The organism is Treponema vincentii, from assembly GCF_018336815.1.
In the GTDB taxonomy this organism is placed as follows: domain Bacteria; phylum Spirochaetota; class Spirochaetia; order Treponematales; family Treponemataceae; genus Treponema.
In genome coordinates this window covers 2537265-2652607 of record NZ_CP050497.1, presented here as the reverse complement: position 1 = coordinate 2652607, position 115343 = coordinate 2537265, and the positions used below count along the sequence as shown (strand labels likewise).

103 protein-coding genes, 1 tRNA gene and 6 pseudogenes (1 of these 110 only partly in view) are annotated in these 115343 nt (G+C 44.5%); 57 read left to right on the top strand and 53 right to left on the bottom strand.

All coding sequences use genetic code 11. The annotated features are described in order from the left end of the window. The 3 genes in view from tig to clpX are tightly spaced (each overlapping or abutting the next) and all read left to right on the top strand, a layout consistent with a single transcriptional unit that may run on beyond the window. Window positions 1-955 carry the 3' portion of a trigger factor gene (gene tig, locus GWP40_RS12130; RefSeq protein WP_212565516.1) on the top strand. The gene continues 437 nt to the left of window position 1, outside the view, so the window shows 955 of its 1392 coding nt (coding positions 438-1392); the start codon falls outside the window, past its left edge; its stop codon occupies window positions 953-955. Further along, window positions 936-1541, top strand: a complete 606-nt coding sequence (gene clpP / locus GWP40_RS12125; RefSeq protein ID WP_212565515.1) for an ATP-dependent Clp endopeptidase proteolytic subunit ClpP — start codon at window positions 936-938, stop codon at window positions 1539-1541. The genes tig and clpP overlap by 20 nt, the downstream gene beginning before the upstream one ends. After that, window positions 1534-2778 (top strand): ATP-dependent Clp protease ATP-binding subunit ClpX, encoded by a 1245-nt coding sequence (gene clpX / locus GWP40_RS12120; protein ID WP_212565514.1) that lies wholly within the window; start codon window positions 1534-1536, stop codon window positions 2776-2778. The genes clpP and clpX overlap by 8 nt, the downstream gene beginning before the upstream one ends. A gap of 188 nt (window positions 2779-2966) precedes the next feature. Here the strand turns inward: clpX and GWP40_RS12115 are convergent, their stop codons facing one another. Next, window positions 2967-3386, bottom strand: a complete 420-nt coding sequence (locus GWP40_RS12115) for a hypothetical protein (protein ID WP_212565513.1) — start codon at window positions 3384-3386, stop codon at window positions 2967-2969. A 250-nt stretch (window positions 3387-3636) separates the two neighbouring features. Between GWP40_RS12115 and GWP40_RS12110 the strand changes: the two genes are divergently transcribed. Beyond that, window positions 3637-5229 carry a UDP-N-acetylmuramoyl-L-alanyl-D-glutamate--2,6-diaminopimelate ligase gene (locus GWP40_RS12110; RefSeq protein ID WP_212565512.1) on the top strand — a complete coding sequence of 531 codons (1593 nt, stop codon included), beginning with the start codon at window positions 3637-3639 and terminating at the stop codon, window positions 5227-5229. Between the two features lie 22 nt (window positions 5230-5251). On the opposite strand, the gene GWP40_RS12105 is transcribed toward GWP40_RS12110, so the two are convergent. The 4 genes from GWP40_RS12105 to GWP40_RS12090 form a co-directional block, all read right to left on the bottom strand. Beyond that, entirely contained in the window at window positions 5252-6712 is a 1461-nt protein-coding gene (locus GWP40_RS12105; protein ID WP_212565511.1) for an AraC family transcriptional regulator, read from the bottom strand. Between the two features lie 342 nt (window positions 6713-7054). Beyond that, window positions 7055-8251 carry a ZinT/AdcA family metal-binding protein gene (locus GWP40_RS12100; protein ID WP_212565510.1) on the bottom strand — a complete coding sequence of 399 codons (1197 nt, stop codon included), beginning with the start codon at window positions 8249-8251 and terminating at the stop codon, window positions 7055-7057. 106 nt (window positions 8252-8357) lie between these two features. Then, window positions 8358-9581, bottom strand: coding sequence for a peptidase U32 family protein (locus GWP40_RS12095; protein ID WP_212566619.1), 1224 nt, complete (start codon window positions 9579-9581; stop codon window positions 8358-8360). Window positions 9582-9586: 5 nt separating this feature from the next. Next, entirely contained in the window at window positions 9587-10495 is a 909-nt protein-coding gene (locus GWP40_RS12090; RefSeq protein ID WP_212565509.1) for an alpha/beta hydrolase, read from the bottom strand. Between the two features lie 114 nt (window positions 10496-10609). On the opposite strand from GWP40_RS12090, the gene aspS reads away from it, so the two are divergent. Next, the gene (gene aspS, locus GWP40_RS12085) at window positions 10610-12370 is read left to right on the top strand and encodes an aspartate--tRNA ligase (protein ID WP_212565508.1); all 1761 of its coding nucleotides are present in this window, start codon (window positions 10610-10612) and stop codon (window positions 12368-12370) included. 72 nt (window positions 12371-12442) lie between these two features. Next, entirely contained in the window at window positions 12443-13549 is a 1107-nt protein-coding gene (locus GWP40_RS12080; protein WP_230974474.1) for an amino acid--tRNA ligase-related protein, read from the top strand. On the opposite strand, the gene GWP40_RS12075 is transcribed toward GWP40_RS12080, so the two are convergent. Continuing rightward, window positions 13543-13794: an ABC transporter ATP-binding protein gene (locus GWP40_RS12075; RefSeq protein ID WP_230974473.1), complete on the bottom strand. Its 252-nt coding sequence runs from the start codon at window positions 13792-13794 to the stop codon at window positions 13543-13545. The genes GWP40_RS12080 and GWP40_RS12075 overlap by 7 nt on opposite strands. Before the next feature lie 276 nt (window positions 13795-14070). Here GWP40_RS12075 and murI point away from each other — a divergent pair, with 276 nt between their 5' ends. From murI to GWP40_RS13635, 3 genes and pseudogenes are all read left to right on the top strand, one after another. Next, window positions 14071-14859, top strand: a complete 789-nt coding sequence (gene murI, locus GWP40_RS12070) for a glutamate racemase (RefSeq protein WP_212565507.1) — start codon at window positions 14071-14073, stop codon at window positions 14857-14859. Further along, window positions 14859-15809, top strand: a complete 951-nt coding sequence (rsgA, locus tag GWP40_RS12065; protein WP_212565506.1) for a ribosome small subunit-dependent GTPase A — start codon at window positions 14859-14861, stop codon at window positions 15807-15809. The genes murI and rsgA overlap by 1 nt, the downstream gene beginning before the upstream one ends. Before the next feature lie 106 nt (window positions 15810-15915). Continuing rightward, window positions 15916-16038, top strand: a pseudogene (locus GWP40_RS13635) (DUF4261 domain-containing protein); the annotation flags it as partial. Window positions 16039-16064: 26 nt separating this feature from the next. On the opposite strand, the gene GWP40_RS12055 reads toward GWP40_RS13635, so the two are convergent. The 4 genes from GWP40_RS12055 to GWP40_RS12045 form a co-directional block, all read right to left on the bottom strand. Then, window positions 16065-17015 carry a HipA domain-containing protein gene (locus tag GWP40_RS12055; RefSeq protein WP_212565505.1) on the bottom strand — a complete coding sequence of 317 codons (951 nt, stop codon included), beginning with the start codon at window positions 17013-17015 and terminating at the stop codon, window positions 16065-16067. After that, the gene (locus GWP40_RS13325) at window positions 17012-17143 is read right to left on the bottom strand and encodes a HipA N-terminal domain-containing protein (protein WP_269140262.1); all 132 of its coding nucleotides are present in this window, start codon (window positions 17141-17143) and stop codon (window positions 17012-17014) included. Before GWP40_RS13325 ends, GWP40_RS12055 begins: the two co-directional genes overlap by 4 nt. 7 nt (window positions 17144-17150) lie before the next feature. Then, entirely contained in the window at window positions 17151-17345 is a 195-nt protein-coding gene (locus GWP40_RS13320; RefSeq protein ID WP_269140247.1) for a HipA N-terminal domain-containing protein, read from the bottom strand. A 145-nt stretch (window positions 17346-17490) separates the two neighbouring features. Further along, the gene (locus tag GWP40_RS12045; RefSeq protein ID WP_212565504.1) at window positions 17491-17706 is read right to left on the bottom strand and encodes a helix-turn-helix domain-containing protein; all 216 of its coding nucleotides are present in this window, start codon (window positions 17704-17706) and stop codon (window positions 17491-17493) included. 230 nt (window positions 17707-17936) lie between these two features. Between GWP40_RS12045 and GWP40_RS12040 the strand changes: the two are divergent. The 8 genes and pseudogenes from GWP40_RS12040 to GWP40_RS12005 all read left to right on the top strand — a co-directional run bounded on the left by GWP40_RS12040 (window position 17937) and on the right by GWP40_RS12005 (window position 31055). Then, a pseudogene (locus GWP40_RS12040) lies at window positions 17937-18507 on the top strand (TetR/AcrR family transcriptional regulator). A 136-nt stretch (window positions 18508-18643) separates the two neighbouring features. Further along, window positions 18644-20362 (top strand): ABC transporter ATP-binding protein, encoded by a 1719-nt coding sequence (locus GWP40_RS12035; protein WP_212565503.1) that lies wholly within the window; start codon window positions 18644-18646, stop codon window positions 20360-20362. Between the two features lie 10 nt (window positions 20363-20372). Next, the gene (locus GWP40_RS12030; protein WP_212565502.1) at window positions 20373-22145 is read left to right on the top strand and encodes an ABC transporter ATP-binding protein; all 1773 of its coding nucleotides are present in this window, start codon (window positions 20373-20375) and stop codon (window positions 22143-22145) included. A gap of 1 nt (window position 22146) precedes the next feature. Beyond that, on the top strand, window positions 22147-23943 hold the full coding sequence (locus GWP40_RS12025; RefSeq protein ID WP_230974472.1) for an ABC transporter ATP-binding protein: 1797 nt from the start codon (window positions 22147-22149) through the stop codon (window positions 23941-23943). An 86-nt stretch (window positions 23944-24029) separates the two neighbouring features. Then, a complete protein-coding gene (locus GWP40_RS12020; RefSeq protein ID WP_212565501.1) occupies window positions 24030-25754 on the top strand; it encodes an ABC transporter ATP-binding protein in 1725 nt (574 codons plus the stop codon). Then, window positions 25742-27257: pseudogene (locus tag GWP40_RS13490) on the top strand (ABC transporter ATP-binding protein). The gene GWP40_RS12020 and the pseudogene GWP40_RS13490 overlap by 13 nt, the downstream one beginning before the upstream one ends. A 70-nt stretch (window positions 27258-27327) precedes the next feature. Continuing rightward, a pseudogene (locus GWP40_RS12010) lies at window positions 27328-29146 on the top strand (ABC transporter ATP-binding protein). A 1-nt stretch (window position 29147) separates the two neighbouring features. Continuing rightward, window positions 29148-31055 carry an ABC transporter ATP-binding protein gene (locus GWP40_RS12005; RefSeq protein WP_212566618.1) on the top strand — a complete coding sequence of 636 codons (1908 nt, stop codon included), beginning with the start codon at window positions 29148-29150 and terminating at the stop codon, window positions 31053-31055. Window positions 31056-31471: 416 nt separating this feature from the next. On the opposite strand, the gene GWP40_RS12000 is transcribed toward GWP40_RS12005, so the two are convergent. After that, window positions 31472-31672, bottom strand: coding sequence for a hypothetical protein (locus GWP40_RS12000; RefSeq protein ID WP_230974469.1), 201 nt, complete (start codon window positions 31670-31672; stop codon window positions 31472-31474). Window positions 31673-31821: 149 nt separating this feature from the next. Between GWP40_RS12000 and GWP40_RS11995 the strand changes: the two genes are divergently transcribed. Next, on the top strand, window positions 31822-33714 hold the full coding sequence (locus tag GWP40_RS11995) for an MFS transporter (RefSeq protein ID WP_212565500.1): 1893 nt from the start codon (window positions 31822-31824) through the stop codon (window positions 33712-33714). A gap of 28 nt (window positions 33715-33742) precedes the next feature. Here GWP40_RS11995 and malQ read toward each other — a convergent pair whose 3' ends face one another. Then, on the bottom strand, window positions 33743-35503 hold the full coding sequence (malQ, locus tag GWP40_RS11990; protein WP_212565499.1) for a 4-alpha-glucanotransferase: 1761 nt from the start codon (window positions 35501-35503) through the stop codon (window positions 33743-33745). A gap of 174 nt (window positions 35504-35677) precedes the next feature. On the opposite strand from malQ, the gene GWP40_RS11985 reads away from it, so the two are divergent. The 4 genes from GWP40_RS11985 (at window position 35678) to GWP40_RS11970 (ending at window position 40383) form a co-directional block, all read left to right on the top strand. After that, complete coding sequence (locus tag GWP40_RS11985) at window positions 35678-36397, top strand: N-acetylmannosamine-6-phosphate 2-epimerase (protein ID WP_212565498.1); 720 nt, start codon at window positions 35678-35680, stop codon at window positions 36395-36397. Window positions 36398-36434: 37 nt separating this feature from the next. After that, complete coding sequence (locus GWP40_RS11980) at window positions 36435-37499, top strand: extracellular solute-binding protein (RefSeq protein WP_212565497.1); 1065 nt, start codon at window positions 36435-36437, stop codon at window positions 37497-37499. A 98-nt stretch (window positions 37500-37597) separates the two neighbouring features. Continuing rightward, on the top strand, window positions 37598-38710 hold the full coding sequence (locus GWP40_RS11975) for an ABC transporter ATP-binding protein (RefSeq protein ID WP_212565496.1): 1113 nt from the start codon (window positions 37598-37600) through the stop codon (window positions 38708-38710). 2 nt (window positions 38711-38712) lie between these two features. Then, window positions 38713-40383, top strand: a complete 1671-nt coding sequence (locus GWP40_RS11970) for an ABC transporter permease (protein ID WP_212565495.1) — start codon at window positions 38713-38715, stop codon at window positions 40381-40383. A gap of 25 nt (window positions 40384-40408) precedes the next feature. On the opposite strand, the gene GWP40_RS11965 is transcribed toward GWP40_RS11970, so the two are convergent. The 7 genes from GWP40_RS11965 to GWP40_RS11935 all read right to left on the bottom strand — a co-directional run bounded on the left by GWP40_RS11965 (window position 40409) and on the right by GWP40_RS11935 (window position 47520). Beyond that, a complete protein-coding gene (locus GWP40_RS11965; RefSeq protein WP_212565494.1) occupies window positions 40409-40885 on the bottom strand; it encodes a hypothetical protein in 477 nt (158 codons plus the stop codon). Between the two features lie 325 nt (window positions 40886-41210). Then, window positions 41211-41804, bottom strand: coding sequence for an L-2-amino-thiazoline-4-carboxylic acid hydrolase (locus GWP40_RS11960; RefSeq protein ID WP_212565493.1), 594 nt, complete (start codon window positions 41802-41804; stop codon window positions 41211-41213). Beyond that, entirely contained in the window at window positions 41801-43567 is a 1767-nt protein-coding gene (locus GWP40_RS11955; RefSeq protein ID WP_212565492.1) for an ABC transporter ATP-binding protein, read from the bottom strand. The genes GWP40_RS11960 and GWP40_RS11955 overlap by 4 nt, the downstream gene beginning before the upstream one ends. Then, window positions 43564-45369, bottom strand: coding sequence for an ABC transporter ATP-binding protein (locus tag GWP40_RS11950; RefSeq protein WP_212565491.1), 1806 nt, complete (start codon window positions 45367-45369; stop codon window positions 43564-43566). The genes GWP40_RS11955 and GWP40_RS11950 overlap by 4 nt, the downstream gene beginning before the upstream one ends. A 107-nt stretch (window positions 45370-45476) precedes the next feature. Beyond that, the gene (locus GWP40_RS11945; RefSeq protein WP_212565490.1) at window positions 45477-45923 is read right to left on the bottom strand and encodes a hypothetical protein; all 447 of its coding nucleotides are present in this window, start codon (window positions 45921-45923) and stop codon (window positions 45477-45479) included. 88 nt (window positions 45924-46011) lie between these two features. Next, on the bottom strand, window positions 46012-46539 hold the full coding sequence (locus GWP40_RS11940; RefSeq protein WP_230974467.1) for a TetR/AcrR family transcriptional regulator: 528 nt from the start codon (window positions 46537-46539) through the stop codon (window positions 46012-46014). Window positions 46540-47046: 507 nt separating this feature from the next. After that, window positions 47047-47520: a cysteine hydrolase family protein gene (locus GWP40_RS11935; protein WP_230974466.1), complete on the bottom strand. Its 474-nt coding sequence runs from the start codon at window positions 47518-47520 to the stop codon at window positions 47047-47049. Window positions 47521-48050: 530 nt separating this feature from the next. On the opposite strand from GWP40_RS11935, the gene glpK reads away from it, so the two are divergent. The 4 genes from glpK (at window position 48051) to GWP40_RS11915 (ending at window position 53503) form a co-directional block, all read left to right on the top strand. Next, window positions 48051-49544 carry a glycerol kinase GlpK gene (gene glpK / locus GWP40_RS11930; RefSeq protein WP_212565489.1) on the top strand — a complete coding sequence of 498 codons (1494 nt, stop codon included), beginning with the start codon at window positions 48051-48053 and terminating at the stop codon, window positions 49542-49544. A 3-nt stretch (window positions 49545-49547) separates the two neighbouring features. Continuing rightward, window positions 49548-51101, top strand: coding sequence for an NAD(P)/FAD-dependent oxidoreductase (locus GWP40_RS11925; protein WP_212565488.1), 1554 nt, complete (start codon window positions 49548-49550; stop codon window positions 51099-51101). A gap of 166 nt (window positions 51102-51267) precedes the next feature. Continuing rightward, window positions 51268-52515, top strand: a complete 1248-nt coding sequence (locus GWP40_RS11920; RefSeq protein WP_212565487.1) for an NAD(P)/FAD-dependent oxidoreductase — start codon at window positions 51268-51270, stop codon at window positions 52513-52515. 97 nt (window positions 52516-52612) lie between these two features. After that, window positions 52613-53503 carry a ketopantoate reductase family protein gene (locus tag GWP40_RS11915; protein ID WP_212565486.1) on the top strand — a complete coding sequence of 297 codons (891 nt, stop codon included), beginning with the start codon at window positions 52613-52615 and terminating at the stop codon, window positions 53501-53503. Window positions 53504-53732: 229 nt separating this feature from the next. Here the strand turns inward: GWP40_RS11915 and GWP40_RS11910 are convergent, their stop codons facing one another. From GWP40_RS11910 to GWP40_RS13485, 8 genes and pseudogenes are all read right to left on the bottom strand, one after another. Next, the gene (locus GWP40_RS11910) at window positions 53733-54023 is read right to left on the bottom strand and encodes a hypothetical protein (protein WP_212565485.1); all 291 of its coding nucleotides are present in this window, start codon (window positions 54021-54023) and stop codon (window positions 53733-53735) included. Beyond that, window positions 54010-55845: a TaqI-like C-terminal specificity domain-containing protein gene (locus GWP40_RS11905; protein WP_212565484.1), complete on the bottom strand. Its 1836-nt coding sequence runs from the start codon at window positions 55843-55845 to the stop codon at window positions 54010-54012. The genes GWP40_RS11910 and GWP40_RS11905 overlap by 14 nt, the downstream gene beginning before the upstream one ends. A 143-nt stretch (window positions 55846-55988) precedes the next feature. Continuing rightward, window positions 55989-56402, bottom strand: coding sequence for a type II toxin-antitoxin system VapC family toxin (locus GWP40_RS11900; protein WP_212565483.1), 414 nt, complete (start codon window positions 56400-56402; stop codon window positions 55989-55991). Window positions 56403-56404: 2 nt separating this feature from the next. Next, window positions 56405-56689 (bottom strand): hypothetical protein, encoded by a 285-nt coding sequence (locus GWP40_RS11895; protein WP_212565482.1) that lies wholly within the window; start codon window positions 56687-56689, stop codon window positions 56405-56407. A gap of 473 nt (window positions 56690-57162) precedes the next feature. Continuing rightward, the gene (locus tag GWP40_RS13170; protein WP_230974465.1) at window positions 57163-57387 is read right to left on the bottom strand and encodes a hypothetical protein; all 225 of its coding nucleotides are present in this window, start codon (window positions 57385-57387) and stop codon (window positions 57163-57165) included. A 268-nt stretch (window positions 57388-57655) separates the two neighbouring features. Next, the gene (locus tag GWP40_RS11885) at window positions 57656-58147 is read right to left on the bottom strand and encodes a hypothetical protein (RefSeq protein ID WP_002675099.1); all 492 of its coding nucleotides are present in this window, start codon (window positions 58145-58147) and stop codon (window positions 57656-57658) included. A gap of 157 nt (window positions 58148-58304) precedes the next feature. Further along, window positions 58305-59330, bottom strand: coding sequence for a hypothetical protein (locus GWP40_RS11880; RefSeq protein WP_212565481.1), 1026 nt, complete (start codon window positions 59328-59330; stop codon window positions 58305-58307). A gap of 379 nt (window positions 59331-59709) precedes the next feature. Beyond that, window positions 59710-59805, bottom strand: a pseudogene (locus GWP40_RS13485) (phage integrase N-terminal SAM-like domain-containing protein); the annotation flags it as partial. Between the two features lie 278 nt (window positions 59806-60083). Between GWP40_RS13485 and msp the strand changes: the two are divergent. Next, window positions 60084-61583, top strand: a complete 1500-nt coding sequence (msp, locus tag GWP40_RS11875; RefSeq protein WP_212565480.1) for a major outer sheath protein Msp — start codon at window positions 60084-60086, stop codon at window positions 61581-61583. A gap of 789 nt (window positions 61584-62372) precedes the next feature. On the opposite strand, the gene lon is transcribed toward msp, so the two are convergent. Next, window positions 62373-64808: an endopeptidase La gene (gene lon, locus GWP40_RS11870; RefSeq protein ID WP_414162749.1), complete on the bottom strand. Its 2436-nt coding sequence runs from the start codon at window positions 64806-64808 to the stop codon at window positions 62373-62375. A gap of 63 nt (window positions 64809-64871) precedes the next feature. Between lon and GWP40_RS11865 the strand changes: the two genes are divergently transcribed. The 4 genes and pseudogenes from GWP40_RS11865 (at window position 64872) to GWP40_RS11850 (ending at window position 70314) form a co-directional block, all read left to right on the top strand. Next, complete coding sequence (locus tag GWP40_RS11865) at window positions 64872-65627, top strand: ParA family protein (RefSeq protein WP_212565479.1); 756 nt, start codon at window positions 64872-64874, stop codon at window positions 65625-65627. Between the two features lie 115 nt (window positions 65628-65742). After that, window positions 65743-66627, top strand: a complete 885-nt coding sequence (locus GWP40_RS11860) for a ParB/RepB/Spo0J family partition protein (RefSeq protein WP_414162773.1) — start codon at window positions 65743-65745, stop codon at window positions 66625-66627. 22 nt (window positions 66628-66649) lie between these two features. Beyond that, complete coding sequence (locus GWP40_RS11855; RefSeq protein WP_212565477.1) at window positions 66650-67765, top strand: Mbeg1-like protein; 1116 nt, start codon at window positions 66650-66652, stop codon at window positions 67763-67765. A gap of 451 nt (window positions 67766-68216) precedes the next feature. Continuing rightward, window positions 68217-70314: pseudogene (locus GWP40_RS11850) on the top strand (methyl-accepting chemotaxis protein). Window positions 70315-70338: 24 nt separating this feature from the next. Here GWP40_RS11850 and GWP40_RS11845 read toward each other — a convergent pair. Continuing rightward, window positions 70339-70785 carry a Fur family transcriptional regulator gene (locus GWP40_RS11845; protein WP_212565476.1) on the bottom strand — a complete coding sequence of 149 codons (447 nt, stop codon included), beginning with the start codon at window positions 70783-70785 and terminating at the stop codon, window positions 70339-70341. 251 nt (window positions 70786-71036) lie between these two features. On the opposite strand from GWP40_RS11845, the gene GWP40_RS11840 reads away from it, so the two are divergent. The 3 genes from GWP40_RS11840 to GWP40_RS11830 all read left to right on the top strand — a co-directional run bounded on the left by GWP40_RS11840 (window position 71037) and on the right by GWP40_RS11830 (window position 74283). Next, a complete protein-coding gene (locus GWP40_RS11840; protein ID WP_212565475.1) occupies window positions 71037-72335 on the top strand; it encodes a S1C family serine protease in 1299 nt (432 codons plus the stop codon). Between the two features lie 12 nt (window positions 72336-72347). After that, window positions 72348-73754, top strand: a complete 1407-nt coding sequence (radA, locus tag GWP40_RS11835) for a DNA repair protein RadA (protein ID WP_212565474.1) — start codon at window positions 72348-72350, stop codon at window positions 73752-73754. Between the two features lie 304 nt (window positions 73755-74058). Further along, entirely contained in the window at window positions 74059-74283 is a 225-nt protein-coding gene (locus GWP40_RS11830) for a YdbC family protein (RefSeq protein WP_212565473.1), read from the top strand. A 1-nt stretch (window position 74284) separates the two neighbouring features. Here the strand turns inward: GWP40_RS11830 and GWP40_RS11825 are convergent, their stop codons facing one another. Beyond that, entirely contained in the window at window positions 74285-75871 is a 1587-nt protein-coding gene (locus GWP40_RS11825; protein WP_212565472.1) for a methyl-accepting chemotaxis protein, read from the bottom strand. A 464-nt stretch (window positions 75872-76335) separates the two neighbouring features. Between GWP40_RS11825 and GWP40_RS11820 the strand changes: the two genes are divergently transcribed. The 3 genes from GWP40_RS11820 to ispF are packed head-to-tail and all read left to right on the top strand — an operon-like array spanning window position 76336 to window position 78089. Next, window positions 76336-76929: a CarD family transcriptional regulator gene (locus GWP40_RS11820; protein ID WP_212565471.1), complete on the top strand. Its 594-nt coding sequence runs from the start codon at window positions 76336-76338 to the stop codon at window positions 76927-76929. Further along, window positions 76889-77605, top strand: a complete 717-nt coding sequence (locus GWP40_RS11815; RefSeq protein ID WP_212565470.1) for an IspD/TarI family cytidylyltransferase — start codon at window positions 76889-76891, stop codon at window positions 77603-77605. The genes GWP40_RS11820 and GWP40_RS11815 overlap by 41 nt, the downstream gene beginning before the upstream one ends. A gap of 10 nt (window positions 77606-77615) precedes the next feature. Beyond that, window positions 77616-78089 (top strand): 2-C-methyl-D-erythritol 2,4-cyclodiphosphate synthase, encoded by a 474-nt coding sequence (gene ispF / locus GWP40_RS11810; protein ID WP_212565469.1) that lies wholly within the window; start codon window positions 77616-77618, stop codon window positions 78087-78089. Window positions 78090-78195: 106 nt separating this feature from the next. Here ispF and GWP40_RS11805 read toward each other — a convergent pair whose 3' ends face one another. Both GWP40_RS11805 and GWP40_RS11800 read right to left on the bottom strand, forming a co-directional pair. After that, window positions 78196-81441, bottom strand: a complete 3246-nt coding sequence (locus GWP40_RS11805; RefSeq protein ID WP_212565468.1) for a SpiroCoCo family coiled-coil protein — start codon at window positions 81439-81441, stop codon at window positions 78196-78198. Window positions 81442-81540: 99 nt separating this feature from the next. After that, window positions 81541-82239: an HAD family hydrolase gene (locus GWP40_RS11800; RefSeq protein ID WP_212565467.1), complete on the bottom strand. Its 699-nt coding sequence runs from the start codon at window positions 82237-82239 to the stop codon at window positions 81541-81543. A gap of 128 nt (window positions 82240-82367) precedes the next feature. Between GWP40_RS11800 and GWP40_RS11795 the strand changes: the two genes are divergently transcribed. The 4 genes from GWP40_RS11795 to GWP40_RS13165 all read left to right on the top strand — a co-directional run bounded on the left by GWP40_RS11795 (window position 82368) and on the right by GWP40_RS13165 (window position 85624). After that, window positions 82368-82952 carry a TetR/AcrR family transcriptional regulator gene (locus GWP40_RS11795; protein ID WP_212565466.1) on the top strand — a complete coding sequence of 195 codons (585 nt, stop codon included), beginning with the start codon at window positions 82368-82370 and terminating at the stop codon, window positions 82950-82952. A 655-nt stretch (window positions 82953-83607) separates the two neighbouring features. After that, window positions 83608-84984, top strand: coding sequence for an alpha-amylase family glycosyl hydrolase (locus tag GWP40_RS11790; protein ID WP_212565465.1), 1377 nt, complete (start codon window positions 83608-83610; stop codon window positions 84982-84984). A gap of 24 nt (window positions 84985-85008) precedes the next feature. Beyond that, entirely contained in the window at window positions 85009-85428 is a 420-nt protein-coding gene (locus GWP40_RS11785; protein ID WP_230974463.1) for an MFS transporter, read from the top strand. A 10-nt stretch (window positions 85429-85438) separates the two neighbouring features. Beyond that, the gene (locus GWP40_RS13165) at window positions 85439-85624 is read left to right on the top strand and encodes a hypothetical protein (protein ID WP_230974462.1); all 186 of its coding nucleotides are present in this window, start codon (window positions 85439-85441) and stop codon (window positions 85622-85624) included. Here the strand turns inward: GWP40_RS13165 and GWP40_RS13160 are convergent. The 5 genes from GWP40_RS13160 to GWP40_RS13150 form a co-directional block, all read right to left on the bottom strand. Next, window positions 85608-86249, bottom strand: a complete 642-nt coding sequence (locus GWP40_RS13160; protein ID WP_230974676.1) for a metallopeptidase TldD-related protein — start codon at window positions 86247-86249, stop codon at window positions 85608-85610. The two genes, GWP40_RS13165 and GWP40_RS13160, sit on opposite strands and share 17 nt — an antisense overlap. A gap of 109 nt (window positions 86250-86358) precedes the next feature. Further along, window positions 86359-86973 carry a hypothetical protein gene (locus tag GWP40_RS13155; protein ID WP_230974461.1) on the bottom strand — a complete coding sequence of 205 codons (615 nt, stop codon included), beginning with the start codon at window positions 86971-86973 and terminating at the stop codon, window positions 86359-86361. After that, complete coding sequence (locus GWP40_RS11775; protein ID WP_212565464.1) at window positions 86970-88415, bottom strand: TldD/PmbA family protein; 1446 nt, start codon at window positions 88413-88415, stop codon at window positions 86970-86972. The genes GWP40_RS13155 and GWP40_RS11775 overlap by 4 nt, the downstream gene beginning before the upstream one ends. A 21-nt stretch (window positions 88416-88436) precedes the next feature. Further along, the gene (locus tag GWP40_RS11770; RefSeq protein ID WP_212565463.1) at window positions 88437-88739 is read right to left on the bottom strand and encodes a HigA family addiction module antitoxin; all 303 of its coding nucleotides are present in this window, start codon (window positions 88737-88739) and stop codon (window positions 88437-88439) included. 11 nt (window positions 88740-88750) lie between these two features. Next, complete coding sequence (locus GWP40_RS13150; protein WP_230974460.1) at window positions 88751-89146, bottom strand: type II toxin-antitoxin system RelE/ParE family toxin; 396 nt, start codon at window positions 89144-89146, stop codon at window positions 88751-88753. Window positions 89147-89555: 409 nt separating this feature from the next. Here GWP40_RS13150 and GWP40_RS13145 point away from each other — a divergent pair, with 409 nt between their 5' ends. From GWP40_RS13145 to GWP40_RS11740, 5 genes are all read left to right on the top strand, one after another. Continuing rightward, window positions 89556-89774 carry a hypothetical protein gene (locus tag GWP40_RS13145; protein ID WP_230974459.1) on the top strand — a complete coding sequence of 73 codons (219 nt, stop codon included), beginning with the start codon at window positions 89556-89558 and terminating at the stop codon, window positions 89772-89774. A gap of 641 nt (window positions 89775-90415) precedes the next feature. Then, window positions 90416-90886, top strand: a complete 471-nt coding sequence (locus GWP40_RS11750) for a DUF6884 domain-containing protein (RefSeq protein ID WP_212565462.1) — start codon at window positions 90416-90418, stop codon at window positions 90884-90886. Further along, entirely contained in the window at window positions 90855-91235 is a 381-nt protein-coding gene (locus GWP40_RS11745; RefSeq protein ID WP_230974458.1) for a GIY-YIG nuclease family protein, read from the top strand. Before GWP40_RS11750 ends, GWP40_RS11745 begins: the two co-directional genes overlap by 32 nt. Beyond that, window positions 91177-91440 (top strand): GIY-YIG nuclease family protein, encoded by a 264-nt coding sequence (locus tag GWP40_RS13480; RefSeq protein WP_330997230.1) that lies wholly within the window; start codon window positions 91177-91179, stop codon window positions 91438-91440. The genes GWP40_RS11745 and GWP40_RS13480 overlap by 59 nt, the downstream gene beginning before the upstream one ends. Before the next feature lie 275 nt (window positions 91441-91715). Continuing rightward, window positions 91716-92477, top strand: a complete 762-nt coding sequence (locus GWP40_RS11740; protein WP_212565461.1) for an alpha/beta hydrolase — start codon at window positions 91716-91718, stop codon at window positions 92475-92477. Between the two features lie 9 nt (window positions 92478-92486). Here GWP40_RS11740 and fabZ read toward each other — a convergent pair whose 3' ends face one another. From fabZ to GWP40_RS11715, 5 genes are all read right to left on the bottom strand, one after another. Next, window positions 92487-92909: a 3-hydroxyacyl-ACP dehydratase FabZ gene (gene fabZ, locus GWP40_RS11735; RefSeq protein ID WP_016522437.1), complete on the bottom strand. Its 423-nt coding sequence runs from the start codon at window positions 92907-92909 to the stop codon at window positions 92487-92489. A 204-nt stretch (window positions 92910-93113) separates the two neighbouring features. Then, window positions 93114-94361 (bottom strand): beta-ketoacyl-ACP synthase II, encoded by a 1248-nt coding sequence (gene fabF, locus GWP40_RS11730; protein WP_212565460.1) that lies wholly within the window; start codon window positions 94359-94361, stop codon window positions 93114-93116. A 16-nt stretch (window positions 94362-94377) separates the two neighbouring features. Continuing rightward, complete coding sequence (fabG, locus tag GWP40_RS11725) at window positions 94378-95124, bottom strand: 3-oxoacyl-ACP reductase FabG (protein ID WP_212565459.1); 747 nt, start codon at window positions 95122-95124, stop codon at window positions 94378-94380. A 9-nt stretch (window positions 95125-95133) separates the two neighbouring features. After that, window positions 95134-96108, bottom strand: a complete 975-nt coding sequence (locus tag GWP40_RS11720) for an ACP S-malonyltransferase (protein ID WP_212565458.1) — start codon at window positions 96106-96108, stop codon at window positions 95134-95136. A gap of 48 nt (window positions 96109-96156) precedes the next feature. Beyond that, window positions 96157-97110 (bottom strand): beta-ketoacyl-ACP synthase III, encoded by a 954-nt coding sequence (locus GWP40_RS11715; RefSeq protein ID WP_212565457.1) that lies wholly within the window; start codon window positions 97108-97110, stop codon window positions 96157-96159. Between the two features lie 730 nt (window positions 97111-97840). Here GWP40_RS11715 and GWP40_RS11710 point away from each other — a divergent pair. From GWP40_RS11710 to GWP40_RS11690, 5 genes are all read left to right on the top strand, one after another. Further along, complete coding sequence (locus tag GWP40_RS11710) at window positions 97841-99442, top strand: peptide ABC transporter substrate-binding protein (RefSeq protein ID WP_212565456.1); 1602 nt, start codon at window positions 97841-97843, stop codon at window positions 99440-99442. Window positions 99443-99770: 328 nt separating this feature from the next. After that, window positions 99771-100700: an oligopeptide ABC transporter permease OppB gene (oppB, locus tag GWP40_RS11705; protein WP_212565455.1), complete on the top strand. Its 930-nt coding sequence runs from the start codon at window positions 99771-99773 to the stop codon at window positions 100698-100700. A 7-nt stretch (window positions 100701-100707) separates the two neighbouring features. Beyond that, window positions 100708-101808: an ABC transporter permease gene (locus GWP40_RS11700; protein WP_212565454.1), complete on the top strand. Its 1101-nt coding sequence runs from the start codon at window positions 100708-100710 to the stop codon at window positions 101806-101808. Window positions 101809-101810: 2 nt separating this feature from the next. Continuing rightward, window positions 101811-102917, top strand: coding sequence for an ABC transporter ATP-binding protein (locus tag GWP40_RS11695; protein ID WP_212565453.1), 1107 nt, complete (start codon window positions 101811-101813; stop codon window positions 102915-102917). A 12-nt stretch (window positions 102918-102929) separates the two neighbouring features. Further along, window positions 102930-103940 carry an ABC transporter ATP-binding protein gene (locus tag GWP40_RS11690; RefSeq protein WP_212565452.1) on the top strand — a complete coding sequence of 337 codons (1011 nt, stop codon included), beginning with the start codon at window positions 102930-102932 and terminating at the stop codon, window positions 103938-103940. A gap of 407 nt (window positions 103941-104347) precedes the next feature. On the opposite strand, the gene sppA is transcribed toward GWP40_RS11690, so the two are convergent. Beyond that, window positions 104348-106171, bottom strand: coding sequence for a signal peptide peptidase SppA (gene sppA, locus GWP40_RS11685; RefSeq protein ID WP_212565451.1), 1824 nt, complete (start codon window positions 106169-106171; stop codon window positions 104348-104350). Between the two features lie 165 nt (window positions 106172-106336). Continuing rightward, window positions 106337-106420 (bottom strand) — tRNA-Leu (locus GWP40_RS11680). A gap of 81 nt (window positions 106421-106501) precedes the next feature. On the opposite strand from GWP40_RS11680, the gene GWP40_RS11675 reads away from it, so the two are divergent. The 6 genes from GWP40_RS11675 to GWP40_RS11660 all read left to right on the top strand — a co-directional run bounded on the left by GWP40_RS11675 (window position 106502) and on the right by GWP40_RS11660 (window position 108573). Further along, window positions 106502-106825 carry a flagellar basal body-associated FliL family protein gene (locus GWP40_RS11675; RefSeq protein ID WP_230974457.1) on the top strand — a complete coding sequence of 108 codons (324 nt, stop codon included), beginning with the start codon at window positions 106502-106504 and terminating at the stop codon, window positions 106823-106825. Further along, entirely contained in the window at window positions 106761-106985 is a 225-nt protein-coding gene (locus GWP40_RS13630; RefSeq protein ID WP_414162748.1) for a flagellar basal body-associated FliL family protein, read from the top strand. The genes GWP40_RS11675 and GWP40_RS13630 overlap by 65 nt, the downstream gene beginning before the upstream one ends. A 66-nt stretch (window positions 106986-107051) precedes the next feature. Next, window positions 107052-107423 (top strand): hypothetical protein, encoded by a 372-nt coding sequence (locus GWP40_RS11670; RefSeq protein WP_212565450.1) that lies wholly within the window; start codon window positions 107052-107054, stop codon window positions 107421-107423. Window positions 107424-107426: 3 nt separating this feature from the next. Continuing rightward, entirely contained in the window at window positions 107427-107765 is a 339-nt protein-coding gene (locus GWP40_RS13140; protein ID WP_230974456.1) for a sigma factor, read from the top strand. A 46-nt stretch (window positions 107766-107811) separates the two neighbouring features. After that, window positions 107812-108075, top strand: a complete 264-nt coding sequence (locus GWP40_RS13135) for an RNA polymerase sigma factor (RefSeq protein WP_230974455.1) — start codon at window positions 107812-107814, stop codon at window positions 108073-108075. Between the two features lie 21 nt (window positions 108076-108096). Then, window positions 108097-108573, top strand: a complete 477-nt coding sequence (locus GWP40_RS11660) for a hypothetical protein (protein ID WP_206181370.1) — start codon at window positions 108097-108099, stop codon at window positions 108571-108573. 134 nt (window positions 108574-108707) lie between these two features. Here the strand turns inward: GWP40_RS11660 and GWP40_RS13130 are convergent, their stop codons facing one another. The 9 genes from GWP40_RS13130 to rpmB all read right to left on the bottom strand — a co-directional run bounded on the left by GWP40_RS13130 (window position 108708) and on the right by rpmB (window position 115216). Further along, entirely contained in the window at window positions 108708-109484 is a 777-nt protein-coding gene (locus GWP40_RS13130) for an ATP-binding cassette domain-containing protein (protein WP_230974454.1), read from the bottom strand. Continuing rightward, window positions 109426-110166 carry an ABC transporter ATP-binding protein gene (locus GWP40_RS13125; protein WP_230974453.1) on the bottom strand — a complete coding sequence of 247 codons (741 nt, stop codon included), beginning with the start codon at window positions 110164-110166 and terminating at the stop codon, window positions 109426-109428. Before GWP40_RS13125 ends, GWP40_RS13130 begins: the two co-directional genes overlap by 59 nt. Window positions 110167-110168: 2 nt before the next feature. Continuing rightward, window positions 110169-110828, bottom strand: a complete 660-nt coding sequence (locus tag GWP40_RS11650; RefSeq protein ID WP_212565449.1) for an energy-coupling factor transporter transmembrane component T family protein — start codon at window positions 110826-110828, stop codon at window positions 110169-110171. Between the two features lie 2 nt (window positions 110829-110830). After that, on the bottom strand, window positions 110831-111418 hold the full coding sequence (locus tag GWP40_RS11645) for an MptD family putative ECF transporter S component (RefSeq protein ID WP_016518357.1): 588 nt from the start codon (window positions 111416-111418) through the stop codon (window positions 110831-110833). 672 nt (window positions 111419-112090) lie between these two features. Next, entirely contained in the window at window positions 112091-112261 is a 171-nt protein-coding gene (locus tag GWP40_RS11640) for a helix-turn-helix domain-containing protein (RefSeq protein WP_230974452.1), read from the bottom strand. A gap of 136 nt (window positions 112262-112397) precedes the next feature. Beyond that, complete coding sequence (locus GWP40_RS11635) at window positions 112398-113204, bottom strand: AraC family transcriptional regulator (protein WP_230974451.1); 807 nt, start codon at window positions 113202-113204, stop codon at window positions 112398-112400. Window positions 113205-113208: 4 nt separating this feature from the next. Beyond that, window positions 113209-114207: a nickel/cobalt transporter gene (locus GWP40_RS11630; RefSeq protein ID WP_230974450.1), complete on the bottom strand. Its 999-nt coding sequence runs from the start codon at window positions 114205-114207 to the stop codon at window positions 113209-113211. A gap of 64 nt (window positions 114208-114271) precedes the next feature. Further along, window positions 114272-114928, bottom strand: coding sequence for a DUF1007 family protein (locus tag GWP40_RS11625; RefSeq protein ID WP_212565448.1), 657 nt, complete (start codon window positions 114926-114928; stop codon window positions 114272-114274). Between the two features lie 96 nt (window positions 114929-115024). Beyond that, window positions 115025-115216, bottom strand: a complete 192-nt coding sequence (gene rpmB, locus GWP40_RS11620) for a 50S ribosomal protein L28 (protein ID WP_006189625.1) — start codon at window positions 115214-115216, stop codon at window positions 115025-115027. Between the last annotated feature and the right edge of the window lie 127 nt (window positions 115217-115343).

The following is a 115343-nucleotide window of genomic DNA, read 5'->3' as shown; positions in this document are numbered from 1 at the left end:
AGAATTGAAGCTGATACAGGAACGCAATGCACTTGTCATCGATTGCAGCGATTCCGATACCGTTCAGAATGATAATATCGTAACTATCAACTATGTACAGCTTGATGATGCCGATGCGGAAATCGAAAGCTCAAAACGGAATGATTTTGTATTTACCGTTGGTAAGGGACAATTCCATTACGGCGTAGATGATGAGCTTATCGGTATGAAAAAAGGCGAAGAAAAGGTTATCACCAAGACATACCCTGCTGACCATATCGATAAAGAGCTTGCAGGAAAGACAATCAAGTTAAAGGTTACCGTAACTGCATTGAAGCGCAAAGACTTGCCCGCTATCGATGATGATCTTGCACAGGATGTCAGCGAGAAATACAAGACCCTTGCCGACTTAAAAGCCGACATATCGAAGAATCTTACCCGTCAGGTAGAAGATGTTTTAGAGCGGAAAAAGACCGACGATCTGCTGAAGCAGATGGCGGAAGCTAATCCTATAGAATTGCCTGAGTCCATGATTAAGGCGGAACTCGAAGGGCGGTGGGCTATGCTGGCACAGCGGTTGGGAATGTCGCCCGAAAACTTAGAAAAACTGACAGGCGGTGTAAACGGTAAGTTTTCTAAAGAATCTGCGATGGGTGAATGGCGGGCGGAGGCTGAGCTACGGCTTAAAACCCGCATTATTGTTGAAAAACTGATGGAAGAACGGGCTATTACTGCTTCGCCGGAAGATGTTGAAGCAGAATATGCTTCGATAGCCGAACGCGCAGGGGCTTCAACGGAAGATGTTAAAAAGCATTATGATGGTAACCCCCGCGAAAAAGAATACTTGATTGATGATATTAAAGAAAAGAAACTTTATGCCCAGCTTTTGGAAAAGTCGACGGTAAAACAGGGCGAGAAGCTGACGGTAGAACAATTACTTGGAGAGGGAGCTGCTGATGTCGGAACGGATGCATAGCCTTGTTCCTTATGTTATTGAGCAGACGGGAAACGGGGAGCGCAGCTACGATATCTTTTCCCGTCTATTAAAGGACCGTATCATCTTTGTTGATGGAGAAATAACCGATGCAACTGCTGATCTGGTAGTTGCACAGCTGCTTTTTCTGGAATCGCAGAATCCCGACAAAGATATCAGTCTTTATATCAATAGTCCGGGCGGTTCGGTAACGGCAGGGCTCGCTATGTACGATACAATGCAGCATATTCATCCCGACGTGCAAACCATCTGTCTGGGGCAGGCAGCAAGTATGGCTGCCGTGCTTTTGGCAGGAGGGAGCAAAGGGAAGCGCTTTGCGCTGCCGTCTTCCCGCGTGATGATTCACCAACCGTGGGGCGGCGCGCAGGGACAGGCCAGCGATATTACCATACAAGCACGGGAAATACTCCGGTTAAAAAAGCTGATTATCCAATATTGCGCCCATCACACCGGAAAATCGGAGAAGGCGGTTGCCGAAGACATGGAACGGGATTTCTTTATGTCTGCGCAGGAGGCCTGCGAATACGGCATCGTTGATATGGTTATGGATAGGAGAAAAAATGCCTAAATTAAGAAGCGATCCTTCTTTGGTTTGCTCTTTTTGCGGTAAGCGGGAAGATGCAGGCCGTAAAATTGTTCCCGGTCCGGGAGTTGCTATCTGCGATCATTGTATTCAGCTTTGTAAGGAATACTTGAGCGCTTATAAAATGGCAATGCCTCTGCAGCTTTCAGGGGATATCCCGACACCGATGGAATTAAAGACCTATCTTGACGAATATGTTATCGGGCAAGAGAAAGCCAAACGGGTGTTATCGGTTGCCGTCTATAATCACTACAAGCGGATTATGCATCCGCCGACTGACCGAAATGCCGTTGTTATTGAAAAATCAAATGTTTTATTGATAGGGCCGACCGGTTCGGGGAAAACGCTATTGGCACGGACACTTGCACAAAAGATGAAAGTTCCGTTTGCTATTGCGGATGCGACTACTTTAACCGAGGCTGGCTATGTTGGTGAAGACGTTGAAAATATCCTCTTAAAACTGATCCAGAATGCAGACGGCGATATTGCCCGTGCCGAGCGCGGTATTATTTTTATCGACGAAATCGATAAGATTGCGCGGAAAAGTGAAAACGTGTCGATTACCCGTGATGTTTCGGGTGAAGGTGTGCAGCAGGCTCTATTGAAGATTGTTGAAGGAACCGTCGCTTCCGTTCCTCCTCAGGGCGGGCGTAAACATCCGAATCAGGATATGCTGAAGATCGATACGTCCAATATTCTGTTTATCTGCGGCGGCGCCTTTGTTGGACTTGATACGATTATCCAAACGCGCGTTGCGGAAAATCCGATGGGCTTTGCGGCTGATGTACGGTCTGCAAAAGAAAGGGATTTGCAGGAGTTGTACGACAAGCTCATTCCCGATGATTTGGTAAAGTTCGGCATTATTCCCGAGTTGATCGGGCGGCTTCCCATCAGTGTTTCGCTCAGCGATTTAAAACTCGAAGACCTGCGGCGTATTCTTGTTGAACCGAAAAATGCCATCATCAAACAGTTCCAAGAATCGTTTAAGCTTGATAACGTTAAGCTGACTTTTGATGATGCTGCCCTTGATGCGATTTCTCAGCAAGCGCTGGATCAAAATACCGGTGCACGCGGGCTTCGCTCTATTGTCGAAAAACTAATGCTTGATGCGATGTTTGAAGCTCCCTCGATGAAAGGGCAAAAAGAGCTGCATATCACGAAAAAAGTTATTGAGGAAACGGAAAAACCTGAGCTAAAACTGATTTCGGAAAAAACGGCGTAAGCTGCTTTTAACTTTGCTGTATTTTGCTTATTTGTTATTATTTGTCATTGTATAGGAAAGCCTCTAAAAAGCTTACTAAGCTTTTAGAGGACTCCTAAAATAAAAAGAGCCGACGCATTAAACGAGGTGAAAATTTAACTTCAACCGTTTGACGTCGGCTTTTTTGATGCTTCCATCAATTTAAAAAATCAGTTGCGATATTGTACGCAGATAAGCGCTCCTAGTACCATCAGGTGAGCGGATAGCTGCTGCAGATAGGTTAATAAACCGTGCACGCCATGAATGCCGCTGTTAAATGTTCCGATAAAATCGATCAAAACAATATTGATAATCCACAATACGATAAAAATAATCAAAATCACATTGAGAATCTGCGGAGAGAATGTAAACAACCCCATCAACAAGAAAAATCCGGCGATGAGTTCGCATACGGCAATCGCGATGATGATAATCGTACTTATCGTCGAGCTTTTTACCAACTGTGTAAGAAATGTAACTACCGGATTTAAATTACCGGCGCTGGATTGCATAAGCCCCGTTACGCCGCTGACCAGTAAGAAAAAAACAAGTGCAATTTGTAAGATGGTGATACCCATACTTCGTCTCATAAGAACCTCCAAGTATCTTCTGTAAGGACATCCTAAAACTTTGATCTCTAGAGATGCCCTGTATAATATCGGCGAATAACGCCAGACTTTTACGGTATTGATAATTGAAAACGGTAGAAATTGTTTACTCAATAGGACGTCTTCAATTATTTATGAATTACTCCTCTTGCCTGAATACTGCTTGCCGTTTATACTTCCCGCAATCAAATCTAAGCAAACCTCTAAAAATCTGAGGTTTTTAGAGGTTCCCATGTGTAATAACCAATATACAAAATCAATTCTTCAATGTCTTTTTTCTATAGAGCCGATAGCTGTTCACGGGGCAGATGTTACGGTTCATTCGCTTTCGTATGATTCGCGTGAAGTGCAGGCAGGCGCCGCTTTTTTTGCCTTGCCCGGCGTGCATACCGATGGTTCAAAGTTTGTCGATGCAGCTATTGCGAAGGGCGCCGTTGCGGTTATCCACGAAAAAACGCTTCCATTATACCAAGAGCATATTTGCTACGTTCAAGTGTCGGATGTCCGTGCCGCAATGGCCGCCGCTGCAGCTGTTTTTTTTGGCGAGCCTTCAAAAGATTTGGTAACAATCGGAGTAACCGGTACGGAAGGAAAAACCAGCACCGTCGACTTTATCTGGCAGTTGCTGCGGCTTGCCGGAAAAAAAGCGGGGTTTTCTTCAACCGTGTCTTTTTCGCTTGGGGATGAATCCGTCGCTAATCCGGCGCATCAAACAACGCCCGAATCGGTTACCGTGCAGGAACGGCTTGCCCGTATGCGGGATAACGGTTGCGAATATGCAGTCGTGGAAGCGTCATCGCACGGGCTTTCTCCCCGAACGGCGCGCCTATTGCAGGTGCAGTTCGATGCGGGCGTATTTATGAATGTTACGCAGGAGCATTTGGAATTTCACGGCACCTTTGAACAATACCGCTACGATAAAGCGAACTTATTCCGCGCATTGGATACCCATGATCATAAGAAAAAAAACGGAACGGTTGCAGCTTTCGGCATTGTCAATCTTGAAGATCCGTCTGCCACCTATTTTGCACAGGCAACACATCAGCCGGTGTTCGGATTTGCTTTGCAGAAGCATGTCGACGCTACGGCAACTCCTTCGGCCTCGATTCCAAATTTTGCAGGCGGCTTATATGCCGATAACGTACATGAAGGGGAGACCGGTTTAACCTTTACAATCCACACAGCGTTTAACGGTGTAAAGGAAGTGTATGAGGCCGTCGCTCCGGTAACCGGCTTTTTTAATGTGTATAATATCCTTGCTGCCCTTATCGCTGTGCATAATTTAACAGGCGGGCCGTTTGAAACACTTGTATCCTTGCTGAATCGGCTTGTGCCGGTCAGAGGGAGAATGTGCCGTGTTGAAGCGGGGCAGGACTTTGAAGTGCTTATCGACTATGCGCATACGCCGTCATCATTCCAAGTAATTATGCCGTCTGTCCGAGACCGTGTTAAAGCGAAAGGCGGTCGTGTGATTGCCGTATTCGGTTCGGGCGGAGAGCGCGATACCGTTAAACGACCGGAGCAGGGGCGGATTGCCGGAGAATACTGCGATATTGTTATCCTCACCGATGAAGACCCTCGCGGCGAAGACCCTGTCGAGCTTTTGGAAATGATTGCAGCAGGCTGTCCTAACAAGAAGCGCGGCGAGGAGCTGTTTATTATTCCTGACCGGCCTACTGCCATCCGCAAAGCCTTCTCCCTTGCACAACCGAATGATGCGGTACTCTTGCTTGGAAAGGGGCATGAAAATTCGATTATCGGAAAAAACGGTGCCACCCCCTATGACGAATACACCGAAGCGCTCAATGCTCTGCGGGAAATGTAGTTTTTTTACAGAAGCCCTATAATCACTGTGTAGGATTTGCTGTAAATACTTGGCGTTTAAATTCCGAAGGCGTAAGTCCGTACCGCTTTTTAAAAGCACGGCGGGACGTTTGTGTATTTGCATAACCGCAGCGTTCCGCTAAAACGGTAAGCGATGCTTTCGTGTCTTCCGTAATCAGCGCTTGAGCTTTTTCGAGCCGTTTATCTTCCAAATATTGAGCAAAACTTTTTTGCATTCTGGTACGAAAAAAATAGTATAGAAAATTTTCCGTCATCCCGAAATCCTGCGCCATTTGAGAAAGATTTAAAAGCGGATTTGCATAAGATTGTTCTATATATTCGGCAATATGATTTATAAGGGTTATATCTTTTCCTTGATATACATCTGCCGATACCGTATGTTCGTTGTCGTTGATTCGTGCGGAGGGTTTAATACCCCGACGCTCTGCGTCGTAACAAAGGGTATTAAAGCCGACTGCAACCACCTTATGAGAACAACATACCCCGACGCTTGCGTCGGGGTTGTTGATTGCTTCGGGTTGAGATTCCTGAAATGAGCAAAGAGGAGACTGCGAAGAACTTTTTCGCGGTAAGCGGAGCAATAATACAGCTGTATATCCGATATAAGATAAAAGACAAAACATAAATACGGCAGACACGGCAAAACGTCCGGTTAATATGTGCTGAACAAATGTGAATTGCGGAATGCTTACAAGAAGGACAGTATCGGTACCCCGTATCGCTTGCGCAAAGAGAAAATAAGATTTGCCGCGTATACGCTGTTGCATAACGATTATCGGCTCGCTTCTTTCGGTTTGCATCGGTTTCGGCATGGCCGATAGCATTGTTTGTATTTCGGATTGTACGGGTTCGGTTTCTTTTACTGCCCCGTCAGGGCGGATAAGCAGCGGCCTGCCTTTGCTGTCAATAAGCCAAAAGACGGCTTCGGTAGAAGCCGGAAGAGCGGAAAAAAGCCCTTCAAAATAGCTTGTTTTTAAAAGTATTATGAGCTTTCCCTCATTTGCCGCAGTATTTTGCAAAGGAAAGGTCTGTTCAAATACAAGAAGTTTTCTCCGTATTCCTTTAGAAACCACCGGAGATTCAGGCAACCATGCATTGACATATACAGGCCGTAGATAGTGTTCCCGCCATTGTCTGCTGTTTAAATCTTGGAATGCAAAAAGAGCTGTATACATGGCATCTATATCGAAAAAAGCGTTGTCCGCTTCCAGTAAATAGTCGCTCTTTTTAGAATAAAGATACAGCGAATCGATTGCCGGATGCACCGATTTGATATATGAGAGCTGACGCTGTGCATTGATAAGTATTTGTATATCGGCAGAACCTTGTACAATCGTATTCTGCATTACAAAGGCTTGTACGTCGGTATTGATCATCAGCATATAAGAAAGCCGTTGTATTTCGCTCATTGTTAAATGGAGAGTATCAGCCGTTTTAATCAGCGTGTTTTTACAGGTATCCATTCGGTTTTTTATTGCACGGCGAAAGAACCTGTATTCAGCGGCAGCTATCGCGACACAAGCAACACAGCATAGTGCAAATAAAGAACGGGAGGCGGAAATTTTCTGTATGTTTTGCCACAACGATCGAATCGACACGATGAAAAAAGTATACCATGTTTAAAGTAAAAATGCAAAAACATCGCTGCTGTCTGGAACCACGGGTATCCGTGCCGGTAAGAAACGGCGGGTATTAACCCCTCAAATAAAAAAAGAGCGGCCTTATGGGGACATATAAGACCGCTCAAAAACTTATTTTGGGAGGGATACTCCTATTTTTTCTTATCGATGTAGCCGCTTTTCACGTTATTTTGTCGCTTCTTTTAAAAGCTTACGGCACGTACTGAGTACGCGAGTTGCGACCAATTCTTCGGAGCTGTCAGCCGGAATACAGGTCGGCTTTGCACCGTCCGTTTTTTCGATTTCGCTCGGCTTCATTCCGTACCATACATGCATGTGCGCGGGGCTGCCGTGTGGTGTCGTCATAGATAAAAAGGCGAATTTTCCCGCTTTTTTCCGGTCGGAAGCAACAAACGCCGTTGCCATAGCACGCAGTTTATTAGCGCCGTCGCGGTTGTAAGCAACTCTCGAAAGTTCGGTGTCGCCCTTCCATACAACCAGTTCGTTCTTATCGTTTCCGGTAATAAACTCAAGGTGCGTAAAGTCGGAAGCAGTACCGTAGCTTTTCTTTGCCATCATAATGATTTCTTCTTTGGTAAAGTCGCTGCCGTCTTTCTTTCCGGAAAATTCTTTAATGAGCTTTGTATATGCTTCCTGAACGGCAGGACGAGGATCGTCATAGATAAGCGCAGTGTTGATCCATTTGCCCGTATACGGCATAAGGGACGCTTTCGGTAACATCTCCGCAATTTCCTTAATCATGCCGGTCATTTCGTTTAACAGAGTTTCGTGCGAAACAGCCGTATCGGCATAGCTCGGCCACCAGAGCGGATCGCTTTCTACCAGCGACTTAATGTCTTTGCTGCCGAATCGTACGTGCCAGTGCAATAAGCCATCTTCGGAATCTCGACCCGGAGGTACGATAATAAAATACTGTGCTTCCGCTAAGCCCTGTACCGGTTTTATCGCCTCAAATGCGTACCATGAGTGGCCTTCAATTCCTTGCATGGGCTTCGTTCCGGTATAACGATATTCGCACGGAATTTGTTTTTCGTTACCGTCTTTGTCCATCACGGTAAACAATACGGTATTGGAACCGTCAAACTTGATTTTTACGAAAGGCGTTGCAAACATAGAAGAAACCGCTGCCTTTAATCCGTCTTCGGTATAGTACGGCATCTTTTCCGCTTGCATTCTATATGCGTCATTTAACTGAGTTGCACCGGAAATCGCGCTAAAGGATTGCCATTCACCCTTCCATGCAGAGAGTTCGTTTCCCGCTTCGAGCTTTGCAGCTGCGGATGTCGATTTACATCCGGTGAAAAATACGGTCAGCAACAGCAATACTGCCGCTCCGTATCCGATATGTTTTTTAGATAACATCTAAAAACCTCCTAAAGTTTACCTATACTGACAAAAATTATAAAAAATGTCAACCGTTTCTAACAGACCGTATGAATAAAATGTCCTATTCTATCATTTCCGAATTTTAGCAGCTCTTTGTACGCACGATAAAACCGCTGCGCAGCGGGACGTTTGTTTCGATAATGCAGGGATGTCCGTGGCATACCCAATCGCGGACAGTATCGGTTTCGGGGTTGAGCAGGGTGTAATTGCGGTCTTCGATTGCGCAGATGTCGGGACCGATGTACTCAAGCGGCATATCTGCGGTAATCTTATTCATCGATATGAATTCATAGCGGTTGGTGCCGAGTTCTTTCCCGATGGTACCGGCCATATTATACGGTGACTTGGATTCCCCGCGGGTTGTTTTATTTGCATCATCCTTTGAAAAATAAAAGCCGGTACCGAACGCACGGTGCGCCGTATTGTATAGCTCTTTCACAAAGGGCTCCGCTTCCGCAGGAGAGATTTTGCCGAATAAGGCGTCGATCCGCTTCCGGTAGGCGCGGGTAACAAGCGCGGTATAATAGAGGCTTTTCATTCTTCCTTCTATTTTAAGCGCATCGGCGCCTGCTTTTTTCAGGTCGGCAAGGTAGTCTATCATGCAAAGGTCTTTAGACGAAAAAAGCGCCGTATAACCGTCGCCCTCTTCTACGGGAAAGTATTCACCCGGGCGCTCTTTTTCTTCAACGGCAAGCGAATAGTCCCAGCGGCAGGAGTGGGTGCAGGCTCCGGCATTTGCGCTGCGGCCGGTAAGGTATGCGCTAATAAGGCAGCGCCCCGAATACGCAATGCACATTGCGCCGTGTACAAAGCACTCAAGCTCTATCTCCGGTACATGCGCTTTTATTTCGGCAATATCCGCAAGCGAGGCCTCTCTACCGAGTACCACGCGCTTAAATCCCAAGTCGCGGTATACTCGCACCGCTTCATAGTTGATGCAGTTTGCCTGTGTGCTGAGGTGGATCGGCACATCGGGAAAATGCTTGCGCAGTACGGAAACCATTCCGATATCCTGAACAATAAAGGCATCGATGGGGTAGAGCTTAAAATAATCAGCCTCCGCTAAAAAGGCCTTAATGTCCTCATTATGAAAAGAAATATTCAGCGCACAGAGCAGCTTTTTTGGTTTACCTTGTTTTGCATAGTGCGCTTTGAGCGCATGGATGGTTTTGTATTCGTCGGTAAAAAAATTATCGGCTTTTACCCGCAAAGAAAAATTTTTGAGGCCGATGTAAGCGGCATCGGCTCCGTATTCCCACGCGTAGTGTAGTTTTTCCAAATTTCCGGCAGGGGCTACCAATTCCATCATGGTTATCGTTCTTCCTCAATAAAAAGAGACTGCACCCATTGTCCCATTTTCTCTACCGCTAAGTGAGCTTCTTTTGCCTGTGCGTCCATCGCCTGAAAGAAATGCCACATCTCCGGCCATATATCCAACTGTACCTGTCCGCTGGTAGCTTCAATCTTCTGTGCGAGCGCCCGTGCGTCTGCTAAGAGAATTTCTTTACCGCCGCACTGAATAAAAATCGGCGGGAACCCTTCAAAGGAGCCGTACAGCGGAGATACCAGGGGGTTCTGAAAATTCTCAGCTGTTGTGTAGCGTCCGGCAACTGCCAGAAGTGACTCTTTCAGCAAAAATTTATCGGATTTTTGTAACGTATGTATTTCTTCGTTTGAGCATGAAATGTCCAGCCATGGAGAAATGAGTACGAGCGCGGCAGGCTGCGGTAATTTTTTTTGTCTTAAATAATGAACAAGCGCCGTTGCCAAAGCAGCCCCCGCTTCGTCTCCGGCAATAACGACCGACTTCGGAGAAAAGGCGTATTTTTTCAGTATCCCTCGATAGGTAATAAAGATATCCTCCAATCCGGCCGGAAAGGGATATTCGGGTGCACGGCGGTATTCCGGCAAAAACAACTTGCACGCGCATTCGTGAGCAAACGACGCGCAAAAGTTCCGTGAAGCCTTACATGATCCATTTACAAATGAGCCACCGTGCGCATAAAGAATAACACGGTTTGCTGCCGCTACTTCCGGCTCCAGAATTTCTACCGGTACCGAATCGAGCGTATCTCGTGTTATATCCGTATTGTTAGGCAGATACGGCGAGTAAAAAAAAGAATCATATTCCTCCCGGATGCTACTCAACGGTATTTTAGGAGAATAGAGGGTCTTTTTGAATGATTTTTGAATCTGTCGCAGTGAATTTGTCCCATCCATCGGAGCAGTATACAGAATCTTTTGCGCTCATTCCAGCCCCCTTTTGCAAAAGTGTATAAATTCAGAATTGCATAAACGCTCCGTTTTAACTATACTTATTCTATTATGATAGAAATGAAACGGACCGTTACCTGCGGAGAATTACAAAAAAGCGACGCCGGTAAAACAGTAGTATTAAACGGATGGGTGCACCGCAAGCGCGACCATGGGGGTATCTCTTTTATAAACTTACGCGACCGCTACGGACTGACACAGGTGGTTGTCGATGACGATGCAAGCACTGAGCTAAAAGAAACCGCAGCCGGTTTGAAGATGGAATATTGTATTGCCGTTGAAGGTACGGTGCGGGAGCGTCCCGATTCCATGGTCAATACGGACATGACGACCGGCCATATCGAAGTTAAGGCTCAACGCATTATGGTGCTGTCAAAGAGCGCGGTGCTGCCCTTCCAGATTGACGAAAAAACCAACGCCAACGAAGATCTCCGGCTCAAGTACCGCTACCTCGACCTGCGTTCCCAAACCATGCAGGATCACCTGATACTGCGGTCAAAGGTTACGTTCGCTGTGCGGGAATTCTTGACCGGTAAAAATTTCCTTGAGATTGAAACGCCGACCTTTATTAAATCCACGCCGGAGGGCGCGCGCGACTACCTTGTGCCGTCCCGCCTGTATCCGGGTAAGTTCTATGCGCTGCCTCAGTCCCCGCAGCTGTACAAGCAGATACTGATGGTCTCCGGTTTTGACCGCTACTTTCAGATTGCACGCTGCTACCGCGATGAAGACGCGCGAGGCGACCGTCAGCCTGAGTTCACGCAGATCGATATCGAAATGAGCTTTGTCTCCCGCGATGATGTCCTCAACGTTACCGAAGACATGTTTCGCACGGTGTTCAAAAAGACCATCGGCGCGGATTTGGCGCAGTCATTCCCGCGTATCAGCTATGATGAAGCCATCGACCTCTACGGCACCGACAAACCCGATATCCGGTTCGAGATGAAGCTGCAGGATGCCGCATGGATGGCGGAATGCACGGACTTTGCCGTGTTTAAAGATGCGCTCGCTGCCGGAGGAGCTGTTAAAGCGCTCACCGTGAAGGGACAGGCGGGTAGCTACAGCCGCAAGAAGATAGAAGAGCTGGAAGCAACGGCAAAGATATACAAGGCGAAGGGGCTTGCATGGACAAAAGTTGCAGGCGGTGCCTTTGAAGGAGGCATTGCCAAATACTGCGCCGGAGCGGAAGCTGAAATATGCAAAAAATTGAACGCGCAAGACGGCGACCTTCTCCTCTTTGTTGCGGACGCAAAGTATAAAACCGCCTGTACCGCGCTCGGCGCCGTCAGAAGCAAGCTCGGCAAGGATTTGAATCTACTTGACCCAAAAGTATTCGCCTTTTTGTGGGTTATCGACTTTCCGCTCTTTGAATGGAACGAGGATGAGCAAAAATGGGATCCCGCGCACCACATGTTCTCTGCGCCGCAGGAACGCTACCTTGACACGCTGGAGCAAAACCCCGGCGAAGTAAAAGGCGACCTGTACGACCTCGTACTCAACGGATACGAAGTCGCGTCCGGTTCAATCAGAATCCATAACCCGGAGCTGCAAAAGCGGATATTCAACATTGTCGGCTTTAACCCCGCCGATGCGGAAAAGAAGTTCGGCTTTTTAACGGAAGCGTTCAAGTACGGCGCGCCGCCCCACGGAGGGATTGCCCCCGGGCTTGACCGCATCGTAATGCTGATGGCAGGCGAAAGTTCGATTAAAGAGGTCATCGCCTTCCCCAAAAACACCTTCGCCGTCAGCCCCATGGATGAAAGCCCCAGCGAGGTTGACGAAAAGCAGCTTGCCGAACTCCACTTGAGCATTCGGGAATAGCATGGATGAAGCAAGGCATCAATTATTCTGCGGGAATATTCCGCAAGATGATGCGTTTGCCTTGAAAAAATTATGGACATAGAAGCTATCGAATTCCGTGCGGCTTGTTTACAGGCGGCGCGGAATTTTTTTATTACACATGGATATCTGGAGTTGGACACTCCGGCGCTCTCGTCGGCGCTCATCCCCGAAAGCTGCCTTGAAGTGTTCCGCACGGAGTACCTCAAACCCTTTAAAACCGGCGAGGATGCGGCAGTCCCGCTCTTTCTTGTTCCCTCCCCGGAAGTATTCATCAAGCCGGTTATCGCCGCGCACGGCCGCTCGGTGTTTCAGCTTTCCAAATGTTACCGCAACTGCGAATCCGTCGGGCATATTCATAATCCAGAATTTACCATGCTGGAATATTACACCATGCAAGCGGATTGCCGCGATTCCATCAAGATTACTGAAGCTTTTCTACAGACTATGGCGCAGGCAGTTGCGGGGATGCCGCTTGCTGATCCCGAATTGGGTGCGGTGCTTTCCAAACCGTTTTTGCAGCTGACCATGGACGAAGCCTTTAAACGATTCGCCGGTTTTTCCCTCGCAGAAGCGGAAACGCCGGAGCTTGCTTTCCATGCGGAACGGCTCGGTCTCGGCGGCAGGGCGCAGTATGAAGATTGGGCGTGGGATGATTTATACGAACTGCTCTTGGTGCACTGCATCGAGCCGCAGCTTCCGTCCGATGTGCCGGTTGCGCTGCTGGACTACCCCGCGCGGGTACCTTGCCTTGCACAGGAACGGACGGAACAGCGTACCGCCGCTGACGGGCGCCGTTTTATATGGAAGACAAAAGAGCGGTGGGAAGTGTATGTACGCGGAGTGGAGCTTGCAAACTGCTATACCGAAGCGCGGGATGCGGGAGAGATCAACCGTTCATTTGCAGATGAGGCTGCAATCAAAAATGCAACCGCGCGGGTACCGCATCCCGTACCGGATAACTTCGGCGGGATGTGCGCCCGCATGCCCCCTTGTTCGGGCGTCGCGATGGGCTTTGACCGCCTCATCATGCTGCTCGGCGGAAAAAAAACACTCGAACCGTTTTTATACAGCGGGATGTGGGGGGATCGCACTCTTAATTACTCAACACGATGTGAAGCTGCCGGTTTTTTATATCATACGCTGGATACTGCTCAATAGTTTTGACCGTTTTGAATATCATAAATTCGCTTGTATAAACCGCCTCGTTCCGGCAACTCGCGGTGTGTGCCCTGCTGGGTAATTTTTCCGTCTTCCAATACGATGATGATATCGGCATCTTTGACCGTAGCGATGTGGTGAGAAATGATGATCACCGTTTTATGTTTATTTTCATTTTTGAGCGCGGCTCTGATTGCCGCATCGGTTTCCATATCAACTGCAGAAAGTGAATCGTCAAAGATCAAGCTAGGCGCATCATTAATTAGCGATTTTAATCAAGCTCGGCTGTAGAGCTGCAGCAATCTGAGCAAGCAGTGCAAACATAAGCGCAAGCAGATATAAGAGACGGAATCCTTTTAAATACGAAAAGAGCCGAACAAAATTTTTCACGGCGTTTATTATAACAGGAGCATCCGTTGTATTCTATGCACCTTGCTCAAGAATAATGCATAATTTATAATCCTTAATTGTAAAACTATGAATTTCGCATTATGAATTTATTTTATGAGGTATTATATTAAATGCACAAAAAGTATGTTTTTTTAGATTCGGGAATAGGAGGCTTGCCGTACTTCCGGTATTTTCATAAAAAAGCGCCGCAAGCATCGGCTGCGTATGTGGCGGATTTGGAACATTTTCCCTATGGGGAAAAAACGCGTGAGGAAGTGATTAAGTATGCCCTCGGTGTTACGGAAAAAATAATAAACCGCTTGGATCCCGCAATGGTTATCGTGGTATGCAATACGATGTCAACCGCCGCCCTCGATGCACTGCGCAAACATTTTTCCATTCCCTTTGTCGGTACCGTACCGGCGGTAAAGGTCGCGGCGGAAGTAAGCGTTAATAAGCGTATCGGGATTATCGCCACGGCGCGGACAATCAACGACCCGTATCTTGATAAGTTGATTGAATCATTTGCCGCCGATTGTACTATCGAAAGACGAGCGGATGCGGAACTGGTTGCAAAAATTGAAAACGGACTGATTACCGCTCCCGATGAAGAAAAACAAAAAGCGGTAGCGCCTGCAATCCGGCAATTTAAAGACGCCGGTGTCGACACGATTGTACTGGCGTGCACTCACTTTTTGCATCTTGCAGACACCTTTGCCGAATGCGCCGCTCCGGAAATAAAGGTTGTCGATTCCTTGCCCGGCGTCGTTTCCCATGCATTGGATGTGCTGCCTCCGCCGTCCGGTGGGGAAGCATCCCGCAACTGCTGCTATGTTACCGGCGAAATCACCGAGCGCATCGACCGGCTCTACCGCGGTTACTGTGAACTGTTTGACCTCGACTGGCAGGGATCGCTGTAATGCAGGGGCTGGTATTAAGCGGCGCAAATAATTTTTTTACCGTACGCACACCCGAAGGTAACGTAGTGCGTTGTTCCATTAAGGGAAAAAAACTGAAAGAAAGCCGCGGGTATTACAACCCCTTAGCGCCCGGCGATACGGTCGATATTGAATATGACGCCCTCAACCCCGACCAAGGACAAATTACGGCGCTTGTACCGCGGCGCAACGGTTTTATCCGCTGGAATCAGAAAACGCGCAGTCCGCAGCTCTTAGCGGCAAACATCGATTTGCTGCTCTGCGTTACCACCCCTGCCAATCCCCCCTTTCGTCCGCGCTTTACCGACCGCACATTGGTTCAAGCCGCCGCGGAAGGAATCTCTGCACTTATCATTGTGAACAAAATCGATTTGGGTATTCCGGAAGCGGTGCGGGAACGGATACGGGATTGGCAGCGCATCGGCATACAGGTATGCGAGGTCTCCGCAAAGACGGGGGAAGGACTTGAACCGTTCGCACGCCTCCTTTCGGGTAAAACCTGTGCCGTTACCGGACAGTCGGGAGTCGGAAAGTCGAGCTTACTGAATAGCCTTGACCCCAGCCTTGCGCTTAAAACCGCCGACATTTCGTTTAAGTACGACCGCGGTATCCATACGACAACGCAGGGCGTTTTTTTACCGATGACCTTTACCGCTGACGACGGAACCCGGCTGCCGTTCAATATCATCGACACCCCCGGTATCAGGCACTTTGCGCTGTGGGGCATTAAACCGGAAGAAGTCATCTTCTACTTTCCCGAAATGGAGGCAGCCGCAATACAGTGCGCCTTCGGGCTTTCCTGTTCACACATTCACGAGCGCGGCTGCCGCATCTTGGAAGAACTTGACGCAGGGCATATCCATCCCGACCGCTACGAAAGCTGGCGTTCCATGCGCGATGAACTGACGCTGCTCACCGCAGACGAATACTAGGTTACACGATACTTCTATGCAACTTTTTCACATTACAGTGCAAAGGTGATTCGTGTGGAGGAAAAATGAACAAGAAGATTTTTGAAAGCGATTTGTAAATCATGCATACAACACAGCATTGTATCTTTTAATAAATGATAGGCCCATAGAAACCGGCAACACCATCGACGGCATAACAGACGGTTCTGCACAGTCTGAACGATGGATATGCCGTTACGAAGAATCGCTTATCCCGCCGCGCTGTCTATCTTCATACTACTTTAGAGCGGATACTCTTTTATTAACTAATGCTATAAAGGCCTTTTTCATATCATCAGGTATTAAAGAATTACGGCACATTTCAATAAAAACAGGTGTCATAGATATCAATTGTCCTATCATTTTCTCTGCTGCAAGTTTCGCTATGCCGTAACCGGTTGCAAAGATAAGAAAATCTTTACGATGAATATTGTTTTTCTTTCCATTTATCGGCAGAGCAAATTCTTCTTTGTCTTCCGGCATAATGATATTGACCGGAAGCAAATCATATGCAGGGGAAAGATGATATACTCCCGAACCCGATTGCGTTTCAATCAAGGAAAAATTTTTCAAATGCATATCGGAATTTCCGATAATAAACGAAAACACGAGTCGATAAAATAGTTCGGTTATATCAAGACCGGGACGATAAGAGTATTTTTTAATAATATTCCCGCATCGTTCATAAGAGCCTTTATATTTATCTTGAGTCAATCTTAAATCAAGCTGACAAAAATCTTCCATAGCGATGAGCTTTACATTGGCATTTCTTGAAAAAACACGATCAATTCTTTTTGTAATATACGCATAAGAGTCTTTACTTTTTACAAGAGCGTGAGGAACGGTTACAATCTTAGCTTTATCTGCCATAGACATAGCAAGATGCTCAGATTCCGGCAACGCACGAAATTCTTTTACTTGAGGTTTCAAAATATATCCTGTAGGGTAATTCACAACAGTCAATCTGGGATACACGTCATTTGAAAGATGTAATGAAAGTTTTTTCTGAACACCCGGAATAGTATACCCTTTATTGGTGCTTTCTTTTGCTAGTTCTTCCAACACTGAGTCTGTTATTTCAATTTCCGGAATAACAGCTGTTGTGAAAAATTTTTTTATACATGTCTTATGCCAGCCGCTACTTTCATTATTGTCTTTTATCAGCTTTCCACAACACAGACAGTTCATATCTTTTCCTCACTTATGCTGACATTTCCGATAGGATCCTTACAAGCAACTAACAGCAAGGCAAATCTGTCTTTAGGGTCTATCTTCCAATTACGGCTTACAACCTCAAGAAGCCATCCTTCAGGAATCAGTCCATCAAAAAAAGGAAAACAACGTTTTTGATGTATAGGGGTCTTTTCGAATCGGGAGCGTCAATGAAACTGGATAATTATCTCCTTGCGCCATATAGGTTTCATCATAAGAAAAAGAATATCCCTCATCGGTTTCGCACAACTTTCCGGCGAAGTTATTATATACATACACATATGCAGTTCTGAATATATTTTTCATTTATATGCTGCCGAAGTTAGACCTTCCGTAAAATTCAGCAGCCGAACAAAATATCAATTTTGGAGGATGCTGAATTGGTACGCGATAGCGTACATACAATCTGTGATGTTTGCGGTACGCAAACTCATCGGTTAACGAGGCAACCTTATTTGGTTGCCGAAGTTACACCTTTTTTACCCGGAACTGCTTCCATGCCGAACATCGCCAATGCAACATTCACTTTATCCATGCGTACGGTTTCTTTTCCTTGCTCCAATTCACGGACGAAACGAAGTCCAAGACCTGATCGAATCGCAAAATCTTCCTGTGTCAAACCGGCGGATTTTCTACTTGCTTTAATGAATTCCGCTATTCTATTCATATAAACATGGTCTCCTGTGAGGTTTTTGTACATATAATATACACCCTCTAGGGTATAATGTCAAAAGAAGAGTACGAAAACATACCCTATCGGGTGTATAATCACTTTTGAAATAAGTATCTATCCATATATTTTCAAAAGTGTCAGCCTCACTTGACAAATATCGGACTTCTTTTTAATATTAAATTATAATTCAGTATTAACGGAATAGAAAGGAGAACATTTCTACCGTGCAGGTGCTAAAAGAAGAAGTTAAGAATAGGATTCTGACGGCTGCGGAAAAAATATTTTATGAACAAGATTATAGAAGCGCCAAGCTGACGGATATTGCAGAACAGGCTGATATTCCCGTTGCGCTTATTTATACCTACTTCAAAAAACAAAGAAGGATTATTTGATGAAGTAGTCGCAGGTGTATTGGATAACATCATTAAGATGATGGAAGATGAAGAAAAGATGGAGGCCGGAAGTCCCTATGAAAGATTTAATCGGGGCGGAGCATCTCAACTTCCCAAACTATTAAAGAGTAGAATAAAACTCATCATTTTGATAGACAAAAGCTCGGGAACGAAACATGAGAATGCAAAAGATATGTGGGTTAAACGATTGGAACAGCATATAAAAGATGGGTTAAAGAGATATTCAAAAACCAAGCACGATCCAATGCTTGCTCATATTTTGGCAAATAATTATGTTGAGGGGCTTATGGAAATTGCACGGCACTATAAAAATGAAAAATGGGCAGAAGATATGCTCTTTGTTCTTAATAAGTGTTATTTCAACGGCGTGGAATCACTTTAGTATAGAAGAAGATTTATTTTAGGAGCGTTCAACCGCTCCTCATTTTATCTATCAATATTGAATAAATATTCAATATTATTTGGTTTTAAAGATAAACGAATATACATGTGCATTATAGATGTAGAAAGGAGTAGATATGACTGAAAAGGAATTGAAAAAACAGGTAACGGGTAAAACCTTTTTGTCCAATGTGCTGCTTGCACTTAAAATAGTGTTTGACTTACTACCGCAGGTTTTATTGGTACTGGTAATAAGCAGCCTATTTTCGGGAAAAGCGGAAAGGGAATATTTTAAAATGATTGCCGGAGGTATTTTCATTTCGTTTATGCTCAAGGCGTGTTGTAATTATCTTGCCGTAAAGACAGCTCATGACAGGGCTTTTAGTACATTGACGGAATTACGCCTTGCCATAATTGAACACCTTAAAAAATTGAATTTAGGCTTTTTTAAAAAGCATACTACCGGCGAGCTTACAAGCATTGTTGAACACGATGTAGAGCAAATTGAAATATATCTGGCGCACGGTCTTCCGGAAATTATGGCGGCAACTCTTCTTCCTGTTCTGGTTTTTATTGCAATGCTTTTTATAGATTACCGGCTCGCATTAATAATGATTACAGGGGTACCGCTCATGTTCCTTGTACAACAATTATCTGCAAAGACCATGCAAAAAAGATTTCAAATATATTTTGAACGAGAAATGCAGATGAGGGAAGACATGATGGAATATGTAAAAAATATTGCCGTCATAAAGGCCTTTGCAAAAGAAGAGTGTTTTAGCAGCAGAACTTTGGATTCTGCACGCTCTTATGTGCAAGATGTAAAAAAGAGTATGGGGGCCGTTACGTGCCCGATGGTGCTTATCGATATTTTTATGGAAGCCGGAGCGGTATCGGTTATGATGTTAGGAAGTATACTGCTCTTACATAACAATATTTCTACCGCTCAGTTTATATTGTCCGTTATCTTATCTTCGGTATTTGTGTCGGCAATAAGTAAAACCGCAACGCTCCATCATTTTTCCATCGTGTTTACTGAAAAGCTCAAAAGCATAGCGGTGATTCTCTGTGCTCCTCTTGCAAAAAAAAAGATCAACGAAAAGCTAAAAACAGGAGATATAGAATGCAAGAACGTACATTTTAAGTATGAAAAAGACGGCTTTGCGTTAAAAGATATTACGGTACAGTGTAAAGAAAACACTTTAAATGCGCTTGTCGGGCCGAGCGGCTGCGGTAAAAGCACGCTTGCGAATCTTATCATGGGTTTTTGGGATGTTGATTCAGGTGTGCTCACAATTTCGGGCAAAGATATTTCACACTATGATACGGACAGCATTTCCGCTCTTATCGGAAGTGTTCAGCAGGAAGTAATTCTTTTTAATATGAGCATCTTTGAAAATATCGCGATCGGTAAGGCAGGTGCTTCCGAATCGGAAGTGATAGAAGCCGCTCAAAAAGCACGATGTCATGATTTTATTTCCGCCCTGCCTCATGGCTACAACACAAGGGTCGGAGAGATGGGGGTAAAACTTTCGGGAGGAGAAAAGCAAAGAATATCCATTGCTCGGATGATTCTTAAAAATGCTCCAATTCTTATTTTAGATGAAGCGATGGCGGCGGTTGACAGCGAAAACGAAAAACTCATAAACGAGGCTATCGAAGAATTAAGAAAAAATAAAACGGTTATCACGATTGCGCATCACCTGAACACCGTACAAAACGCGGACAAAATAATCGTTATGGATAAAGGCCGCATACTGGATTCCGGCACACATGAAGAATTGATTTCACGATGCACCTTTTATAAAGAAATGGTCGAAGCCCAAAACAAAGTAGACAACTGGCGGGTGGGGTAAAGGAGTTTTTATGGCGGATAAACAAGTTGGAGCGGCGTATGTTTTTACGCTGGCTAAGGCGGAGCGGGGAAAATTGGCTGCGGGTATGGTGCTTGCAGCGATCGGCTCGGTGTTGTCGTTGGTTCCGTACATTGCGGTGTACCGGATTTTGGAAATGATTATTGCTCGGTCGATGAGTGCGGAAGCGCTGCTACATTGGGCTGTTATGTGTGTTGCAGCAGCAGCGGTACAGGCAGTGTTGATGTCGATAGCGGGAATTTGTTCGCACACGGCGGCATTTAATACGATGCATACGGTAAAGATAAAAGTCTTGCAACATATCTCGTATCTGAATGCAGGCTTTTTTCAAAAAAATGCAGCGGGTAAAATCAAGACAACCCTGTTTGATGACATCGATAGAGTGGAATCTTTTTTAGCGCACAGCACTTTGGAACTCACGCAGGCGGCGGTTGTTCCCCTTGCGATGTTTGTATTTATGCTGCATCTCCATTGGCTTATGGCATTGGTTATGCTCGTTCCTATGCTGCTCGGTATTGCCGTTCCGATGATGATGATAGCGGCAAGTAATTTTTCGGGATTGGCGAACGATTTTGCAAAGGATATGGAAGCCTTGAATGCATCGGCTACGGAATATATTTCTGCAATGCCGGTGATGAAGATGTACCGCGTAACAGCCGAAAAATTTCAACAGTATAAAACCGCTTTACAGACGTATACCGTTTGCTGGAAAAAGATGTGCACCGCTTCGTGTAATCCGCTTTCGGCAGCATCGGTTATCTTGGATTCGGCAATCTTATTCACTCTGCCGGCAGGAGGGTTCCTTTATGTAAGAGGCTCGCTGTCCGTTTCTTCTTTTTTGATTTTTATTCTTTTGACGGTGTGCTTTTATACATCGTTTTTAAATTCGGTTACGATTGCTATGCAGTCGATGGAACTCGGCGGCGGACTTGCAGCGGTTAAAAAAATTTTGGAAGAGCCTCAGATGAAAAGCGGATCAAAAACGCTTCCGCTAAATGGCCGTTATGATGTCCGGTTTGACGGTGTTTCATTTTCGTATGGAGAAGACGGACGGAATGCTTTAAATGATGTTTCGCTATGTGTAAAGGCGGGAACCGTCAATGCCTTTGTCGGAGCTTCCGGTGCAGGCAAAACCACCGCCGCCCAACTTATCGGGCGATATTGGGATAGCTCTGCAGGCACTATTTCTATCGGCGGTATTCCCGTTACGGAACTGCAAACGGAGAACCTTATGGCGCTTACCTCGTTTGTGTTTCAAGAGGTGTTTTTATTGGAAGACACGCTGCTCGAAAATATCCGCATGGGAAGTGCCGCTTCTTTGGAAGAAGTACGCAAGGCAGCACAGGCAGCTCAAATTGACGATTTTATTATGAGTTTGCCCGACGGTTATGAAACGAAAATCGGCACAGAGGGTGTAAAGGTTTCAGGCGGAGAGCGGCAACGGATTTCTATTGCGCGTGCGTTAGTTAAAAATGCGCCTATCCTCATTTTTGATGAAGCAACTTCATATTCAGACATTCAAAATGAACATAAGATTCAAGTCGCATTGCAAAATTTGCTCAAAGGAAAAACGGTCATTATGATTGCGCACCGTCTGCACACGATAAAAAATGCGGATACTATTTTTGTCTTTGAAAAAGGCAGCATCGCTGAACAAGGTAGCCATACTGAACTGATGAATACAAACGGTTTGTATGCACAGATGCAGCGCACGTACATATCCGCTCTCAACCACGACAGTATAAATATAAAGGAGGAAAACTGATATGTTAAAACTGATTGCACATGTATTAAAAGAAAAACGGAAAGAATTAAGGCTGCCGATTATTTTAATGTCGCTTGATTCTGTAGGCGGTATGCTCTTATACATTATGCTCTATTTTACGGTGGTAGGATTAGTACGTAACACATTGACCGGAGAAATTATCATTACCTATTCGCTGATTTGTTTGGGGGCGGTGGTATTCCGTTTAATTATTTACCGCACGGGTTACTATCTCTGCTTTGCTCGCGGGGCGGAAGTATGTGCGCAAATGCGGCTCGATTTGGCAAATCACTATCGCGCGTTAAGCCTCGGCTATTTTAACCGGCACAGTTCAGGTGCTCTTTTGGAAACCCTTGTAAAAGATATTACCAATTTTGAACTGATCATTACGCATACGCTTCCCGCACTGGTAAAAACTGCGGTAACGGCGGCGCTGATTTTAATCGGTATGTATTGTATCGATGTTCCCTTGGCGATAGCGCAAACAATAACGCTCCTTGTGCTTGTTCCGTTTTTGCATTGGGGAAACAGCTTGGCGGAACATTTCGGAAATGAAAAGCATCGACTCACCGCTCGTATGATTTCCATTGTGCTGGAATACATTAAAGGAATAAAAGTGTTTAAGGCGTATAATCTAACCGGAGAAAAATTTGACAGAATGCTGCAGTCGTTGGAAACGGTAAGAAAAACCAATATCAAAGCGGAAATAAAACTTTCGCTGCCTGCTGCCGTCTATTTTATAGCAGCTCATTTTTTACTACCGCTTGCTCTTTTATCTTCCGTATATATTCTGAAGAGTGGATCGGCCAGCCCCGAAAAACTCACCGCTTTTATGTTGATGAGCCTTGCGCTTTCGGGGGTATTAATTTCATTTGAACACGCATACGGTTTACTAAAAGGTTTAAAGCCTGCGGCGGAACATGTGCAGAAAGCGTATACGGCTCAGCCCCTACCGTGCGTACAAACTGCCGGAACTGCAAAGGTAAATACCGGCACAACGGTGGGAGAAACAAGGCGGGAACAAAGTCAGCCTTTTGATGTTTCCTTTGAGGATGTTTCATTTTCTTATCGAGAACCGTTCCATACGTTTCAAAACCAAAGCGGTGAATCTAATACCGAACGGGGAATAGACGGTGCAAAACAAACAGCGGTATTGCATTCCATTTCTTTTGAGGCAAAGCAGGGAACGGTAACTGCTCTCATCGGCCCGTCAGGTTCAGGCAAAACCACGATTGCCAATTTAATAGCCCGCTTTTGGGATCCGCAAAAAGGTACGGTTAAAATCGGCGGAAAGGATATAAAAGAAACAGAACCCGATACGCTTTTGCAGTCCGTCAGTGCGGTATTTCAAGACAGCATTTTACTGTCGGACACCATTTACAATAATATTAAAATCGGAAAGCCCGATGCTTCGGAATCGGAGGTTATCGCTGCGGCACAGGCGGCTCAATGTCATGAGTTTATCAGCGAGCTGCCTGACGGATATAACACCCTGCTTGCGGAAGGCGGGGCTGCTCTTTCAGGCGGCGAAAGACAGCGCATTGCTATTGCCCGTGCTCTTTTAAAAAATGCGCCCATCGTGCTTTTAGACGAATCGACCGCCTCACTCGATGCCGACAACGAATGGAAAATCAACACCGCCTTGGATACGCTGATGCAGGGTAAAACAGTCTTTGTCATCGCTCATCGGCTGAACACCATTCATAATGCGGATCAAATCCTCGTGTTGAAAAACGGCCGTATCGAAGAAAAAAGGGACTCATACGGAACTTATGCAAAAGCGCGGCACCTACTTTGAGATGATACAAGAACAACAAAAAGCCGCCGGATGGGAAGTCGCGGGGGAATTAATTCCTAATTAACAATTAGATAAGAAGAGTTTTTATGTATAAAGAATTATTTGCATTTTTGAGTAAGCGGGGCAAAATCAATGTATGTATTTCTTCTCTGTTTTTTACCTTGTACGGGTTGAGTTCCGTGGGGATGTTACTTACGGTGTTTTCGATGTTGTTTAAGATTGCTGCCGGGACTAATGTGCAGGGGCTCTACGGGGCTTTTGCAACACTGATAGGCTTGGTCGTTTTTAAGGGACTTTGCAATATGATTGCCGACTTAAAAAAGCACGGAGCCGGCTTTGATGTGGTGCAGCAAATACGGGAGCGGATGATTGTAAAATTAAAGCTGTTTAGTTTGGGATTTTATACGAATGAACGGCTGGGAGAATTAAATACAATTCTTCATAAAGATGTGGACAATATGTCCATGGTAGTCGGTCATATGTGGCCGCGGATGTTCGGTGATTTTCTCATTGCTTTTGCGGTATTTATAGGTCTTTGCCTTATCAACCTTAGTGCAGCCCTTGTTATGGCCGCGTCGATTCCGCTTTCGCTTGCCTACCTTTTTTACACAATTAAGGGAGCACAAAAAACGGAGCATAACAATAATTCCGCTCTTGCCGATATGGTGAGTTTATTTGTCGAATATGTACGCGGTATTCCGGTGCTCAAAAGTTTTTCGCATAATAAAAGTCTGGATAATGAACTTTTTGAAAAGACAAAAAAATTCGGAGAAACAAGTAAGGCTGCGTCCCGTTTTAAGGCAAGACAGCTTTCGGTTTTTGCATTTTTAATCGATGCAGGGTATTTTGTTCTTTTCATGTATTCAGGTCTTGCCGCGTTACGTGGAAGCATCGATGTGCTCAGCTTTATGATTATCGCAGTCATTTCAAAAGAATTTTATAAACCTTTTGCAGCGATGGAAACGCACTATATGTATTATGTGTCTGCCGTAGACAGTTATCACCGCTTGGGGAAAATTCTTCATGCTGATGTAATAGCCGATAAAACGGACGGAGTTACTCCTGCACAAAACGATATTGTTTTTAACGATGTGGGATTTTCTTATGAAGAAGATGAGTTCAAAATGGAAAATATAAGTTTTGACATTACTGAGAACACGATGACCGCGCTTGTAGGAGAATCGGGAAGCGGTAAGACAACGGTTACGAATTTGCTGTTGCGGTTTTACGATGTGCAAGGCGGAAGTATTACACTCGGCGGTACCGATATTCGAGATATTCCCTACGATGAGCTTTTGGATCGCATCAGTATTGTTATGCAAAATGTTCAGCTTTTCGATAACACCATCGAAGAAAATATCCGAGTAGGAAAAAAAGGAGCAACGAAAGAAGAAATCATCGAAGCTGCAAAAAAGGCAAAGATTCACGATTTTATTATGAGCTTGCCGAAAGGCTATGAAACGGATATTGGAGAAAACGGAGGTCTCTTATCCGGCGGACAAAGACAGCGGATTTCCATTGCACGAGCATTTTTAAAAGACGCTCCGATTTTAATCCTCGACGAGATGACCAGTAATGTCGATCCCGTAAACGAGGCCTTGATACAAGAAGCAATTACTGAACTTGCAAAAAACAGAACGGTCATAGTGATCGCTCATCATTTAAGGACTATTCAAAAGGCAGATCAAATCCTTGTGTTTCAAAAAGGCTGTCTTATCGAAAAAGGAAAACACGATGAACTTTTGGAAAAAGATGGGTACTATGCTCGGCTGTGGAAAGCACAATACGGGAGCGGAATGTGCTCTCGCTAAAAAATATTTCGTATAAAACAAGGACAGGTCTCCTCATTCTTGACAATATAAACCTCGAAATAAAAAAAGGAGAATTTGTTGTTATTACCGGAAAAAGCGGAAGCGGGAAGAGCACACTCGGCTCTGTTATCAACGGCCTCATCTCGCATTACTATGACGGAGTGTTAACGGGCGAAGCTTATCTAAACGGAAAAGATATACGCACTATGGAGCTTTCACAAATAGGCTGCATGGTAGGCTGTGTATTCCAAGATCCGCGAAGTCAGTTTTTTATGACCGATCCTTTTAGTGAAGCGGCTTTCGGCTGCAGCAATATGTTTTTGAACAGGGAAGAAATACTGAAAAGGGTAGACAAAAGTTTGAAGCTGCTTGGAATAAATCAGCTAAAAGAGAAGAGTATCTTTAAACTTTCAAGCGGTGAAAAACAAAAACTGGCTATCGCGTCATGTTATGCGATGTCACCTGATATTTTTTTATTTGACGAGCCTACAGCCAATCTGGATATTCATTCCATCTTTGATTTGGAAAACATATTACGGAGCTTAAAAGACGAAGGGAAAACCATTATCGTTTTGGAGCATCGATTATTTTATCTTTCGGCCTTATGCAGCCGTATGCTCATTATGGATAAGGGAAGAATTACGGGCGAATACTCAAAAGACGAATTTTTTTGAGCTGCAAAAAAACAATAAAAATATTCGACCCATATATTTGGAAAATCTTGATACGGTTCATTCTAAAAGTATTATCGATAAAACCACCCCATTGTTTGAAATAAAAAATATTTCATATTCACATTCAAAACAGGAAAAAACCGATGTGCTTAAAGACATATCAATAAGAGCTTATGAAAAAGAAGTTATCGGCATTATCGGTGAAAATGGAGCGGGTAAAACAACTCTTGCTAAATTGTGTACAGGCTTGTTAAAAGAAAAAAGCGGAAGCGTTTTAATTAAAGGAGAAAAGCGGAGCTATAAGAAAAGAGCGGGGAGTATGTATTTTGTCATGCAGGACTCAGACTTTCAACTTTTCGGTAACACCGTAGCGGATGAATTGGATATAGGAAAGAAAGGCGGCGGTTTGAACGGCACGGAAAAAGAAACCGTTTTATCGGATTTTGAAATTCTTGATTTAAAAGAACGGCATCCGCTTGCCCTCTCAAGAGGTCAAAAGCAAAGGCTTACCATTGCAGCGGCTTTTTGCAATAACTGTAAGATACTTTTTTTAGATGAACCGACAAGCGGCTTGGATAAACATTCTATGGATTTGGTTTCTAAAAGTATTCTCACTGAGGCAAATGCAGGTAGGCTTATATTTGTAATATCGCATGACTATGAATTTTTACTGTCTGTCTGCAACAGAATTATTTATTTAAAAAGCGGAATGGTTCACGCCGATTTCAATTTAAATAATGATACCAAGAAAATGCTCTGGGGTTTCGCGGGAGCGTGGATTTCTATGCGGATATTAAAAAAGCATTTTGAAAAAGCGGGAGTGATATAGAGGCGTTTCAATTTATATTCTACCCGCCCGTATATTCATTTTTTTCAGACTGTGCTATCCTATTTCCACTATGCTCAAGACTCTATCAAAAAGCCTGCGGGAATATAAACGGACATCCGTTATCGCAGTGCTGCTGACAATTACGGAGGTGGTGTTTGAAATTATCATCCCCTCCTGTATGGCGTATCTCATTGATTTTGGAATTGAAGCCGGAGCTATGCACACAGTATTCAAGTATGGGGCGGCGCTTTTGGTGTTTGCGCTTATCCAGTTGCTTACCGGTGTGTTTTCGTCGGTTACGGCGGCACAGGCGTCGGCGGGTTTTGCAGCAAATCTGCGGCAGGATATGTACAATAACGTGCAGACTTTTTCTTTTTCCAATATCGACAAATTTTCATCGTCTTCCATTATAACGCGGCTTACCACCGATGTAACAAACGTGCTCAACTCCTATCAGATGCTGGTAAAACTTGCCGTGCGCGCACCCGGGATGATGATCTTTGCGATGATTGCATCGTTTAGAATCAGTACCAACATTTCCCTCATCTTTCTCGGTATGATTCCGCTTTTGGGACTCGGTATCTTTCTTATTATCCGACAGGTGCATCCGATATTTAGAACTGTTTTCAAAACCTACGATAAGCTCAACAATGTGGTGCAGGAAAACATACGCGGTGTGCGGGCGGTAAAATCGTTTAACCGGCAAGAGTACGAAATTGCTAAGTTTGAAAAGATTTCCGAATCGATTTACCGGGGCTTTTCAAAAGGGGAGCGGTACATCACACTGATGATGCCGTTGATGCAGTTCTGTATTTACACCTGTATGATTTTGATTTCGTGGTTCGGGGCACGGGCGATTGTTGCGAGCGGGAATGATGCCGCGCAGGGCTTAACGACCGGCTCGCTGATGGCGCTTTTTTCGTATGCAACGCAGATTATGATGAGCTTGATGATGTTTTCGATGGTGTTTGTGATGATTACCATTTCCCGCTCATCTGCGGAACGCATTGCCGAAGTTTTGAACGAACGGCCGGATATTAAAAATCCCGAGCATCCGGTGATGGCGGTAAAAAACGGCGACATTCAATTTGCCCATGCCGACTTTATGTATACTGCGGATGCCGATAAAAAAAGTAATCGACAATGCGAACCTTGTTATCCGGTCGGGAGAAACGGTGGGGATTATCGGCGGCACGGGTTCTTCCAAGACCTCTTTTGTGCAGCTGATACCCCGCTTGTACGATGTTACCGCAGGTTCGGTCAGCGTCGGCGGGGTGAACGTAAAAGACTACGACATAAAAACGCTGCGGGATGCGGTGGCGATGGTGTTGCAGAAAAACGAATTGTTCGCCGGTACGGTAAAGAGTAATTTGCAGTGGGGGAATGAACATGCAAGCGATGCCGACATTGCCGAAGCGTGCCGCCTTGCCTGCGCTGCCGAATTTGTGGAAGCAATGCCGGATGGGTATAACTCCCGTATCGAACAGGGCGGAGCCAATGTTTCCGGCGGACAAAAGCAGCGGCTCTGTATTGCGCGAGCGCTCCTTAAAAAACCTAAGATTTTAATTCTTGATGATTCAACCAGTGCGGTGGACACCAAAACGGACGCACTGATTCAAAAGTCATTTAAAGACTTCCTGCCGGATACAACAAAGATCATTATTGCGCAGCGGATTTCTTCCGTGCAGCATGCGGATAAAATCCTTGTGTTTGATAACGGCGCAATTACTGCGGTAGGTACGCATGGTGAACTGTTACAAACAAGCGCCATCTATAAAGAAGTCTTTGAAACTCAAGCCAAAGGTACCGATGGCGCAGCTAAAAACGGCGCAGCAACAGACTATGGAAAAGCTTCCAAAACTGAGGCTTTCGGAGGTTCCGATGAGTAATATGAAACCAGCTCACACAGCTAAACCGGAAATGAAGCTTTCCATGCCTGCCGTCAAACGGCTTCTTGCGTACCTCAAACAGTATAAAGCCGTTTTGGTGATTGTTACGGTCTGTATTTTGTTAAGCGCAGGAGCAACCGCCGCTTCATCTCTGTTCCTGCAAGTATTGATCGATCAATATATTATGCCGCTGCTTGCGGAAACTAATCCGGTGTTTACCGGTCTGTTACGGGCACTTATGATTATCGCCGCAATTTACGGCGTCGGGGTGCTCTGCTCATGGATTTACAGCCGCTTGATGATTAACGTTGCGCAGCGGACGCTCAAGCGGATCCGCGATGAAATGTTCGGCAAGATGCAGAGCTTCCCCATCCGCTATTTTGACACGCATACTCACGGCGATATTATGAGCCGCTACACCAACGACACCGACACGCTCCGGCAGATGATTACCCAGTCGATGCCGCAACTGGTTTCCTCCGTGTGTACGATTGTGACGGTATTCTTTGCGATGCTGTACCAGAGCGTGTACTTGACGGTTATTGTTGTCGCTTCCATCTTTTCTATTTTGAAAGTGATTAAGTTCGTTGCAGGAAAGAGCGGCTACTATTTTGTCCGGCAGCAGGATACGCTTGGGCAGCTGAACGGTTATGTTGAAGAGATGATAAACGGGCAGAAAGTGATTAAAGTATTCTGCCGTGAGGAAGCGGTAAAAGCTGAGTTTAAAGAAAAGAACGCCGCGTGGCAGGAAAGCGCTGCAAAAGCGAACTCGTATGCAAATATCATCATGCCCTTTATGAATGCGCTCGGCTATGTCCAATATGTGATTGTCGCACTCGTCGGGGCATGGTTTGCCATTGCGAAAGCCCCCAATCCGACTATCGCAGGGATCAACACGCTGACGCTCGGTACCATCGCTTCGTTTTTAACGCTGTCGCGTAGTTTTACCAATCCTATTTCTCAGCTTTCCAATCAGCTTAATTCGGTGATTAATGCCGTTGCGGGAGCCGCGCGGATTTTTGCACTGATGGACGAAGCGCCGGAGGAAGATGCCGGTACCGTTACGCTTGTCAACGCACAGGAAGAAGCGGGCGCGCTAATCGAAGTGGCGGAACGCACGGGTGTATGGGCGTGGAAGGAACCACGCGAAGACGGCAGCGTTGCACTAACCCGTCTTACAGGCAAGGTGATTTTTGAGCATGTCGATTTCGGGTACTCACCCGATAAAAAAGTGCTGAAGGATATAAATCTTTTTGCCGAGCGCGGACAAAAAGTTGCGTTTGTCGGGGCAACAGGCGCGGGCAAAACAACGATTACCAATTTGATCAACCGCTTTTACGATATTGACAGCGGCACTATTACCTACGACGGTATCCCGATTACCCACATTAAAAAGGAAGACCTGCGGCGTTCGCTCGGTATCGTATTGCAAGAGGTGAATTTATTTACCGGCACTATTATGGAAAACATCCGTTTCGGCAACTTGGATGCCTCCGACGAACAGTGTATCGAAGCGGCAAAACTTGCCAACGCCCACAACTTTATTATGATGCTGCCCCACGGGTACGATACAGTTATTGAAGGCAACAAAAACTCCCTTTCGCAGGGGCAGCGGCAGCTATTATCCATTGCCCGTGCCGCAGTCTCCGACCCGCCCGTTATGATCTTGGATGAAGCGACCTCTTCAATCGACACCCGAACCGAGGCGCTCATTCAAAAAGGTATGGATAGGTTGATGGAAGGACGAACCGTATTCGTCATTGCCCACCGCCTTTCCACCGTCATGAACTCCGACGTTATCATGGTCTTGGACCACGGCGAAATTATCGAGCGCGGCACACACACCTCCCTACTGGAAAAGAAGGGAGTGTATTATCGCCTGTATACCGGCGCTTTCGAACTCGACTGATCTTTGACAAATAGGAGGGCATCTGCGTTGTCGCTCGTTCAGCGAAGTACGTCCGTGTACTTCGCTGAACACAAGTTTGACCGGTGTCAAACTTGTTTCTGCTTAATACGCGCGGCATCCGTGCCGCTTCTGAAGATCCTCAACGTATCAAAGATACGCCTCCGGTTGGAATTTGCTAGGCTCCTTGTATCTGCATCGTCTATTTCCAAAAGGCTTACGGAAGGGTTTACAGCAGGTGCCGCTACTAAAAATCCTCAACGTATCAGAACGGACAGGGATGTCCGTGGTTCTACGTAGCAGCGATGTTTTTGTGCAGCAAAAACTCGCGTTCAAAAATTGACAAGGAAGTCAATTTTTGAACTTGGCATGGATGTGCTTGGAAACTTCTGTTTCGGAGCAGGGCGCCTTGCTATCAACTACGTTTTGAGTTTTTCATGCAGTTTTAAATTACCCTCATAATCAAGATCGTCGTCTAAACCCAATGCTCTGAAAATTGCATTCTTATCTTTTTTGTTGCAGGGGTTATTGAGGCTGGCATCGACTGCGGGATAAAATGGAACGTTTGATTTTGCTTTTATGCATTCTTCCAATTCGTCTATCTCCAACTGTTCGCTCATGAGGAGACGAGCGTTTCCGTTTTATCATCGTCCTCGGGAATGAAAATGAGTATATCCACAGAAAGGAAATGTATTAAACGGCTTATTCTTTGGTTCTATTTTCAAAAGGACTGGTTGTAATATAATACCCCTTATTGTATCATAGGTGCATGAACATAAAGGAAAGAAAAATGACATGGCGTACATACCTTGCCTATGGCGGCGGGGATTTGTACGGGGGCGGATGCTTTTTTATTGTTACGACATTTTCAATGTATTATTTGGTTAATGTCATCGGGGTGCATCCTGCATTGGCAGGGTTAATTCCGGCGATCGGTAAGATATGGGATGCAATTTCCGATCCGATGATGGGATATATCGCCGATAACACGCCGCGGACGCGGTTCGGAAAGCGGCGCGTATGGTTTTTGGTTTCCATTCTTCCGATAGCCCTATCGTTTATTCTGATCTGGTTTCCGGTTACCATTGAAAGCCAAACCGGTAAATTTATCTTTTATGCCGTTGCATATATTATCTTTTTTACAGTTGCAACAGTAGCATCTATTCCATATACATCGTTAAGTGCTGAAATAACAAAAGATTTTTCTGAGCGAAATAAACTGAACAGCACCCGTCTGATGTTTTCATTTGTTGCGACGCTGCTCGGTGGATTATTGGCGCAGCCGATTATTGATCATTTCAACGGGAGCGCACACGGATATTTTATCATGGGATGCGTATTTGCACTCATCTTTGCATTACCGTGGATTCCGCTCTATTTTGAAACATGGGAACTGCCTCAAGATGAAGTCGTAAAAAAACCTACCCAGTCATTTATAAAAAATTTCTTGTCGTTATTTCAAAACAAGTCGTGTAGGATTCATATTGCGATGTACGTGTGCTCTTTCGGTGCGCTCGATATTTTTATGTCGTTTGTGCTCTTTTATATTGTCGATTATTTAAACAAGGGCAGCATTTTTGTCATCGCGCAGGGGAGTCTTCTCATTAGCATGATGGTAGCGCTGCCGGTGCACAGCTATCTTATCAATCGAAAAGGGCATAAACCTGTTTACATTGTTGCCCTGTCCGTATTTATTCTTGCTATTTTATTGATGGGGTTTCATACTCCTACTTCGGGCAATGTCCCAGTAATATTAAATATGGTGCTTATGGGGATAGGCATATCAGCGAATAACTTAATTCCTCATCAACTATTACCGTTTATTTCCGATATAGACCGCGTGATGAGCGGAAAACAGCGTACGGGTACATATTCGGCGGCGATGACACTTACGCGGAAACTGTTCTTAGGCTTGATTATTATGCCGACAATCGGTATTGGGTTAGGTAAAATAGGATATAAAAATCCGGTACCTTCAATTTTGACGCAAAGCCAATTTGCAGAAGCCGAAACACTTTGTAAAAATACCGCGACACCGTTTTCGGAAATAGAGAAATATTACACCTTGTATGAAGACGGCAACGTGCATTTGAAATATATCAGTAAAGATACGGACGGGATAATAAAAAATATCTATAAAAAGTATAAGGATACCGCCGGCGTTGAGATTTCCTCTTTTTTTGAAAACAATACTTCTTTTACAGAGATACCTGTAAATATATTTGATGATTTTATTATACCATCATTTCATACCGGAGACTTTGCTCAAGCCCATGATAAATTTCTCATAACCTGCTTATATAAGAAAGAAGGAAATGTCTATAAGAAAATATTTCCGCCTGCATTTTATGCCAAATCCGATTTATACGATTTAAAAGTATTATTAGATACAATCGATTTTCAGTATTCGGGCATCGGGCAAGTGCAAAAGCCGCAGCAAAAACAAGAAACACTCAATAAAATCAGGTTGATGTTTATTGTGTTGCCGGTCTGTATGCTGCTGCTCGGTCTTGTGTTTGCTTCGCAATTTAAAGTTACGCCGGAAAATCATCAAATCATTTTGAATGAAATCAAACGGCTTGAATCCGGCGGCAACAAACAAGATGCCGATGCAAAGACAAAAGCCGTATGCGAGTTATTAATCGGGAAAAAGTATTGCTGACTGTAGTGCAGATATACCGCGTGTACAGCTATTTTACCCCGCACCTGCCGGATGCGGTAACTAAATCGCTCAGCCATTCGGCACATTCCGGGGTAAGCAAACCGCGCGGCATGCGCCACGTCCAGTTTTTCCCAAGGGTAGAAGGTTCGTTCATGCGCGCCTCCGCTCCCAGTGCATACAGGTCTTGGAACGGAATAACGGCAAATACCGCTACGGAGAAAAACGCTTGCTTAATCAGTTCGGCGCAGAGATCGTCTTTGAAGGCGGACATTTGCAAAGCCGTCCCATCATCTGCTGCAGGAGACGCCGCATCGGCCGTGTCGTGCCGTGCTGCGGTATGCTCTGTCGGTTCGGACGTACTATTCCCTGCTTCAGTATGCTCCGCCGAAAACAGCTCGTCAAGTAATTCTACGGCAGGTCTTTCACCGTAGAGGTAGAACAATAGCACTTCAAAATCATCCCGCGAAAGCGTATCGAGCCATGCCCGCAGTGTCGTGTTGTCATGCGTACCGGTGTACACGACAGCGTTTTGCGTATACCGGTGCGGCAAAAAGGCATCGGTAAAGCCGGCTTCCCGCACCTCTGCGGCGCTGAATGCAAACTGCAAGATTTTCATTCCCGGCAAATGGAAGTCGTCGCGGAGACGCTCCACCTGCGGGGTAATAACCCCAAGGTCTTCGGCAATAATCGGCAAACCTTTGGCATATTCGCTGTTCTTTTTGAGCAATGCGCGCTGTACCGCTTCAAAAAAAAGATGATCGGGGCCGGGCAGCCATTCGCCTTTTTCCGCAGTCGGAGCGCCGAAGGGTACCGCCCAATACGCTTCAAAACCACGGAAGTGATCGATACGAATATAATCGACGAGCTCCAAACATGCGTCAATGCGGTCAATCCACCAGCGGTATTTATCGGCCTTCATCGCTTCCCAATTATAGAGCGGGTTTCCCCACAGCTGCCCCGTTGCGCTAAAATAGTCGGGCGGTACTCCGGCAACCGCTGTCGGTACGCCGTTTTCATCCAGCTGGAAAAGTTTTTGATTCGCCCATACATCCGAAGAATCCGGCGCAACAAAGATCGGGATATCCCCGATAATCGAAATACCTTTTTCGTTTGCATATCGTCGAAGATGAGTCCACTGTTCAAAGAAGAAAAATTGAATAACCTTATACAATTCAATTTCGTGCAAGTGCTCCTGCGCCCAGTGGTTTAACGTTTCCGAATCGCGGCAGGCAAGAGCCTTCGGCCAGTAATTGTTCCACAGTTTTCCAAAGAGTCCTTCCTGAGCAGCCTTTACATCATATACCTCTTTAATCGACATAAAGAGGGCATAGTCGCCAAGATGTTTTTTCTTTTTAAAATGCCGGAAGGCTTCTTCCAATCCCGCATCGGAGATGTTTTCTTTTTCTTTAATCTTGTTAAGAAATTTTGATGCGGCTTTTTTTAAGAGCGGTATTTTCCAATAGACTACCGAGCCGAAGTCGATATTACCGTCCGTAGAAAGGTACTCCGGCAGCTTTATATCATCATCAGTCAAATATCCTTGCTCCGAAAGTGTTTCCAAGTCGATCAACAGAGGGTTCCCTGCAAAGCTCGAAAATGCCGCATAGGGAGAATCCCCATAGCCGGTCGGCCCGAGCGGCAGTACCTGCCATAGCCGTATATGCGCGAAATGAAGCCAATCGATAAAGTTATACGCGGATTTTCCCAGCGTTCCAATTCCTTCATTACTCGGAAGAGAAGTGGGATGGAGCAGTATTCCTGCAGAACGGTTTAAAAGCTGTGAACGCATAGTACCTCCTATTGGTAGATACGGATTATATCATATTTATTATAAAGTGCTAATATCGCAAAAAAATGATAAAATTTTTCCTTTACAATCTGTTATAAGGAATGGTATACTTCCTACAATATCATAAAGTGATGTTATTGTCCTGATTATTAAATTGGAGCTACGCTATACAATATGACAAAAGAAGTTTTCATCTCCTGCATAAAGGGCGGGCTTATTGTGTCCTGCCAAGCCCTTCCGGGCGAACCCCTTTATAGACCGGAAGGCGGTATCATGCCCCTCATGGCAAGGGCTGCTGCAGAAGCGGGGGCTAAAGGTATCCGATGCAATGGAATACAAGATATTACCGACATAAAGAAAGCGGTGAATCTTCCCGTCATAGGAATAATCAAAAAAAATTATGAAGGTTTTGGAGCCTATATTACCCCGTCTATGGATGAGGTTGATCAGCTTGTAGCGGTTGGCTGCGAGGTCATTGCTATCGATTGTACTCCGTTATCACGGCCGGGAAACCTAACTGCCTCGGAATACATCCGTGCGATAAAGAAAAAATATCCTCATCAGCTGCTGATGGCGGACTGTGCTTCTTTTGAAGATGCGTACAACGCGGCGGCGGCAGGAATCGATTTTGTCGGCACTACGATGAACGGTTATGTAGGCGATAATTCCGCAACCATACTTGACGGCCCGAATTATCAACTTGCGAGAAAAATAACGGCCTCTATTGCTGTTCCGCTTATTGCAGAAGGTCGTATTCATAGGCCGGAAGATGCCGCCGAGATGCTCAGACTCGGCGCCCTGGCAGTCGTTGTCGGCGGCGCAATAACCCGCCCTAAAGAAATCGCAGAAAGATTTGTGCACGCGATCAACGCTTCGGCAGAAAGCCGAAACTGAAACAATATCAATAAAATCATCATAGGAGGATGATAGTATGAAAAAAAGACTATTTTTATTGGCAGCAGTTACAATCATGCTGTTTTCCTTTGCTGCTTGTGCAAAGAAAGACGCCGATCAGACAACTGCAAAAGAAACCGGCAAGCAGACGAGTAAAGAAGTTGTTATTTACTCTCCCAATTCCGATTCCGAAATAGCCGCCGTTGTTCCCGCTTTCGAGAAAGCTACAGGCATCAAGGTTATTCTCCAGTCAATGGGCACCGGCGACGTTCTTGCCAGACTTGAGGCGGAAAAAGCAAATCCGCAAGCTGACATCAACTGGGGTGCGGTGAACCTTGCATTCTGGAAAGATCATCCCGATCTCTATGAGCACTATGTTTCGCCGAATGATAAAAATCTGCCCGAAGCATATCAAAGCTATAACGGCTATTTCACCTACACGAAATTGTCCGGAAGCGCGGCGCTCCTTCTCAATAAAGATGTTTTTAAAGAGATAGGTTTGAATCCGGAAGAATTTAAAGGATATAAAGACCTTCTGCGCCCTGAATTAAAGGGAAAAATTGCAATGGGAGATCCCGCGGCTTCCTCAAGCGCATGGGCGGAATTGACCAATATGCTTCTTGTTATGGGAGAAAAACCCTATGACGATAAAGCATGGGAGTTTGTCGCACAGTTTGTTAAGCAGCTGAACAGATCGATTATTTCATCGTCAAGTCAGATTTACAAAGCGACTGCAGACGGCGAATATGCAGTCGGCGTATCTTATGAAGATCCCTGTATCAGCCTGCTTGAAGACGGAGCAACGAATCTGATGGTTGTCTATCCCGAAGAAGGAGCGGTCTGGCTTCCTGCCGGCGCAGCAATTGTAAAAAATTGCAAGAACATGGATAACGCAAAAGCTTTCATCGACTTTATCATTTCCGAAGAAGGACAGAAAGGTTATGCGCCGACGACAATCAGACCGGTAATGACCTCTGTCGAGAATACCAGTAAAAATATGCCGGCTTTTTCTACCATTAATGTCGCATATGAAGACATCAATTATTGCGCAGAACACAAAAAAGAATGGCAGGAAAAGTGGATCGATTTAGTTACAAAATAAGAAAACCTCTAACAAATAGAATCGTTTAGAGATACTCGAAATTACTGCTTGTTCATCCTCGTATGAGGGGACAAGCAGTAACTCAATAGGAGAACGAAATGAGCGTAAACATCTCTATAAAAAATGCCGTAAAAAAATATGGAGAAAATACAGTTATAGACGGCCTTTCTTTAAACATTAAAGAGGGAGAGTTTTTCACGCTCCTCGGCCCTTCGGGATGCGGTAAAACAACGCTTCTTAGAATGATTGCCGGATTTAATTCAATCGAAGGCGGAGATTTCTACTTTGATGAAGATAGAATCAATGACAAAGACCCTGCAAAAAGAAATATCGGAATGGTTTTTCAAAACTATGCTATCTTTCCCAATATGACGGTAAAAGCTAATGTAGCCTTCGGTCTAAAAAATCGAAAGCTGCCTAAGGATGAAATAGAAAAAGAAGTTGATAAGTTTTTAAAGCTCATGCAAATTGATGAGTATAAAGACAGAATGCCCGAAAATCTTTCCGGCGGACAGCAGCAGCGTGTAGCGTTAGCCCGTGCGCTCGTTATTAAACCGAGTGTTCTGCTTATGGATGAACCGCTGTCAAACCTTGACGCAAAACTCCGTGTGGAAATGCGCACGACAATAAAAGAACTTCAAAACAAAATCGGTATTACGACTGTCTATGTTACGCATGATCAAGAAGAAGCGATGGCTGTTTCCGATCGGATTGCGGTTATGAATAAAGGTTACATCCAACATATCGGAAGACCGAAGGATCTGTATCAACGGCCGGCGAACCTTTTTGTTGCGACCTTTATCGGACATACCAACGTCCTCGACGGTACTATGGAAATACAAGACGGCACTCCCTTTCTTGTTTTGCCGACCGGCGACAGAATAGCGGTTGATAATATCCAAGATAAGTTTAAAACCGAAAAAAATGTAAAAATTTCCATACGACCCGAGGAGTTTATTATTGAAAAAGAAAACGGTAACGGTATTTCTGCCGTCGTCGATGACTGTATTTTCCTCGGTCTTAACACACATTACTTTGTGCACTTAAAAGACGGAACAAAACTGAATATTGTCATGGAATCCGAAATTGACAGCACCATACCGAAAGGCGCGTCAATCACCCTTGGGGTAAAAAAAGAAAAAATAAACATATTCACCGGCGACGGTAAGAAGAATATCGTTCTCGGCGTACAGAACGATCTGGAGGTGTGAATATGAAAACCGTCATCAGTAGTGGAAGAGTAAAACCGAAAAAAGATATTTGGACTATTATCTCTTTGAGCATTCTTTTCTTATTTGCTCTTTTTATGCTCTATCCCCTTGTTATGCTGTTGCGTAATTCGGCGGTAGATCCGAGCGGGAAGCTCACATTCGGTTACTTTGAAAGATTTCTATCCCGCCCGTATTATGCCGGAACCATAGCCAACTCTTTTAAAGTCAGTATTTCGGCAGCCTTTTTGGCATTAGTGATCGGCGTTCCGATTGCCTACTTTATGAATATGTATAAAATTAAAGGCGCTAAAATGCTGCAGATTGTCATCATCATGAGCAGTATGTCAGCGCCTTTTATCGGAGCGTATTCGTGGATTTTGCTGCTCGGCAGAAACGGTCTTATATCGAATTTTATCAAAAGTCTGACAGGCATTAAAATACCGAGCATATACGGATTCAGAGGAATAATGCTTGTGCTCTGCTTACAGCTTTTCCCTCTCGTTTTCCTGTATGTTTCAGGTGCGCTCAGGAATATCGATAATTCCCTTTTAGAGGCGAGTGAAAATATGGGCTGCTCGGGAGCTAAACGGTTTTTTACCTTGATAATCCCCTTATGTATGCCGACCATTATTGCCGCAGCTCTTATGGTGTTTATGCGCGCATTTGCCGATTTCGGAACGCCGCTATTTATCGGAGAAGGATACCGGACGTTTCCTGTTGAAATATATAATTCATTTATGAGTGAAACCGGCGGCGATACTCATTTTGCCTGCGCAGTGGCGGTTATCGGTATTCTGATCACCACACTGATATTCCTTATCCAGCGGTACTTTAACAATAAATTCAGATTCACGATGAATGCGCTGCATCCGATTCAATCAAAAGAAATTCATGGAATAAAAAGTTTTTTGATTCACGCTTTTTGCTATATCGTGGTATTTACGGCCTATGCTCCGCAACTCTATGTGATCTATACGTCATTTAGAAAAGCGTCGGGAAAGCTGTTTGTCAGCGGATATTCGCTGCAAAGTTATCGGGACGCCTTCTCCAAGCTGCAAAATGCCATTCCAAATACCTTTTTAATCGGAGGGACAGCCATCGTACTGATTGTGCTCTTTTCCGTATTAATTGCCTATTTGGTCATTAGACGGGATAATATTGTAAATCGAACAATAGACACGTTGTCGATGATTCCGTATGTCATACCCGGCGCTGTTGTCGGTATATCGCTTGTCATTGCATTTAACCGGAAACCGATAGTGCTGGTTGGAACCGCCGCAATCATGATCATTGCTTTGGTAATACGGCGTTGTTCATACACCATCCGCTCGTCCGTCGCCACATTGCAGCAAATTCCGATGTCAATTGAAGAAGCGGCTTTATCGCTCGGATGCAGTAAAATGAAGGCTTTTTTTAAGGTAACGATGCCGATGATGTCTAACGGCATTATTTCAGGCGCCCTATTGAGCTGGATTGCAATTATTACGGAACTGTCCTCCGGCGTTATTTTATACAACTACCGGACGACAACACTGACAATTCAGATTTACACGTATGTATCACGAGGCAATTACGGGATTGCTGCAGCGATGTCCGCTATTCTCACATTGATGACCGTACTAACGCTGATCATATTTATGCGGGTATCGAAAGATAAAAAGATCGCGTTCTGATGCTCGCAATAGAGGCAAGTTTCCGTTAATATTCGCCGGGCAGAAGCGTTACGACAAATAGTTCTTTGTCATTTTTGTCTTTATAAATGTACATTAATGTAAGGCCATCGCTTCTTACTTGTGAAACCGGTTGATTAGTCTTGAGCTTTTCTTTCAGCATCTCTGTTGCTGTTTTTTGGACGACAGCCCACGTTTGCGCGTCTAACTCTTCATAAACACCGCCGGAGAAGAGATATGTGTATGCAAGTGCGTGCTGTTCCTCTTTATACTCGAGCTTTGTTAGCGTGGTCGCCTCATCAACTTTCAAGGGGCATTGCTTTGTTACCCCTTCTGCCATGGCACGATATAAACCGGATTTCGAATTTGAGGTTTCGCCGGATACCTGCGGCTCCTCTTTTGCCTTAGCAGCATTATTTGCCGTTTGGCAAGATGATAAATAACTTACGCATACGAGTACACCGAATAAGAGTATGAGCTGTTTTGCATTTTTTAATGATTTCATTGATAACCTCGCTTATAGGAAAATTAATGTTTTGGATATATTTTATAATTGAGAAAAGTGTACCATACCTTCACGTTTATGAAAAGACGACGGGCAAATACATCAGGCAGGATAGATAAAAAGTACCTGATGCGATTGTGCTGCATCCTTGAACTGCATCCTTGAACTTGCATAATTGCCCGAACCGCTTTATAGTATATAGGAAAACCGGTGAGCAAAGCTCAACTCTAAAAAACTGATTCGCAATTCGCTTTAGCGGATATGATAAATCATTTCCTTACAGAACAAGCCGATAGGCTTGCGGTTTTTAGAGGTTCCCTATTTTTTAACAGGAGCGAAAACAAAAGTCGCATTTTTTACCGCCCATTCCTAATGTTTCGCTCCTATCGAATTGCAATTTTTTTATATTTCCAAATACGATATGATCACATAAACAAAATATCTCACAGATTTCCGGACAGTTAAAATAAGTACAGGTATCAAACCAAAGACACTTTAAAACATCCGTAGAATACTCTTTCACATTGTCGGCTAACGTTTTACTTATCCAAATTTCTTCACCGGTCATTCCCTGTCTCATAAAAAATCGGAACAGTTTAAAAAAGCCGGGAATATGAAACAATGTATTCAAAATACGGTGTGCTTTTCCGGCAATATAAAAAGAATATTCTTTTACCAATTCCTTTGCCTCTTGCGCAGGAATTCCGTTGTCGATAAAAGTTTTATAGAGCGCTATGTTTGATATGATACTGCTCTTTTGCCGCTCCTTTTGTTTTTCTGTCCATGCTCCACGATCGAGTTCTTGAATAAGAAGTTGCATTTTTTCCTTATAGGTTGTGTCTATATGATCTAATATGTGCGGCATTAATTTTCCTGAACTGACAAACCCTCTGCGCGAATAAAATCTTTTATATTTCATGCTTCTCTCCGATCAATCTTCCACCCGATTGCTTCTTCGCGGATGCCGACAAATCTCCGGTATAGTCCGTCCTGCTGCATAAGTTCGGTATGAGTACCCTGCTGCACAATGCGTCCTTCGTCAAGCACAATAATTTGATCCGCTTTACGTACCGTATTCAACCGGTGCGCAATCATCAAGAGTGTTTTGTTTTTTGTCAGCTCCTCGATAGCTGTTTGCAACTCATGTTCATTTTCAGGATCGACACTGGCAGTCGCTTCGTCTAAAATAACAACAGGCGCATCCTTGAGAATTGCCCGCGCGATGGAGATACGCTGCTTTTCTCCCCCCGACAGTGTTGCGCCGTTTTCGCCGATTCTCGTTTGATACCCGTCCGGCAGTGCAGAAATAAAATCATGACAGCAGGCTTTTTTTGCTGCGGCAATCACTTCGTCCATCGTTGCATCCGGCTTACCGAAACGGATATTGTTTTCTATCGTATCTTCAAATAGGTATACGTGCTGAAATACAATAGAAAAATTTTTCAAAAGACTGTCACATGTGTAATCCTTAACATTGATACCACCGAGTAAAATTTCACCCTGACTGACGTCCCAAAAACGTGCAATTAAATTACATAGTGTCGTTTTTCCCGAACCGGACGGACCGACAATCGCGCAGCTTGTTTTCTGCGGCACCGTAAAATCGATATTCCGTATCACTTCTTTTGTATCATTTCTATCGTACGAAAAAGAAATATTCCGAACCGTAATGTCATAATTATTCGGAATATGCTCCGTACCGTTTTCATCCAGCAGCGGCATATCCGATATTTCTTCCAACCGGTCAAGGGATGCATCAACTACCCGTGCAACAGCTGCCGTACTTCCGGCAAGTTCCACCGTTGCATAAATCATAAAACTTGCGACAGTCAGCAACAAACACTTTTCCGGTGTTATATTTCCATGCAGTAAAAGATAGGGCGCTGTAATGAGTATTGCCGCTCTAACCACTTTGAATATTGTTTGAAAAGCAGCTGCGAGTTCGGAAAAAATCTTTTCCAAAATGATATTTGCCGCTGCGCTTTCACTGATTGCTGCATCAACCGTTTTACCGGATTGCTCGCCGAGTCCGAATGCTTTTACTACCGTCATCCCTTGAATGTATTCCAAAATACCGGTTACCAGTTGTGCTTGCGCCGCCTGCCTGCGCGGTGAATATTTTTCTCCCGCAGCTTGTGTTTTTGCATAAATCAAGAACGAGATTAAAAGACCGGCAAGCATCAGTACGCCAATTCTCCATTCATAAACAAACAACCATACATTGATAACAAAGGCATGAATAAATCCGCCTGCAACCGCCTCCAGTACCGTTACCGCACTTGTTTCAAGATCGCCGAGCGTGGTGGTAACCGCAGCGGTAATGTCTCCTAATCGATGCTCACTAAAATATCCCATCGGAGCACGCTTTAATTTTTCACCGAGGTTCATCCGCCACTCGCTGCACATGGCAAAACTTCCCAATGTTCTATTTATAGAAGCGATATTGATAAAAACGATTTTGCCCACAATACTGAGCAGCATAATTCCAAGCGATACCCAAATCGTTTTGTACGGCATCCCATTTCCTGAAATGGCGGAAAGGATTCCGGAGAGAACCGTCAGAATTGCCATAATGGGCAGCATTTCAAAAAACGAATTACCGATATGAAAAATAAAAGAGAGTATCAATCTTCTTTTTTCCGCACCTGAAAAATGCAACAATCGTTTAAACATAGTAATCATACAATTTCTCCTAAAGCAGCGGTTGAAGTTAAACCGTTCTCCTTTTTGTCGCTTACGCTGATGTGCGCATTCCAAAGTGTGCGATACAGTTCGCACGATTCCAACAGCGATTGATGCCCACCCTCCGCTTCAATACGTCCGTGATTCATAACGATGATTTTATCTGCCATCGTGATAGTCGAAAGCCGATGTGCAATGACGATCAATGTTTTTCCTGCGACCAGTTCTCCGATGGAACGCTGAATGACTGCTTCATTTTCGGGATCGGTAAAAGCGGTCGCTTCATCCAGCACAATGATGGGGCTGTCTTTTAGTATTGCGCGTGCGATTGCAATGCGCTGCTTCTCTCCGCCGGAAAGATTATTCCCTCCGTCTCCTGCGATCGTATCATACCCTTGAGGAAGTGCCTTGATAAAATCGTGGCAGCTTGCTTTCTTTGCAGCCTGTTCTATCTCGGCATCCGTAGCGTCCGGTTTTCCAATCCGTATATTTTCCCGAATGGATAAATGGAATAAATAATTATCCTGTGAAACATAGCCAATTCGTTCCATCACTTGCGAAAGCGGAATGTTCCGTACATCGCAGCCGCCTATCATAACCGAGCCTGTACTCGCTTCCCAAAACGAGGTGATTAAGCGGGCAATGGTAGATTTTCCCGAACCGGACGGACCGACAAATGCAGTCATCCCATTCGGAACCGCTTGAAATGAAATATCATGCAAAACTTCCGTATCGCTATATGCGAACGATACATGAGAAAACGCAATAGTATTTTCTTTAATTGGCACAGCATTTTTCGGACGGTTCATTTCTTCCGCTTCCAACAGTTTCGCAATTTCTTTTACGGTAGAGTCTACCATTGCAAGACTGTCCGTGTAACGCAGCGCTTGGATAAGCGGTGCAATAAGACCGAGCGACAAGATGATACACGATATAAAACTTCCGGCGGATATACTCCCGTGTATGAAAAACCAACAGCCGAGCGGCAGCACACCTAATAAACTGGAAGGAGCAATTGCAATTCCCGCAGCGTAGTAGGGATTGGTCTTTTTAAACCATTCCGCTTTCGCATTCTCATTTTCCGCTATTGCCTCAGTATATTTCCGATATGATGCAGTACTTTGATTAAAGGCCTTTATTACTTCAATGCCGCCGATGTATTCAACCGTTGCGGCATCCATATTTTTACTTCCGGTGAGAACTTTTGCATACCGTTTTTCATAATCCTTCATCATCCCCATATAACAAATAAGACCGAGCGGGAAAGTTGCAAAAGCGGTAAGCGCTAACCTCCAATCAAGAGAAAAGAAATAGACTAACATTAAAAAGGGAATCAGCAGATTTGCCGTCAGTTCCGGTATGATATGAGCAAGCGGCAATTCCAGTTTTTCAACCGTATCAACCAGCATTGTTTTGAATTTACCGGATGGGGTATCCAATATAAAACCCATCGGAACGCGGGAGAGCTTTGCCGTCAGCTGCATACGGATGTTTTTAAGCACAGTAAAGGCTGCACGGTGAGAGCGTATTGTAGAAAGTGTAGACAGACAGAGCTGCCCAAGATACCCGGCAAGTGCAATAAGTGCCGTTACAAAAATTGCCTGTAGGGTATAATCCCGTGCGCATATCCGAATGATAAGGCGGGACACGGCAAGGTATGGTACAATTCCCGCAGCTGCGCCCAATACGGCAAAAATCACAGAAGTGACGAGAAGCCTCTTACAGGGTTTTGCAAGCTCCAATAGATACTGTAAAGCGGTTTTTTCCGCAGTATGTTCACCGGTTTTTGACAATTTCTCCATCCTTTCCTCATTATTTTATAGCAATGATATATATCACTGATATAAAATAGAAAAGCGGAGATTTTGTCAAGGGAGTGGAGAGGGAATGGAAAAACTCCCGTTTAAGCTTATGTTAAAAGCTCTTCTAACTTTTCTCTTGCCTTTTTAGCTTCAATTTTATTTGGGATTATGACAAGCAAAATCCCAAAAACAAGCATGATATAAGGGACTAAAGCAGCCGGCATGGGAAATCCGGCGAATGGAACTATTAGGCATCCCGCAAGTACGCCGGTCAACCATATAACTAAAAAAACGATAACAGGGATAGCCATTCTCATTCTGATGTTGATTGTTGAACCATACTCATGTGCTTCAATAGTTCCGATTATCAAAGGCAAAAATGAATTTCGATAATGTATACATCTACAAATTTTAAATGAATTTTCAGATACGCTCCCTTCAAAATATTTGTCCTCTTTGGGAAAATCAAATACAGAAGTTTTTATGTAAGTATTGTCGCGTATTATTTGAAGAATCTCATCTTTTGATTTTTTTGTTTCAATTATAAAACGCATAGTACTCCTCATATCGTTAGTCGTTAGGCCTTACAGCGACACCACTTCACAATCTTACGTTAGCTTTAAAATACCGTCCCAACCGCAGTTAAAAAAAGACAGCCAGTTCTTTTACATACTCAAGCGCTTTTTTGCGAGTCATGTCATGCGCAACGGTTTCAAACACGGCGGTAAAATACGCGCTTGTAATCATGTGATGCAGTTCACGGCTCACGGTACCTTCAAGCTTGCCCTGTTTCCGTAAAAGGCGGTAGTATTTTTCGGCGACAGATACCTCAAGCTCAACTAAATCGTGAATATAATGCTCGTACTTTGTTCCGGCAGACCGGCAAATTACGAGTTTAAATACATCGAAATTATCATAAATATAGTTTACGAAAATATGCAGATATTCCGTAGACAGTTTTCTGCTGAATTGCGTTTCACTTTTTTCGATTAAATCAAAGTGAGCTTCTTGCGCATGTTTAAATTGTTCAACCAAACCGTCTGCCGCTTCGGACACCAGCGCAGTAAATAGTGCTTCCTTATCGGGGTAATAACCGTAGAATGCCCCCTGCGTAAAACCGGCATCCGCTACAATCTTTCTTAAAGATGCATCTTTAAAACCTTTTTCCAAAAAATTCCTGTTTTCCGACTTCCAATATTTTTTTCTGTGTATCTGATACGCCCATTTTTTACCCCATGCTGATCGGTATCTTCAAAAACTATCGCTTTACAGATGCCAAATATACCGACGATATATATCACTGCTATGGTAGCGGATATTTTTTGCAGGGTCAAGATTTTTTACATCAGAGGATAATTTCCGCAACAACCTTTACATTCAGCACAACATTTGCCGTTTTCCGCCCGACACACGGAAGGCTTTCCAATGCGGTACTTTTGAATAATAGTGGTCTATCAGAATTTTGCTAAGCGCGATAATCCGCTTTGCCTTTGTCGGATACAAATTAATGAAATTGATATAGCCTTTCAAGCTTTCTTCGCCAAGCGCAGCCGCTCATACACAGTGTACACCGCATCGGCAGGGAGCAATCGTATCGTAGAATCCATAATCTTATTCAGTCTCGGCTATTCATTTTCGATAATAATTTGACACATCCTCATAACCTGCAGCGCTGCCTTATGATTTTCGGGCGTTGTTCCCGCACAGCAAGCGGCATCGACATGAATGGGGACTTCGGGGAAAAAAAGCTTTTAACAACAGCGCATTCGACACAACGCAAATATCCGTGCACAATCCTATCAGTGTAATAGAATGGATCGGTGTTTTTTCATTTAAAGTTTTTAAGGCTTCCGCCAGCGAAAGTGAACCGAAAGTCGGCTTTTCGTAGACTTGATCGGTCATGAGTTTTTTTACCGGAGCAACAAGTTCCCACCCTTCTGTGTTTTTTATGCAATGCTGAACAGGTAAAAACGTTCCTTCTTGAGATTTCAAATAAGAACTTGGGTGTGTATCCTGCGTAAAGACAATGTGCCCCTTAAAGGTCTCAATCTTTTTTACGGCATTTTGCACAATCGCCTGCGCTTCTTTTGTACCCAAACTCCCGCTGACAAAATCATTCTGCATATCGATAACCACTAACACATCTTTCATTGAAAATCCTCCGTCAATCCGATATTTTCTCGCATAGAGGCATCGCTAAACCCCCTGTTAGATTTTTAAAGGCGCCATGTACTGATGCATACATTCTCATATATAATTTTCTATCGTTTATTTCAAGTCAAGGCGACCGCATTAAAAATATTTTTAGCGGTGGCCTTCCTTCTGTGCGAAATTTTGCCTAAAATTTCGCACATTTTTCCAGTAAATAGGTAAACGCATCAGGCAGGGTAGATAAAAATCGCGAAAAAATTGAGACTATGAGACCATTTGAACCGCGAAGAGGTTCAACTCTGGTCGAATAGTATCAATTTTTCCGCGGGGTATTAAAAAAACGGCCGGATGCGTTTCCCTTCGGCCTTGAACTTGCATAATTACCGAAACCGACTTATAGTATATAGGGCATCTCTAAAAACTCGGTTAGATTTTTAGAGATGCCCGTCAAATTTCGGCTTTGCCGAAACATCGCAAATAAGTTTAAGGAAAACCTCTAAAAGCTGAGGTTTTTAGAGGTTCTTTATAGCATGAAAAAATATATTTTATCGTTTGATCAGGGGACAACCAGTTCCCGCGCTATTTTATTTGATAAAGCCGGTACGATTATCGCTACGGCACAACAAGAGTTTACTCAGATTTTCCCCAAGTCCGGATGGGTGGAACACGATGCGATGGAAATTTGGGGGACACAGAGCGGTGTTGCCCGACAAGTATTGGAAGAAACCGGAACGCGCCCCGATGAGGTTGCAGCAATCGGGATTACCAACCAGCGGGAAACCACCGTCGTGTGGGATAAGAATACCGGAAAGCCCGTATACAATGCGATTGTGTGGCAGTGCCGCCGTACCGCTTCCATCTGCGACGAACTCAAAGCAAAGGGCTGGACGGATACGATACGAAAAAAGACAGGGCTTATCATCGACGCCTATTTTTCCGGCACAAAAATAAAATGGATACTCGATAATGTTGCGGGAGCACGCGAGCGGGCGGAACGGGGCGAGCTGCTGTTCGGGAATATCGACACGTGGCTTATCTGGAATTTGACCCGCGGCAAGGTACACGTTACCGACTACAGCAATGCATCCCGCACCATGTTGTTCAATATCAACACCCTGCAATGGGATGATGAAATTCTGACGGAACTGAATATTCCGCGCATCATGCTGCCGGAGGTAAAGCCGTCAAGCTGCGTGTACGGCAAAACCGATGAACGCACCTTCGGCGGCGCCGACATCCCTATTGCAGGAGCCGCGGGAGATCAGCAGGCGGCGCTGTTCGGACAGGCGTGCTTCGAAGCGGGCATGGCGAAAAACACCTACGGCACCGGCTGCTTTATGCTGATGAACACCGGCGCTACGCCGATTATCTCCAAGAACGGACTCTTAACGACCATTGCTTGGGGCATCGGAGATACGGTGTCTTATGCGCTTGAGGGAAGCATCTTCGTAGCGGGAGCAGCCGTGCAATGGCTGCGGGATCAGCTTAGACTGGTGTACGATGCCGCCGAAACGGAGTATTACGCGGAGCGGGTAGAAGATACCAACGGCGTATACGTTGTGCCTGCTTTTACCGGTCTCGGCGCTCCGTATTGGGATATGTATGCGCGGGGTGCGATTGTGGGTTTAAGCCGCGGCGCAAAGCGTGAACACATCGTCCGCGCCACCCTTGAGTCGATTGCCTACGGGACACGGGATGTCCTTTCCGCGATGGAAAAAGATTCCGGCATTATGCTCAAGGCGCTGAAAGTAGACGGCGGTGCGGCGGTCAACAATTTTTTAATGCAGTTCCAAGCTGATATTCTCAACGTACCGGTACACCGTCCGCAGGTTCTGGAAACAACCGCACTCGGCGCCGCGTACTTGGCGGGACTGGCAGTCGGCTTCTGGAAAGATATGGAAGAAATTAAACGCAACTGGGCAGTAGACCGCGCATTCACCGTGCAGATGGACGAAGCGGCGCGGACACAGCGCTATGCCGGTTGGCAAAAGGCGATAAGACGTGCCATGGATTGGGACGACTAACTCATGTATGATGTGATTATAATCGGCGGGGGTGTTGTCGGGTGTGCTATTGCACGCGAGTTGTCGCAGTACCGGCTGAGCATTGCATTGCTCGAAAAGCATTCGGAAGTTTGCGAAGGTTCCTCTAAGGCAAACAGCGCTATTGTGCACGGCGGATTTGACGCAAAACCTAATACGCTAAAATCCCGCCTCAATGTACGCGGAAACGAATTGATCCGCCGCCTTGCGCCGCAGCTTCAGTTTCATTTTAAGCAGATAGGTTCGTTGGTTGTCGCCTTTTCCGATGAAGATATGGAAGCAATCAAAATGCTCTATGAGCGAGGTATCGCAAACAGCGTACCGGAACTTGAACTTTGGAATCGGGAAAAGACCCTCGCGGAAGAGCCGAATCTTTCACCCGAAACGAGAGGCGCTTTATTTTGTGGGACTGCCGGTATCGTGTGTCCCTTTGGCATGACATACGCATTTATCGAAAATGCGGTAGAAAACGGCGTTGAGCTGATATGCGATGCCGAGGTTACCGGTATACAAAAAATAGATGAGGATATTTGGCACGCGCCAACACAGGATACCGCCGTTCAAACTGTAACTGCACAAACGTCGGCGCAAGAACATGCCTTTTCCGTAACGACATCGCAGGGTGTTTTTACTGCGCGGTATGTCATCAACGCCGCAGGGCTCTACGCGGATAAGATTGCCGCGATGATCGGCGACTACGATTACACTATCAATCCCCGCAAAGGTGAGTACCGTGTGCTGGATAAGGTGTGCGGCGATCTGGTGCATCACGTTATCTTTCAGGCGCCGACCAAAATGGGCAAGGGCGTTCTGGTAACTCCCACCTATGATAACAACCTTTTGGCAGGGCCGACAGCGCAGGACGTTGACGACCGCGAGGATACTTCGACAACGCTTGCCGGGCTAAACAAGATTGACAGTTCGGCAAAAAAATCGGTACCGGCGCTCGACTTCCGAAAAACCGTCCGCACCTTTACCGGCGTGCGCGCCCGCCCGAGTACCGGCGACTTTATGATCTATGCTTCAAAACATGCAAAGGGATTTATCCACGCCGGAGGCATCGAATCTCCCGGATTAAGCTCGGCGCCGGCAATTGCCGAATATGTTGCGGAGCTTTTGCAGTATGCAGGAGCGGAGCTGATAAAAAAGCCGCAGGTTGTTAGTGCACGGAAAGGTATCAGTCAGTTTTCCGCCCTTTCCAACGAAGAGCGGGCGACCCTGATTGCGGAAAATCCGCTCTACGGACGGATTATCTGCCGCTGCGAAACGGTAACGGAGGCGGAAATCGTTGAAGCAATCCGCCGCCCTGCCGGAGCGCGTACCGTTGACGGTGTTAAGCGGCGGGTACGCCCCGGAACCGGACGCTGTCAAGGAGGCTTTTGTACGCCGCGCGTTTTGGAAATCCTCAGTAGGGAATTACAGCTGCCGATGGAAAACATCGCCAAATCGGACAGAGGCACGGAGATTGTGTTGGGCAGATTAAAGAATGCCGGTGAGCGTAAAAGCTGCAGCGGCGATTTTCCAAAGCATTCAAGGTAACCTGTTCAGAAACGGAAGGTTCCGAACAGGTTTATTCGTGCGGAGGGTTTCATACCCTGGCGCTCTGCGTCGTAATAAAGGGTATGAAAGCCGACTGCAACCACCTTATGAGAACAACATACCCCGATGCTCTGCGCCGGGGTTGTTGATTAAACGGAAAAAGAGCATGATGAAATATGATGTTGTAGTGATCGGGGGCGGTCCCGCAGGTTTGGCTGCAGCCCTCGCCGCGCGGGAAACCGGCGTAAAAAAAATTCTGATTATTGAACGCGACCGTGAATTGGGCGGCATCCTCAATCAATGTATCCACGCCGGCTTCGGCTTGCATGAATTTAAAGAAGAACTAACCGGTCCGGAATATGCGCAGCGTTTTATTATGCAGACTGCGCAAACGGATATTCAGATAATGCTGAATACAATGGTACTCGATATTTCGCCGGAGCGGCTTATCACTGCGGCGGGGACGGGCGGGCTTAAAACCATACAGGCCGGAGCCGTTGTGCTTGCGATGGGTTGCCGCGAACGCACTGCGGGCGCGATTGCCGTAAAAGGGTACCGTCCCGCAGGCGTATATACCGCGGGCATGGCGCAGCGGATGATGAATATGGAAGGCTGCCGCATGGGGTGCGAGGTTGTCATTTACGGATCCGGCGACATCGGGCTGATTATGGCGCGGCGTATGACACTCGAAGGGGCAAAGGTAAAAGCCGTCGTAGAGATTATGCCTTTTTCGAGCGGACTCAACCGGAATATCGCCCAATGTTTGGAGGACTACGGTATACCGCTTTTGTTAAGCCATAATATCAGCTTTATCCACGGAAAGAACCGGCTGGAAGGCGTTACCGTTTCGCAAATCGATTCGCATTTTAACGAAATCGAAGGCACGCAAACATATTATCCCTGCGACACGCTCCTCCTTTCGGTAGGATTGATCCCCGAAAACGAGCTTTCGGTAAAAGCCGGTGTTCCGCTCGATCCGATTACCAACGGACCGATGGTTGACAGCACGATGCAAACGGAGATACCGGGGATATTCGCTTGCGGTAATGTACTGCATGTACACGACATCGTCGATTTTGTAACACGGGAAAGCAGAATCGCCGGTAAACACGCAGGGTTGTATGCGCTCGGCGCTCTACCCGATTCGGCTTTCATTCCCTGCACAGCCGGACGCGGTATCCGGTATGTGATGCCGCGCAAAGTGTTGACCCACATGCCCGACGGAGTGAACCTCTTTATGCGGGTTGATGCCATCTATCAAAACGCTACCGTATTGGTAAAATCGGGAGACACCGTACTTGCAAAAAAACGGATCGCCCGCATGATTCCCTCCGAAATGATCAATATCCCATTGAGCGCCGAAAAGATACGTTCTTTGACGGAACCGATCACCGCAGAAGTTACAGTGGAGTAATGGTGTGATTGCACCTGCTCCATCTGAAAGGTTTTAAGAGGCGTCTGCAGAAACAAATAGCACGATGCGAGAACATCGCATTTCAAGGAAGTCTACCATGAAGCTTTTAATCTACGGTGCAGGTGTAATCGGTAGTTTGTATGCCGCCGCGTTTGCTGAAGCTGGATATAACACCGCTGTGTACGCACGAGGGGAAAGACTTGAAACACTGCAAACCCTCGGTCTACAGTATGAAAAAAACGGCACCATCCACAGAGCAAATGTTACCGTTATCGGTACATTGGAAAATGATGATTTGTATGATTTTATCTTTCTAACCGTAAAAGAAAATCAGGTGCATAAGGCGTTAAAAGAGTTGAAGTACAATATCAGCCCGAATATTGTTACAATGGTAAATACGCTTGAACCGTATAGTAATTGGGAACGTATTTGCGGAACAGGGCGCATTATACCGGCATTTCCGGGGGCAGGAGGCAGTTATGAAAACGGCATCCTTAAAGCGGACTTTACACCGCGTATTATTCAAGTTACAACCTTTGCTGAAATTAACGGAAACCGATCGGCACGGTTGGGAAAATTAGCGGTTATTTTTAGGGTATCGAACATACCGCATGGAATTGTAAAAAATATGCACTGCTGGCAAGTCTGCCATCTGGCGCTGGTCGTTCCGATTGCCGATGCGTATTACAAAGCAAAAAATCCGGAAACGGTTTGGAAAGAAATCGCAGTAATGTATGATACTGCACAACAAATTAAAAGCAACTTTACTATGTTATATCGTTTCGGTATAAAACTTTCCCCGCCTAAGATGTATCTTTTAAGACTTTTACCCGTCCGGATATTACAGATTATTTTTACACTCATTTTTAAAAGCCATTTCGGATATATGTTTATGTACCACCACTCGATGAAAGCTCCCGATGAAATGAAGCAGCTACACATACAATTCTACCGATATCTTGAAAGGACAACTGGAAAAAGCTGTTGATACATTGACAAAAGCGGCAAATCTGTATGGGCATATTCGGCTGTAGGAGCTTTGATACCTTCAGAAAATCATTAGAATATTCAGTTTCTGGCATCTGATATTTAAATTTTGTCAGAATTTCTGTTTCCATTTTTCTCCTTCTTGCTGCCCGAAGGGTAGTCCACATAACATTGTTTTAAACCGCAAACCAGCTTGACTGGTTTGTCGGCTTTGAATTTATTGTTATGTGTTATTCTTCATATTTTTCAATTATTGCTTGTCTTAATGCTCGCCCTTCAACTTGGAATTTCTGTATGGAAGCAATGTTTTCACGAGTAATCATTACCTGCCCTTCATAATCATTTCTTAGCTCAAGATAATCATCATAAGAAAGAATCTTTTCTTCAACAAGTTTTGTTATAATGTACTCGTATTTATTGAACGGATATACATTTTGAATGTTTTCAATTTCAGAGCAAAAATTATCAGCATTTTTGACTTTTGAAATCAAGAGTTCCAATTCATTTTCAAGTGTTTCCATAAACACTCTCCTTAATGTAATTGTATTCGGTATCTGATATTTTAAAATAGGAACAAATGATTTTATCGGCATCTTCTTGTTTCTTTGCGGCTGTCAATATATCTGCATATACATCATAAAATAATTTGACCAAATCATTGTTTAACATAGGTAATGGAAAATCTTGAAAGTGTTGTTTTAATACTTTTTTTGATTTAAATTTTTTCTGATAGATAAAAGAATAGATTGGACTGTTAAACAAACACACTAAGATTTCCATTGGATAATTATTAGATATAATAACATTGGCACTGTTTAAAATTAAGCTATTGCTATCTAACGCACAGACAATTTTATCGGAAATAAATTTATACATAATTTTTTTAGTACGGTACATTTCTACGGGAGCGACCTGTTGAAATATCTCAGGAGTAAAACGTATAAAAGTTTCCGGTGATTTTAATTTATACGGTAATATATCTTTTCCTCGAAACACAGCTTCTTCATTTCCACCCTTGATTTTGTGAACATATTTTTTATTATTTCCTGTTACAATACCTAAAGCAAATTTCGTATCGGTGGGAAGTTTCACGGAATATTCAGAATAAATCTTATTTAAAATTTTATCATCATTTTCAGAAATAGTATAAGATATAAAATAATCCGGTGCAGAAATATTATGTATATTGAGTTTGTTCGTTTTTTCTTTTTTAACAGTAATTTTGATACAACCTTTTACAATTTCAGAAAGCTTTAAAAGCACACATTCTGATTGAACCCCTTTAAATGCCATTCCCAATGGTAGAATATCTATATTTCGATGAGAGTTTAATAAAAATTTTCGAATATTCTTATGAGTTGAAACATTTAATATGGATTCCGGAAGGAAGAAATTTAATTCACCTTTTTCACATAATTTTTGCATTGAATTATATAAAGCAATGCTGAAAACTTCTGTTGTATCTAAAAGCGGATAAGCATCTAACAAAAAATTTTTCTGTTCTTTTGCGAGTTTACTTCCCCATGGCGGATTTGTAACAATAAAATCATATTTTTCTTTATTCTGATTGAACAAATCACTTGTATTCGTAAAAATTAAATCACGCCGTTCAATATGAGGAGAAATAAATGCATCTTCAAAAAACAGAACAAGATTGATATAACAGATTAACAAAGCGGTTTCATCAATATCAAAGGCAAAAATATTTGATGGATTATGCTGCTTCGTAAGTGTATTGATTAAAATACTTCCGCTTCCGCAACAAGGATCTAACACTTTTGCTTTCAATGGAATTTCGATTGAAGTAAGAAGTTCAGCAGGCGTGTAAAATGAACCATCCTTTGATTTACAGGCAATGCTTTGCACTGATTGATAAAAAGCACCTAAAATATCATCATTCTTATTTTCTATATGAAAATTTTGGAAAATATTTTTACCATTGTAAATACTATTTATTTTTGTAAAAATTTCTGAGTTTTTATTGTATAAATTATTGTTTATAAGAATTTGTTTTCCTAGACAAGCGGTAGCTTCTAGAATAGAGAGATTACTGGTTTCAAAATCTTCAATAAGTTTTACAAGAAGCTCTTTTCTTTTTTTATCTTTGATTCCTAAAAATATAAGATCTGAAGATTTTTGGTATGAGCGATTGGCTCTTGATTGCAATCTATTTGTACTTGTTTCAATAGAAGTGATCAAAGCTGAGTATACATCTTTTGTATAATATCCGTCTTTAGGAGATGGAATTACACCGGTTTTTATCCAATTGTTTACAGTGGCAAGAGAAATATTAAATCTATTTTGAATATCTTTTTTTGCAAAAGTTGTTTTCAACTTATTCATATTAATTAAGTATATTCTATTTTTGATTTTTATACTATTCCTCATGAAAAAAGCTGCCCACAGGGCTGTTCACATAACTGCCGCTTAACCTGCATTTTCGGCTCGTCCGCAATGTCAGGTTGAAGCGAGTGTTAGGTTTTATTTCATTTTAGATTTAAAAAATCTTCCGGACTAATTATTTTGACAGGAGAATTCCTAAATCCATTTTCAGCATCTCGTGTAATGATATAATCCGGATTTGCATTTTCCGAACATTTCATTTGAAGCGCACCTTCCAAATCATTCCAGTCTGCATTGTCTACAAAAGCAAGAAAATCTTGTTTTCTTTCTGATAAAATTGTGAAAAAATTACAAAGCAGTTTTATTATACTTTTTCTGCTTTCAATATTATAAGATTTTCTGGAAATAAAGAATACATCGGAAATTGAATGCGCTGTAATAAAACCTGTGTGTTTTTTACAAATACAATCTTTGAAAATTTGATTTGATGCATCAAAGAATTTTTTTCTATTTTGGACAATATCAAGAATAATATTTGTATCAATTAATATTTTCATACTTACGATCCATATTTTTCAGAAAAATACTCCGATTTGGCATCTTCAATAGTTATATCTGAAGAAATACAGCCTGTAATCTGTTTTAATAAATCCATTCCTGCTTCAGTTGATAGTTTATCTTTCTTCTGAGATTTTATGACATTTATTTTATAATCCAGTAAATCAAAAAAATCAGAAACATCTGAAAGAAATTCAACAGGAATGGATTCAAGCCTTTTTTCCAAAACTTCATATGGAACTTGATAAGATCGTTTTTTTGATGTATTTATCATTGTATCAGACATATAATCCTCCTAGATTCAACTACTATATTTCTTTGTGATTTATATAAAGTCAGACGGAAACCGCCCGAAATATTTACATATTATTGACTTTGACATTACATTTCTCAGTATTGCATTTACAAATCTCATATTACGAATTCCTATTTCCTCCCATTAACAAATAGATTATGAATATATGTTGAAAGTTTCACTTACAACGAAGGTATCGCTCTGCGGCATCAGCCTAAGGTTTTATAATTATCCTTACAATAATTATAATATTTTCTAAAATATTCATTATCTGTAATTTTAATAACTAAAATTTATTTTTTCAACTGGCTATACAGTATCTCATTTTCAGTTTTTCCTAATCCAATTATTATTTTTTCAGTCTTAGAGCTTATCAATAAATACGGCGCTCCAGCTTTTAAAATATACAACCGAACATCTCAAAGTTCATTATAATAGAAATGCCCTATTTTAATCGGTCCAAGTCAAAGTCCATTTTTTCTTCTACCTCCAATTGGAATATTTTCAATTTTTATTATATTTTCAATTTCTGCTATTGGTATTTTTACACCGTACATACCTTTGACTATAAGTACATCATTTTCCACAAATGCGCCAGTTGTTTTATAAATTCCTATAAATGATAAAATCAGTAACACAAGAATTCCAAGCGTTAAAACTGCTTTAAAAGTCTTTTTTTCAGAATTCATTTTCCATCTCCTTGTATAAATTTTATTTGCATCCGAAAATTTACAGGTTTGATTTTTAACTTCTTCACTTTCTAAAAGAATAAATATACTTACGAATTTTTTCTCTCCAGACTTATTCTTTTTAAGTGCCGCTGTGCGGCATCAATCTAACTACCGCTTAACCTGCATTTGCGGCTTGTCCGCAATGTCAGGTTGAAGCGGGTGTTAGACGTCTTTCATTTATCTTGTACTAATAATCTTAATTCTTTTTCCATAACAAATGGGCATCCTAAAACAAAGTACATATCCACGCTAGTGCAGCACAAATCGGAATATATATAATGTAATGAATGACATGTGTTTTCCAATTATATCCAAATAAATGCGAACCTACCATATCCTTAACTTCCGGATAAAAATGAGGAAAGAAATTTGAATGACAGAGAAGAACCCAATCGAAAAACACAATATCGAAAGTTTCCATTCCGTAAAGCATAATTAAAAATCTTATGAAAAATTCAATAAAATTAAAATTATTATGAATTCCGTCCCATGCTCCAAGTATAAATGCACCAAAAAGGATAAGAAAAGCAATTGCAATTATAATCCAACCGATTATATGTGCACCGTGAAATCTTTCTTTTCGGTCAGGAACAGCATCATAAACCTCTTTGGGGGCTGAAGAAAAAAACTTCTTGTTTTGAACAAAAGCCACACCTCCATACAACAAAAGAAAATAAAACACCATCAGCATAAGAGTTGTTATCATTGTTATTGCCATTTGTTATACACCTTATTTATTTGTATTATATTTTAAATTAAAAAACTAGCGGATCTATGAGAGCGTCCAACTAATATTCTTTCTTAAACAGATGAATTTTCTGCTTCACGAATACAAATCCCTTTTTTTATATTCAAATACATTCCTGTTTGTATTGTTATTTAATAATAAACTGCATATCTACAAAATCAAATTGAATTATATGGTTATAGAAAAAAACATTACCAAGCCCATTTAGTTTCATCATATGAGATTGTGCTCCTTTATTAAAACCAGAGCCTTTTATTGTTGAATAAGCACCATTCATATTGTTGTAAATAACCTCACCTATTTTTATATCATTATAAGAATACATTACTCTTGGTGTAATAGGAACTTTATCTTTATAGCCATATCCATAATTTGAATAATCATTTATATCATATTGTTGATTTCTATCTCCAAAATTATGTCTTGGAGTAAACCCATAATTACCTGTATCAATCATTCCGAATTCAGGTTGTCCTCTATATTCAAAATAAATATCAAATTCATCATTAGGACTTTGATACATTTTTAAAGCAGCACCATCAAGTTTTTCGTCATTTAAAATAATATATTGATTGATAAAGTCTATTGTAACTCTGTCATAATTCAATAGAAATTCAGCTCCGATAACTCCATCAAAAGTTTCATTAACATTAGGATCATATCGCAGAGAATTGTCTCCAAAAGATACGGAAGCTAGATAATTAAGATTATAATTAGACCATTCGTTTTTTAAATATTGAGCAACTTCTTTTTCTGAAGAATGATTCTTTATCAGCTCTAGTTCATTCTGTTTGATATATTCAACTACTTTTTGTATGAAATCATCTTCAGTCACATTAATCTTTTCTAATAAAGAATAATAAAACCAGTTCCGTGTAGAGCCTGAATCTAACATTACATATACGTCATTATTCCCTTCTACTTTTAAAACAGGTTTTCCCAAACAACCATAAAAATTCATTGTAAAAGGAATTCGTGAATCTGTTCGCTCACGATTTAATTCTTCTTTAGCTTTAGAGTAATCAAATTCGCTTTGTGTTAACTGTTCGGTCAATATTTTTCCATCATAACTGAGTTTTTTACCGTCGGAATTATTTTTACAAGAAATTAGTAGTGAGCAATATACTACTGTTAGAAAAAATATTTTTTTCATTAATCTTCCTTTTTATAAAATTTTTATAGTTTATATTATATTTTTGAAACCATTTTTCAATCGCCTCTTTGTTTTACTTGATTTTTTTTCTTCCGTGCGAGCTTTAATACAACCGCTTCCTAATTTGCCCTAATAAACAAAAAATATCCAAGCCATTGGGCAATCCGTCTAACACCTTTTCGACCTTTCCTCATAATATCATAAAAACTACTCGTTTACAATCTAAACTGCTACAAGATAAGAAATTAAATCTTTCTGCCATAATATTAACCTGCACACAGCATCAACAGCCGGATTAGACCTATCATCACTAAACAGGCTAAAGAAAAATTACAGCCTATCTATAGGGCTTTGCTCGCCAAGACCACCGCGGTTAGGGAAACAAAAGAGCGGCAAGCGCTTGATTTTGACTTGAAGCAGCGACTTTTTCTTTTACTGCAAGATAGCTCACAAAGGGATTTATCTCCGCATCGGAATAGGCGTATCACTTTCCCCAATCGTTCCGGTGTTCAAAACTATCGCTTCATGCGGATCGCTGTCATTACTTTCTCAATTTTACAGAAGCGAGGATAACTCTTGCTTTTATGATTATATGGAAGAGAGATTGCGTGTAACAAAAAAAAAGCAAAAAAGTTACAAAATTAATGATTGACAAATGAAAAAAAATCTTATAGCATATATCTAATTAAAGTTGGTCGCTAAAAAGCGTGTTACGCTTTGGCCAAAAAAGTATTAAAGGAGGTATTTTTCATTATGAAAAAATATCTACTCGTAAGCTTGACTATTCTTTTTGCTGCTACTTTTGTGTGGGCAGAAGAAGCTACAACTACCGAACCGAGCGTCGATATTGAAGCCGACGCAACCTTAAGCTGGGGATTTGACCTTGGCTCAAAGACTAAACCGGGTTTTAAGAACGGATTCAAGAACGAAGCTTCTTGGAACGTAACATTCCCGCTCCTCAAGAAGGCTAATAAAACTTCTACCAAGAGTGATGTACCCGTATACGGCGAAGTTACTTTAAAGGATGTGGGGCTGAATCTTGTCAGCGAAAAAGATAGCGGTGGACGTTTTATCATGGACGGGAAGGTAGACAAACTTGCCGCTAAATTGGTTATCTATGACGCTTATGTAACCGTCTTCAATAAGCCGAGCTTTGCAACAGACTATGCTAAAATATGGGAACCTGTTGATACCGATCAGTATATACCAGAAGACTATAGATTTAAGCCCTCATTTGGTGGCTATGGTACAAAGATCGGCTATGCAAACAAGGACTTGATGGCCTTGGATGTCGGTTTAAAACTTGGTTCCAGCAGCAACTGGGCTCCTGACGATCCGTCTGCAATCCAGCATATGAAACATTTTGATGGTTCTACCAGATTGGAAGGGGGTGAATATATCTACATATACGATCCTGATACAAAGGACTGGAAGTGGACCGAAGGTGGTGGTAAGGGCACATGGAATGGCGATCCTCTGTGGTTCCCGCCGGCTGGTGACTATTATTTTACCGCTACAAAGAATGGCGATGCCGAGGTGTATCACTACGGAATCGGCTTTGATTTTTCTATGAAGCCGCTTGATAAAATGCTTACAGTTGCCTGTACCGTTAACTCTACATTTGGTAAACAGTATAAAAAGGTTGATGATGGTCTTCTTAATCTCGGTTTTGAAGTAACCTCAGAGCCGATGGATGGATTAAAGTTAAAGGCTGGTTTTGATGGTAAATATGTGTTTGATAACAAAGCATTTGACTGGGATACCGTATTTACTGCTGAATACAAATGGGTAGGCGCAGGTGTGTATGTTGCTTCTGCCAATACAAAAGTTGGAAGTAGCAAAATTGATATGGCAGTATTTGCTCAGTTTGCAACAAAGGGCGATAAAGAGGATGCGACCAACCTTGTTGAAGGTTTGGATGCAGGTGTCTATATCGGTATGTACAAACTGCTCGGTAGCTCTAAATTCCCGTTCTTTACAAAGGTTTGGGGTGCATATACGGTTAATATCAACGATTCTATGTGGATAAAGCCGTTCGCAAATCTTTGGCTTGAAACCAACCATGGTACTCAAGCTGTTGGTCTTGTTTATAACCTTGGTGTAACTTACAGCCCTGTTGAAAAGGTTGAAGTAACGGCAAAATGGAGTCATGGCAAAATTAACACTGATACTCACAGCGGTATCATTAAGTCCTCTGTTATCGACAGCGAACACAGAGGTCGTTTTGTTCTTTCTCTCAAAGTTAGCTACTAAGCCATATTTGGTCTCATAGCTAAACTTAAAAGCCTGTTCCGCACCACGCGGAGCAGGCTTTTTTATTTGTACACTGTACCCTGATGCTTTGCGTCGGGGGTATTAACCTCTTCCTTTTTTAGCCAAAAGCCCATCTTATGGAGTACGAACCACTGCGCCGAGCATGCAAAAGCACCTATCGGTAGTCTTCAAAATCCTTACAGCCTCGTCCAAAAATGTACCTCCTTGTACTTCTCTGCCGATGTATCTCCTTGTTACATCGGCAGAGGACAAGTTTTGTGCCAAAACTCCTATGTTTTTTGTCAAGTAGAAAAGCAAAACTTTTTAGTTTTTTCTCTGCTTGACCGCTCCCGCCCATCCGTGGGCGTTCTGACGACGAGTCCGCATTGCGAACTCGATTCTGCTGGAACCACGGACATCCGTGACGGTTCTGCTACGTTGAGCATTTATTTTTGCGTAGCAACGAAGTAGATGCCCTTCCGTAAGCCTTTTGAAATAGACTGTTAAGCAGTTGTACATCCGTGTACCTCTCTACCGATGTACGTCCATGTACATCGGTAGAGGACAAGTTTTGTTCCAAAACTTGTTTCTGACTTATTCCCCGCCCATCCTTGGGCGTTCTGATACGTTGAGCATTTTCAGAAGCTGCACGCGGTATACAACTTTTCCGTAAGCCTTTTGAAATAGACGGCGCAGATACGAGGCGCAAGCACAAATTAACCGCAGGCGTATCTTTGATACGTTGAGGATTAATTTGTGCGCAGCAACGAAGTAGATGTGCCGTATATTTCAAAAGGTGTGGGGGAAGGCACATTGTATAACCTCCTCCATCCTAGTAACAGGATGGAACTGAATGCCTTTCTTTATGTGCTCGGGGATTTTTTCAAGGTCGCGGATATTCGCGGCAGGGATGATAATCTCCTTGATGCCGTTGCGGCGGGCGGCGATGGTTTTTTCTTTTAAGCCGCCGATTGGGAGTACCTGACCGGTCAGAGAGAGTTCGCCGGTCATGGCGAGCTTCGGTTTAATGACTTTACCGGACAACAGCGAAAGCAGCGCAACAGTCATCGTGATGCCGGCGGAGGGGCCGTCTTTGGGAGTTGCGCCTTCCGGAATGTGCAGGTGGATAACGTGGCTTTCAAACCACTTGACGCTTGCAATACCGTGCGCATCGGCAAAGTGGCGCACCCATGTCCATGCAATCGAGGCGGACTCCTTCATCACATTACCCATCTGACCGGTCAGGCGGAACTGCCCCTTGCCCTTATTCGATAAGGCTTCTATCAGCAGCGTATCGCCGCCCATACTCGTCCATGCAAGCCCGATCGCCGTGCCGGGAACTTTTGCGTATTTGATATCGTCGTCGCGGAAAATGGGTTTGCCGAGCATCTTTTCGATTTCGGCGGTATCGGGCGCAAATATGTCTTTTTCGCCGCGCTCGCCGGTAACCAGCTCAACGGCGATTTTACGGTGGAGCTTATCGAGGTTCTTTTCAAAGTTGCGTACTCCCGCCTCCCGCGCATAGCCGTTCGCAATATGCAGCAGTATCTGCTTGGAATATTTCACCTGCGTTTTCTTTAAGCCGTTTTTTTCAAGGCTTTTCGGCAGCAGATAGTGCTTTGCGATTTCTACTTTTTCAGAATCGATATAACCCGCGAGTTGAATAACTTCGGCGCGGTCGAGTAGCGGGCGCGGAATACCGTCAAGCGTGTTCGCCGTCAGGATAAATACGATATGCGACAGGTCAAACGGCAGATCGAGGTAGTGGTCGCGGAACGAAACATTCTGTTCGGGGTCGAGCACCTCAAGCAAGGCACTGGATGGGTCGCCCTGATAGCTTTGCCCCATCTTATCGATTTCGTCAATCATAAAGACCGGCGCCTTTGTTTTCACGATTTTTAATCCCTGCAAAATTTTGCCGGGCATCGCGCCGATGTACGTTCTGCGGTGACCTTTAATTTCAGCCTCATCTCGCATACCGCCCACCGAGAACCGGAAAAACGGTTTATTCATCGCACGGGCAATCGACTTGCCGACACTCGTTTTACCGACACCGGGCGGCCCCACCAGCAAAACAATCGAGCCCTTCGTATCGTTTTTCAGTTTCCGCACCGCAAGGTATTCGATAATCCGCTTCTTTACATCCTCCAACCCGTAGTGATCCGCATCCAAAACTTTTTTCGCTTCTTCTATATTATACGCTTCCGGTTCGGGAGGGTTCCACGGGAGTGTCAGCGCGGTTTCAAGATAATTCCGTCCGACAATGTACTCAGGCGAATTCGGCTCGAGAAACTTGAATTTTTCAAACTCGGCTTCTATCGTCTCTTTTACTTCACCTTCAAAATGGAACGAGTCGATCAGCTTGCGGAATTTCTCTTCATCGGCATCCTTTGGATCGGAACTTAAGCCCAGCTCTTTTTTGATACTTTTGAGCTCTTCATGCAGGAAGTATTCGCGCTGATTTTTTTCAATCCGCGTATTCAGATCTGCCTGAATCTTCCGCTGAACATCGAGCAGCTCTTTTTCTTTTTTGATATGAACAAAAACCTTTTCCATCCGTTCACGGACGTTGATGGTTTCCAATATCTTTTGCTGATCCTCTTTCGGAATATTCAGAATGCTGGCAGTAAAGTCCGCAATCTTTCCCGGATGGTCGATGTTGACAATGTTGAGCCGCATCTCTTCCGTAAAGAGCGGGTTGTTTTCGGAAAGTTCTTTCATCTCTCCGATCAGTCCGCGGAGCATCGCCTTTACCTCAACCGTATTCTCTTCTTCATCTTCGAGATACTGAACCGCTACGACAATCGGTTTTTTCTCGTTGACAACTTTGCGGATTTTGAACCGCTTCAAGGTTGAAATAAGAATATTGATACCGCCGTCAGGCAGGTTGATTTTTTTGATAATCCGCGCAGCGGCTCCTATTTGATACACATCGGAGGCGCCCGGCTCTTCCGTCTCGTTTTTTAACAGCGAAAGGCCGATAAAACCGGTGCTGCCGTACGCTTCTTCGACGGAGCGGATGTCGTCGGCATCGTTGAGCAGCAGCGGGGTAAAAATCCCCGGATAAATAGGCCGACCGTTCAGCGGAATAAGATTGATTTTTTTAGGCAAAAGCTCTTCGATTGGAATAACCGCCTTTTCTTCTTTCTGAGTTGATGTATCCACCTCGTTCGGCGTATCTAAAGTCTTTGAAGTATCTGAATTCATAGCTTTAAATATCGTCATTATTCAGCGAAAAGTCAATAAATGCCCTTTTATCTCTTGAGGAAATGCGGTATACTGCCCCGTATGGGGAAAAGTATCGTTTTTGTTAACCAGAAAGGCGGGGTAGGGAAGACCACTTCCGCCGTCAATATCGGCGCATACTTTGCACAGGCAGGGAAAAAGACGCTGCTTGTGGACTTTGATCCGCAGGGTAATATGTCGTCGGGTGTCGGGATTTCCAAAAAGCAGCCGAGTATTTATGATGCGCTTGCCGGAAAAATCCCTATTCAAAAAACGGTCAGACCGACGGCGGTTAAGGACTTGTATGCAATCCCCGCTGATATCAATTTATCGGGCGCCACTATCGAATTGGTTGATCAGCAATCCCGAGAATTTTTTCTCCGCGACAATCTCGCGCTCCTGAAAGAAGAATATGAATATATTTTAATTGATTGCCCCCCGTCGTTGGGAATTTTAACGCTGAACGGGCTTGCCGCTGCGGATGAAGTGTTTATTCCGCTGCAGTGTGAATATTTTGCACTTGAGGGGTTAACGCTCCTTTTGCAAACCGTTAAAAGAGTGCAGGAAAAAATCAATCCCCGCCTTAAAATCGGCGGTATCTTTTTCACGATGTACGATTCCCGCACAAAGCTCGCACAGGAAGTTGTGCAGCAGGTTACCGCCTATTTTAAAGACCGCGTATGCAGTACGATTATCCCGCGCAATGTCCGCCTCTCCGAAGCGCCCTCCCACGGGCTGCCCATCTGCAAGTATGACGCTTCCTGTATCGGCGCCCGCAGCTACGAAAAACTCGCACAGGAGGTGCTTGACCGTGCCTAAATCTGCACTGGGCAAAGGACTCGACTCCTTGCTTCCTCCCGATATCACGGATTTGTGCTCAAACGATGCTGCTGCGCAATCTTCGGATGTACAATCGGATAGCGGTTTGTCTGTAATGCCGCAGCAGAATGTGATGCAAGGAGCGGTCGCGCAACAAGCCGGTACTCAAAATCGCGCCGATACTGTCGGTTCTGCTCCGGTTGAACTTGACCCCGCGCTATTAAAACCCAATCCGTTTCAGCCCCGCCGCACTTTTAATGAAGATAGTTTGCAGGAGCTTGCCGCTTCCATCAAAGAACACGGGATTATTCAGCCGATTATCGCGGAAAAAAACGGCGATGAATACTATATTATTGCAGGAGAGCGAAGAACGAGGGCGGCGCTTTTAGCGGGGCTTACGCGGATACCGGTCATCTTCCGTGAATTTGAAAATAGCAAAAAGCTTGAAATTGCGCTGATCGAAAATATTCAGCGGGAAAACCTCAATCCGATTGAAGAGGCTAAGGCATATCAGGAGATTATGCAGCTGTCCAATCTTAATCAGGAGGAGACCGCCAAGCGGGTAGGGAAGAGCCGATCGGCAGTTGCCAATGCGATGCGGCTTTTACAGCTGCCCGACGAAATGCAGACAGCGCTCGAAAAAGGCGCCATCACCGCAGGTCATGCGCGGGCAATTCTCTCTCTTATCAATCCGGCGGATCAAACGCTGCTATTTACCCGCATTACGGAGCAGGCTCTTTCAGTGCGTGACGCGGAGATGCAGGCGGCTCAGTTGAAAAACGGCAGCCGTACCGGACAGAAAAAATCAGCGCCGCAGCCGGTAAGCCGACCGGAAACGGATGATGCACAGCTTGCGGTCAAGGATATTGAGCAGCAATTTATCGATGCGCTCGGCACAAAGGTTGAAATTAAAGGCGATCTTGAAAAAGGTATCGTGTATATTTCGTACTTTTCGCAGGCAGACCTTGATGCGCTCTATAATAAAATTGCTGCAAAATAGCATTGCAGGAACATAACAGTCGATGGCAAATCTTTCCGATTATGTAATCTGGCGCGGCGATCTTCCTTTTGAGGCGCGTCCCTTCAATGCGATAGATGCGCTGGTACTGTGTCAGCTTTCTTACCTTAACTTTTTCGATATTGTTCCCGCTCAATTTGATGACGGTATTACGCTGCAGGAAGCTGCGCATCTCTATGCCGCCGATTCTACGCGCGGAACCCCCGAAGAGTTCGGTGTGTTTATCAATCCGCTCACTGCCGATTTACTTAAAACTGCTGCGGAAACGGAGCGCTTCGGTTCCATTCTGTTAAAAGGCTTTGTGAATGAGATTGAGCGCAATGCGGATAAGCAGTTCGCAGCAATAACTGCCATACTTCCAACAGGATGCGCTTGTGTTGTCTATCGTGGTACGGACGATACTATAATCGGATGGAAAGAAGACTGCCTTTTGAGCCTTCCCGACCCCATCCCCTCTCATGCTTCGGCGGCGGATTATCTTTCGGCAGCGGCGGAAGCGCTCGGTATGTGCGGTATCGAAAAGCTCTCCATTGCGGGGCATTCCAAGGGCGGAAACCTTGCGCTCTATGCGGCTGGGACTGCCGCCGCTTCGATACGGGAGCTGATTGAGCGGGTGTTCTGTTTTGACGGTCCCGGCTTTGCGTTTGATATCGAACAGCGGAGCGGATTTCAAGCGATTATCCCTAAAACCGCTTCTTTTATTCCGCAGTCGTCCGTTGTCGGCGTGCTTTTATCCTATCTGCCGCATTATACCGTTATTGAAAGCGCCGAAACCAACACCTTCTGGCAGCATGATGCGTTTTCTTGGCAAATTAAACGAGATGAGTTTGTAACCTATCAGCAAGGGCGGACAAAGGAAAGCTATTTTGCGGAAAAAACCATGCGGGAATGGCTTTCTCACCTTGATGATAACGAGCGGAAAGAATTTATCGAAACATTGTTTGCGGTTATGTTCGGCACCGGTGCGGAAACAATGAGCGAATTAACCGCCAACGGACTTGCTCATTCGCTGCACATTTTAAAAGAGCTGCACACGGTAGATTCCGAGCGGCGGAAAGAGCTGTTTGCCGTTATCAAGGCCTTTTTCGGCGCCGTTTACACGCATTTCCCCTATCCGTAATTCTTAATTTCAAAAGCGAACATAAAGCGGATAAATTCTTCGTGACAGTTTTGAATATAGTTTTTATACACTCTGTAGGACTTCTGTAGCAAATTGCAAGTCGTTAAGATCATGCTATTTTATCTATTTTGTCTAACCGGTTCCGCTTAGGCAAGGGGGATACCATCTCTCTTTTCTGTCCAAGAAAAAGCATTTTTTTGCTTGACTTTTGAGGGGGGGTATTATAGAAGAAGATTTATTTATAGCGGATACCTGTACTTATCCGTTACAGTAAGGAGAAATTTATGGGAAACCTCTAAAACCTGAGATTTTTAGAGATGTTCTATATAGCATTCTAATAGCATTATAGACTTTGTTGCGAGGGGGGATATCTTTTAAGACCAATACGGCTTTTAAAAGATATCCCCCTGACACATTCGATCAGTCTGCTTAATTTTTAAAGGAGATGTATATGACGTTACGTTCTAAACTGACACTTTCAATGGCACTGACGGTTTCTATTGCGGCATGTGTTATATTAGGGTTTTCGGTTTTTTCTGTTCGCCAATTAGTTGAACGACAATTTTACAAAGGCGTTCCGGGAGTTTTATCGATGGCAAGCATCGATTTACAGTCCGATTTATTGTTCGGATATTCTCGTTCAGAAGCGTGGGCAAATAATCAAATACTTATTGATTGGTTGGACGATGGTACGCCTGAAGGCGAAAGTAAGAATGCTATTATACGTCGTCTTGAAGAGTTTGCTTCTGAAAAACGTATTATCTCTTCTTGGGTATCAAGTACACAGACAAAAGATTATTATATAGTGGACGCAAATAAAAAGGTTCATTATTCCCTCTTGAAGGAAAGTGAACCGGCGGATGCATGGTTTTTTAAAACGATAAAGTTGAAAGAAAAAGTAACATTCAATATCAACAAAAGCAAAGAGACCGGTGTGATGGGGTTGTGGATCAATGCACACGTTTATAATCAAGAATCAGAATTATTAGGGATTGTTGGCGTAGGGCTTGATCTTGACGAATCGGTTGAGACAATGAAACAAACACTACCGTCTGCACATTCGATCCTATTTGTAACGGATGAAAATGATAATATCGTTATTTCGTCAAATAATGAAAGTTTTGGCGTATCATTAAAAGAATATTTACCGGAAACGATGAATGAGATTCCGCAATATCCTGATATAAAAACATGGAAAGATGGAAAAAGAGGCAAGATGATATACAGCGGACGACAGATTGCAAATCTTCCGTATAATATTGTATTTATTGCGCCTGTGGATGATTTTTTACCCGGTATGTTTACCATTGCAGAAATCCCACTGCTTGTAACAATCATTGTAATAGGAATATCTATTTCGTTGCTGTATTTCTCAATACGAAAAACCGTAAGCAAACCATTGAGTAATACTGCTTCTGCGCTTAAAGATATTGCTCAAGGAGATGGGGATTTGACATTCCGATTGCCAATTCATGGGAAAGATGAAATAGCGCTATTATCTGAATATTTCAATAAAATGCTTTCAAAAATTGCGGCGTCTATTCACCAAGTCGGAACAAACACGAGCATAATGAAAGAAGTAGGTAATGAACTTGCATCTAATATGACAGGAACGGCGAGTGCAGTACATGAGATTAGTGCAAACATCGATGAGGTAAAGCAGCAGGCGATAACTCAAGCAGCAAGCGTCACTGAAACAGCTGCCGTTATTGAAGAGATTGTTCGTACAATTACACAACTGAATGCCGGTATCGAGATGCAGGCGACAAGTGTCGTGCAATCTTCTTCATCGATAGAAGAAATGGTTGCAAATATCGCATCAATCGGAAAAACGCTTGAGAAAACAGACTCTGTTATCAAAGAGCTTACCGCTGCAACCGGTGACGGCAAGGCAACAATTGTTACCTCTAATACTGTAACACAGAAAATCGCAGAAGAATCGGGTTCTCTTTTGGAAGCATCAAGTGTTATTCAGCACATTGCATCGCAGACGAATTTACTTGCAATGAATGCTGCAATAGAAGCTGCTCATGCAGGAGAAGCTGGAAAAGGATTTGCCGTTGTAGCAGACGAAATCCGTAAGCTTGCCGAAGATTCTGCAGCACAAGGCAAAAGCATTACCGCTACATTGAAAATGTTATCAAGTGAAATTGAAATGCTTTCTGCTTCGTCGAAAACTGTTGAAGAAAAGTTTAATGCGATCTTTAATCTTGCAGAGCAGGTAAAAGCCATGAGTACACAGGTTACCGAATCGATGCAGGAACAGGAGAATGGTAGTAAGGAAGTACTGGCAGCTATTAAGAGCATTAATACGGTAACGGTTGAAGTGCAAACCGGTTCGGAAGAAATGTTGAAAGGCGGAGAAAAAAGCTTCGCAGGAAATGCAAAAACTCGACAATCTGACTTGTGTTATCACGGAAAGTATAAACGAAATGGCATCGGGAGCTGCACAAATTAATAATGCCGTGCAGGAAGTGAATGCAATTACACAGAAGAATAAACGGAGTATTGAAAATTTGGCTGAAGAAGTTTCAAAATTTAAGGTATAGGGAACCTCTAAAAATCTCAGTTGTTTAGGGATGCCCTATAGTATGCTGCGCTTCCTCTTCAGCTTTGCAGGCGGGGCAAAGACCGGTAAGTTCTATACTGTGTGATGTCATGGTAAAGCCCGTTTCGGATAAGATTTGGTCTTCCAAATCGTGCAGCGGACAGACAGCAATATCGGCCGAAGCCTTGCACTTACTGCACACAATTCGGTGGTGATGTTCCGTTCCCTGTTGAGATGCAATCTGAAAATAGGCTTTTCCGTCGGGATGTATGCTCTTTGTTACAAAATTGGATTCGGCAAGCGTATGCATTGTTCGATATACCGTCGATAAGTCGATTTGCAGATATGCCCCGCACGCTTCATGCAGCTCTTCGACGGAAAAAGCTTTATCTTTATCTTGAGATAAAATACTGATGATTAAGTTCCGTGCTTTTGTTCTGCGCAACTTCTTTTTAACAAGCGGGTTTTCCATACTTTTTGTGTCCTCCGTACTATCGATTCGATAGATCAATTGAGAACCTCTAAAAGCTTGAGTTTTTAGAGATGTCCAATTATACAGGAGAATGTTGTTTTTTGAAAGGGCAAAAACTCAGCGTTTGTCCTGATTCTTTTCTATTGGCGGGTAGGCTTTTTTTTTGTATATTTATAACAGAAACTGCTAAAAGCCGCAGTTTTTTAGAGGTTTTCCTTAGAATACCGGTATAATTTTTAAGAGGGGCGCGTATGAAGCTTTACACTAGAAGACAGCTGATTCTTTCTGCAGCCGTTATCGGCTGTTTTATTGCGCTTGCTGCTTACGGGGCAGGCTTTTATTTAGGGCATGGAACGAATACACCGCAGGGAGAGGCCGCAGCCGAGCTTGAAGCATTGGCTGAAAGTAACAGTGCCCTTGCGCAGCAGAACGGCGTCCGGAGTAGTAGCGCCGAAAACAGCGGGAGTGTGGGTGTTTCCGAATCGGCGGAGCAGACAAGCCCGTATCTGACCGCTGCCGCGGAACCGGCGAGCCGTTACACCGCAGAAGAAAAGCAAAATATTTCGGTGTACGAAAATACCAATGATGCGGTTGTCAATATCACCACGGAAACGGTCGGGGTAAACTGGTTCCTTGAACCGATTCCGCAGGAAGGTGGTTCCGGCTCCGGTTCGATTATTGATAGCCGCGGCTACATCCTTACCAACACTCACGTTATCGAGGACGCGACAAAGATATTCGTATCTCTCTCGGACGGCAGCCAATACAGCGCAAAGATTATCGGGGTAGACCGTGAAAACGATCTTGCGGTGCTCAAATTCGACCCGCCTGCAAACACTCAGTTGACGACGATAAAATTCGGCGATTCGGATGGACTCAAGGTGGGACAGCGGGTACTCGCAATCGGGAACCCCTTCGGCTTAACACGAACGCTGACGGTCGGTATTGTGTCCGCCCTCGGCCGCCCGATCCAAACCGATAAAAACGTTATCATCAAAAATATGATTCAAACCGACACGGCCATCAATCCCGGCAACTCGGGCGGACCGCTCCTCGATTCCGACGGCAGGATGATCGGTATCAATACGATGATCTATTCTACGTCGGGTAGTTCCGCAGGCGTCGGCTTTGCGGTGCCCATCAACACGGCAAAACGGGTAGTATCCGAGATTATCAAGTACGGAAAAGTCCGCCGCGCTTCCATCGATGCGGAGTTGGTACAGCTGAACGCGTCGATTGCAAACTATGCAGGGTTGTCGGTGCAGCGCGGGCTATTGGTTTCCCGCGTTAAAAAGAACAGTAATGCCGAAAAGGCGGGGCTTCGTGGTGGAGCAAATGCCGTCCGCTACGGTATTGGGAAGCGCGCTGCGGTTATCTATCTCGGCGGCGACATCATCACCGAAATTGCCGGTCAGGCTGTCAGCAACTTGAGCGAATACTACGCTGTTTTGGAAGATAAAAAACCGAATGAGAGCATCGCCGTAACGGTGCTCCGCGGAAATAAGACCGTAAAACTGACGCTTACCCTTTCCGAACGGAACGATGAATAGGTAACGAAGGGGATGGCAAAAAAGAAGGCCGGCGGGCGGATATTCCGGTGCAGCTCATGCGGGTACAGCCAGCCGAAATGGCTCGGGCGCTGTCCCGGCTGCGGCGAATGGAATACCTTGGAGGAGCAATTCCAAGAAGCGGACTTTACCCCCGGCTTTGCTTCGAGCGCCGCTGCCGTGCGGCAAACGGATGAAGCGCACCCTATCCCGCTTGAACAGGTGGAGGTGCACGATACCGTCCGCATTACAACCGGCATTTCGGAATTCGATAGAGTGCTCGGAGGTGGTGCGGTAAAGCGCTCGGCCGTATTGATCGGCGGCGAACCCGGTATCGGAAAGTCGACATTGCTCTTGCAAGCGGCAGCTGCCGCAGCAGCCGGAGCCGTAGGGCAGCGGACGCTCTATGTTTCCGGTGAAGAGTCCGCCGGTCAGATACGCGGCCGTGCAGACCGGCTCGGTGTTCCGCTCAAAAATATCGAATTGCTCTGTACCAATTCGGTGGAAAATATCGAAAAAGTATTGAATAATCTCAACCCGCTTATCGTCATTATCGATTCGGTACAAACACTTTTTTCCCCGCAGGCAGGCACCATCCCGGGCACGATCAATCAGCTCAAATACTGCGCCAACGAATTGGTGCAGTGGGTAAAGGAACGGGACGCAGTGCTCTTTCTTACCGCTCATGTAACGAAAGAAGGCGTCATCGCAGGGCCGAAGGTTCTGGAGCACATGGTCGATACTGTTATCTCTTTTGAGCGGAACGAAGATGATGTGCGATTCCTCCGCGCCCTTAAAAACCGTTTCGGTTCGGTAGATGAGCTGGGGATTTTTAGGATGGATGAAAAAGGCTTGGCTGCCGTACAGGATCCCGCCGCGCTGTTTATCATTCAGCGGCAAGGCGAGCTGCCTGCCGGGTCTGCGACGGTGCCGGTGTTTGAAGGCAGCCGCGTGTTTATGGTAGAAATTCAGGCGCTTACGGTTCCCGCTAAAGGCACGATGACGCGCGTATTCTCCGATAAGATAGATTCCGCACGGGTCAGCCGCGTCGCCGCCGTATTGGAAAAACGGATAGGCTTGCGGTTCTCCGATCAGGATATCTATATCAATGTCGCCGGCGGCATCCGGCTGCGGGAACCGGCTATCGATTTGGCTTTGGCGCTTGCGCTCTACTCTGCGCGAACGGATATCCCCGCGCGTAAAAACGAAGCATTTATCGGAGAACTCAGTCTTGCCGGTGAGATTAGACCGGTACGCCGCTTAAAGCCGCTGATTAAAACCGCACAGAGCCTCGGCTTTACCCAGCTCTACGTTCCGGCAGCCGCCGGCGACGGCGATGAACCGGAACCTGCAATACAAGGCATATCCCGCGTAGAAAACCTCGCCGAAACAATCAAGCGCGCGTTCGGTACCGGAAAGTAATCTCCACATTTGTCCAAGATAAATTCATAAAGCGAGTTTCTGTTGCAACGAGTATAAAAAAACCGCTCCAGGAGTATGCAAGATGGAGCGGTTTAAAAATAGAGTATAAATCATTCACACTTATCAATACTTTTTACGAACGCCTTTGACTTATAGCAACCTCCTTACAAGAAACTTCTTGTATGATGGTATGTTAGCAAAAGATTACATTTATGTCAAGCATGTATAACAAAAAAAGTAAAATAATTTTTGTTTGCTAGCCCTATCGATGAGATTATGCTATAACACATACATGGAGGGAATTATGGCGGATGAATTTAGCTATGAAATTACTCAAAAACATGGGGTTCTTTCTACTTCAAAAAGCGGATGGACGATGGAATTAAACTCGGTGGCATGGAATGGGCGCAACCCCAAATACGATCTCCGCAGTTGGTCTCCCGATCACGAAAAAATGGGAAAAGGGGTTACGCTTACTGCAGAAGAACTGGCTGCGCTCAAAGCGTTATTGAACGGTATGCAACTGTAACCTATTTTAAGGTAGAAAAGTGCATTAGAGCCGTTTTCGCCTCGTCGCCGGTTTTTTCAATTTTTGAAGAAAAGTCTACCAGCGATGTATAGATGGCATCCGTTTGCAAATGGATTTTTTCAAAGGATTGATCAAGTTCATCACTGGTGGTTCCAATGCCGGTGATGACGGTTACCACTTGTTTTATGGTTCCGCCTATATCATGAGAACTTTCCAGTGCAGCGGCAGCAAGACGACTTAGCTCTTCCGCAACAACAGCAAACCCTTTACCGGCATCGCCGGCGTGCGCTGCTTCAATTGCTGCATTCATACTCAACATCTTCGTCTGTTCTGCAATACTTTCGATAATTTCAGACATTTCTTGGATTTTCGAAACGTTTTGAATGATAAACTGCATGTGATCATGGGTAGTTTTGAACAGCTGATGTCCGGTTTTAAATGTTTCCACCAGTTTTTTCGCCGTTTCGGAATCGGTACGATGGTTTTCAGCGGTTTGCTGTACCGAAGAAAGAACTTCTTTCATCTGAGCTGCTGAGTGATGATATCCGTCGCGCTCTTTTTCTGCTGTCATCTGCATCGTTTTATACGTTGCTTGCAAATCGGTGTGTTTCTTTTCCAGTGAATCATAGCTGCGCTGGAGATCGGCAAGATTTTGTTCCAGCTGTGTATTGCGCTCAAGAATAGCTGCTTGTCTTTCAGCAAAAGCGCTATCCTTTGTATCGGGCCGCGTATTACCGGCAACGCGGATTTCCATATTGCTGCGCTCTTTCGTCCCCCACGATGCCGCCGCTACCGCTGATTCTGTATAAACTCCTGCTTCATGGTTGCCAAACGTAAAGCGTGCCGGTTCTGCTGATTGCTCCGATTGTGATGACCGGAAAGAAGTTGCACCGGAAGCAAGCCGCAGCTGCGACGCCGTATCATGCGCTCCGTCGGTCTTTGGCCCCGCTTTTAATACAATTCGTCTTTTTGCATTACGGGCAAGTAAGATGGTATAGATAGTTTGTACCAGTGCCCATGTAACAAAAAGCCCCAACAGCCATGTTACCGAAATCAATATACCCGAAAGAATTGCGGCTTGTTTCCGATACCGGCTGGCAGCGCTCTCTAATGCACCGGATACCGCCTCAAAATCGTTAATATGAGTACCAACCAGTTTTTCAATTGTTTCCACTTTTTTTTCATCAAACGGTTTCGTCTTTGCTGCGCCCAGCTGATTATAATCATTAATCAGTGTGGTAAATTCCGCATTTATTGAACGGGCAGAAGTAAAATACCCCGAAAGGCGGCTCCGTAATGTGCTATCTTTTTCCATATATTTTTCTGTGGCATATTCCACGGCAACTAACGTCGGCTCATACTTACTTAAAGCGCTGATGACAGAAGAAGGAATATGCACACCGGCAATGCCGTAACGATATATAGTCCCTCGTACATAGAGCATATTACGTTCATAACCGGCAAGTTGTACAATCTGCTGTTCAAGCGTATCAGCCGGTTTTGAAATTTGCATAAAAGTTCCGGCTGCAATGAGCAATAACAAAACCAGTATGCCCGATAAGATTCCGATTTTCAGTTTTATGTTCATAACAATAAGCCTCAGTATAAGTATCGGACAATAATCACCGATAGATTAAAATACAATCTGATGCGTTTACCTTCCTTGCTGTGTAAAATTTCATAGGTATAAGGTGAGCGTCTACAATGACGCCGCTCACCTTAACCGTCAAGTTTTCTTTCGAAAACTTGCGTATTGATGTGTGCGCTTTTCGCGCACGAATGCAACAGTTTCCAAAATTCATATTTTGTTCAACTGTTGCATTTTAAGGAAATAAAATTTTACACAATTTCTTTGCGAAGAAGGGCAAACGCATCAGACAAATAAATAAGAATCGCAGAAGAATAGAGGTTGGACGACCATTTGAACCGCGAAGAGGTTCAACTCTGGGCGGACAGCCTCTATTCTTCTGCGGGGTTTTAAAATACAATCTGATGCGTTTACCCTACAGAGTCCTTTGACCAAAGCCGTTCTTTATGCTATGATGGCAATATATGACTGAATGTTCATTTACAGTGAAAGAACGGGTTGTCTATCCCGGTCAAGGTGTCGGAGAAATCGTCGAAATAAGCGAAAAAAAATTCAAAGATGAAATGCTGACGTATTACGTCATTTACTTTGATGAATCCGACATGACAGTTCTTGTGCCTGCCCTCAAGGCGACTGAGTTAGGTATCAGGACGATCGTTTCCGCTGATGAAGCGCAAGCTGCACTGGCGTTTTTATCCGAAAAGTTTGACCCCATCCCAAGTGATTGGAAGATGCGGTATCAAATGAACCTTGATTTATTCAAAACGGGGAGCGTTTTAGACAATGCCTCCATCGTCCGCTCACTCTACCACCGCAGTAAAATAAAAGAACTCCCTATCCAAGAGCGTAAATTATACGATTCCGCCTATCGCATTTTTTACGATGAGCTCTGTTACGCACTGCAAAAACCGAAGGCGGAAATTGAAGCGCTGATTCATTCATATCTGGAGGTTTTAAGTAAAAACGCTCCTGTCGGAAAGCAAGATCAGGTTGATGATATGTTTGACGATAACATAAATGATATGGATGACGAAGACGATTTCGATGACGGCGAATAATGCCGTTCTGATTACAGCGGCCGGGAGTTCCCAACGCTTCGGGGAAAAAAAAGAATTTCTTCCATTAAGTACCGATACGCATACATCGGTGCTATCTGCCTGTCTCTATGCTTTTGTATCGGCAGGATGTGTTAGCTGTTATGTCATAACCGTGCCTCAGGGTAAAGTTGAAACGGTCTATTCACTGCTTGCTGCAGATACGCGGCTTTCTTCTTTTTTCAGTACACACCGAGATACTCTCCATATCGTTGAAGGAGGAGCAACCCGGCAGGAGTCGGTGTATAAGGGGCTGTTAGCTCTTGCGGATAAAAACATAACCTTTATACTGGTACACGACGGAGCGCGTCCGTGGGTTTCCGGCGAAGTGATTACTTCAGTATTAACGGCAACCGAACAATACGGAGCGGCAGTCCCTGCCATACCTGTAACGGACACACAAAAAGAAGTGGACAAAACGGGAAAGATTATCCGGCATCTTAGAAGAGACCTGCTTGCCGCCGTACAAACACCGCAGGGCTTCCGCTTTGAGCCGTTGCTCTATGCCCATCGCCAAGCTTGCAATGACGGCAATACCTATACCGACGACAGCGAAATCTATGCCCAATATTGCGGAGCTGTTTACATCTGCCCCGGAGCGCGGGAAAATAAAAAAATCACCTATCGCGAAGACCTTTAAGGAAAACACTATGATACGAATCGGCTTAGGTTATGACCTCCACACCCTTGTTGAAGGCAGACCGTTAATCTTAGGCGGGGTTCATATTCCTTTTGAAAAAGGGGAAGCGGGGCATTCGGACGGGGATGTACTACTCCATGCGCTTGCGGATTCCTTGCTCGGAGCTGCTTGTCTTGGCGACATCGGCGAGCTTTTCCCGCCGAATGATCCGCAGTGGAAGAATGCCGACTCTCGGATGCTCCTAAAAACGGTGTGGGAACGGATTCTGACAGCAGGCTGGCAGCTTGAAAACGCCGATTGTGTTATCGCAATCCAAAAGCCGAAAATTCTGCCGTACCGCGAGGCAATCCGCCGGTCTATTGCGGAAATTCTATCGGTAGAAATCGATCAAATTTTTGTCAAAGCAAAAACCGGCGAAGGGGTCGGCATTATCGGCAGCGGTACGGCCGCCGCCGTGTGGTGCACCTGTCTTCTCTCTCGCTAGCTCCCTACTCCCATACCAGCTCTAAAAGCTAACGGTATTTTTAAAGCTGCTCACCGGTAGAATAAGGGAGAAAACAAATACAGTATTTAAGTGGCGTAGCGTCAGCCTATTTTTCGGCAAGCTCTAGGATGAGCTGCACCTCGCCCTGCGATAGATTGAGGGCATTGGCAATAGCGTCCTGCGTCCATCCGCTTCTAAAGAGCTTTAACACATTCTCACGGGTACCGACTGTCGTTGCACCTTCCGTTTTGTTGACCGGTTTTTCGGCCTTAACCAAATCCGCCAACAGTTTCAACTGATTTTCGGAATTCTTCGATATATCTTGTAAGCGCGTTTCAGTACCGGCAAGCCATTCACGGGCATTGTGCAGTTTTTCAATGCGCCCCTCAAGCTCTCCAAGCAATTCATCGATGGTATCAAGCTGCTCCCGCGCCTTCTCCGCTTTTTCCTGATTGGAAATAAGATACTCCATCTTTTCTTGAATATCCTGCAGTTCGGGCGGAATGGTGTAGAGCTTACTCTGTACCGACTTAATATCTTTTTCAACCGTCTTTAAATCTTCAAAGGCAGCATCGATGCTCTGTACCGTTTGGTCGAGCACGGTACCTTTTTTCTCCAAGCGGTCATAGCGGGTATTTACATCGGCAATGCTTTCTTCAATACGCCGAATCTGTACCTGATAGCGCTGTAATTCATCATCAGCCGAAGCAAGCTCAACAAGCTTTTTATCCATCGACTCGGACAGCACACTCAGTTTTGCAAAATCGTTTTCCAAAATTTCAATATTTTTACGCTCACCCATAAATCGCGCGATTTTCTGTGTTGCCTCCTCTTCAAGATGAGTTACCTTTTCGTATTTCAGATTCAGATCATCCATTGTATTGCGGTAAATTTCAAAGCGGGTAACCTCCGCCTTCAATTTTTCGATGTTTTGTTCCAAATCAGCCTTCAATTCGTCTGCACGATCAAATACGCGCGTCTGCGTAATAAAGGCGTTTTGCCGCTTATCGATTTCTTCTACGGTTTCGGTCAGCTGCTCGGAATCGCGCCGTATCTTTTCGAATAAATCATGCTGCGTTTCTTCCACTTCACTGCGCAGGCCGTGTACCAGCTCCCGTATGTTGTCAAGCGAATGATTTGCTTCCCCCGTCGCGTTGTTAATCCGTTTATCCAGCTCGTTGGTAGCCTGTTCCGCATCGCGCGTAAAGGTTTCGGTAACGCTGCGCACCTGTGCGGAAAATTCTTCTTCGGCACTCTGCACCTTTGCATTCAGATCATTGATTCTCTGCTGCATCAGCTTAAGCGCCTCGTCGCTTTTCACGCTGAAATCTTTATAGTACGAGGTGTATTTTGAACCGATGCCTTCGATAGCTCGTTCCGTCGATGCAGTAAAATTAGCAACCTTTTCGTCTACCGTAGTCCGCATCTCTGCCAGTTGTTGATCGATACGCGCCTTCCATGTTTCAAAATCGGCTTTAGCCGCATCGAGCTGCCCCCCTGATTCTTGTTTAACCGTATCAAGCCAGTTTTTCACCTCTTTTGTAGCATTTTCAACTTCAACACTCTGCTGCCGCATCGATTCTTGCAGTTCAAGCTTGAGACCGGAAAGCTCATTGCGCATATATGTTTGAGCTTTTTCCTTTGTCTGATCCATCATATTTTTAAACTGAGTGTTATAGGCTAAGAGCGCCTCGTCGCTTGCCGTAATACGTTTGGCAATTCCTTCTTCGATTGCAGCAATATCTTCTTTGAATTTTGCAAAGTGCCCCTTGTACTCCTCCGCCGTTTGCGCAAGCCGCGCTTTTAAATCCTGTTTATACGCATCTTCCAAATCCCTACGTGCCGACTCGCTTTCCGATCCCATCAGCGCAAGCCGTTCGGTAACATCATTCCGCAGCTTTTGGATGTCTCCGCTGAGTGCATCGCTGCGGCGGGTTAGCTCGCTTGCAAAATCGGTTTCAAAAGTATGCAGCTTTTCGGAGAGCGCGGCTTGCGATTCTTCACGCAGAACGTTCAGTTGTTCGGTTATCTCCTGCAAGCGACCGGCAAGCGCATTCGCCCGTTCGGAAAAATGTTTTTCGAATCCGTTGTATTTTTCCTGCATGGTATAGGTATGTTTTCCAAAGTCTTGCAAAAGCCGGTCTTTTACCGATTCTTGCGCTTTTTCCATCTCGGCAGAAAGCTTATCGATACCGGCAATGGACTTATCAAATTTTTCGTAATAGTAGGTCGCTTGCTTTTTATATTCGGCAAACTTTGTATCTGCCGATTGGGACAGCGCGGTCAGGCTTTGCGCTGCCTTTGCCGCCGTTTTTTCGAGGCGGGTATTTAATCCCGTTTCAAATTCCGTAAGCCGCGAATCAAGCTGCCGGTTCGTATTCTGCATATCCGCCTCGGTTTTCTCCAAGCCCTTTTCAAGATTGGTGATGCGCTGTGTAAAGGCAATCTCCGCAGCGCTGAACTTTGAATGTAGTGAACTTTCCAACTTATCCGCTTCCTCTTGCCAATCCTGTTTAAACTTTTGAGCAAGCGCTTTATTTTCGGCCATACCGGCGGTAATCTCCGCCTCAAGCGCTGCGGAACGGTCATCAAGCACCGACTTATAATGCTGCATCTGCATTTCCATCTGGTTCTGCAATTTAGCAAAAGATTCATCGCCAAGGTTTTGCGCTTTTTTACTCGCCTCCGTAAACGCCTTTTTATAAAGGTCGTTCAATTGGATTGAGGTTACCTCAAGCAACTCCGCACTTTTTTTCTCTGCGCCGGCAACCCTGTTTTCAAAAGCACTAATAGTATTATTGAAACCCGCAGTAAGCTGTTCTTCAAGCATCTGGAGATGTTCACGATTCTGCTTATAAAAGCTATCCTGCATTTCGGGCATCAGTTTTGAAATATGATTCAATTCGCTCCGTGCATCCGTAATTTTTTTTGCAAGCGAATCGACAAAGTCGGATTCCTGACTGACCCGCGCAAGATTTTTTTCCGCAAGAGCAGCCATATCCATAACGGTCTTAATAGTCTCCTCCGCCCCCGCAACATTTTTTTCTATTGCATCGATGGATGATGAACGGGCAGTCAACACATCGGATTTTTTCATAAAATCGTTGTATATGGAATCGAGCCGGTTAACAGCCGCAATGGCTTGCGAAAGTTTTGCGTCAAGCTCGATCGCCGCATCACGCAAATTCTGCGTCCGTTCCTTAACAAACCCTTCTATTTCATCTTTAACACGGTCGCCGTATTTTTTTGCTTTTTCTATCGAACGGCTGTTTTTATCCATTTGCCGAAAAAAAAGAATCAGCATCAGAGAAAGCATAAGCGTTATCGCGGAGGCCAAAAGTTGCATTGACATTCTAAGTTCCACCCTTACTTAAAATAAATTCTGTTTTAATGAATAGATCGGACACATCTAAAAACAGCGGTTTTTAAAATTATCCTACTTATTATATTATTATAACACATAGTTTAAGAATTGACGATAGTTTGAAAAGGAAATATCCGCATACGGCGGTTTTTTTCTGAACAATGAAACAAGCGGATTTTCGATATAAGCGGTCTTCATACCGACTGAAGAAGCGCCTGCGACATCATAGGCTTTACTGTTCCCGACATACAGTATTCGTTCGCACGGCGTGTTCAAGGCTTCGGCAAGTTTAAGAAAAGGGATACGGGAAGGTTTAAGAGCGCCGAGCGCTTCGGAATCCAGTGCAACATCGCAGAGCGGAAGAATGTCCCATACGGAACCTTTCTGTTCGGGCGGAAAATCCGATAGAATACCGATTTTAAACCCCGCCTCTTTTAATCGTATGATCGCTTCTTTTACAAAAGGATACGGACGAATACGCACGAATTTCTTTTTCCACCCCTTATATATTTCTCTGTCTAAAAAATCGCCTACTTCTTGCGGGGAGATATTAAGATGAGTTGCCAATAGTTCATTTTGCACATTGAAAAAATCCGGCAGCACTTTATCCGGATCAGATGAACTGTATCCGTGTAAAATATGGCGGACTTTTCCAAAAGCTTTCATAAAACGGATATGACGGATAAAAAACGGAACAGCACGCAGCGTCAGCTTCCATGCGGGATAGAGCGTGCCGTCTATATCGAATGCAATAGCGTCAATGCCGGGGATTTTGCTTACAATCATTTTTTTATTATAGCGTACCGATTACCCCCTGTCCATTCATAAAAAAGAACGTATGTGAGCCTCAGTAACATAAAACACTTGACACATAGTATACCAATCGGTATATTATATACCGATTGGTATACGTTATGAATGATACAACAACAAATGATAACAGCAGAGCTGACATTCTCAACACGGCAATACTTCTTTTTTCGCAAAAAGGATATGAGGGAGTTGGAGTACAGGAAATTTGTGATAACGCTGGTATTACAAAACCGACCCTGTACTATTTTTTCAAAAGCAAGCAGGGGCTCTTGCAGGCAATAGCGGACTCCAAGGGAGCAGAGCTGCTGCAGCGTTTGAGTGATGCGGCAGTGTACGAGCACGATTTTCTTAAAAGCCTGACACGCATTTTGATCGCAGTAATCGATTTTGCACTTGCGCATCCCGCCTTTTTTAATCTGCACAGCGTACTCTTAAATGCACCCGACAATGCGGAAACCGAGGCTGTCTACACGCCGTTAAAACAGCGTTTTTATTCGGTATTTGCAGAATTTTTTATAAAATCCGCAAACGAGTTCGGCAATATGCGCGGGAAAGAGGAGTTGTACTCAATCTTGTTCCACAATAATGTCATTTCGGTAGCACTGCTGTGTGTGCAGAACAAACTGCCTAGAGATGATCAAACGATTTATCGGATTGTGCATACCTTTGTCTACGGCGTCGCTTAACCTTTTGCAAATATACGGCGCATCTACTGCGTCGTACGGCAAAAAAGTGTCCTCAACGTATCAAAACTGCCAAGGAGGGCAGTGGTTCTACGCAGAATCGAGTTCGCATTGCGAACTCGCAGCCAAAGGATATACACGGATGTATATCCTTTGGCGTGTCTCCGCTTTATTTTCAGCTATCTCCTTGTAGCTACACCGTCTTTTTTCAAAAGGCTTACGGAAAGGGGGCTTTTGAAAATATACGACGCATCTACTGCGTCGTACGCTGAAAATAAATGCTCAACGTATCAAAGATACGCTTGCGCTTTATTTTCAGCTAGCTCCTTGTATCTACATCGTCTCTTTTCAAAAGGCTTGCGGAAAGGATTGTAGGGGCGGCGAAGCCGTTCCGGAGGAATGGAGCCGAGAGGCGGAACCCCGAAAGCTTCTTATAAATTCAGCCGTCGAACAAAATATTCATTTTGGAGACTACTGAATTGGTACGCGATAGCGTACACGTAAATAGGCGATGTTTCGGCGGTGCCGAAACTCGGCGTTTAACAAGGCTGCGCCATTTCAGCAGCCGCAGTTAAACCTTGGTTTTTGCGATTGTATCGCAAAAAGCCGCCCAAAACTAAAAAAAATAAAACAAATAAAACAAATGATGGAGGTGTCTATGTCTCAAGTTTTTTCAGATAAGGTTTTTTATCATATTTATGCGCTGGGGATGGGGAATTGCGCTAAGCGGAATGACTTTGCGTGTCCGGCGGGGGATTTTTTTGAAAAATTGGCGGGGCGGTTGGATGAGATTGGGGCGTTGGGGTGTAATGCGCTGTTGATTGGACCGGTGTTTGAGTCAACGGCGCATGGGTATGATACGGTGGATTATTATCATGTGGAGCGTCGGTTGGGGAATAATGAGCGGTTTAAGGAGTTTTGCCGGCTGTGTCATGAGAAGGGCTTTGCGGTGGTGCTGGATGCGGTGTTTAATCATACGGGGCGGGATTTTTTTGCGTTTAAGGATATTCAGCGGCATGGGGACGGCAGCGCCTATAAGGATTGGTATGTCAATCTTGATTTTTCCCGGCGGAGTGCGCAGGGGGATTGCTTTGAGTATGAAGGCTGGGCTGGCTGCAAGGATTTGGTCAAGCTGAATGGCGATAGCGGCGCAGTGCGGGAGCATCTTTTTGGTGCAGTAAAAATGTGGATTGAAGAGTTTGGGATAGACGGGCTCAGGCTTGATGCGGCGGATGTGTTAAGCAAAAACTTCCTTGATGCACTGGGGGCTTTTTGCCGAAGTATTAAGCCGGATTTTTGGCTGATGGGTGAGGTGGTGCATGGCGACTATGCCGAATGGGCGCGGAACGGCAGGCTTGATTCGGTAACAAATTATCAAATGTATAAAGCGCTCTGGTCGTGTTTGAATGATCAGAATATGTATGAGCTTTCGTACAATTTAGACAGGGAATACAATAGCGAACGAGGGATGTATAGGGACAGTGCATTGTATAATTTTGTGGACAACCACGATGTAAACCGCGCGGTTAGTGCGCTCAACAAGCCGGAGCAGCATATTCATCTTTTGTACGGACTGCTTTTTACCATTCCCGGTATTCCGTCCATTTACTACGGCAGTGAGTACGGTATCAGAGGGGTGCGGAGCCATAATTGCGATTATGAACTGCGTCCGCCGCTCCCGCCGTTCGGTGAGCTTCCGGATTTTACCGCTCCCGGTTTTGATGCAGGGTTTATCCGCACCTCGATTACAACATTTGCAAAGATACGCGGACAGCATCCAGCCTTACAGCGGGGTTCGTACCGGCAGGAGTTTGTTGCAAACCGGCAATTCGGCTTTTGGCGCGAATATCGCGAATATAATGAAGAAAAAATATTGATTATCGTAAATTCGGATTTTGTTCAAGGCTTTGTTTCGCTCCATTCCATCCCGACAGGTGAGTATGAGAGCTTGACGGATGGGCGCGTCTATCATTCCGATGTGTTAAAAGGGCTGCAAATGCCTCCGTGTTCGATACTGATATTGCGGAAGAAGTAATCAAAGAAGTATACTGAAAAAATTATGATACATATATTGCTCGCAATTATTTACGCAGCGTTTATCAGTCTTGGGCTGCCGGATGCTCTGTTAGGTTCCGCATGGCCGGCGATGTATCGAGAACTTTCAGTCCCCGTGTCCTATTCCGGTGCTATTTTTATGATTATTGCAGGCGGGACTATTGTTTCCAGCCTCCAAAGCGACCGGTTGACAAAGATTTTCGGTGCCGGAAAAGTAACGGCATTCAGTGTTTTGATAACAGCAGCGGCACTCTTCGGTTTTTCGGTCAGCCATTCCTATAGTGCACTGTGCCTGTGGGCGATACCATACGGACTCGGTGCCGGAAGTGTTGATGCATCCCTCAACAATTATGTAGCAGTGCATTATGCCAGCAGGCACATGAGCTGTTATCCATGCGACACCTGCACAATTCGGAAAAGATAAGTCTCAAGCGATGATCGGGGTACAGATGGCGTCCGCGTATGCCGGAACCTGTCTGATGCCGCCGATCTTCGGGTTGGTTGCAAATCATATCGGTGTCGCACTGATGCCGCTCTATTTGGCGGTGATTTTAATTGTGATGATCTTTATGCACGAAAAAATGCTCACCAAAACGGCAACTCCTACAGCGTGCAGTTAAAATCCTTGACCAAGATACCGGGCAAGAGGCAGCCGCCGACTGCGCGCTCTTCGTAGGTACTTGTTTCTACAAAGAGCTTCCGTTCTTTAGTGAGTGCAAGGAGATTCGCGCCGAACATATTGTACAGCGATTCATCCCAGCGCATATCCGCAATGGGGGCTGTAACTTTTCCGTTTTCCACCCAGAGGCAGGCAAAGCGGGTCATCCCCGTTACGCGGGCAGTCGCCGGATCGCTCCAGTTAAGGTAGTGGAAGTTCGAAATGTAGATACCGGTTCCCAGTTCTTTGAGCGCATCCGCTTCGGCGAGCGCCCCCGCCCCGATAGTTGCGGAACGGAATCCTTCACTTGAATCGGCTCCGTTTGCCTTTGTACCGTACTGTTTTTCCGAGCGGGAACTCACGATGGTATGAATGAGTTTTCCTTTTTCGATAACGGTTAGTTTTTCGGGAGCGGATTCTCCTTCGCTATTAAACGACGGTTCTACACCGATGGAAAAATCCTGCGTCAAATTGAAGGAATCGGCAAAATGCTCCCGCCCTTCTTTTAATGCAAGATAGGCGCTTTCGCCCTGCTGCATTCCCCGCTCTCCGAAGCCGTTCCACGAGAAAAACTCTACGACATCCACCAACGCATCCGCAGCGATAAAAACGCGGTATTTGCCCGGCTCGATTTTTTTCGGTTCAAGTGCAAGCACCTGCAAACTCTGCCGCGCATCGGCGATGCGTTTTTCGTATTCAGCCTGCTGCCAGTCGCGCCCTGCATACAAGCCTTTTACCGCGCGTCCGTTTTTCAGCCAAATCGAATAGTCGAGCGTAAAGGTCTTTGTTTGGAACCAGTGCCGTGCGCCGGCCGTATTGGCAGCTCCGCGGCATATCATCCCTTGCGAAAAAAAGCCCGGCAAAATCCAAATCCGAGACAGGTTCGAGCAACGTCTTTTCTATTATCTCTTGCGGAAGCAGCGCGCCGTCATAGATTGTTTCGGAATCATCGCTTGCAATAGGAATAGACTGATAGGGATCTTCGGGAAGCTGCGCGATAATACTGCGTGCATTCTCCAACGCTGCGGCAAGCGTTTCCTTATCCCGCTCAAGCTGGCAGCTCAACCCTTGTGCAAAGCGATAGGTTTTCTTGTTTTTATAGAGAGTAATCGAAATTGCCGCCTGTTTCACAAAACCGTTTTGCCGTACCTTGGCGTGATTCATCCGCAGGAAGTAAGTATCTTCCGCATCGTAGCTTAGAGACGCTTGTTCAGTGGGTAACAGCTCATCGAAGAAAAAGTCTGCAAGAGACTCAAAATGCCATTTAAAATCGGAATCCATTTCACACATCATTTCTTGATCACAACTCATTTTCCGCCTCCAAATACTTCAACATCGCTGAATGCGCATACGGGACTTGCATGCCCTACCCGTATCACCTGATTCGGTTCGCCCTTGCCGCAATTCGGGGTGCCGAACACCTCGAAGGTGCTTTCGTCGCCGACTGCGCAGAGGCTGTTCCAAAAGTACCGCGAAATGCCGCGGTAGTTCGGGTCGCGGACGATTTTTGTCAGTTTGCCGTTTTCGATCAGCTTGGCGTACTCGCAGCCGAATTGGAATTTATTGCGGTAGTCGTCGATCGACCATGAACGGTTGGAGAACATCAGAATGCCGTTTTCGATTGAGGCGATGATGGAATCGAAGCTGCTCGTTCCCGCTTCGAGGTTGAGGTTTGCCATCCGGTCGATGGGCGGACGGTTCCATGAACAGGCGCGCTGGTTTGCAACGCCCCTGAGTCCCGACCGCTTTTGACTTTCCAAACTGCCGAGCGCCCGTATCAAGATGCCATCTTTAATGAGGTATTCTTTTACCGCGGCGTTGCCGATATCGTCCGCCCCGTAGCTTGCCAGCTCCTGCGCGATGGTCGGATCATAGGCGACGTTCATCAACGGAGAACCGTAGCGGAAGCTGCCGATATCTTCCGGTGTGATAAAACTGCCGCCTGCATAGTTGCGCTCGTCGCCGAGGATGCGGTCTATTTCCAGCGCGTGACCGACGCTTTCATGAATTTGCAGCATCATCTGGTCGGGCATCAGCACGAGCGTCCGCTTACCGTTGGGGCACGGCTCGGCGGTGAGCAATTCGACCGCTTCCGTGCCTGCCTTCCGTGCCTTTTCAAGCAGCGCCGCAGGACTGAACAGTTCCCGTCCGCCCTGATAGGTGAGTGCAGAGCGTCCGTGCGCACTCCGCTGCTGGATAATATCTCCTTCCCGTGCAACGGCGTTCATACTGATACCGCCGAACCGGACGGTTTGCCGTATGTCGGCGCCGTTGGTAGAAACCATTTCGGTTTCGCAGATGCCCGTTTCGCAGGAAGCGGCGGTCTGAATAATCTTTGAAGAAATCTTTGCGGTATCGCAGATGCTGCACAAAAGCTCCACCGTTTCAGCGGCGGGAATCCCGCTTAATTTTTCGCGCTTTGTGGCATAGCGTACCTGCGCGGCCGGGCGCATCGTTTGGTCAAACCGATGGATGCCGTAAGGCTGCGCTGCCTGTGCCGCCGCAAAAGCCTGCTCCGCTGCACGTTTAATACTGCCGCTGCTCAAATCGGCAGTCGCCGCGTAGCTGAACGTTCCCTTGTACAGTACCTCCAGCATAACTCCCTCGTCGGAGCCGCCGGCCGCCTCGTCAAATTTACCATCAATGGCGGAAAAACCAGTCAGATAGTTGGTAACCCGCCGTAATCCGATCCACTCGGCCTGCGGAACAGCGTCCTTCGCTTCCTTCAAAAGCCGGTGTATATTCACTTTCATAAAAAACTCCTTCGATATTTGTTAAGCAAACACATGGGTAATCGGTTGTATTTGTTTAATAGTTTCTTTTGTTTCTGCTTTCATACTATCAATTTCATACCTATTTTGAATATTCAGCCAAAATTCAGGACTTGTGCTAAAAACCTGCGCGAAGCGTAATGCGGTATCGACTGTAATACCTCTTTTTCCTTTTATGATCCGTCCTATTTGTGTTTGCGAAAGCCCTGTCATTTGCGCAAGTCTATATGCTGTTATATGATACGGCTGCATAAACTCTTCATACAGTATATCGCCTACATGTACCGGTTTTAGTATAACATCCATCAATATGCCTCCTAATGATAATCAACGATATCTACTATAACAACTCGTCCATTGTTCCATTCAAAGCAAATGCGCCACTGACTGTTTATTCTAATACTATACTGACCTTTTCTATCATGTTTTAAAGCTTCCAAACTATTTGACGGCGGAGATTTTAGAACAACAACCTCGGCGCTTTGCGTCGGGGTTGTTGTTCTTATAAGGTGGTTGCAGTCGGCTTTAATACCCTTTGTTACGGCGCAGAGCACCGGGGTATTAAAGCCTCCGCACGAATCACTTAACGAAATTGCAGCATCTATGAGAATTAATTTTTGTCGTACTCTTTGCTGTATTTCAGGAGGTAATCGCGTTGACGGCTGCATATTCCATATTTTCAGCGCTTCTTTATCTTGCCAATCAACTATCATAGGGAAATACTATCATTAGTGGTTAGCATCTGTCAAGTTGAATCTTTAACAAAACGCTCTTGACTTTAAGGGGGGGGGGGGTATTATGGAAGAAAGCCAGTGTAATAAACTCTCTTCAAATTTTAAGGGAGACGGCTTTAGGTGTGGATGGGAAAAATGCCAGAGCGCTTCGTTATCAAAATAGATAATTATGATATTGCTCCGTATAACTTTTCAGTCCGCAAAAACTATAAATGGCAATGGAAAAGCATTGCAAAAGGACGGGTATCGTAATGAAACGGAAAAAATTATTTTCAATGATTGGTGTAATACTGGTTTCTATAGGAACAGTATTTTTATTTTCGGGGTGTGTAACAGATTTTAACGGTCTCTTTTTTTTGGTAAAGAAGACACGTCGGTAAATTGGGAGATGACGGCAGTAGATAAAGTCCCTTCATTAAATCAACTGGAAAAATTAAGCAACCTTTCTAAAGAAGCCTCTGCAATATACAGATATGCAGATAGAGCACATGCGGAAGGTAATAAATGGTATAAATTTACGGCGCCTGAAAAAGAGAAAGAAGAATATTACGCATATAAAAAAACAAATGGCAATTCTTATATATGGGAAGTATACAAGAAGCGATAAAAAAATCAATGAATCTGTTTGATAATTTTATTGTGCATTTCAAACGGGGTAGACTGACCGGCCTAAAAACAGGAAGAGTATAAAGAGCAAAAAATGCTATGAATACATACAGGAGTATTTGATGAAAAAACTAGGGTTCATACTATGCCTCGCCCTTTTCTATCCGTTTGTCGCCCCGAGACTATCATACGTTTGTCGAAGAGTGCGGAAACGCCTTAGACGCATATACCATACTGCAATATTCGTATTATCATACGCTTGTAGAAGGGTGTGGAATCGCCTTAAACTCATATACTATGGTGCAGTATTTGTGTGGAAAACATTTAAGGTTTTTGGCTTTAAGAACGGATGCATATGCGCAAAACTCGTAATAAAAGACATTTACAATTTGAGATGATCGAATATTGTTTGGAAATACCGATGACGGGTGGTTATATATAGAACCTCAAAATACAAATAATTATTATGCACGTAATGCGTGGTATAAAGATATATACCCTACAGTAAAAGAATATAATAAAGTTGTTCCATTGGAGTGGATACAATGAGTAAATAGTATGACTATGACAAAGACGGAAATCTCAAAAAGTATACGGCATACTATTTAGAGGCAACTTTTGATATCAGGAGGAAATTGAATTATGAGTAAAATAATAGGGTTAATTGCTTGCAGCAGCCGTAAACTAGGACAAAATAATCCTGCTGAGAAATATTGGGCTAAAGATATATACAAAGGTAATACTTTTATAAAATCAAAAGAAGAAGGATTAAAAAGATATAACTGCGAAGAATGGTATATCCTATCAGGGAAATACGGATTATTAGATAAAGACGAACGTATTTCATATTATAATTTGTATTTAGGAAAACAATCGGTAGAATATAAAAAGAAATGGGCGGAAAATGTATTGAATACATTAAAGTCAAAGTATGATTTAAAAAATGATATATTTTATATTTTTGGCGGCAAATCATACTATGAGCATTTAATACCTCATTTACATTGCATCGTTTTTGCCTATAAAAACAGTAATTGTATTGACTTAAATAAACCGACCGAATATCGAAACGGGGAGGTCTATGATAGTAAAAGCGATAGAATTAAGAGATAAAGAAAATTTACAAAAGATAAAAAAAGCACCGGGATATTATAAATGGTGGGCAAATCGAGCTGAGTTAGATGTGATTTTAAATGAATTGAACGTTAAGTTTGATGATATAAAATCCTCAATTGAAACGCAGTCGGATAAGTTTTGTATCTATATCGGTATTGCCGTAAAAGAATCTATTAGAGACCGATTGAATTGGCATATTAACGATACACATACGGAGACCCGCGTAAAATATGGAACATTATCTACCCTTAGACAAAGCATAGCCAGTATAGTTGCACATAATCAGTATGACAAGAAAACGACAGATGATTTTATTGATAAATTGGAAGTCGAATATTTTTTTTAATGAGCAGCCGATAAAATCTGCTAATGCAAAAAATGAATTGACCGGTATTGAAAAGACGTTATTACAAGAATATTTGAGAATTTTAAATATTAGAGACAACAACCATCCTTATGCGAAAGAAATAAAAAAAGAGTTAAAACGGCTGAGAAAGATAAGTAAGAATACGATAAGAGATCAAGCAAATTTTTCTGCCGGTAAAGTTTGAATAAAAATGCTATACTCGAGTTTTTTCCATTTATTGAAACCAGGAAGGAGCTCATAGAGCAGCTCTTTTGATTTTGTATTATTTCTTTTACCGATGGCGGATGACGCGTTTCTTCAAGATTGATTCAGCAGTATTTGTGCGTTTCTTCAAGATTTTAAGAGTGGGTATAAAAATACGAATTTCACTCGGCATCTCCTATTTCCAAGGATGTACTGTATATTTACAAAAGGCAGATAAGGGGGTATTGTTTATATGCAAAATGATAGGAGCTTCAGATGTTTTATGATAATAATCCGGCAAAAATAAATCGGTTCACCAAACCTCATTTTTTTCAGGGTGGAGATAAAGCCATTTTGTTGATACACGGGTATACGGGTTCTCCGCGGGAAATGCTGTGGCTCGGCACGCAGCTACATAAGGCGGGATACACCGTGTCGATCCCACGCCTGCCGGGTCATGGAACAAATAAAGAGGACTTTATCGCAAGTTCGTGGAAGGATTGGCTGCGGCGCGTGTATGATGAATACCTCGATTTATCCGAAGCATATCGGACGGTATATGTCGGCGGACTTTCGATGGGCGGCGTGTTGACTGCGCTCCTTGCGGCAAAATTTCAGCCTGAAAAAATCTTCCTCTGTGCGCCCGCATTTATGGCTGCCGATTCGCGAATCAAACTGACACCGTACTTAAAATACTTTGTACAGACCATTCCGACGGAAGGGAAAACGTTTTATAAAGAACCCGAATATTATGATTGCGTCAAGGACTATTGCAACTATGATTATGTCGGCAAGGCTGCGGACTTGTACAAACTGCAGAAGATGGCGATTCAGCAGCTTCCGAATATTCGGTCAAAAGTGATAACAGTTTTATCAAAATCGGATCAGTCGGTACCGTTTAAGGAAAAAGAACTTATCGACCGGCTGCTCAAGGCGCCGAATGAGTATGTCATCTTGGAAGAAAGCAGTCATATCGTTACCGATGATGTCGAGCGGGAATTAGTAGCACAGCGCATTATCGAGTTTTTGGATAGATAGGCTGATTCCCTAGGCTTTACCTACTAAACACATCCATTCTGCTTCCGCAGCGACGGCATCACCGTTGTAGATTTTACCTGACTGCTTAATCATCTGGGACGAAACGCGCAAGTTCTTTACCTCGATGCGTACCGTATCTCCCGGGCGTACCTGTGCGCGGAGTTTCACTTTGTCGATAGTCGCCAAAAAGAACAGCGCACCTGTTTCAAACTTGCCCATGGAGCTGAGCGCAGCGCCTCCTGCCTGTGCCATTGTTTCAACCAACACGACGCCGGGCACTACCGGATATTCGGGAAAATGTCCCTTAAAAAAGAACTCCTCCGGCTTAAAAGTGTAGCGGCTTTCGCTGCCCTCATCATCGGCGCGGATAATTTCATCGACAAATAAAAACGGTTTCCGATGAGGAAGCAAAGCTTCAATATCTTTTGTCATCGTTTTCTCCTTTAGGGTAAACGCATCAGACATTTTTATGGATATCCCGCAGAACAATCTCCATTATTCTGCGATTCTTACCCATTTGTCTGATGCGTTTACCCTTCGTCTAAATAAATAGCGCGAAATTTTATCTAAAATTTCGCGCATCTCAAAAGGAAGGCAACCGCTTGAGATATTCCTAATGCGGTTGCCCAATTTTTCCTACTTTACTTTTTTGAACACTAACACGCCGTTGTGGCCGCCGAAGCCGAGTGAGCCGGATGCGGCGCAATCGACTGTGCAGGAAACGCCTTTTTGCGGCAGGTAATTCAAATCGCACCCTGCTTCCAAATCCGGTTCCGTTAAGTTCACGGTGGGAGGACAGAAGCCCTCCTCAATTGCTTTTACACAGATAATTGCCTCCAAAGCGCCGGCAGCTCCCAAACAGTGCCCGATCATCGATTTGGTAGATGAAATTTTCAGGTTGTATGCCTGTTGTCCGAAAGCTTTTTTAATCATCGAGGTTTCAGAGGGGTCGTTGATTGGGGTGGAGGTTCCATGTGCATTATAATACTGCACGTCCTCAGGTTTTACTCCTGCGTCCTCTAAGGCCTTTGTCATAGCCAAAGCGCCGCTAACACCGGAAGGGTCGGGGCTGGTCAGGTGATATGCGTCGGAGGATCCGCCGTAGCCTGCAAGCTCCGCGTATATTTTTGCACCGCGTTTTTTTGCATGTTCGTATTCTTCAAGGATAAGAATACCTGCACCCTCTCCCATCACAAAACCGGAGCGTTTCTTATCGAAGGGACAGCAGGCTTTGTGTGGTTCATCGTTGTAATCCGATGCAAGTGTTTGCAATACGCTGAACGCATTGATGCCGAAACCGGTGATTGCAGCCTCGGTTCCTCCTGCAAGGCACATATCCATTCTACCCGAGCGGATTAAATCGAGGGCATTGCCCAAAGCGTCGGTGCTGGAAGCACAGGCGGTCGTAATTGTCCACGAAACGCCGTGTAGTCCAAAATGCATACTGACGTTGCCTGCTGCCTCGTTCGGAATGAGCAGCGGAATAGCGAGAGGCGGTATCCGCGAGTGCCCCGCTTCAAAGTATTTTTTGAACGAACTTTCATGGATTTCAAAACCGCCGATGCCGTTTCCAATCATCACACCGGTACGGTCGCCCTCTATCGTTTCTTTTGAAAGCCCCGCATCCGCTACTGCCTGTACCGCTGCCGCCACTGCAAACTGCGAAAAGCGCGCCATTTTACGGGCATCCTTTTTATCCATAAACGCGGCAGGATCAAACTCTTTACATTCAGCCGCAATTCTTACCCTATCATCTCCCGGGTCATAGTTGACGGTAATCTTCTCGATTCCGCAGCGGCCTGCTTTTATTCCTTCCCATGTTTCCGCAACCGTATTTCCCAAAGCGGAAACGGCGCCAAGACCGGTAATTACAACTCTTCTCATTCTTTTCTCCTTATGATTAGGCGCCCATACCGCCGTCTACGCCGAGTACCTGCGCGGTAATATACACAGATAAATCGGATGCTAAAAAGACAGCCGCATTTGCAACATCAAGCGGCGTTCCTCCACGCTTTAAGGGAATAGCGGTTTCTATCCAATTTTTCCGCATATCTTCCGGTAAGGACGAGGTCATATCCGTTTCGATATAGCCGGGCGCAATCGCATTGACCCGTACCCCTCTGCTGCCGATCTCCTTTGCAAGGCTTTTGGTCATACCGATTAAGCCGGCCTTACTTGCCGCATAGTTAACTTGCCCGCCTTGTCCGTGCAGACCGACGATACTGGCCATATTGATAATGGAGCCCTCCCGCTTCCGCAGCATATCGGAAGAGACAATTTGCGATGTTAAAAAAGCCCCAGTTAAATTGACGCGCAGTACAGCGTCCCAGTCATCTTGCGGCATACGGAACGACAGTCCGTCCCGCGTAATTCCGGCGTTGTTGACTAAAATATGGAATCCACCGGATTGCTTGAGCGCATCTTTTACCGTAGCGGTCAGCGCTTCGGCATTTCCGCAGTCGGCGTATATTTCGTGGAATACGCTGTTGTGCTGTGCGGCGAATGCTTCCATTTCCGACTTTCCTTGCGAGGGCTTTGTGCAGAGCCCCCATACCTCAGCTCCTTCTTCCAGAAACCTACGGACTATCTCTTTCCCGATTCCGCGTGAAGAACCGGTTACCAATGCTTTTTTTCCTTGTAATAACATATAAACCTCTTATGAACGGCTAGTGTCTATCACAGCCGATAATTGTTCAGCGGTACCGGTGGGGTGGCAGTTTCCTGTGCAGCCGCTGTCCCGCCACAGATTGCAGAGCGTCATGCCCGGCCCTATTTCCAACAGCGGACGTTCCGCCGTTCCGATTAACGATGCGATTTCCCGCTCTTCCTCAAGCCAGCGCACGGGATGCGTTAAGTGCAGCACGGCATTTTTTTTCGCTTCTTCTCCGGTTAAAAGCCGTTTTCCGGTAACGTTTGAAAAAATCGGAATAACAGGATCATTGAACGGCACATCCTGCAGCACTGCGGAAAATTCTTCGGCAGCGCCGCGCATCAGCGGCGAATGGAACGGTCCTGCAACCGCAAGCCTGATAAAGCGTTTTGCGCCCGCTTCCTTGCAGAGTTTTTCCGCGACATCAAGCCCTTCGGCTGTTCCTGACACAACGGTTTGCATCGGACTGTTCAAATTCGCCGCAAAAACAATCCCCGTCATAGGATCGGAATACGGTTTCAAAATTTCGACAATCCGCTCAGGATCAAGTTTGAGTACCGCCGCCATACCGCACCCGCTGCCGGACGCTTTACTCTGCCCATCGAGTTTTTCGCAGTATTTCTGCATGATTTTTCCGCGCAAAGTTACCAGTTTTGTCATCGTTACAAGGTCTAAGACCTTTGCGGCATACAACGCTGAAAATTCGCCTAGGCTGAACCCTGCGGCGGCGGTCGGCGTAATACCGTGTTCCTGCAAGACTGTAATAATTGCAGCCTGCATCGCGGTGATTGCAATCTGGCTCCGGTCGCTGCGTGCAAGTTCTTCCGGTTCCGTGTTCCACAAGAAAGAAGCGATATCTTCTCCCGAAGCCTTGCTCATCTCATCGATGACGGTGCGTGCCGACGGGTATTCGTTACAGATATCTTCAGCCATTCCCTTAAACTGAGAACCCTGTCCCGAAAACAAAAAAATGTATTCCATTATTTTCCTTCTATTATCGTTATAGTAATCTTAAAATCGTATTAGACATTAGAACCGGATAATAGCGCCGCCCCATGTCAGCCCCGCGCCGAAACCGGTAATCAGTATGGTCATACCTTCATGCAGTTTTCCCTGTTCTATCAGCTCGGTAAGGGTGATGGGGATGGAAGCCGCCGAGGTGTTCCCGTAGTTTTCAATATTACGGACAAATTTACCGAAGTCGATTTTAAGCCGTTTGGATGCAGCTTCCAGTATCCGCTCGTTTGCTTGATGGCATACGATTAAATCAAGATCGTCGGCTTTCAAGTGCTCCTTTGCAAGCAGCGTTTTCACCGTTTCGGTAATATGACTGACAGCAAAATCGTATACTGCCCTGCCGTTCATGTGTACACGGCGGTCGGGTGCAATGTAGAGTTTATCTGCCCCTGTCCCGTCAGTGCCGAGTATAGTAGCGCCAAGTCCCAGTCCGGAAGGCTCAAATGTGTTTTCAAGCAATGCTGCGCCTGCCCCGTCGCCGAATAAAACACAGGTGGAACGGTCAGTCCAGTCCATAATACGGCTAAGTACCTCCGCCCCGCACACAAGTGCAAACCGCCAATGGTGCCGCTCCATCATACTTGCCGCCGTGTCCAGCGCATAGATAAAGCCGGAACATCCCGCCGTTAGATCAAAGCACACCGAATGCACTGCTTGTAGTTTATTTTGAATGAGGCAGGCATTTGACGGAGACCCCGGAAAATTAGGCGTTGCAGTACCGCAAATAATAAGGTCGATTTTGTCTGCCGTTACAGGTTCGGATGTTTTACTGTTCTTTATCGCTTCCGTACATGCCTGATACGCAAGCGATGCGCTTGTTTCATCCTCTCCGGCAATCCGGCGCGATCCGATACCGGTGTGACTCCTGATCCATTCATCCGACGTGCCGAGTTCCGGCGGAAAATCGGTATTTTTCATCTCTTTTAAGGGAAGGGCTTTACCCAATCCCTGCATAACAATAGCCATATTTATCTCCAAATAATATTGCGTTAGATATTTCGGTACAGTTTATAGTAGACTAGTATATTTGTTAATTTTTCCCTGTCAACCTTTTCCTTTTGAAAATATACGACGCATCTGCGTTGTCGCTCGTTCAGCGAAGTACATCCGTGTACTTCGCTGAACACAAGTTTGACCGGTGTCAAACTTGTTTCTGCTTAATACGCGCGGCTTCCGTGCCGCTACTGAAAATCCTCAACGTATCAAAAGCGGCACGGATGCCGCTGGTTCCCAGCAGTAGCGATGTTTTTGTGCAGCAAAAACTCGCGTTCAAAAATTGACAAGGAAGTCAATTTTTGAACTTGCCACGGACGGCGGTGGTTCTATTCAGTAACGTGTTTGCAGGACAAACGCATCGGACAGGATAGATAAGAATCGCAGAATACTGAGGCTGTGAGACCATTTGAGCCGCAGTCAGAACTGCCAAGGATGGCAGAGGTGATAAACAGAAACCGGTTTTTGAAAAAACCGGCAGCCAAGGAATTGACACGGATGGCAATTCCTTGGCGTTATTCCGGTTGAACAGCCTCAGTATTCTGCGGGATACTCAAAAAAGTGTCTGATGCGTTTGTCTTGGCAGAAAATGCAAAAATATACGGTTTTTCCTGATTTACTGTATAAATATACTTGATATAATGACAAGATTATGTATAATTAAATAATATCACTCACTATAACTTAAAAGGAGAAGTAGAGTATGAAGCGTAAAATGGTATGCTTATTAACTGCTTTGGTAAGCGTCGCGCTGATTTTAGCAAGCTGCGGCGGGCAGAGCGGTGAAAAAACTTCAGCAGCCGGTAATGCCAATGCGGAATTTATTATCGGTAACGGCGCTGAACCGCAGAGCTTGGATCCTGCAAAAATTCAGGGTGTGCCCGAACACCGCATCAATATGGCGTTGTTTGAAGGCTTGGTAACGTATGATCCCAAAACCGGTAATCCGATACCGGGTGTTGCAGAATCGTGGGATATCAGTGAGGATGGCATGACCTATACCTTCCACCTACGTAATGCAGAATGGAGTGACGGTACGCCGATTACCGCACAGACCTTTGTCGATTCATGGTTGCGTACACTTGCCCCTGAAACAGGTTCACAATACGCCTTTATGATTAGTTTAATCGTAAAGGGAGCGGAAGATTACAACACCGGTAAGGCGGATGCTTCTGCTGTTGCAATTAAAGCTGTGGATGATAAGACCTTTGAAGTACAACTGACCGGTCCGGCGCCTTATGCGGCCGATGTTATTGCACACTATGCTTTCAATGCAGTGCCGATGCATACAATTGAAAAATTCGGTGCCGACTGGATTAAACCCGGCAACTTTGTTGGAAACGGTCCCTTTGTGCTTGAATCATGGGTACCTCAGGAAAAAGTTACCGTTGTGCCGAACGAGAAATATTGGAATAAGGAAAATATTCATCTTTCACGCATAACGTTCTTACCGATCGAAGACAGTAATACGTCTTTTGAAAAATATAAGGCCGGAGAGATAGATTGGGATACCGGTATTCCTGTTCCCCGTATCGATGAAGTGAAGCAGCTGCCCGACTATCAGGTAGCGCCCCAGCTTTCTACCTATTACTACATCTTTAACGTAAAACGCGGTCCGTTGCAGGATGTTCGTGTACGTAAGGCATTAACAATGGCTTTAGACCGTGAGGAATTGGTGGAAAAGGTAACAAAAGCAGGTCAGCTTGCAACTCGTTCTATCGTTCCTCCGATGGCAGGTTATACACCCGGTGAAGGCGCAGGCTACGACCCTGAGCAAGCGAAAAAGCTTCTTGCAGAGGCTGGATATCCCGACGGAAAAGGGTTCCCTGTAATGACGGTTATTTACAATACGCTGGAAGGTCATAAACTCATTGCTGAATATGTACAGGCGTCGTGGAAGCGTAACCTCGGTATCGATATTAAGATTCAGAATTATGAATGGAAAACATTCCTCGATATGCGTAATCAGCATGATTTCGATATTTCCCGTGCCGGATGGGTTGGCGACTATCAGGATCCCAACACCTTCTTGGAACTGTTTATAACCGGCAGCGGCAATAACGATGGCGAATACAGCAATCCTAAGTTCGATGAATTGATCCGTAAAGCTGCTACTATGAAAGGTGGGGCGGAACGCTTCCAAGTGTTGCACGATGCAGAAACTGTGTTCTTAACCGAAGATCAGGGAATATTGCCGATGTATTCGTATGTCAGCCAGAACCTTATCGACACGACCAAGTGGGAAGGCTGGTATACCAATCCGCAGAATATTAATCCGTATGTCGGTATTAAGAAAGTAAAATAACAAGACATTAACAGCCGTAAGGTTTGGGTGTCTACATGCTGCCGGATTATCTCGTAATTGATAGTCCGGCGGCATATCGGGAGCTTCTAGAAATAAAAATTTTTAGGGCTGCCTTACAGCTCTGCAGGTTATCTGCCGGCAGAGCTTCTTTATATATTTTAGTGGAGTATTGATATTATTCGTAAGGATACCGGTTTGTTATAATGAACGGAGAATCGGTGTTTCTTTTTTAATCCTGTCAATGCTTCCGTAAACACGCACGAATAGCAGGAAACAACTAACATTGTTTTTAACGGTTTCCTGAATCCTAAAAGTATTTGGGGGAAGCATGATTCGATTTATCATACGCCGGTTAATCAGCTTGATTCCGACGCTTTTTTTAATTGTAACATTCAGCTTTTTTATCATGAAAGTTGCGCCCGGGGGACCTTTTTCCGCTGAACGGAATCCGCCGCCTGAGGTGCTTGCAAACATCAATAAGGTCTATCATTTGGATGAACCGATTCCGAAGCAGTATGTGCGGTATTTGGGGAATATGCTGCGGGGAGATCTCGGTCCGTCGTTCAGATATAAAGATTATACCGTCAATGACTTAATCGGCAATACAATGCCGAATTCGCTTATTCTCGGTATTACGGCTCTTTGCAGCGCGCTCTTTTTCGGCTTGCTGGTGGGACTTATTTCTGCGGTAAAGCGGAATTCGATTGCCGACTATGCGGCGATGTCCGTAGCGGTTATCGGTATTTCGGTGCCGCTGTTTGTTGTCGGTCCGCTTTTGATGCTTCTTTTTGCGGTAAAATTAAAATGGTTACCGACCTCCGGCTGGATTACCGGTCGTCAAGGGCTTAAAACGCTGATTATGCCGGCGCTTGCGCTGTCGTTACCGTATTTTGCGTACATTGCCCGCCTTTCCCGCGCCAGTGTGTTGGAGGTGCTGCGCTCGGATTATATCCGTACGGCGTATGCAAAGGGGCTTTCGTATCCTGTCGTACTCTTTAAGCACGCCTTAAAGGGTGCAATGCTGCCGGTTATCAGTTATCTTGGGCCTGCCTTTGCCGGTATTATCACCGGCTCCGTTGTTATCGAAAGAATATTTTTAGTTCCCGGCCTCGGTACCTTTTTTGTACAGTCCGCCCTCAACCGCGACTATACGCTGATTATGGGAACGGTAATTATGTATTCCGTTATTTTGATTTTAATGAATTTTGTTGTTGATATTCTCTATGCGGTTATCGATCCCCGCATTTCATATAAGTGAGGCTAAGATGGACGTTAAACAAACGGACGGCACAAACCAAACTCAGGAAGCTACACCGGTTAAAACGAAGGGTGGACTTCCGGTTAATGAATTCAACCAATCGATGAAGCCGATATCCCTCTGGGATGACGCATGGCGACGCCTGAAAAAAAATAAGATGGCGCTTACCGGATTGTTTATTGTCGGTTTTTACGCAGTGCTTTCGCTTTTAGCGCCGCTTCTGCCGATCTATTCTTATTCCGAGCAGACGATTATCCACCAAAACTTGCCTCCTTCTCTTAGTAAGGCCGGGGATATGATGGTGCGCGTTCTCCGTGCGGATATGATGCGTACGGCAAAAAAAGAAGGGCGCGCTGACCTTTCCGAAAAACAAAAGGAAGAGTTGGCTGCTTTACAGCGGGAAGTAACGAACAATCCGGTGCATAACCGCCGCTATCTTTTAGGTACGGATGCGCTCGGGCGGGATATGTTTGCCCGTGTTGTATACGGCGGACGCATTTCCATTATGATCGGCTTAATCGGTACGATTACCTCGCTTTTTATCGGGGTACTGGTCGGCGCGGTCAGCGGTTATTTCGGCGGCTGGCTCGATAACGTATTGATGCGCTTTGTCGATATTATGTACGGTTTGCCGTATATGCTTGTCGTTATCATTATGATGGCGATCTTGGGGCAGAATATCGTCATCCTGTTTGTCGCGATTGCGCTTGTTTCGTGGCTGACTATCGCGCGCGTTGTACGCGGGCAGGTTATCAGCTTAAAGAATGCCGAATTCGTCGAAGCCGCCCGTTCGATGGGGGCTTCTACGCCGCGAATTATTTTTAAACATATTTTACCGAACACGCTCGGTATCATCATCATTTACTCAACACTTTCCATTCCGGGCTTTATTATGAACGAGAGTTTTCTGTCGTTCTTAGGACTCGGTGTTTCGGCACCCCGTGCTTCATGGGGCTCGCTTGTGTCCGATGGTGTAAACGTAATGACGCTCTATCCGTGGCAGCTGTTGGTTCCGGCAATCGCAATGACGGTTTTCTTATTTGCAATGAACTTTCTCGGCGACGGCCTCCGCGATGCCTTCGATCCTCAGAGTAAAAATAGGGTGTAACGATGAATAATCAAAAATCAGACGAGAAGATCTTACAGGTTAAAAATTTACAAACGTGGTTCTGGACTGATGCCGGTATCGTAAAGGCTGTCGACGGTGTTTCTTTCGATTTGCATAAACGCGAAATGCTGGCGATTGTCGGCGAGTCCGGTTCGGGAAAGAGTGTAACCAACTTAGCGATTATGAACCTGATTCCTAATCCTCCGGGGAAAATTATCGGCGGAGAGGTGTGGTTCGGCGGCAAAGACGTGCTCAAGATGGATAAGCAAGAGATTAGGCAGTTGCGGGGAAATAAAATCTCGATGATTTTCCAAGACCCGATGACGAGTCTTAATCCCTTTTTAAAAATCTCTACGCAGATGATCGAAACGATTCGGCTGCATCAGGGCTTATCGAAGAAAGATGCGCGCGACCGGGCAATCGAAATGCTCAAGCTTGTCGGCATTCCGGCGGCGGAAAAACGGGTGGACTGCTATCCGCACCAGTTCTCAGGCGGTATGCGTCAGCGCGTTATGATTGCAATGGGATTAAGCTGCGACCCCGAAGTGCTGATTGCCGACGAGCCGACCAGCGCGTTGGACGTTACCATTCAGGCACAGATTTTGGACTTAATCGGGGACTTGAGCGCCCGGCTCGGTACTGCCGTTATCTTGATTACACACTCGCTCGGATTGGTGGCCGGTATGTGCGATCGCGTATGTGTTATGTATGCGGGACGCATTGTAGAGCAGGGCGGGGTGGATGAATTGTTTGCAAATCCTGCGCATCCCTATACGCGCGGCTTGATTAAGTCGGTACCGCGTATGGACAAAAAAAATGCCGGACGGCTCTTTTCCATCAGCGGACAACCGCCGAACGTCATCGACTTGCCGCCGTGCTGTCCGTTCTATCCGCGCTGCAGTGAAGCGATGCCGCAGTGTAAGACGGAGTACCCCGCTTCATACAGTCTTTCGCCCAGTCACCGCACGAGCTGCTGGCTCTATCAGTCGGAAAACGCTGCCAAGGAATCGGCCGCCGTATCCCAAGGTTCGACACAAGGCGGAGAGGCTGTTTCGGTTGCTTCCGTATCGAACAATGCGGCAGCTGAAGTTGCGGGAAATAACGAATAGGAGGCGCTTATCATGGAAGAAAAATATAACGAATCGGAAGCATTATTGACCGTCAAGGATTTAAAGATGCATTTTCCGTTTGCGGAAGGCGGCCTCTTCTCACGTAAGAAAGGTGCTATCCGCGCGGTGGACGGCATCAGTTTTTCGGTCAAAAAGGGTGAAACGCTCGGCCTTGTCGGGGAGTCCGGTTGCGGAAAATCAACCGCAGCCCGCGCCATTGCACAGCTGTATACACCGACATCGGGTTCCGTTCTGTTTAAGGGGATGGAGCTTGCCGGTTGTTCGCACCATACGCTGATGCAGGCGCGCAAGGATATGCAGATGGTATTCCAAGACCCGTATGCATCGCTGAACCCGCGTATGACGGCAGGAAATATTATCGCAGAACCGATGCGGATTTTAACGAAGCGCGGCATCCTTTCGTATACAAAAAAAGAAATTGACGATCGTGTCGAAGTGTTAATGGAAAAGGTCGGACTTTCTCGCTTTTTCCGCAACCGGTACCCGCATGAGTTTTCAGGCGGGCAGCGGCAGCGTATCGGTATTGCCCGTGCGCTTGCGCTTCAGCCGGAGTTAATCCTTGCGGATGAGCCGGTCAGTGCGCTCGACGTATCCATCCAAGCGCAGATTCTTAACCTCTTTAAGGATTTGCAGGATGAATTCGGGCTTACCTATGTGTTTATCGCGCACGACCTTGCCGTTATTCAGTATATTTCCACGCGGGTTGCGGTTATGTACCTCGGCGTTATCGTAGAAATTGCCGATGCCGAAGAGCTTTACTCAAAGCCGCTGCACCCGTACACGGAAGCGCTCCTGTCTGCAGCGCCTATCCCCGATCCCGAAATTGAGCGTAAGCGCAAGCGCATTATCCTGTCGGGTGACGTACCGTCTCCTGCGGAAAAGCGTACAGGTTGCTATTTTTACGATCGCTGCCCCAAGCGTATGGAGCACTGCAAAAACACTATCCCGCAGCTGAAAGACAAAGGAAACGGCCACCAAGTTGCGTGTTTCCTTTGCGAATAAGCTTTCTACCCTACAAAAAGCCGCCGCCGCTTTCGGCAAGCAGCTGAAAATTGCAATGTTGTAAGTAAAAAAACATTACCAATTACAAATTAAATCGACCGTCCTCAAGTTGGAGAAGATTCCGGCATGGGGGCGTTTTTTTTGTGTGTTCGTAATTAAAATGGAAATTTTTTCTTGAGATTCTTAGCTATTTTTGTATCTGTGCTTCTGCATGAAACCACCGCCATCCATATTGCGGTACTGAAACGAGTTAGTGTTAAAACCATCACTTCTTAGCTTTTATTTTCAGAACTATGTCTTGAAACAAAGGCGGGTTCTTAGGGCAGAGCCCTAAGCCGTTATTTTTCTTTTTAGGGGTCGTAGGGGATATTTTTCTTTTTGTCGGAAAAAAAGAAAAATATCTCCTACTATCTTTCTTCCATCGGCGCTTTGATGGGAGTGTATACGTAAAAGCCTTTTTTTGACCGCAGTCCGAAAAGTTCGTGCAGCACTTGCAGATCGGCGGTTTTATAGAATCGGGCATTTTCGGCAAGCAGCGTCTTTAAGATTTCGTCGGTTACAGGCGGTTCTTTGTATAAAACCTTGAGCGAATACGTTTCCTTTATGCCTGTCTTTGTCGCGGCATAATTGACGGCATCGATAAAACCGCCAAGCTCATCGGCAAGCTGCAGCTCCTTCGCCTGCGTACCGGAATAAATTTTCCCTTGAGCTAATTCTTCGACCGTCGCACGCGGGAGATTTCTGCCCTGCGCGACCTTATCTAAAAAGATTGAGTATGTGTGCATCACTTCCAATTCGGCTTGCGTTTTTTCTTCGTCGGTCGGATTGCGGAAAATGGAATAGGGCATACGACCGGAAGCACTCACCCCATCTACATGAATTCCGAAGTATTCTTGTACCGCTTTTTGGATAGATGGTGAAACGGCAAAGACACCGATTGAACCGGTAATGGTATAGGGTGAGCAAAAAATATAGTCGGCGGAAGAAGCAATCCAATATGCTCCTGAGGCTGCTATATCGCCCATCGACACGACAACAGGCTTGCCGATTTTTTTTGAGAGCCATTCCACGCTTCTCCGTATATCTTCAGAGGCATTTACCTCTCCGCCGCCCGAATCAATCCGCAATACTACTGCTTTAATTGAATCGTCATCGGCTGCTTCATCGAATAAATCGATGAGGGTAGGACTATCCGCATTATCGGCAGTATTGCCGGTAGTTCCCGTAATCGATCCGGTTAAATAGATGACACCGATTTGATTATCCGTTTCTTTCTTTTTAAAAGACTTATTATAGCTATTGTAATCGATATAATCCCGTGAAGAAAGATTATATGTTTCCTCATCCAATACGCCGAGTTCAACACCGCATTCTTCATACGTACCGATATCGGTTATCAGGTTTGCATCCGCTGCCGCTTGCGCGCTGTCTCCGTTTACCTTTCTTAGTGCGTCGTTATAGTTTACCGTATATGTTTCAAAAAGGCTTGCATCAGCGGCTCTATTTGCGGCTATGTCTTGTAGGTATGTGTGCCATAAGTCTTTCAATACGGATAGATGATTGTTACGCACTCCGGTAGACATTTCGGTACGCGAATATGTTTCAGCCATCGATTTAAAAGCTCCGGCATGAGCAACATTCCATCGAACGCCGAGCTTATGTTCCATTTCACCGTAAAAAAGCGATTCGGTATAAAAGCCCGATAGGTCCACCTCGCCCATCGGATCAAGGTAGATATGGTCGGCAAAAGAGGCAATGTAATAGCGCCCTAATCCGTAGCTTGTTGAAAATGCGTAGAGCGGTTTATTGGAATCTTTATATTCGATTAATGCGGTTTTTAATTCTGTAAAATGACCTGTGGAAATACCGTAGAGTCCGGTAAGGTCGAGCAAAACTGCCGTGATACGCCGGTCATGTGCGGCATGGCGTAAGGCGTCGGTAATATCCGATAAAAGAATTGCATCGGAGGCTGTATCCGGCAGTAGATAATTCCGCCAGATAAATTCATCGGGCTTTTCGGTCAGGCGTCCTGCAGGATTAATCAATAAAACGGAATCTGCATAAACCGTTACACGGGTGTTTTTCGGTTTGCCTGTACTGTCATTATATTTATACAACGCTGCAACAAATAAAAAGAGCAGAACAAAAAAAATGATATTGAGAATAATTAAACGAATAAGATTTAAACCGCGAAAGAGCGAATAAAAGAAGCCGTGTTTTTTATCTTTCATAGTGAACTCCTCTCTGATGCAACGCTTTCGTAAAAGTTTTTAAAGCTATTTTGTTAAAGCTATTATCGAATGAAAAGCTTCTGCTGTGTGGCTTTGATTGAGAGGTATTGGTGAGCGGTTATTCGGCGGTATCTATTGTATACGTTCCGTATCTGATAGAAGGACTGCCCTGGGGGGGACTTGAACCCCCATGCCCGTGAAAGCACTAGTACCTGAAACTAGCGTGTCTACCAATTCCACCACCGGGGCAAAAAGCGCGTTGCAATGAGCCTATTATAGATAAAAAGAGGCTTTTGTCAATCGTTTTTTTTTGATATACTCATCATAAATATGAGCGTATATCCGTCGGACAAACTATTTAAATTGTTGCGAATTGTTATCATTATGCTGATTGCCGCTATTGTAATCGGAACAGTCGTCGCTTTTGTCAAAAAGACAAAAGACCGAGCTTCCGTCCGGCAGGAGGAAGAAGCGGAAGCGGGTACCGCCTATATCCCTCCTAAAGAATATGCGTTATACGGCGATCTCGGTCAGCTGCGTGCCGTTACAGCCGATAATCCGCCGATTACCGTTGTTATAAAACCGTTCCTTGAATATAAGGCGTCCGATACGGCGTTTCAGGAAGAATTGGTTACGAAAAAAAGAAGCGCTTAAAAAAAGCATACTCGACTGGTTCTCGCTCGAAAGCGCATATCGGCTCAGCAGCGAGTTACCGCAGGATATAAAACAGACGCTTATGGAACGGATAAACAAGCAGCTCGTATTGGGAAAGATACATAATATCTATTTTGAAGAATTTGTTATTCTTTATTAAAACAAGAACAACCTTTAAAAACTTCGGTGAGTTTTTGAGTGTTTATTTGCGGAGGAAGCAGTAAAAATGGTTGCAGTACAGATTATTATCGCCGTTATTCCGATTGTTGGGATTGTGATGGGAAGTGTTTTGGTCTTTTTTTATTTTTTATGGCGGCATAAGCAGATTATGCTTCAAATTAAGACAAATACCTATATCCGTCCTGCCGTTAATATTCGCCTTTTTTGCTTACTGTTAGGTATTATGCTGACCGTTATCGGCTGTGTATTATTCGGTTTGTTCTATTTTATTGCCGGAGTTGGGTATATTTTACTCGGAGGTCTAATTCCGCTCGCGCTTGGTATTAGCCTTACGCTCTTTTATGTAATTACCCGCCACAGTTGGGGTAGTGAAGTACGAAAGCCTGTTGCTTTGCCGGAAGGAAAAACGGAGGGATAGGCAATGAATATGACAACCGATTATGCCGCCGTTTATAAAAAAGAAGGGCTTAATCAAACGCTGCGGGATTACGAAGTGTGCAAAGCGGTATTAAACGGCAATACGCAAGCCTTTGCCGTATTAGTGGCGCAATATCAAAAACGGGTCTATATGCTTGGGCTGAGTTTTTTTGACAATACCGATGATTGTGAAGATTTTGTGCAAGACGTGATGTTGAAGGCATACGCTGCACTTGGGACGTTCCGCGCTGAGGCTCCGTTTGCGACATGGCTGATGCGTATCGCCTATAATACAGCCATTAACTCGGCTAAAAAAACGACGGAGCTATGCCTCACTTGCTGATGGTACTGAAATTGAGTATCGGGGAGATAATCCCGAAGAAAAACATTTGAATGAATGTATCATTTTGTCAGTGCGTGAGGCGGTAAACAGTTTACCCGATAATTACCGTATTTGTATCGACCTTTATTTTTTTTACGATATGAGCTATACCGACATTGCGGCTATTACCGAACTGCCGTTGAATACGATAAAATCTCATATCTTCCGTGCAAAGAAAATTTTACGGGAATATTTGAAAGAAGACCGGACGATTTTTGAGTACACCCATCGGGATACGATGTTCCCGTATCCGGTTGTTGCGCACAATTAGCAATTAATGGATGGAGATTCTATGAATTGTGATATTTTTCAAGATCAGTATCTTTTACTTGATAAAAACGAATCGTTGCCGACAGGGCTCAAGATGCATCTTTTATGCTGTACGTCATGTAGGCAAGCCGTTAATCGGATGGTTGCTGGAGAGAATGTTCAGCGGCAGATATTGCGTACACCTATTGCAGCGGATGAGCGGATGTTTGCTGCGACAATGAACGCAATACACTTACTGAATAAACAGACTGTTCCAGCTGTCTCTCGGCAGGAGAAAAATAAGTCGCTGCTTCCTTGGCTCGCTGTTGGTGTCTTTTTGATTACCGGATTTATCTTTTTGCCGTTCAGCGATATCGGAAAAATCGGTTTAAGCCAATTCGGCGATTCTTTCTGCATCTCATTTGCGCTTTTATGCGCGGGCAGTATTATTACCTATTCTGCCGTATTCCTTGCAAAGAACTTGGTATTTTTTACCGAAAAATTTACGCGGCAAGTGTAAGGCAGAGTACAAGGTAAGCCGATTTTAAGAATTCGTTTTGCACCTAGCTGATTTTATGAGCTGTATTTATAATCCGCGGCTTTAATACAGAGTCGACCTGTTCTGAAACGGAAGTTTCCGAACAGGTTTGGTGTTTATTCCTGCTGCAAAATGTTCAATATCTTTTCTTTATCGCTTGCAGCAGTGTATTCCGTAAATGAATTCCCGTTTAAGTGTAATACAATACTGCAAATCTCCATTAAAAATTCATAGTCGTGAGAAATAACAATAACGATTTTATCTTGTGCTTGCAATTCTCGCATTTTATCGGCTATAAGGCGCATATTCTTTCCGTCTAAGCCGCTCGTCGGTTCGTCGAAAATATACGCGTCTCTTTTTAATAATGAGACGGCGGCGATTGCTAGTCGTTGTTTTTGTCCACCGGAGAGGATTTGCGGATGTGTATCCGCAACGGTATCTAAACAGTAATCTTTTAGGATTTCAGCAGTGTCGGCGGCGGGATCGTTTAATCGCAGTTCTTCTGCAGCGGAAACTTCAAAAAGATTACTGTCAAGGTTATTTGACAAATAGTATATCGTTTTCCTCCGTGTACGGCTGTTGAGTTTTATGTCATTGCAGCTGTCTTTTCCGCACGAAGAAATACTGCCGTGTTTTTCACGCAGCAGTCCGCTCAGTACTTTTGCGAAGGTGCTTTTACCGGCGCCGTTACCGCCGATGATGCCGTATATCGTGCCGCTTATAAAACAATAGCTTAAATTTTCCAGTAACGATTGTCTGTTGTATGAAAAAGAGATGTTATCGATTGTTAGGCGCCGTGTTCCGGATATTGTTTTTCCGTGCGGTTCAATACGGTCAAGGGAATATAAGCGTAAACCCTGCTGCTGAAAAAAATTCAACCGGTGAATGTTCAAATATTTCCTTTGTATAGCAGCGGATAATTTTTCCGTCTTCTATGTAATAATACCGATCGATGATATCTTTGAGATAGTAGATTCGATGTTCGGAAACGATAAGCGTTTTTCCTTTCTTCTTTAACAAAGCCATTAATCGTTTTAGCGCTTCCACACTTGTCATATCGAGATTTGCAGAAGGTTCATCAAATACATAGACCGGCGGATCAAGTGCATTGATTGATGCAATCGCGACTTTCTGTCTTTCGCCGCTTGAAAGCTGAAACAGATTTCTTGTTCGTAACGTTTCGCCGTTAATCATACGTAGAGAGTCGGTAATACGCTTGACAATTTCGGTACGTTCGATACCGTAATTTTCCAAGCCGAATGCAATTTCATCTTCTACAACTTCTGCAAAAAACTGACTTTTTGGATTTTGAAAAATAGAGCCGATCATCCGCCCTATTTCATATAATTCTTTTTTGCTCGGGTCGATGCCGTTAAGCGATATACTGCCTTCCATTTTGCCTGAAAAAAATGTATAGGCAAGCCCGTTGAGAATTCGCGTTATCGTTGTTTTTCCGCATCCGCTCAATCCGATTAAAGCGACAGCCTCTCCATCTTGTATCTCCATCGTTATATCGTCAAGATTTTCTTTTGACGATTGCGGATATGAATAGTAGATATGATCTAATGTAATCATTTTTAATGCAGTTCCCAATAATATAATCCCGCGGATATAACAAGAGCGATCAGTGTGATAGTCCAATCGACGGCGGTAAATACGATAGCCCGCTTAGAGGTGTGTACTCCGGCAGCGGATATTCCTCGTACTTCCGCAGCAGCAGCTAATTCTTCCGCTGTTTTAGAAGCGGAAAACATCATTGGGATAAAGACATATTCCATTGTTTGCAGCGGTTTTGTTAAGGTAAATAATCCGCGCAATTTTAAAGACTCGATAATCTCTTTAAATTCATTTCCGATAATCGGAAAAAAACGCATCATAAAAATAAAAGACAACGCAATATTTCTATTGATTTTTAATTTGTTTATAACAGCGGTCAATTCTCCCGGCGGTGTTTTAATGATTGGAATAACCGATATAAGCACAGCGATCATTCGAGTGATAATAAATAAAAACATTTCAGGCAGCATTGTGCCTAATCCGTTACCCTTCGAAATAAGCTGTATTGTTTCGACAATGAGTAAAACAAAAACACAGCGGAATATACTGCGATAGTGTTTTTGAAAAACGCTATATGCTGCCAATAAACCGATTAAACAGAAAAATACGGTATTCTTGGAAATAACCGATACCAAAAATACCGTACAAAAGAATACCGCTAATTTAGTACGGAAATCCATACCTAATTTAACAACCCTGTTTTTATAAAATGTTTTTTAAGCATTTTATTGCCGATATAGCAACCGAGCATTGCAGCAATAACGGTAAGGATTAATGAGATTGCAACCCATTTAGGATCGGTATAGTATTGCGTTTGTATATCGATTTGTTCCTTCGAAACACCGGTCTTTACAAAAGCATTATAGAAAAACCAAATTTCGCTCATACCGTGTGTGGCTCGTGTAAGCGAAGTAATAATCCACGCTATGGTAATTCGCTTGCAGTTCCGGTAGCTATCTTTACCCCACATGGAAAGTTCGCCGATAATTCCGCCGACAAAAAACCAAGGAAACATAAACGGTCCCATAAAGACGGTTGTTAAAACAGCATGCAGCGTATTATAAATAAGAACCACGCCCGGTTTATTGACCTTCATTGCCATATACACAAAAAACGGTGCGAGGATAAACGCTGCAAACACGGCATTCAACACCATATTAAAAAATAAGGACGCGCCGGTGATCATCGAGAATGCAATAAACACAACGATCATTATTGCCGAAAAAATACCGATCGTCGCCAAATCCTTTACGGATAACCTATTTGACATAATAATACCTCCTTTAAAATGCAACAGTTGAAGAAACATCAGTTTCTGAAACTTGTCGCATTCGTGCGCGGTAGCGCACATACGATCTGCGATGTTTCGGCAGCAGCCGAAACTCGTCGGTTAAGTTGGGCGACACCATTTTCGCCGCCCAACTTATACCTCCAATTAAAAAGATATTACCATCGGTTTACATTATTGTTCTTTCCGAATCGGACAAGTTGTACCCGATAAGTCGGATAAAGAAGCCCGTCAGTACCGCCACGGACGGCGGAGGTTCCACGCAGCAGCGATGTTTTTGCACAACAAAAACTCGCATTCAAAAATTGACAAGGAAGTCAATTTTTGAACGTGCCACGGATGGCATTGTTCAGAAATGTCCGTCCGTGGACATTTCTGAACTTCGAGTTTTTCATAAGAAAAACTCGATACTGTTTGGAACCACTGACATCCTGTCAGTAAGCAGCGGTTCCAAACAGCGTTAGCGGCGGGAGGGGAATTTTGTACATTTTTCAAAATGTACAAAATTGTACACAACCGTGCAGCAATCTCTGCACGGTTGTACCGATAGCCCCGTACAGAGCGGCCGGTACCTTGCAAGCAGTTGTTTTAGAGCAAGGTACCGGCAACACCCATATAATGATGCTATTTTAAAAAGCGGGTATCTTTTTAGAGCTACCGGATTATTTTTTTATATTCGCTCGGCCGCAGGTTATAGGCTTGCTTAAAGGCTTCCGAAAATTTTGCATGGCTTGAGTAGCCGATTTCCAAAGCAATTTCCGTAATGTTTGCGGAGGAGTTTTTAAGAAGATCGATTGCTTTTTGAAGCCGCGCTTTTTTGACCATTAAAATTGGACAACTGAACAAAGTATCAACTTTGGAAGTTGTTCAATTAGTACGCGATAGCGTACATATAATCTGTGATGTTTGCCGTATGGCAAACTCACCGGTTAACGAGGCAGTCTTATTGCGGCTGCCGAAGTTAAACCAGCGTTTCGTGAATGGTTGTTCCATAAACCGATTTATAGCAGGTTTTCATTGTTGTCGTTTTAATATGAAAGATGGCGGAAAGCTGCGCATAACTGTAGTTTTTATTTGAGTTTTTTATGACAAACTGATGGAGGCGTTTGATAATTTCCCGATTGTTTTTTTGCGCGTATTCACGGTCGATAAAATCGATGCCGCTTTTTAATATGCTTAAATACAAAAACAATTCCTGTATTTTTACTTTTAGATACGGAACGGCAATTTCTTCCGGCACGTGATACATTTCGTGAAATATATGATCAAGTTCGGGCGTTGCTCGTTTCAAAAAGAGGGTTCCGTTCTTACACAGGTGTTCTAAAATGATTCCGTAATCGATACAAAAATACTGCTGCAAGGTGCGGGCTTCTTCTCCTAATTCCGCCGGAATAATGTAAATGCTGATACCGTGATAGTGCCGTATCGGAAACCGAGAATGCTGCGAACAATTTTCTAAAGGATTGATTGCAAAGTCACCGGCATTCATGCTGACCTGTGTTCCGTCTTTTAATATCGATTCAAATGCGCCTTCTCTGCAATGGTTCAGTTCGTATTGCTTGATATTGTTATTGAGCAGATCCGCAGCGGAAGGTGGACATAATGTATCGGTATGGATGTCGTTAAACATAACATTCACACCGGGGAAAATACGATACGATGTAACGTAGCATATTCCGTTCCGTGTTTTGACGGTATGCACTGTTCCGTGCTGTAATTTTTTTACGGTTTTTATATCTCTGCCGTAGAGGTGGTTTAGGTAGTCCATAGAATTACCCTATCACGCTTTTGATGAAGGGAAGTACTGCGGTAAGTGAAAAGATAAAGATTGCACTGTAGGCTGCCAGCGAGAGTACTAATGCGGCTGTTTCGGCATATTTTTGCGTTTTGCCGATTCGCTTAAACAAACGCTGCCGTCCTGTCCATGCGAGGTATGCTGCGACAGTAATCGGAATTGCCATGCCTATCGACATACCGATAACCGCGATGATGCCGATACCTGCCGCATCCAACGTAGAAACCAGTACCAGTACAAGTAAGGCAGCGGGGCAGGGATATATGCCGCTGAGTAAAAAAGCACCCCATTGTATGTTTCCGGCGCTGCTGTACTGCGGGCGGTGGTTTTTATACCGTGCGGAACCGTAGCTGCCGGTATTATACGCCGGTTTGCTGCTTTGCCCGGGTGCGAGTGAGCGGCGGCTGAAACGAAAGCGGGGAAAACGATTGGGAAATATACCGGACAACAAATGGAGGATGGAAGCTACGGAAAGCAGCATCAGCAGAATAAAGGAAAAACCTTCAAGGTAAATTGCTGCAGAGTCGGTATGTGCGGATAATGCGCCGCTCACATTGCGAAAGATAAACAGTAATAGGATGCTCGTTATGCCGTGTAGTCCCGCTAAGATAAGGCTGGTGACGGCAGGTTCCCACGCAGGGGCTTGGCGTGTCAGATAAAATGAAAACACGAGTGTTTTCCGGTGTCCCGGTCCCAGTGCGTGTACAATCCCATAAAAAAAAGCAAGTGCGATAATTGTCCAGAATGCCTGTGCAGAATTTGTCTGTGTCCACTCATAGATGGAGTCGCCGAGTTTTGTATGCAGCTGAGCTTGCCGGTTCACAATAAAATCAGCCGTTTTTTCCGTGCGGATGGGTGCAGGCGTATCTTTTTTGCCGGTAAAGGGGTTTGCCCAGAGCCCGACGGTCATAATACAGAATACAAACAGGATAATTCCGAGCCGTATCGTTTCTACTCCTATGTGTTTCCTTTTCAAATAATATAAAACGTATTTATATTGATTTTTCAGCATTACTCCGTATCGCATTATGTGGTGTTCCTTAGTAGGTAATATGAATTTCTCTAGGATAATATGTTTGTAATCCCGGCTTCCACGAATTGTATGTCATTGTCATATCGGCGGTATCAAAAGGGTCGTAATATACCGGATATTTTTTATTTTCGACAATCGTGTATGTCGGCATCGTTTTGCCGGAAGCTCCGGTAAAAACCACCGGCGTCTTTTCATCATATCGGAAATCACAGAAAAAGGTGTAATCGTATACAGCAAAGTAGAAATTGCCGTTGTATTTTGACAAATCAACATAAAATCGATACGAAGCGATGCCGTTTTTTTGACGTACCGAAAAATCGCTCACCTGTGCAGGGCTCTCCCGTTTATCACCTTGCCGGATAAAGGTAAAATACGAATAGTTTTTAGTGTTGATAAAGGCATTGTCATAGACATCCTTTGTTTCAGCTCTATCAAAAAGACCGTCTCGGTTCAGATCATATCCTTGAATAATATCCGCGCTAAAAAAACGATCAAATGTCCATGTCTCATACGCACCTTGAATTTTTCCGTTGTTCAATACGAACTCGGTTTGAGTGGAAACGAAAAGATGCGGATGGGCTATCAGTTGAACATGGGCGATAAAGAGCAGGGTAGTCAATAAAATCGAAATGCATACTATTTTTTTGTATCTATACCGTATCATTCCTTATACCTCAGGTGATTTTGTTGGAATATCGAGCAGATATAAAAAAAGAGTCCTTACTGAGGACTCTTTTTAACAAGAATAAAAAACGGGTGCTTAGACTTTCTTAACAACATAGTTGCTCTTTAAGCAGCGGGAACACAGTTTCAGGGTTAACGTTCTTCCATCAATTTCCGTTTTTACGTCGATAAGGTTGGGGCGCCATACGCGGCGTTGGTGATTCATTGATTTACTAACCGTATTACCGCTCATCGGCCCTTTTCCACAAATATCGCATCTGCGTGCCATAGTTCACCTTCCTTAGCTTTATCTATCAGCATTCAAAATAAAACGCAGGATAGTATACTGTAAAAGGAATATTATGTAAAGAGGTGAATGAATATCAACAGGGGAAACGCATCAGGTCGTTTTTTTA

Bases quoted from the DNA above. Each gene is read 5' to 3' on its own strand.
- GWP40_RS11995 (WP_212565500.1), top strand. From the start codon at position 31,822: ATGAACATAAAGGAAAGAAAAATGACATGGCGTACATACCTTGCCTAT.
- GWP40_RS13155 (WP_230974461.1), bottom strand. From the start codon at position 86,973: ATGAGTTGTGATCAAGAAATGATGTGTGAAATGGATTCCGATTTTAAA.
- GWP40_RS11635 (WP_230974451.1), bottom strand. From the start codon at position 113,204: ATGGACTACCTAAACCACCTCTACGGCAGAGATATAAAAACCGTAAAA.
- rsgA (WP_212565506.1), top strand. From the start codon at position 14,859: ATGCAGGGGCTGGTATTAAGCGGCGCAAATAATTTTTTTACCGTACGC.
- murI (WP_212565507.1), top strand. From the start codon at position 14,071: ATGCACAAAAAGTATGTTTTTTTAGATTCGGGAATAGGAGGCTTGCCG.
- GWP40_RS11715 (WP_212565457.1), bottom strand. From the start codon at position 97,110: ATGGCTATTGTTATGCAGGGATTGGGTAAAGCCCTTCCCTTAAAAGAG.
- GWP40_RS11970 (WP_212565495.1), top strand. From the start codon at position 38,713: ATGAAAACCGTCATCAGTAGTGGAAGAGTAAAACCGAAAAAAGATATT.
- GWP40_RS12105 (WP_212565511.1), bottom strand. From the start codon at position 6,712: ATGGATACCTGTAAAAACACGCTGATTAAAACGGCTGATACTCTCCAT.
- GWP40_RS13165 (WP_230974462.1), top strand. From the start codon at position 85,439: ATGATCGGGGTACAGATGGCGTCCGCGTATGCCGGAACCTGTCTGATG.
- GWP40_RS11935 (WP_230974466.1), bottom strand. From the start codon at position 47,520: ATGAAAGATGTGTTAGTGGTTATCGATATGCAGAATGATTTTGTCAGC.
- GWP40_RS11790 (WP_212565465.1), top strand. From the start codon at position 83,608: ATGTCTCAAGTTTTTTCAGATAAGGTTTTTTATCATATTTATGCGCTG.
- GWP40_RS11700 (WP_212565454.1), top strand. From the start codon at position 100,708: ATGGACGTTAAACAAACGGACGGCACAAACCAAACTCAGGAAGCTACA.
- clpX (WP_212565514.1), top strand. From the start codon at position 1,534: ATGCCTAAATTAAGAAGCGATCCTTCTTTGGTTTGCTCTTTTTGCGGT.
- GWP40_RS13320 (WP_269140247.1), bottom strand. From the start codon at position 17,345: ATGAAAAATATATTCAGAACTGCATATGTGTATGTATATAATAACTTC.
- GWP40_RS11640 (WP_230974452.1), bottom strand. From the start codon at position 112,261: ATGGTCAAAAAAGCGCGGCTTCAAAAAGCAATCGATCTTCTTAAAAAC.
- GWP40_RS11695 (WP_212565453.1), top strand. From the start codon at position 101,811: ATGAATAATCAAAAATCAGACGAGAAGATCTTACAGGTTAAAAATTTA.
- GWP40_RS11965 (WP_212565494.1), bottom strand. From the start codon at position 40,885: ATGAAATCATTAAAAAATGCAAAACAGCTCATACTCTTATTCGGTGTA.
- GWP40_RS12100 (WP_212565510.1), bottom strand. From the start codon at position 8,251: ATGTTATCTAAAAAACATATCGGATACGGAGCGGCAGTATTGCTGTTG.
- GWP40_RS11865 (WP_212565479.1), top strand. From the start codon at position 64,872: ATGGGGAAAAGTATCGTTTTTGTTAACCAGAAAGGCGGGGTAGGGAAG.
- GWP40_RS12055 (WP_212565505.1), bottom strand. From the start codon at position 17,015: ATGAACTGTCTGTGTTGTGGAAAGCTGATAAAAGACAATAATGAAAGT.
- lon (WP_414162749.1), bottom strand. From the start codon at position 64,808: ATGACGATATTTAAAGCTATGAATTCAGATACTTCAAAGACTTTAGAT.
- GWP40_RS11645 (WP_016518357.1), bottom strand. From the start codon at position 111,418: ATGTCAAATAGGTTATCCGTAAAGGATTTGGCGACGATCGGTATTTTT.
- GWP40_RS12080 (WP_230974474.1), top strand. From the start codon at position 12,443: ATGGACATAGAAGCTATCGAATTCCGTGCGGCTTGTTTACAGGCGGCG.
- GWP40_RS11915 (WP_212565486.1), top strand. From the start codon at position 52,613: ATGAAGCTTTTAATCTACGGTGCAGGTGTAATCGGTAGTTTGTATGCC.
- malQ (WP_212565499.1), bottom strand. From the start codon at position 35,503: ATGCGTTCACAGCTTTTAAACCGTTCTGCAGGAATACTGCTCCATCCC.
- GWP40_RS11895 (WP_212565482.1), bottom strand. From the start codon at position 56,689: ATGTCTGATACAATGATAAATACATCAAAAAAACGATCTTATCAAGTT.
- GWP40_RS11670 (WP_212565450.1), top strand. From the start codon at position 107,052: ATGGTTGCAGTACAGATTATTATCGCCGTTATTCCGATTGTTGGGATT.
- GWP40_RS12045 (WP_212565504.1), bottom strand. From the start codon at position 17,706: ATGAATAGAATAGCGGAATTCATTAAAGCAAGTAGAAAATCCGCCGGT.
- fabZ (WP_016522437.1), bottom strand. From the start codon at position 92,909: ATGACAAAAGATATTGAAGCTTTGCTTCCTCATCGGAAACCGTTTTTA.
- GWP40_RS11880 (WP_212565481.1), bottom strand. From the start codon at position 59,330: ATGAAAAAAATATTTTTTCTAACAGTAGTATATTGCTCACTACTAATT.
- GWP40_RS11860 (WP_414162773.1), top strand. From the start codon at position 65,743: ATGCCGCAGCAGAATGTGATGCAAGGAGCGGTCGCGCAACAAGCCGGT.
- GWP40_RS11625 (WP_212565448.1), bottom strand. From the start codon at position 114,928: ATGATACGGTATAGATACAAAAAAATAGTATGCATTTCGATTTTATTG.
- GWP40_RS12025 (WP_230974472.1), top strand. From the start codon at position 22,147: ATGTTAAAACTGATTGCACATGTATTAAAAGAAAAACGGAAAGAATTA.
- GWP40_RS11955 (WP_212565492.1), bottom strand. From the start codon at position 43,567: ATGATTACTATGTTTAAACGATTGTTGCATTTTTCAGGTGCGGAAAAA.
- GWP40_RS11775 (WP_212565464.1), bottom strand. From the start codon at position 88,415: ATGAAAGTGAATATACACCGGCTTTTGAAGGAAGCGAAGGACGCTGTT.
- GWP40_RS13150 (WP_230974460.1), bottom strand. From the start codon at position 89,146: ATGATAGTTGATTGGCAAGATAAAGAAGCGCTGAAAATATGGAATATG.
- ispF (WP_212565469.1), top strand. From the start codon at position 77,616: ATGATACGAATCGGCTTAGGTTATGACCTCCACACCCTTGTTGAAGGC.
- GWP40_RS11800 (WP_212565467.1), bottom strand. From the start codon at position 82,239: ATGATTGTAAGCAAAATCCCCGGCATTGACGCTATTGCATTCGATATA.
- GWP40_RS11885 (WP_002675099.1), bottom strand. From the start codon at position 58,147: ATGGCAATAACAATGATAACAACTCTTATGCTGATGGTGTTTTATTTT.
- GWP40_RS11980 (WP_212565497.1), top strand. From the start codon at position 36,435: ATGAAAAAAAGACTATTTTTATTGGCAGCAGTTACAATCATGCTGTTT.
- GWP40_RS12095 (WP_212566619.1), bottom strand. From the start codon at position 9,581: ATGGAATTGGTAGCCCCTGCCGGAAATTTGGAAAAACTACACTACGCG.
- msp (WP_212565480.1), top strand. From the start codon at position 60,084: ATGAAAAAATATCTACTCGTAAGCTTGACTATTCTTTTTGCTGCTACT.
- GWP40_RS11945 (WP_212565490.1), bottom strand. From the start codon at position 45,923: ATGCGTTTTATAATTGAAACAAAAAAATCAAAAGATGAGATTCTTCAA.
- clpP (WP_212565515.1), top strand. From the start codon at position 936: ATGTCGGAACGGATGCATAGCCTTGTTCCTTATGTTATTGAGCAGACG.
- GWP40_RS11740 (WP_212565461.1), top strand. From the start codon at position 91,716: ATGTTTTATGATAATAATCCGGCAAAAATAAATCGGTTCACCAAACCT.
- GWP40_RS12115 (WP_212565513.1), bottom strand. From the start codon at position 3,386: ATGAGACGAAGTATGGGTATCACCATCTTACAAATTGCACTTGTTTTT.
- GWP40_RS11815 (WP_212565470.1), top strand. From the start codon at position 76,889: ATGATATGGATGACGAAGACGATTTCGATGACGGCGAATAATGCCGTT.
- GWP40_RS11660 (WP_206181370.1), top strand. From the start codon at position 108,097: ATGAATTGTGATATTTTTCAAGATCAGTATCTTTTACTTGATAAAAAC.
- GWP40_RS11825 (WP_212565472.1), bottom strand. From the start codon at position 75,871: ATGAACATAAAACTGAAAATCGGAATCTTATCGGGCATACTGGTTTTG.
- GWP40_RS12005 (WP_212566618.1), top strand. From the start codon at position 29,148: ATGAAACCAGCTCACACAGCTAAACCGGAAATGAAGCTTTCCATGCCT.
- GWP40_RS11905 (WP_212565484.1), bottom strand. From the start codon at position 55,845: ATGAATAAGTTGAAAACAACTTTTGCAAAAAAAGATATTCAAAATAGA.
- aspS (WP_212565508.1), top strand. From the start codon at position 10,610: ATGAAACGGACCGTTACCTGCGGAGAATTACAAAAAAGCGACGCCGGT.
- GWP40_RS13170 (WP_230974465.1), bottom strand. From the start codon at position 57,387: ATGAATTCTGAAAAAAAGACTTTTAAAGCAGTTTTAACGCTTGGAATT.
- GWP40_RS11805 (WP_212565468.1), bottom strand. From the start codon at position 81,441: ATGTCAATGCAACTTTTGGCCTCCGCGATAACGCTTATGCTTTCTCTG.
- rpmB (WP_006189625.1), bottom strand. From the start codon at position 115,216: ATGGCACGCAGATGCGATATTTGTGGAAAAGGGCCGATGAGCGGTAAT.
- GWP40_RS13125 (WP_230974453.1), bottom strand. From the start codon at position 110,166: ATGATTACATTAGATCATATCTACTATTCATATCCGCAATCGTCAAAA.
- GWP40_RS11925 (WP_212565488.1), top strand. From the start codon at position 49,548: ATGTATGATGTGATTATAATCGGCGGGGGTGTTGTCGGGTGTGCTATT.
- GWP40_RS11820 (WP_212565471.1), top strand. From the start codon at position 76,336: ATGACTGAATGTTCATTTACAGTGAAAGAACGGGTTGTCTATCCCGGT.
- GWP40_RS13140 (WP_230974456.1), top strand. From the start codon at position 107,427: ATGAATATGACAACCGATTATGCCGCCGTTTATAAAAAAGAAGGGCTT.
- GWP40_RS11985 (WP_212565498.1), top strand. From the start codon at position 35,678: ATGACAAAAGAAGTTTTCATCTCCTGCATAAAGGGCGGGCTTATTGTG.
- GWP40_RS11710 (WP_212565456.1), top strand. From the start codon at position 97,841: ATGAAGCGTAAAATGGTATGCTTATTAACTGCTTTGGTAAGCGTCGCG.
- GWP40_RS11795 (WP_212565466.1), top strand. From the start codon at position 82,368: ATGAATGATACAACAACAAATGATAACAGCAGAGCTGACATTCTCAAC.
- GWP40_RS12000 (WP_230974469.1), bottom strand. From the start codon at position 31,672: ATGAGCGAACAGTTGGAGATAGACGAATTGGAAGAATGCATAAAAGCA.
- GWP40_RS11845 (WP_212565476.1), bottom strand. From the start codon at position 70,785: ATGGAAAACCCGCTTGTTAAAAAGAAGTTGCGCAGAACAAAAGCACGG.
- GWP40_RS11840 (WP_212565475.1), top strand. From the start codon at position 71,037: ATGAAGCTTTACACTAGAAGACAGCTGATTCTTTCTGCAGCCGTTATC.
- sppA (WP_212565451.1), bottom strand. From the start codon at position 106,171: ATGAAAGATAAAAAACACGGCTTCTTTTATTCGCTCTTTCGCGGTTTA.
- GWP40_RS11770 (WP_212565463.1), bottom strand. From the start codon at position 88,739: ATGGATGTTATACTAAAACCGGTACATGTAGGCGATATACTGTATGAA.
- GWP40_RS13480 (WP_330997230.1), top strand. From the start codon at position 91,177: ATGACAAGAAAACGACAGATGATTTTATTGATAAATTGGAAGTCGAAT.
- fabG (WP_212565459.1), bottom strand. From the start codon at position 95,124: ATGTTATTACAAGGAAAAAAAGCATTGGTAACCGGTTCTTCACGCGGA.
- glpK (WP_212565489.1), top strand. From the start codon at position 48,051: ATGAAAAAATATATTTTATCGTTTGATCAGGGGACAACCAGTTCCCGC.
- GWP40_RS11920 (WP_212565487.1), top strand. From the start codon at position 51,268: ATGATGAAATATGATGTTGTAGTGATCGGGGGCGGTCCCGCAGGTTTG.
- GWP40_RS11910 (WP_212565485.1), bottom strand. From the start codon at position 54,023: ATGGAAACACTTGAAAATGAATTGGAACTCTTGATTTCAAAAGTCAAA.
- GWP40_RS11900 (WP_212565483.1), bottom strand. From the start codon at position 56,402: ATGAAAATATTAATTGATACAAATATTATTCTTGATATTGTCCAAAAT.
- GWP40_RS11855 (WP_212565477.1), top strand. From the start codon at position 66,650: ATGGCAAATCTTTCCGATTATGTAATCTGGCGCGGCGATCTTCCTTTT.
- GWP40_RS11975 (WP_212565496.1), top strand. From the start codon at position 37,598: ATGAGCGTAAACATCTCTATAAAAAATGCCGTAAAAAAATATGGAGAA.
- GWP40_RS12035 (WP_212565503.1), top strand. From the start codon at position 18,644: ATGACTGAAAAGGAATTGAAAAAACAGGTAACGGGTAAAACCTTTTTG.
- GWP40_RS11720 (WP_212565458.1), bottom strand. From the start codon at position 96,108: ATGGAATACATTTTTTTGTTTTCGGGACAGGGTTCTCAGTTTAAGGGA.
- GWP40_RS11690 (WP_212565452.1), top strand. From the start codon at position 102,930: ATGGAAGAAAAATATAACGAATCGGAAGCATTATTGACCGTCAAGGAT.
- GWP40_RS11750 (WP_212565462.1), top strand. From the start codon at position 90,416: ATGAGTAAAATAATAGGGTTAATTGCTTGCAGCAGCCGTAAACTAGGA.
- GWP40_RS11785 (WP_230974463.1), top strand. From the start codon at position 85,009: ATGATACATATATTGCTCGCAATTATTTACGCAGCGTTTATCAGTCTT.
- GWP40_RS12020 (WP_212565501.1), top strand. From the start codon at position 24,030: ATGTATAAAGAATTATTTGCATTTTTGAGTAAGCGGGGCAAAATCAAT.
- GWP40_RS12110 (WP_212565512.1), top strand. From the start codon at position 3,637: ATGTGTAATAACCAATATACAAAATCAATTCTTCAATGTCTTTTTTCT.
- fabF (WP_212565460.1), bottom strand. From the start codon at position 94,361: ATGAGAAGAGTTGTAATTACCGGTCTTGGCGCCGTTTCCGCTTTGGGA.
- GWP40_RS11745 (WP_230974458.1), top strand. From the start codon at position 90,855: ATGATAGTAAAAGCGATAGAATTAAGAGATAAAGAAAATTTACAAAAG.
- GWP40_RS13145 (WP_230974459.1), top strand. From the start codon at position 89,556: ATGACGGCAGTAGATAAAGTCCCTTCATTAAATCAACTGGAAAAATTA.
- GWP40_RS11675 (WP_230974457.1), top strand. From the start codon at position 106,502: ATGAGCGTATATCCGTCGGACAAACTATTTAAATTGTTGCGAATTGTT.
- GWP40_RS11960 (WP_212565493.1), bottom strand. From the start codon at position 41,804: ATGAAATATAAAAGATTTTATTCGCGCAGAGGGTTTGTCAGTTCAGGA.
- oppB (WP_212565455.1), top strand. From the start codon at position 99,771: ATGATTCGATTTATCATACGCCGGTTAATCAGCTTGATTCCGACGCTT.
- radA (WP_212565474.1), top strand. From the start codon at position 72,348: ATGGCAAAAAAGAAGGCCGGCGGGCGGATATTCCGGTGCAGCTCATGC.
- GWP40_RS12090 (WP_212565509.1), bottom strand. From the start codon at position 10,495: ATGGATGGGACAAATTCACTGCGACAGATTCAAAAATCATTCAAAAAG.
- GWP40_RS11650 (WP_212565449.1), bottom strand. From the start codon at position 110,828: ATGGATTTCCGTACTAAATTAGCGGTATTCTTTTGTACGGTATTTTTG.
- GWP40_RS12030 (WP_212565502.1), top strand. From the start codon at position 20,373: ATGGCGGATAAACAAGTTGGAGCGGCGTATGTTTTTACGCTGGCTAAG.
- GWP40_RS11950 (WP_212565491.1), bottom strand. From the start codon at position 45,369: ATGGAGAAATTGTCAAAAACCGGTGAACATACTGCGGAAAAAACCGCT.
- GWP40_RS11830 (WP_212565473.1), top strand. From the start codon at position 74,059: ATGGCGGATGAATTTAGCTATGAAATTACTCAAAAACATGGGGTTCTT.